A 115,343-nucleotide genomic window follows, 5' to 3' on the forward strand; every position below is an offset into this window, starting at 1 on the left:
CGGTCTCCACCAGGGCGCGGCGGAGCCCGGCGTCGAAGGGGTCTGCCATGGCGGTGTGTTTCGCGCCGTTTTCAAAGGACTCGAAAAAGGTGGAAACCCGGTGCTTGGTGAAATCTATGAACTGGTCCGGGGTCACGAAATCGCCCCTGCCGATTTCCTCCCGAAGGCTCCCGCAGGCGGTGGTGGCGATTATGTGGGTCGCCCCCACGGCTTTTAAGGCGTAGATATTGGCCCTGTAGTTGACCTTCGTGGGCGAGATGGTGTGGCCCCTGCCATGCCTTGACAGAATGGCCGCGTCCACGCCGCTTATCTTGCCCTGGGTTATTACGGATGAGGGCGGACCGTAGGGGGTTTCCACCGCCACGGTCTGGCCGCCTTCAAGGAGCTGCGGGTCGTCCAGGCCCGACCCTCCTATGATTCCGAGTTTCACCATATGGTTTCACCTTTCGCTTTAGGGTTCGTGAATCCGAAAAAAGAAACGCCGCGCCTTTGTAAGTTTTCGTCATCTTGTGAAAGGGGAGTTTTCACCCTGACAATATTAGATGATGATTTGCGTGTCGAGACTTTTTCCGGTTCACCAGCCCCTTATCCGTTCTCAAGCCAGGCGGTCAGACACCTGCGGCCTTGCGGATTTCCTCGGCCTTGTCCGTCCTCTCCCAGGTGAAATCCGGGTTGTTCCGTCCGAAATGCCCGTATGCGGCTGTTTTCTGGTAAATGGGCCGCAGAAGGTCCAACTGGCTGATGATGGCGGCGGGCCGAAGATCGAAGACCGTGGTCACGATCTCCCGAAGGCGCTCGGAATTGACCATGCCCGTGCCCTTGGTGTCCACGAGGATGGAGACCGGGTGCGGCACGCCGATGGCGTAGGCTATCTGGACCTCGCATTTTTTGGCGAGCCCGGAGGCCACGATGTTCTTTGCGATGTACCGGCCCATGTAGGAGGCTGAGCGGTCCACCTTGGAGGGGTCCTTGCCCGAAAAGGCCCCGCCGCCGTGGGAGCCCTGGCCGCCGTAGGTGTCCACGATGATCTTGCGGCCCGTTACCCCGCAGTCCCCCATGGGGCCGCCCACAACGAAACGCCCGGTGGGATTGATGAAATACTTGGTGTCGCCGTCTATCATGTGCTTTGGGATGGTCTTTTTGATGACCTCCTCGGTTATGGCCTCGCGGATTTCGCTTAGGGTCACGTCCGGCTTGTGCTGGGCCGAGACCACCACCGCGTCCACCCTTCGGGGAACGCCGTCCTGATATTCTATGGTCACCTGGCTCTTGCCGTGGGGGCGAAGAAAGTCTATGGCCCCGTTCTTGCGGATTTCAGCGAGCCTTCGGCAGATTTTATGGGCGTACATTATGGGCATGGGCATGAGCTCCGGGGTCTCGTCCGTGGCGTAGCCGAACATCAGGCCCTGGTCTCCCGCGCCCTGCTCCTTGTACTCGCTGGTGCCCTCGTCCACGCCCTGTGCTATATCCGGCGATTGGCGGTCAAGGCTCGTCACCACCGCGCAGGTGCGCCAGTCAAAGCCCATCTGGCTTGAGTCGTAGCCGATATCCCTTATGGTGCGCCTGACGATTTCCGGCATGTCCACGTAGCAGCTTGTGGTGATCTCGCCCGCTATGAAGGCAAGGCCCGTGGTGACAAGGGTTTCGCAGGCCACGCGGCCCTTCTTGTCCTGGGCCAGGATGGCGTCCAGAATTCCGTCCGAAATGGCGTCCGCCACTTTGTCCGGGTGTCCTTCTGTGACCGATTCGGAAGTGAAGAAATATTTTTCGCCCATGATACGCTTGCCTCCTTGAGATGGATTATGATTTTCGGGCTTGGATCGGATGGTTTGGTCGGCCCGGTTTTTTGGGTCGCCGGGTTCTCATGGCTGGCATTTGGCCCGAAAAAGGAGGGACCGTCGCCCGAACTTATAAGCCCGTCCACGTCCAAATGGCCGAACGGATAAGATCGGACTCGTCCAAACAGGTGCAAAAACGCCCGTTTTTTCCCAAATACGCACACATGAGCGCATTTTGTCCCTAAAATGTCCGAAAGTGGGTCAGAAATGGCCAGGTGCGCGGGCAGGTATTATCAGTGGTGAAAAGTAGTATGCAGTCTTGAAAAAGCATCTAACATGATTTTTTGACAAGTGTCAAAAAAGAAGCGATACTGGCCCAAAAATTTTCGAGGAGGAAGGCAATACCCATGTTCGACGATAAAGTTGTCGTGATTTCAGGAGGTTCGTCCGGCCTGGGGCTCGCCATGGCCCTTATTCTTCATAAAACGGGAGCGCGGCTGGCGCTTTTGGCCAGGAACGGCGCAAAACTCAGGAAGGCCAGGGACGAGATCGAACAGGCGAACCCTCAGGGCGCGCCGGTGGCGGTTTTCGAGTGCGACGTGGCGGACAGAGGCTCGGTGGACGGCGCGTTTGAAAGGATTACCAAGACCGTGGGACCGGTCGATTTTCTTGTAAATTCCGCCGGGGTGCTGAAGGAGGGCAGGTTCACGGATTTATCGCCTGAAACCTTCCGCCATGTAATGGACATCAACTACTTCGGCACCCTTCACGCCATGCAGGCAGTTTTACCTTCAATGCTGGAAAGAAAGAGCGGGGCGATTCTGAATATCTGCTCGGTGGCCGGGCGCATGGGGGTTTACGGCTACGCCGCCTACTGCTCGTCCAAGCACGCCATAACGGGACTTACGGATTCCGTGCGAAGCGAGCTTTGCGGAACCGGCGTGAGCCTTTCCATCGCCTATCCGCCGGAGTTCGTCTCCCCCATGACCGAGGAGCTTGAAACCTGCCGAACCCCGCAAAACCGGGCCATGGTCCAGACCATACCCGTGATGAGTGTGGAAAAAGTGGCTGAAATCATAGTAAAAGGCCTGGAAAGGGGCCAATACGAGATAATCCCCGGACTGCCCTCCAAGGCGGTTACCCGGTTCAACCAGTGGTTCCCGTCTCTCGCCTTCGCCGTGGCCCAAAGAAGGATGCGGAACCTGTAAAACTTTTGTAAGCAGGGCGATTGATAAGTCGCTTCTCTCCTGGGAGCGCGGGCGTCCCGCCCGCTGTAACAAGACAATGCGGGCGGGACGCCCGCGCTCCCAGAAAAATCGCTTTGCCGAAAATAGTTCATAGCCACGAAATTGAATGATTCAGGGCTTCCAGGGCCTAAGCCTCGGAATCCACATGGGCACGTTTTCCCGGTAGCGCCTCCACTGGTCCCCAAGCTCGGCTGCCGCTGTTTTTTCCTCCAGCCAGGCCCCTAGAAAAAGGTAGGCTGTGCCCAGAAGGGCGAACTGGAGGCGGGTTGAGGTCATAACCGGTCCGATCCACAGGAAAACCAGGGTTCCAAGGTACACAGGGTGGCGGCAATAAGCGTAAGGCCCGCGAATCATGAGTTTTTGTTCCGGCTTGGGCTCATTTTTCATGCGCCGGATTATGCTCCTCACCCCCAATACCTCCATGTAATCCAGCAAAAGCGACGAATAGAAGATGAAAAGCGACGAAAAAAGGAACACGAGGGTCAAAACCGCATACCAGACGCCGGAAAAACGCCAGATTTCGTTTTCAAGGGGACGCCAGAGAAAAATCATCGCCGTTTGGGTTAGGCCCGCCACGGTCACGTAAAAGAGCTTTGAAAAATCCGCCCCGAAGATTTTTGAAACGGCCCTTCGTGAAAAGCCCCGTGCCAGAAGGCTGTGAAGCCCGGCCCAGGCCAGAAAAAGCCCAGCGTTGAAGGCCGCGTCCCGCAATCCACCGGGGCCTGACTCCGTGAACTGGAGAAAATACATGAGGTAGAACTGGGGAAGGTGAAAAAGAAGCACCCCCCAGAGAACAAGGGCATAGCCTGTTGACGGGTTCATGATGATGTCGCCATGAAAGGTTAAGAGCGGCGGAGCCGGGGAGCCTGCCAAAGGTTCAGGCAATTCCCGGACTGTGAGATCAATCACTTTTTTCGATATGGCGGCGAGGATAAATGATTGTGTAATATCGGTCAAGCGCCCGTTTGAATTTCGGCCTGGTCGAAATTGGTTGCAGGCCGCCCGATTTCCTGGTTTATTCCGTAAGATAAATAACCCGCCAAGGAGGCTTTCAAATTGAATATGGACAGATTTCCACGCGCAGACCGCCTGACGGCCCTTCCGCCCTACCTTTTTGCCGAAATAGACCGCAAAAAAGCGGAGGTTAAGGCTCAAGGCGTTGACATCATTGACCTCGGAGTGGGAGACCCGGACCTTTCCACCCCGCCCCATATAGTCAAAGCCATGCAGGAGGCCGCAGCCGACGGCAAATATCACCATTACCCGTCATATTCGGGCATGAGGGCCTTCAACGACGCGGTGGCCCGCTACTACAAGCGCCGTCACGGGGTGGAACTCGACCCGGACCGCGAGGTGATCACCCTCATCGGCTCCAAGGAGGGCATAGCCCACCTGCCCCTGGCCTACATAAATCCCGGAGACCTCGCCATAACGCCGAGCCCGGCCTACCCGGTCTATCAGGTGGCCGTTGGTTTTTGCGGGGGCGAATGCCACACCATGAACCTTTTGGAGGAAAACGATTTTCTGCCCGACCTTGCGCACCTCCCGGCCCAGATTCTGGACCGCGCCAAGCTGATGTTTTTAAATTACCCCAATAACCCCACGGCGGCCACGGCGGACGGAGACTTCTTCAACAAGGTGGTGTCCATGGCCGACTATCACAACTTCATAGTGTGCCACGACGCGGCCTATTCCGAGCTTTATTTCGATAATGAAGCGCCCGTGAGCTTTTTGGAGACCAAGGGGGCCAAGGACGTGGGCATCGAGTTCGGAAGCCTTTCCAAGACCTACAACATGACCGGCTGGCGCATCGGCTACGCCGTGGGCAACGCAGACGCCATAGCGGCCCTTGGAAAGGTGAAGAGCAACATCGATTCGGGCGCTTTCGACGCCGTCCAGGCGGCGGGAATCGTTGCTCTCGATTCCGACCAGTCCTGCGTTGTGGAAAACCGGGCGATCTTCCAGAACCGCCGGGACGTCCTGCTTGCGGGCCTGACGAAGCTGGGCCTTTCGGCCAGAAAGCCCAAGGCCACCTTCTACGTGTGGATAAGGGTGCCGGAAGGAAAGACCTCGGCGGACTTTTCCACGCTCCTTCTCACCCAATGCGGCATAGTGACCACCCCCGGAAACGGCTTCGGCGCTCCGGGAGAAGGCTACATCAGGATGGCGCTCACGGTTCCCGCCGAGAGGATCGAGGAGGCGTTGGCCCGCATGGCCAAATTGTAGACGCCCGTCTAGAAACGCGAATCGCTGTGTCAGGCGGGTTCGGGCGGGTCGTCATGTACCTTGTGTACTATTCCTCCCCGCCCGAATCCGCCAACCTTAGCGCTTCATCGTTTTTATCCAGGCTTGATATTCTGACTTTTTCAACTGGCCGGGGAGGGGTGTCAAAAACATCCTTCCCCGGCCTTTTTGTTTCTTTTTCAGGGGGATTGGAGCCAAAATCGAAAAAAAGTCTTGATCGCTTGCTTACAATGCAAGATATAGTGGACCATGATGGGAAAACCGCCTCCGGTGGAAGACGATCCCCGGAGTGATGATTCCAAGGAGGGGCCGATTGCCATGAATGACGTTTGCGACGTCGAACGCTGCATGGGGGACATGCCCTCAGCCGAAACTCCCGGCGCGGAAACGCCGATACCGGACAACCGTCCGAGCTGGGAAGAATATTTCATGGAAATAGCCTCTCTTGTGGCCCGGCGCTCCACCTGCCGCAGGCGGGCCGTGGGGGCCATTCTGGTCAAGGACAAGCGCATCCTTACAACTGGCTACAACGGCGCGCCAATGGGGCTTGCCCACTGCCTGGAAATCGGCTGCCTGCGCGAAAAGCTGGGCGTGCCCTCCGGCGAGCGCCACGAGCTTTGCAGGGGCCTCCACGCCGAGCAGAACGCGGTGATCCAGGCGGCCCTGCACGGCGTCAGCATTCGGGGCGCGGACCTCTACTGCACCAACACCCCCTGCTCCATCTGCGCCAAAATGCTGATAAACGCCGGAATCAACAAGATATATTACGCGTCGGGCTACGCCGACGACCTCGGAAGGTCCATGCTGGATGAAGCCGGGATCGAACTCGTCCAAACCGCCCAACCGAAAGGGGCCAAGCCATGAAATGTCCGTATTGCGGAGAACAGGAAGACAAGGTCATCGATTCCCGTCCTGGCAAGGGCGGCGAGGCCATCAGGCGGCGGCGGGAGTGCATCGGCTGCGGCAAGCGCTTCACCAGCTACGAGACGGTGGAAAAGCCGGAGATCATGGTGATCAAAAAGGACGGCCGCCGGGAGGCCTTCAACGCCGAAAAGGTCCGCCAGGGCATGATAAGGGCCTGCGAAAAGCGCCCGGTGTCGGTGTCCGTGATCGATTCCTTCGTGGAAACCCTGATCCAGGAGCTTCTGGAGCGCGGGGAAAAGGAAATTCCCACCGCAGTTGTGGGCGAAAAGGTCATGGACAAACTCCGGGAGCTGGACGCCGTGGCCTACGTGCGCTTCGCCTCGGTTTACCGTGAATTCAAGGACGTGAACGACTTTTTCGCGGAGCTCAAAAAGATTCTGGACAAGCCCACGGCTTAGAAAAAATTTCCGTTTCCGATCGAAAGGGGGAGGGGCCTAACCGCCCCCCCCGATTTTTTTATGGCGACCGATAAGGATTACATGGCCCTGGCCTTAAGCCTTGCCGAAAAGGGCAGGGGAACCACATCGCCCAATCCCATGGTGGGGGCGGTGATCGTGAGGGACGGCCAAATCGTCGGGCAGGGCTGGCACGAGCGGGCGGGCGGCCCTCACGCGGAGGTTGCCGCAATAGCGGAGGCGGGCGAAAAATCACGCGGCGCGGATCTTTACGTGACCCTTGAGCCCTGCAACCACACCGGGCGCACCGGGCCGTGCTCCGAGGCCGTTCTCGCTACGGGTATAAAGCGGGTGGTGGCGGCCATGCATGACCCCAACCCGGTTGCGGTGGGGGGCCTGAAAAGGCTGGCAGCCGCCGGTGTAATCACCGAGTGCGGCATTATGGAGGCCGAGGCGAAAAGGCTCAACGAGGCCTTCATAACGTCCGTCACCAAAAACAGGCCCTTCGTGATTTTAAAGGCCGCCGCCACCCTGGACGGCCGAACCGCCACGAAAACCGGGGACTCCAAGTGGATAACGGGCGAGGAATCCCGCGCCCACGCCCACACAGTGCGCCGGGCCGTTGACGTGATACTGGCGGGAGTGGGGACGGTTCTTGCCGATGACCCCACCCTCACCGCAAGGGTCCCGAATCTTCCCGTCAAAAACCCGGTCCGTGCGATTCTGGACACGCATCTCAAAACCCCGGTGTCCTCGGCCCTGTTGCGCACAGCAATAGAATCGGCTATATGGATTTTTTGCGGGCCGGATCCGCCGGAAGATAAAAGGGCGGCCCTGGAAAAGGCGGGTGCAAAGGTCTTCCCCGTGGCCCTCAATTCCGCCGGACGGGTTGACGTAAGCGCTGTGATGACTATTTTTAACGGGCAACGTGTTCAAAGCGTCCTTATAGAGGGCGGGAGCCTCGTTCACGCGGCCTTTTTCCGAAACGGGCCGGTGGACAAGGTTCTGCTCTATTTCGCCCCAAAGATTCTGGGCGGCGCCGACGGAAGGCCGATATTCGCGGGCGAAGGCCCTGAAAAAATCGCGGATTGCAGGAATCTGCATGATGTCTCCGTCCACAGATTCGGACCGGACATCATGGTGGAAGGCTATTTTTAAAGCGGTGGTTACAGTAAATGTTTACTGGAATAATCGAGGCAGTCGGAACCATTCGGGAGTCGAGGGCCGGAAACGGCCTGAGGCTTACCGTGGAGTCCGGCTTTCCCCTTGACGGGGTCAAACTTGGGGACTCCATCGCGGTCTCCGGGGCCTGCCTCACCGTGGTCCGTTTGAGCGGAAACGTGTTCGACGCAGACGTTTCCCCCGAAACCTGCCGGGCAACGACTTTGGGCCAGGCAAGGCCGGGAAAAAGGGTGAACCTGGAGCGGGCGCTCACCTTTTCGGGCCGCTTAGACGGCCACCTTGTAACCGGCCACGTTGACGGAACCGGACGCCTGGAATCGGTGAAGCAGGACGGCAATTTCCTGTTCCTGGATTTTTCCGCGCCCAAAGAGCTTTGCCGCTACATGGTGGCAAAAGGGTCGATTGCCATTGACGGGGTCTCACTCACCATAAACACCGTAAGCGATTCGGGGTTTTCGGTGGCCATAATCCCCCATACGGCAAAACTGACCACTGTGGGAAGTCTCAGGGCCGGGGAGGCAGTGAACCTTGAGACCGACATAATAGCCAAGTACGTGGAAGCCTTCACCAAAAGGGCGATGGATCGCTCAGAAGGCGGGCTTTCGCGGGAGCTTCTGGCCCGAAAGGGGTTTTTGTAGGTTGGGTGGTTTCGGGCCGACAGGCGAGGGTTCACCCAACAATTGCCCAACGCCTCCGTCATGTTGGGTGAACCTGTGCATCGCGCAGAACCACCCAACCTACGGTTTTTTCATTCGGCTTTTGTCAGAGGGCCGATAAAGCAAGAAGTGGAAAGCTACTCAAAATGCCGAAAATTTCAATCGAACAGGCCATCAAGGACATCCGCGACGGTAAAATGGTGATCCTTGCCGACGACGAGGACCGGGAAAACGAAGGCGACCTCACAATGGCCGCCGAAAAGATCACCCCTGAGGCCATCAACTTCATGGCCAAATACGGGCGCGGCCTCATCTGCCTTTCCCTCACCCGCGAAAAGGCCGACTCCCTGGACCTGCGGCCCATGGTGCGCGACAACCAGTCCCCCTACCAGACGGGATTCACGGTTTCCATCGAGGCCCGGAACGGCGTCACCACGGGCATTTCAGCCGCCGACCGCGCAACCACCATTCTTACGGCTGTGGCCCCCAACGCCAAGCCCCGCGATCTGGTGCGGCCCGGCCACATCTTTCCCTTAAGGGCCAGAACGGGCGGCGTGATGGTTCGCGCCGGCCAGACCGAAGGCTCCATGGACCTTGCCCGCATGGCGGGCCTCATCCCCGCAGGCGTAATCTGCGAGATAATGGACGACGACGGCACCATGGCCCGTATGCCCTCCCTGGAGCGTTTTTCCCAGGAGCACGGAATAGGCATCTGCACCATAGCGGACATGATTGAGTACCGCATGAGGAAGGAATCCTTCGTGCGCAGGGCGGCGGAAGCCAAGATTCCCACCTGCCACGGCGGTGAGTTCCGCGCCATCGTCTACGAAAACGACGTTGACAACTTCCTGCACATAGCCCTCATAAAAGGCGATATAGACCCGGAAACGCCGACCCTTGTGCGGGTTCACTCCGAGTGCGTGACGGGCGACGTTTTCGGGTCGCTCCGCTGCGACTGCGGGGACCAGCTTCATAAGGCCATGCACCGCATAGGCGAGGAAGGCGGGGTGCTCCTCTACATCCACCAGGAGGGCCGGGGAATCGGGCTCGTCAACAAGATCAAGGCCTACGCGCTCCAGGAGCAGGGCCAGGACACCGTTGAAGCCAACGAGAGCCTGGGTTTCCCGCCGGACATGCGGAACTACGGCATAGGGGCGCAGATACTGGTTGACCTGGGCATCCGCAAGATGCGGATCATGACCAACAACCCGAAGAAAATGGTGGGCCTTGAAGGCTACGGCCTTTCCATCGTTGAACAGGTGCCCCTGGAAGTGGCCTCAAACGAGTACAACCAGGCCTACCTTGAGTGCAAGGCAACGAAAATGGGGCATACGATACACCCCGAAAACTATAAGTAGAGGGCAGGCTTCGCAAAATCGCGTGATGCTGCGTCAAGCATCGCCGGGCGCGGTGCGCACGTATCGCGATACGCTTACGCCCGCGCCCGGCTCGCTTTCCTTGCCTGACTCGATTTTTCAAAGCCTGCCGGGTGATAAATGTTTGCCCGGCGTAACCGGATTAAAAAATAAAGGAATATGGCCATGCCGCCGCGCGTAATTGAAGGAAACCTTTCGGCAGCCGGGAAACGGTTCGGCATAGTGGTGAGCCGTTTCAACGATTTCATCTCCGAACGCCTTCTGGGCGGGGCCATCGACGCCCTTGTGAGAAGCGGCGCGAAGGAGGAGGATATCACCATTGTAAGGGTTCCCGGAGCCTTCGAGATTCCCCTGGCAGCCGGAAAAATGGCCGCCATGAAGGGGCTTTCCGCCGTCATCTGCTTAGGCGCGGTGATTCGCGGCTCCACGCCGCATTTCGACTACGTGGCCGCCGAGGTCAGCAAGGGCGTGGCCCACGTGGGGCTTAACGCCGGAATCCCGGTGATCTTCGGGGTCCTCACCACCGACACCATAGAGCAGGCCGTGGAGCGCGCCGGAACCAAGGCGGGCAACAAGGGTTTCGATTCCGCCATGGCAGCTGTTGAAATGGCCAATCTCATGGCTGAAATGGGCCGGGTGAACGCTTGACCAGTCCAACCGGAAAAAGGCGCAAGGCGAGGGAGGAAGCCCTAAAGGCCCTGTTCTTCCTGGATTTCTCCCCCCTGCCCCCCTACGAGGCCATGACCCTTTACTGTTCCAATTTTGCTGCAGGGCAGGTGCCGGACGAGTTTTTCAAAGACATCGCCTACGGCGTGCTGGAAAACAAGGCGGGCATCGATGAGGCCATCGTTTCCCACAGCAAAAACTGGAAACTGGCCCGGATGAGCGCCGTTGACCGCAACGTGTTGCGCGTGGCGGTTTACGAGCTTCTGCACAGGCCGGATGTTCCGGGCCCCGTGGTGGTCAACGAGGCCGTGGAACTGGCTAAAATTTACGGATCGGAACTTTCGCCCGGTTTCGTGAACGGCATTCTGGATTCGATTTTGAACGGGCTGCATCCGAAGAAAAAATAGCTTGGAATTCCGGGAGCGCGGGCGCTTGCCCGCTTTCCCCTGCCTGTCCCTCCAAAAATTTGCTCATCCTTTCCTTCCTCGTGATATAATTTATAAAAAATTCCCGGACCATTCAAAGGGAGAGGCCATGAAGGAAATTCGGCTGGACGCGGCGGTGATAGGGGCGGGGACTGCGGGGCTTTTCGCCGCTTCCCGCATAGCCAGGAAAACCGAAAATTTCGCAATATTTGAAGGCGGAACAGAGGGCACCACCTGCGCCCGCGTGGGCTGTATGCCATCGAAAGCCGTGATCGCCCTTGCAAGGGCCTTTTGCGCGGGCTGCGCCAAAGACGCCCTGCCCGGATTTCCGGCAGCGAGCGGCCCGGCTGACACGGGGGCCGTGATGGAGCGGGTGCGAAAAATCCGCGACGGCCTGTATAAGTCCACCGCCGCCAACGCGCGGGCGCGTTTCGGGGCCAGGATTATCCCGGAGTCCGTGTTTTTCGCCGAACCCATGACGCTTGAGGCTGGAGGCATTCTTTACCGGTGCGACTCCATAGTGGTTGCCGCCGGTTCCACTCCCGCCGTTCCTCCCGGATGGAGCCTCGTGGACGGCAGGATCGTCACCACCGATACCTTTTTCGAGCTTCCGGCCCTTGGCCGAAGGGTGCTGGCAGTTGGCATGGGGCCGGTAGGCATAGAGCTTTCCCAGGCCATGGCGCGCCTTGGCCTCGATGTAACAATGGTGGAAATGACCGAGAGGGTGGCCGCCATCTCCGACCCGGACGTGGACAGGGCCTTCAAGGAAATCCTGTCCAGGACCCCCAATTTTTCCTTTCATCTGAAAACGGCGGTAAAGCTGGACGGAGTCGGCGAGGAAGGAGTCCGCGTGACCCTTACGGGCCGTTCAGCCGGGGCGGGCCGCAAGGATGTGTTTGACCTGGTTCTTCTGGCCTCCGGCAGACGCCCCAATGTGGACGGCCTGCGCCTGGAAAATTCGGGCCTTCTGTTGGATGACAGGGGCTTTGCCGTGGTTGACCCCAAAACCCTCAGGGCCGGGGGCCAAAGGGTCTTTTTTGCCGGGGACGTAAGCGGAATAAGGCCCTTTTACCACGATGCGGCGGACCAGGGAGTGCTGGCCGGGGAAAACGCCGTGGCCTTCCCTGGCGAGCTTGGCGTTCTGCCGGAAAAGGTGCCGCTGGCCATGGTGTTCACCTCGCCCAACGTGGCCATGGTGGGGAAGGCCTTCCACGAGCTGCCGAAGGATTCCTTTGTTGTTGGCGGGGCGGACGCCTCGAAATCCGGGCGGGCAATTGTGGAAGGCGGAGCGGCTGGGCGGATAAGCCTCTATTTCGGAAAATCCGGCGGAAAGCTTTTGGGCGCGCAGATGGCCATGCCGGACGGCGAGCATCTGGCCCATTACCTTTCGGTGATGATCGCCGCAAATTTTACGGTGGACGATGTGCTTAGGCTGCCCTTCTACCACCCCACCTACGAGGAGCTTGTGAAGGCCGCCGCCGAGGAGGCCAGAAGGGCGCTCAAATAAGATGGTTGGGGGAGGCCAGGCGCTCCGGGATGGCCAGGACGGCCCCGATTCCCATGAAAAGAAGCAGGATCAGAACCGTGGACGCAATTACCTGGGAGTAGAAGTTTTTGGGGCAGTCGCCTTTGTAAAGCTCTTTCATATGTCTGAAGACTATGGACTCCTCCCAGATTACAGTAAGCCCGCCGGTGAAAAGGAGCGCGATGATCACGTAGAGAAGCTTTACCGGCCAGTAGGCGGGCGGCTCCATGGCGTCACTTAACCCCAAAAACAAGAACGTTAAAATGTATAATACCAGAAAGACCAAAGCAAGTATTACAGGGTTTGCTTTTATTAGCGCTGAAAACCGCGAGTCACCGAGAAACATGGCGGCTCTCTTACTTGGGCGATAAGCCACGGGCGTGATTATCAGAAGCATAAAGATAAAAAACGGGCTCGGAACCGCCGCTCCTAGCGAAAACAGTAGGCCGAGAAGAGTGGTGAAAATATTGGCCAGGAGCATGGAGGAGAACGTCCTGCCGAAGGGCAGGGGCCTTACGAAAAGCGCGAACATGGCGCTTTTTGCCAGAATTCCGGCTATGAGGCCCCAAATCCCCGTGTAAGAGATTGCCGGCCCCGCGAAAAGATGAATGAGCGGGACAAGCGGCATGCAGGCCCATGCGTTTGCAGGAAGGAGAAGCAGGAAAGCCGCAGCCGCGAAAATCATACAGCCCGATTTTTTTCCAGGGCCGCCGAATCGACTCTCCATGTCCCCCCTCTTTCGTCAAAGCCTGATTTTATCAGCAAGGGCTATGCCGCTTGCCACCGCAAGCTCGGTTCCGATTCCTCGCGATCCCGCGTCCGCGCCCACCAGATAGAGCCCTAGAAGGGCGGTTTCGTGTTTCAGCCTTAGGCTTCCCACCTGGTCCGGGGTCTGGCCAAGGCCGATGGCCTCCCCTGCCGGGTGACGGGTGAGGGCCGTCACGTCCGAGCGGGTGGAGCGTGTCTCCCAGATGATCGAATCGGAAAAACCCGGGAACAGTCTCAACACGGTTTCGTGTACCTTGTCAAGTATGGCATTCCCCAGGGCCTTGGACGAGCGCGGGGGAGCGGCGGTTCCCGCTATCACGAGCTGTTTTCCCGGCGGGGCCAGGGACGGGTCGTGGTTGGAGGGAACCGGCATGAAGATGAAGGGGTCGTCCGGCACGCTCTTGTTTTGGATGTAGTCGAAGATGGTCACAGGGTCGCCCTTGGGCATGTAAAAAACCACGGGATAAGGGATGACGGGCCTGTCGAGGGCGTACTTTATGGTGACGTAGGCGTTGGAATAGCTCATTTTGGGTATGCGCCGGGCCGTCTCCTCCCCTATGGCCTCCCTGCCCGCCAGGTCCAGGGTCCGGGCCGCTCCGGCGTTTGAAATCACAACGTCCGCAGGAAAAAAGCCGCTTTCGGTTTTTACGCCCGCCACCATTCCGGCCCTTGAAACGATCTCCGTCGCGGTCTCCGAAAAAAGTATCCTGCCGCCGTAGAGTTCAAGGCTTTTCCTGAACGAATCGGGTATGGCCTGACAGCCGCCCATGGGGTAGCCGAAGTCCGCGTCTGCAAACATCCGGGAAAAGCAGTGGATGAACTCCCCGGCTGAGGCCTGCCGGTAGTCCAGGGCGAAATAGAGCTGGCACACGCAGTTGGCGAAGGCGTGGACCTCGCGGTCCTTCGTGTGGGCCTTCACGAAGTCGTAGAGGGTGACCCGGTCGTTTTCCCCGGCCAGATCGCCCGTAAGAAGGGCCCGTATGAAGCGCCAGGCTCCGGGGTAGTTAATAAGGCCGATCCGTAGTTTTTGGGCCACCTTCACCGTCTGCCAAAGGGGTTTCAAGTCCAGGGGAAAATCGAACTCGGCCCTGCCCATCACCCGTGCAGCCGGATTTTTGACGGACCACTTAAGCCCGCCCGATGTCCTTCCGGTCATCTCCCCGTGGGGGCCGCTTTTTCCCCTGGAGAACATGTGCACGCCGAAATCGCACTTGAAGCCGTCCCGCTCAAAGGCCATGGACCGGCCCCCTGCCACGGGCTGGGCTTCCAGGATCAGCACATCGGCCCCCTTCTGGGCAAGCAGGGCTCCGCAGGCCAGCCCGCCGAGGCCGGCACCTATTATCACTACTTTCCTGGCCATGATTTCCCCCCTTGAAATTAGAAATCAGACAGACGCAGTCCCGGCCCGCCGTCACTCCTCCCGGCCCGGTATGCGGGACATTGCAAGCTCCGACAGGGCGGCGATGGTGAGGCTTGGGTTGACCCCCACGTTGGCGGAGACCGCCGAGCCGTCCACAACGTACAGGCCGGGATGGCCGAACACCTCGTGATTTCTGGAGATCACGCCGTTTTCAGCCGAGGTCCCCATTGGGCAGCCGCCCAGGATGTGGGCCGTTGACGAGATGCCGCCCACGGACTCGGTAAGGACGTTCAAGGGCGTTCCGCCTGACGCCGCCGCAAAAGCGCGGGCCGCCTCGTTGGCCACCGGCAGGTAGCTTGGAGCCTCCCAGCCCTTTATGGCGCGGGATTGAAGACGCCTGGAAAAGGGCGGGAAGGGCGAGCGCCGAAAATCGAAGGCAAGGCGGTTGTCGGTGTCCTGCATCACTGTGAGAACGCTCATGCGCCCGCGCCAGTTTTTCGCCCTGAAGGATTCCGTGGCCGATACCGGATGAGAGAAAAGGGCGGCAAGGGCCTTTTTCGCACGGGTTTTCGGGTCGGCGTCGTCCACCAGGGGGCCGACGTAAAATTTCATGAAATTGTAGGCCGTGGGGAAGCGGTTCTGGGTGATGTGGGTGTGGGAATCCGGGTAAAAATCGCTGGTTATGGCGGTGCCTTTGGTGAGGTCGGCGTCCTTGTCGCGGGAAAGAATCCCCACTATGGCCTCGGAATTGGTGCGCACCAGCTTCCCCAGTCGGGGCGAGATGTTGGGAAGGCTTTTCAGGTCGTCCCGGCAGGAGAACAAAAGCCGCAGGCTTTCCACCACCCCGGCTGAGACTATCACGCGGTCGGCCTTGACCGGTGCCTTTTTAAGGCCGTTGACGCTTCGTGATTCCACCGCGTAGCCGCCCCCCGGAAGGGGCAGGACGTTCACGGCCCTGCGGTCGGGAAGAATTTTGGCCCCGAGGTTCTTGGCCAGATGAAGGTAGTTCTTGTCCAGGCTGTTCTTGGAGTTTTTGGCGCAGCCCGCCAGGCATTCGCCGCAGTATTCGCAGCCGGTGCGCGGGGGGCCCTTTCCATCGAAAAAAGGATCGGGTACGGTGGTTCCGGGGTTCCCGAAGTAGATGCCGTTTCTCACCGGACCGAAGGTCCCTTCGGCTCCCATGAGCCTTGCGGCTTTTTTCAGGTGCCCGTCCATGAGGTCCAGGCGCGGGTTCCTTGTCACCCCCAACATGCCTTCGGCTGTTTCGTAGTGGGGCGCGAGTTCCCCCTGCCAGTCCGGGGAAAGGTCCCGCCACGCCGGGTCGTTGAAAAAGGCCGCCTTGGGCCGCAGAAGCACCGCCGCGTAGACCAGGCTTCCGCCCCCCACCCCCACGCCCCCCACGATTATCACGTGCCGGAAAACGTGCTGCACGAAATAACCGCGCATCCCAAGGGGCGGCATCCACAGAAAGCGCTTCAGATTTCCTGCGGCGGCCTCCATGTCGGATGGCGTCACGTCCCGGCCCTGTTCCAGGACCGCCACCCTGTATCCCTTTTCGGACAGGCGCAGGGCTGAAACGCTTCCGCCGAAGCCGCTGCCGATTACCGCGTAATCGTAATGATCCATAAGGTTGTGATTTTCCTGTGAGTTGGCGAAAGGTTGGCTTTAGGCCATTGATTGACCGCCGGGTCGGCCTGAATTTGAAAAAGATGTTTCGGGATAACATCCCGTTCCGTCGGCTTTTTTGCAGGAAACCAAGGCCGGGATCGGGGGGAATGAAACCGTAATGCCGTGTGACTATATAGATGCCGAATTATTTTGCTTGTGTCAACACGCTTGTCGGGATAATGATTCCCCGGTCTTTTTTGATGAGGCGAAAAGGGGGCGGCCCTTAAAAAGGAAAGCGCCCCCGGCCATGCGCAAAAAAGGATTTGGTGTTGACTTGGCCACAAGGCTTTGGTATGGGCAACAGTCCCCTTCGGGATTGAAAGGCAGTGAAAGGCCAAATGGGCCGGGAAGACGAAAAAAGGCAGTTTTACCGGGACCTTGCTTTCATAAGCACGGCGGGGCTGTCATTCGGCTTTTCCATAGCCATCGGCCTTTTTATAGGGATATGGCTGGACAAGAGCGTTTTCGGCACTTCCCCGTGGTGCACCCTGATCTTTCTGGGCTTCGGGATCGCGGCGGGCTACCGGAACCTCTGGCTGATATACACGCGGGCCAGGAAGTTGGACACCCAGGAAAAAAAATGACCCTGCCCGGTTTGCGGCAGGGCCACAGGGCTTATTGATGCAAAAGGCGCAAGACGAAAAACCGGCAAGCCGGGACGGAGCGGAGGAGAGAATCTATTCCTTCGTGACAAGGTCCAATCCCTTCATTCTTGGAGGGGCGGCCCTGTGCGCCTTCGTGTTCGCCCCGCCCAGGTTTTTTCTGGGGGTCCTTCTGGGCGGCCTGATCGTGACCGTCAATTTCGCGCTTTTGTTCCGCACCCTTAAAAAGGCGCTGGCCCCGGGCAACACCCAAGGATACGCCCCGGTGCTGGCCAAGTATTATCTGCGCTTCATGGCAAGCGCCATCATCATTTTCGTTCTTATGGCCACCCGCATCGTCCACCCCATCGGCCTCATCCTTGGCCTTTCCGTGGTGGTGGTGAGCATAGTGGCCGCATTGGTTAATGAATTGAAATTTCATTCGGTGAAGGAGGCTGGCTGACGTGGAGCATCCGTATCTGTTCCTTACAAAGTTGGCGGAGATGTTCGGGGTAAGTTCCCAGACTGCTTTCGACTACAAGCACGTGTTCTATACGTGGTTCGCAATGGCGCTCATGCTGGGCTTCGGTTTCGTGGCCACCCGTGGCTTGAAGCTGGTGCCGGGCAAGGGCCAGAATTTTCTGGAACTCATCGTGGGCGGCATCGAGGATTTCATGGTGTCCGTGACCGGCGAGGAGGGCCGCTGGCTGCTCCCCATCACCGCAACGGTCTTCATCTACATTCTCGTCTGCAACCTCATGGGGCTTTTTCCGGGATTCTTTCCGCCCACCGCCGACATCAACACAACGGCAAGCTGCGCGGTGACGGTTTTTGCCGTCACCCACATCATCGGCATCAAGTATCACGGCATAAAGTACATCAAGCACTTCACCGGCCCCGTGGCGGCCCTCATCCCCCTGTTCCTGGTGCTGGAAATCATCGGGCACTGCGCGCGGGTGCTTTCCCTCTCCTTCCGTCTTTTCGGAAACATGATGGGCCACGAACTGGTGCTGGGCATTCTTTTCATGCTGGCGGGCGCGTTTTTCGCCCCGCTTCCCATCATGGCCCTGGGCGTCTTCGTGTCCCTGGTTCAGGCCTTCGTGTTCTTCCTGCTTTCCACCATTTATTTTGCAGGGTCCATGGAGCACGCGCATTAGGATTTTTTTGGCAGCCTAAGGCCAATCGGAAAAACTGGAAACAAAGCCTGGATAAAAACGATGAAGTGCAAGGAGTGCGAAAAGCTGATGAGAGAGCGTACGCTTTTGTACGTGACCGAAATCGGCTTTGAAGCACGACACAGCAATTCGCGTTATTAGACAGGCTGGCATTGCGGTACGGGTTTTTGGAAGAAGCCCGCAGAAAAAACATAATCGTTAAAGGAGAAGTTGATCAATGGAACAATCAGTCAATGCTTTGAGCGTGCTCATCGCCGCCATGACGGCGGCAGGTTTCGGAATCGCAATCGCGGCTTTCGGCTGCGGCATCGGCCAGGCTCTTGGTCTGAAGGCCGCCGTTGAGGGTATCGCCCGCAATCCCGAGGCTTCGGGCAAAATCATGACCACCATGCTTATCGGTCTGGCCATGATCGAGTCTCTTTGTATTTACGCTCTGGTCGTCGCGCTGCTTCTCATCTTCGTGGCGCCCCAGGGTGTTGATCTCAAGGCTCTGGTTGCAGGTTAAGACGCCCGTGCGGACGGGGTTCGTCCCCATCCGCACCCGCATCTGAAAAAAAAGGCCGCCGGGAGTAGTCCTCCCGGCGGCCTTTTTTTTGTGAATCCTGCGTAAAAACGCGAACTGCTGTGTCGTGCTTCAAAGCCGGCTCCGCCACGTACTTTCAGCACGCTTGCTCGTCGGCTTTTCGCTCTCCTTGCATTTCATCGTTTTTACGCAGGATTCACGCTTCTGCATAAAAAAATGCGAACAGATGCGTTACGCTTCAAAGCTCCGCATTGCGCCAAAAGCACACCTTCTTTTCTGTCTGTCTTTCTTGCATTTTATGGTTTTTGCGCATAAGTTACATTCCTGCCTTTCAGATTGCCACCAATCAACAATGAGGACTGCCCCACATGAACCTCGGCACTTTTTTAAGAAAAAAGGCGGTTTCAGGCGAACTTTCTCGCCTTGTGGACTCCATGCCCCTTTCCGTTGGCTCACTGGGCTACGACCCCTGGGGCTTCAACACCGAAGACGCCAAGGTGGGGCTCACGGTTCTCAAGTGGTTTTTCGACAACTATTTCCGGGTGACCGTGCACGGGCTGGAAAATGTACCCACAACCGGCCCCCTTCTGGTGATTCCCAACCATGCGGGCCAGCTTCCCACCGACGGCATGATGATAGGGGTGGCCCTGGCCACCAACCCCGACGGCCCCCGCGCGGCAAGGGCCATGGTGGAGCGCTTCGCCTTTCACCTTCCCTTTGTGGGCAACACGCTGAATCGCGTGGGGGCTGTGGTGGGCGATCCGGTGAACTGCATAAGGATGCTGAACCGGGGCGAGGCCGTGATCGTTTTCCCCGAAGGCGCTCGCGGCGGCGGCAAGGTCTGGGCCAAGCGATACCAGTTGCAGGGCTTCGGAAACGGCTTCATGCACATGGCCCTTGAAACCGGCGCTACCATTGTACCCGTGGGTGTGGTTGGCTCCGAGGAGACAATGCCCGCGCTGGTGAATTTAAAGCCCCTGGCGAAAATCCTGGGCTGGCCGTCCTTTCCCCTCACCATTCCCTTTCCGCTTCCAGCCCGGTTCATCATCAATTTCGGCGAGCCCATGCGTTTTTCCGGCGACGTGGAAAGCGAGGAGGACGTGGCGAAAATGGTGCAGCAGGTGAAGGACGAGGTGAGGCGGCTGGTGGACAAGGGGCTTGCAGAGCGGAAAAAGATATATTGATGGCTTGTTTGATATTTTCGATGGGAGGGTTTTGCCCTGGGAGCGCGGGCGTCCCGCCCGCTTTTATAACCAATGCGGGCGGGACGCCCGCGCTCCCAGGGAAACCGTTTTCGACCGCTTTTGAGAAACCCGTGCGGATAATTCGAGGAAAAAGCCATGAAATACGCAGAGGCTCTTAAGTGGAGCGACGAGATCGAGACGGTGGAGCCGGGCTCCGAAGCCGAAAAGGCCGCCATGGAGCGGTTTAAGGCGTATTTTTCATCGGTGAACGAAGCCACGGTCCACGCCATGACCCGCCAGCTTTACGCGGACCATGTCTATTTCAACGACACCCTTAAAACATTCATGCGGGCCGCAGACATAGAGCGCTATTTTGCCCGCACTTCAAGGATGCTTTCGGTTTTTTCCGTTACCCTGGACGGCGTTGCCCGCACCGGCAAGGATTACTACGTGTGCTGGACCATGGAGATAAGGTTTCGGCGCATCCGCAAGGACAGATCATACGTGTCCCACGGCATGAGCAGGATTAGGCTCGATAAAGACGGCAGGGTGGTCCTTCACCAGGATTTCTGGGACTCGGCCAAAAACTTCTTCGGCCACATCCCGGTTTTAGGAGCCGCCATAAAGCTCACCAGGAGAATGGTGTGAGAGCGTAGGATAATCAGGAAAAAAGCCGGTTAAGCCAGGAAACGAATACTGCGGCGCTTGGGGTGTTCGGATCGAGGTACTTTGCGGTTATGGAGGTTCCCAGGGGTTTGCCCGGTTCCTCCTGCCACGCAAGCCAGGTGTGGATAAGGGCCTTTGGGCGCTTGGGATCGGAAAATTTGCGCTCTCCCTGTGGTATGCCATCGATGCTCGCTTCGGCGTGAGCAAAAAGCGGGGAGCCTTCCGGGACCAGAACTCGAAGAAAATCCTCAAGGATGCCGTTGGTGCGGTTATCCGGCATTATCCAGACGCCGAAACGGGGAAGCAGGGAATCTTCGGTCGGCTCAACGACTGTGCCATCCGGCGATGGGTTGACCGGCACTGAAATGTAACCATTTGTTACAAGGATGTTACGGATTGACTGCCAGCGGGCGGCAAGGTTGGCGTCGGCGTCAACCACTACCCCCACCTGCCCTTCCTGCGCTGATTTGAGACGAACGGGAAGGGCCTCCAACAGATTATCTATTCCCTCGCAGTCCTTGATTTTTTCGATATGCGGCCCTTGGAGATTTCCGCACAGGTGCTTTACCACGTACTCGTCATCCTTGCCTTCAACCAGTAGAATCTGTTTGGCGGCCATTTTCAGCGCACCTCAATGCGTTCGCGGGTGACAACGGCAAGTTCGTCCTCACGGAACAGTGTGGGGATGATCCTGTCGTCCTTGCGGTAGAGGCGCACCAGCACCCCCTCTTCGGGGTCTTCGGCGGCGGCTTCCTGGAAAGCCTCTATTGCGTCCCAACTGTGGGTTGTGGCGAAAACCTGTATATCAAGCCGCCTTGCCAGCTCGAAGACCAGCTTCCAGGCTTTCGGCTGCACCGAGTAGTGAAGCCCGTTTTCGAACTCGTCTATCAATAATATCCCGCCCTTGGCGTTCACCAGCATCAGAATCATCTGGAAAAGCCGATTCATGCCGTCGCCAAAGGAGCGCAGGGGAACCGGGCGGGACATGCCTTCGGCGCGGGTAATGGCTTTGCGACCTATAGCGGAATTTTCTTCGCCAACCATGGAGATAGCTGAAATTTTTGGATCAATTATTTTCAAAGCATCAATGACGTCTTTTTCAAGTTCCGATAAAGCCACATTGTCCCAAAGTTGCCCAACAATTCCAGGAATATCTACCCCAACCGGACTTAAATAAAGGCAAGGCATTGGTTGCTCATCCAATTTTTCATAACCACTGGAAGACCAATAATCAAAGGATGAATTCCAAATTGAGTCTGTCAGTGGAACCATATGGGGAGTGTCGTTGATGGATATTTCGAGTCCTGGACGTTTGCCTATAAGGACACGTAACTGTACTAAATCTTGTATTGTATCATTATTTTTTTGAGGTTCTGTAACTGGGAGCCAAGTTGGCTTTATCAATATTTTCATATTGTAATCAATGCCACTTGAGTCAATAACTATTGAATTCAATTTTTCTGAAAATTTTGGGAATCCGATAAAGAGGCTCGTTAAATAAAAAGAACCATCAGCTTCTATTGGCTTTATGTTTCCAAAAATCGGCTCAATTATTTCTTCCCGATATTTAAGAATGGAACGGATGACAGCGAGTGACGCTTTTGAAGCCAACAGCCTTATCGCCTCCAGCACCGTTGATTTTCCGCTGTTGTTGCGGCCCGTTATCAGGTTCACCCGGCCAAGGCCGTTAAGCTCCATCTTTTTGATGGCGCGGAAATTTTCGATAACGAGGTTTTCGATCTTCGGCTTCATGGCCCTGCTCCCCTGGGTAAAGCGACGGTCAATGTGCTGTTTTCAGGAGAATATCCCATCCTGCGGCTCCTTTCAACGCTTTTTCTGCATGTAGTACAGTATGGGCACCGTCATGCGGGAAAAGATCAGGGAGGCCATTTCCCCGAACATGAGGGAAACCGCAAGGCCCTGGAAAATGGGGTCGAAAAGTATCACCCCCGCGCCCACAACAACTGCGGCGGCGGTTAGGAGCATGGGCCGGAAGCGCACCGCGCCAGCGTCTATCACGGCTTGGTCTAAGGGCATTCCCTCGGAAACCCGAAGCTCGATGAAGTCCACAAGTATTATGGAGTTGCGGACGACTATTCCAGCGCCCGCTATGAAGCCGATCATGGAGGTTGCGGTGAAAAAGGCCCCAAGCGCCCAGTGGGCGGGCAGAATGCCGATAAGCGAAAAGGGGATGGCCGCCATTATCACTATGGGCGTTAGGAAGCTCTGGAACCAGCCGGTCACCAGGAAGAAGATGAGGATCAGGACGGCGGCGAAGGCGATGCCAAGGTCGCGGAAGACCTCGTAGGTTATGTGCCACTCGCCATCCCACTTCATGGCGTATTTTTGGTCGCTTGTCGGCAGGCTGGCCGTGTGCTGGCGCATGGCGTAGCCTTCGGGGAGGACCATCGCCTTTATTTTTTCGGCGAGGCCAATAATGGCGTAAACCGGGCTTTCCTTGGCCCCGGCCACGTCGCCTGTGACGTAGACCACGGGCATCAGGTTCTTGTGGTAAATTGCCTCGTCGCGTTCAAGAACCACCGGCTTCACAAGGGCTGAAAGGGGCACCATGGATCCGTCTGCGGCGGTGAGTTTGAGGCTCGTTAAGCGGTTTACGTCGGTGCGCTCGGAAAAGGGCAGGACAACCGTTATGGGCAGGTCCTCGCGCTCCATCGGCTTGTGAACGAGCCCTGCCTGAGCGCCCTTTTCGGCCAGGGAAATCGCCGCCACCACCCTCTGGGCCGCTATGCCGTGGAGGGCCGCCTTTTCCTGGTCCACAACGAAAACCAGGCGCTTCTGGTCGTCCTCCATGTAGGTGTCCGCGTCAACCACGCCAACAGCCTCGTCGAAGATTTTCAGAAGGTCCTTTGCTATCTCCTTCTGGCGCTTGTAATCCGGGCCGTAAACCTCGGCCACCAGGGTCGATAGCACGGGCGGGCCGGGCGGCACCTCGGCAACCTTCACCCGCGCCCCGTATTTTTTGGCTATGGCGATCATGGGCGGCCTGGCCCTTTTGGCCACCTCGTGGCTGGGCTGGCTCCTTTTCTGCTTTTCTGCCAGATTCACCTGTATTTCCGCCACGTTGGTTCCGCTTCTCAAATCATAGTGGCGCACAAGGCCGTTGAAATTGAAGGGCGCGGCGCATCCGGCGTAAACCTGATAATTTTCCACCTCGTTCATGCGGCCAAGGTATTCGCCCATTTCAAGGGCGCAGGCCGTTGTGGTTTCAAGGGTGGCGCTTTCCGGCATGTCCAGGATCACCGAAAATTCGCTCTTGTTGTCAAAGGGGAGCATCTTAACCGTGACCAGCCCCAAGGCCACCATGCTCATGGCTCCAAAAAGCAGCAGGATCACCACCAGGAGGAATGTCCACCGGATTACGGGCCTGTGGATCAAAGGCCCCATCGCTTTTCTGTAGAGCCTCGTGGACCAGTCCTCGCTTTCGGTGTGATGCCCGGTGCCTATGCGCGGCAAAAGCCGCAGGGCCGCCCAGGGGGTGACGATGAAGGCCACCAGGAGCGAAAAGATCATGGCCGCAGTGGCACCCACCGGGATGGGGCGCATGTAGGGTCCCATGAGGCCACCCACCGCCGCCATGGGAAGGATTGCCGCAATAACCGTGAGAGTGGCCAGAATCGTGGGGTTGCCAACCTCGTCAACCGCCTTTAACGCCACCACGCTTCCCGGAAGGTTGCGGTTTTCGGGAAGCCTGAAGTGGCGCACCATGTTTTCCACCACCACGATGGCGTCGTCCACCAGGATGCCGATGGAAAATATGAGGGCGAAAAGGGTGATGCGATTCAAGGTGTAGCCGTAGAGATAGAACATGAAAAGGGTGAGCGCCAGCGTGACGGGTATCGCCAGGAGAACGACGCCCGATTCCCGGCGGCCCAGGGTGAGAGCCACCAGAATGGTGACCGAAAGCACCGCCAGAAACATGTGGAACAGAAGCTCGTCGGATTTTTCCCTGGCCGTGTTCCCGTAGTTGCGGGTTATGCTGACCTCGATGTTGCCGGGGATGACCTCGCCCTTCAGCTCCTCCACCCTCTTTAATATGTTGTTCGCCACAGATACCGCGTTTTCACCCTTGCGCTTGGCAACCGAGAGGGTGACTGCCGGTTCCACGCCGTTTCGGACCTCTTTTTCCGATTTTTCACCGGCGGGGCCATTGCCCATGAAAACGTACTGGGAAGGCTCCTCCGGGCCGTCAATAACCCTTGCCACGTCCTTCACGTAAACGGGCTTTCCCGCGTAAACCCCCGCCACCACGCTTTCCACGTCCCGGGCGTCCTTCAAAAACGAGCCCGCGTGAACCTGGATTTCGCCTTCCGGGCTTGGAAAGGAGCCCGCGCCGGTTTCCTGGTTGGCTGCGGCGAGTATGGCCGGAATGGTATCGGGGCTTACGCCGTAAGCCGCAAGCCTTGCCGGGTCCAGAAGAACGCGCAGCGTCCGGCGGGCTCCGCCCGTAATGGTTGTGATGGAGACGTTGGGCGCGCGCTTGATGCGGGTTTCCACCTCCGCCGCCACCCGGCGCAGGGTGAAGTGGTCGGCGTCCTTTGAATGAAAGGTGAGGGCCAGGATCGGCACGTCGTCGATGTAGCGGGGTTTGACCAGGGGCTGGGAAACGCCTGCGGGAATCCTGTCGTAGTTGGCGAGCAGCTTGGATTGAAGCCTTACTATGCTTCTTTCCTCGTCCTGGCCGACTTTAAAGCGCACCACGGCCATTGAGGAGCCGGGGCTCGACGTGGAATAGACGTACTCCACCCCCGGAATCTCCCACAGTAGCTTTTCCATGGGGTTGGTGACGCGCTCCTCCACCTCCTTTGCCGAGGCGCCGGGCATGGAGACGAAAACGTCCACCATTGGGACTATGATCTGGGGCTCCTCCTCACGGGGCAGTCTTACAACCGCGAAATAGCCCAGAAGGAGCGATGCCGCCACGATAAGGATCGTGAGCTTGGAGTTGATGAAGGCTTTGGCGATTACGCCCGCAGGGCCTAAGGTTTGCTTCATCTTGCGGCCTCCACCTTTTCGCCGTCGGAAAGCCCGGCGGGCGGAGCCGCCACGTAGCGGGTTCCTTCGGAAAGTCCGGAGACTATCTCCGCCCTGCCGTCGCCCGTGGCCCCCACCCGCACCATGCGAAGGCGGGCCGCGTTCTTTCCGTCCACCACGAAAAGGGCCTCAAGCTGGCCGTGGCGCACCACGGCGGACTCCGGCACCGTGAGAACCCGGGCGGACTTTACGGGGATATCGGTTCTTGCAAACATGCCGGAGCGCAGGGCCGGGTCTTTCGGAAGATCGGCCTGGACCGTCACCGTGCGGCTCTTCTCGTCGGCTGAGGGCAGTATGGCCCGGATAACGGCGGTGTAAGGATCGGCTGAAGCGCCCGAAACCGACACCGCAAGCCTCTGGCCGACCGCCAGCGAACCTGCCAGTGATTCGGGAACACCTATGTCCGCCCTCTGGCCCGAAAAGCTCTCAAGCGCCAGGAGGGGCGCTCCCGGCGAGGCGAGGTCGCCCGCCGACACGTATTTTTTGGTCACCACCCCGTCGTAGGGGGCGCGGACCTGGGCGTCCCGCACGCTCACCCCCACTTCGGCCTGTCCGGCCACCGCCTGGCCGATCCTTTGCGAAGCCGCGTCCACCGAGGCTTTTGCCTGGTTCACTGCCGCTTCGGCATTATCGCGCGAAGCTTTCGCCTGGTCGAATTCCTGGAAGCTCACCAGATGATCGGCGTGGAGCTTTTCAAAGCGCCTGAAGGTGGCCTCGGCCAGCCGAAACTGGGCCCTGGCGGATTCCAGGGCCGAAAGGGCCGCGTTTTTGGCCTGCCGGGCCTCGGCAACGGCGGCCCCGGCTTTCTGGGCGGAAGCGTCGATCGCGGTGGGATCGATGAAGACGAGAACCTCGCCCGCCCGCACCCGGCTTGCCTCCTCCACCGTAACAGAGGTGATCACGCCCATGATCTTGGCCGAAAGCGTGGAGGCTTCCCTGGCCCTCACCGTGCCCACAACCTGGATGGTTCCGGTCGAATCCGCAGTAGCGGCGGTTTCAATTTTAACGGACTTGGGAGGTGAAGTCGGGGCATCCGAGACGCCGGGTTCTATTTTGTCGTGGCAGGCGGTAAAAACCGAAAGGGCCATTATGGCCGCCATTGTCAGAACCGGGCTTTTGCGCATGGGCATGGAAAGGTCCTCCAAATTGCATGATCGGCATTCAAACAATGCACATATACGAATCGGCCACAAGTTTAATCACTTGAGTAGGTTTTGCAAGGAATAAAAATGAAAATCATTTCTATTTTGTTTTCAGACAGGGCAACAATGGTGAACGGGTTCCATATACCAGTTTTTTTTGCGGCAAACAAGGCGGTTGGGGGGATCGGCAGAGGGGCCGGGCAGGTTTCAGCGGTCGGACAAAAAGATTATCACCGCAGAGCTTACGATCAGAACCACCGTAATGATGGCGAGGGTTTCAACAAGGTTTTCAAGAAAAAAGTCCACAGCGGCTCCGGGTTTTTCGGTTAGAGGTCTTTGCGGCCTACAATTGTAGCCGTCAAGCAGAGTTGGTATGTAGAATGCTGTTTCCTATGCGGGCGGGACGCCCGCGCTCCCAGGGGCGACGGTCAGAATTTGGTTTCAAGGCCGTCCGCCAGAACCCTGAGGGCAATGGCCTTGGCCTTTATCACGGCTTCCTCCCTAGTGTTTCCATAAGCCAATGCCCCAGGGATGTCCATCACCTCGGTATCCATCGCCCGTCGTCTTCCCGGTCGGTCTTGATTCTCATTTCAAACGCCTTCCGTTCGAATTTATCAGCTTTTCAGCCCGACTTTCTTCATCATGCCGGAAACGCCCTTTTTCGTCAATGCAGGTTTTGTTCTTCTGCTTCCCCGGCGTGGTTTTGGGTTGACAAAGATTGACCGATTTAATAAAGCCTGTACGTTATTTTAAGGGAAGAATAGGAAAAAGGGAAGGCAATCTCCCCTTAGTTAGACATAAAACTTAAAAAAATCAAGATGTTGTGTTCCGAGAGGAGGTGGCTGGAACCTAGCTGCCACGGCAAGTCGAGGCGTAATCAAAGCTGTTTTAATTTCACATCAACTGGAGGGAAACGATGGCGAAACACGCAACTCCCTTGTTGGACCAACTGGAGAGCGGCCCGTGGCCGAGCTTCGTGTCCGACATCAAGCAGGAGGCTGAAAGCAGGAAGTCCAAGGTCGGTAAGGTGGAGTTCCAGGTTGCAGTGGACACCCCCGAAGACATTCTGGGCATTTTGGAGCTTTCCTACAAGCATGGCCGCACCCACTGGAAGCACGGCGGAATCGTGGGCGTGTTCGGTTACGGCGGCGGCGTCATCGGCCGCTACTGCGACCAGCCCGAAGCATTCCCCGGCGTGGCCCATTTCCACACCATCCGCGTTAACCAGCCGGGCGGCAAGTTCTACTCCACCGAGTTCCTGAAGGGCCTTTGCGACCTGTGGGAACTTCGCGGATCAGGCATCACCAACATGCACGGCTCCACGGGCGACATCGTTCTCATCGGCACCCAGACCGAGCAGCTCGAAGAGTTCTTCTATGATCTGACCCACAAGTTCAACCAGGACCTGGGCGGCTCAGGCTCCAACCTGCGCACCCCCTCCGACTGCATCGGTTCGGCCCGCTGCGAATACGCCTGCTACGACACCCAGGCCCTTTGCTACGCGCTGACCATGGAATTCCAGGACGAACTTCATCGCCCGGCCTTCCCCTACAAGTTCAAGTTCAAGTTCGACGGCTGCCCCAACTGCTGCGTGGCCTCCATCGCCCGAAGCGACATGAGCTTCATCGGCACCTGGCGCGACAAGATCAAGGTTGACCAGAAGACCGTTGCCGCTTACGTTGGCGGCGAAGTTCCGCCCAACGCAGGCGCGCACTCCGGACGCGACTGGGGCAAGTTCGACATCGTAAAGGAAGTCGTGAATCTTTGCCCCACCGGCTGCATGGCATACGAAGGCGGCAAGCTTCTCATCAACGACCGCGAGTGCACCCGGTGCATGCACTGCATCAACGTCATGCCCAAGGCCCTGCGCATCGGTGACGATCGCGGCCTTTCCATCCTGGTGGGCGCAAAAGCCCCCATCCTCGACGGCGCGCAGATGGGTTCGCTCCTGGTTCCCTTCATCAGCGTCGAAGACCCCTATGACGACATCAAAGACGTCATCGGAAAAGTCTGGGACTGGTGGATGGAAGAAGGCAAGAACCGCGAGCGGCTGGGCGAGCTCATCAAGCGTCAGGGTTTCCAGAAGCTTCTGGAAGCGACCGACATTACGCCCGTTCCCCAGCACGTCAAAGAGCCGCGTTCCAACCCCTACATCTTCTGGAAAGAGGAAGAGGTCGAGGGCGGCTGGCAGCGTGACATCAACGAATTCCGCAAGGATCACAACAGATAGGGGGTGTCCCAATGGCGTTTGTTTCCTCAGGCTATGATCCCAAAGAGCCCATGAAGGGCCGTATTACAGACATCGGTCCCCGTCACTACGATGACTTTTATCCGCCCGTCATCGCAAAGAACAAGGGCAAGTGGCTGTATCACGAAATCCTCGAGCCCGGCGTTCTGGTCCACGTGGCCGAGGGCGGCGACGAGGTTTACACGGTCCGCGTCGGCGGCGCACGCCTCATGAGCGTCACCCACATCCGCGAAGCATGCGAAATCGCCGACAAGCATTGCGGCGGCTATCTCCGCTTCACCACCAGGAACAACATAGAGTTTCTGGTGGACAAGAAAGAGAAAGTCGCGGCGCTTAAGGCCGATCTCATGAGCCGCAAGTTTGAGGGCGGTTCCTACAAGTTTCCCGTCGGCGGCACCGGCGCCGGCATCACCAACATCGTCCACACCCAGGGCTGGCTCCACTGCCACACCCCGGCAACCGACGCTTCCGGCCCCGTGAAGGCTGCAATGGACGTCCTGTTCGAGGATTTCCAGAGCATGAGGCTTCCGGCGCACCTTCGCGTGTCTTTGGCCTGCTGCCTCAACATGTGCGGCGCGGTTCACTGCTCCGATATCGCCATCCTGGGCTATCATCGCAAGCCGCCCATGCAGGATCACGAGTACCTTGACAAGATGTGCGAAATCCCTCTTGCCATCGCGGCCTGCCCCACCGCCGCCATCAAGCCCACCAAGCATGAAATGCCGGACGGCACCAAGCTGAACTCGGTGGCCATCAACCAGGAACGCTGCATGTTCTGCGGCAACTGCTACACCATGTGCCCCGCTCTTCCTCTTGCTGACAAAGAGGGCGACGGTATCGTCATCATGGCCGGCGGCAAGGTGAGCAACCGCATTTCCGCTCCCAAGTTCTCCAAGGTTGTCGTGGCCTTCATTCCCAACGAAGTGCCCCGGTGGCCCTCCACCACCAACGTCATCAAGAAGATGGTGGAAGCCTACGCGGCAGGCGCCAACAAGTACGAGCGCCTTGGCGAGTGGGCCGAGCGCATCGGCTGGGAGCGTTTCTTCGAGAAGTGCGAGCTGGAATTCACCCATCATCTCATCGATGATTTCCGTGATCCGGCTTATTATACGTGGCGTCAGACCACCCAGTTCAAGTTTTAACGCCTGTCTAAAAACGCGAACTGCTGTGTCGAGCGTCAAAACCAATTTCGGTCACGTACAAAAGCGTACGCTCCCTCATTGGTTTTTAGCTCTCCTTGCATTTCATCGTTTTTAACCAGGCTCTGGGTGTGCTTTAAAGATCATGATTACTTGCGGCGCGGGCATGGGGGAGAACCTTCCCCGGCCCGCGCCGGAAGCGCTTTTGCGGCGGGCGGGAAAAGATGCCCCTTGGGGCATGAAGCCGCAAGACCCTTTGCGGTGCGGAAGTTGAAAGATTTTTGCACCGTGCCAAACGAGAGGCGGGAAGCCCATGGAACTGGAAGCCGCGAAAAAGTTGATAGTCGAGACCCTGGAAGGCAAAAAGGGCAAGAGCAAGTTCTATCTCAAGGACTTCTATGCCATGTTCGACGACATGGGGCCCAGGGAAGTCAAAAAGATCGTAAACAACATGGTGACCGAGGGAATCCTTGAGTACTGGTCCTCCGGCTCCACCACCCTCATCGGTCTCAAGGGCGTCGGCAAGCAGGCGGCAGCCGAGAACGAAGACTGATAGCGGTTTTGCCGGTTATCCGGCCTTGCGGGGAGATTGGCCTTTTCACGCGAAAAGGGGCGGTCTCCCCGTTTGTTTTTTTGAGGCACCGGGCCGCCCCGGTTTTTCCCCGGAAACGGCTCAATTCCGCCGAATATGCCTGTTGGCCCTCGCACATCCCAAACTGTTCGATTTTACCACATGTTGAACAGGCTTTACTTTTTGAACATGAATGGATTACTATAAAAGGACTCCCTCCGCTGGCCCCAGGAGGCATGAGTCGCGGCGCAAGGCCTTTCCCACGGGGCGATCCGGCAACTGTCAAGATGGAAAAAGAACGGACATTCGATTCAAAAACGCCAGCGTCCGCATCCGGGAAAAAAGAGCGGACCGGCCCCGCCCGCAGAAGGCGCGATGAACCCCTGCAGCCCAAGGGCCGGGTCAGCCGGGACCGGATACTTTCTGCGGCCCGCACGGTTTTCGCCCGCCAGCCCTACAACGCGGCAAGCCTTCGGGCCATAGGCAAGGAGGGGGGCTTTGATCCGCCCCTCATCCATTATTACTTTCCCACCAAGGCCGACCTTTTCGACGCCGTGGTGGAAAACGTCTTCAACCGGATGTTCCAGGCCCAGCTGGCCTGGTATGACGGGCTGGATTATTCGGAACCCGGAAAAGCCCTTACCGACTTCATGGGCCGGGTCTTCGACCACTATCAGACAGACCCGGAATCATACCGCATAATTTTCATAAACATGGCCGTGATAGACGGCAGCGAGCAATTGCCAGGAATGGACAGGGTGGCCGGAATCCTGGCGGCCCTTGGCCAGACCCTTTTCGCGCGCGTGCCCTTTTCCGGAGGAGCCGAGGAAACGGTCTTTTTCATCCACACCTTCATGAATTTCATTCTGCTCTACCTGGGCTCAGCCCCGTGCAAGGGGATGGTTCTCGGCATGGACCACATGGGGCCCGAATACCGCGACTGGGTGATACGGGCCCTGACCTTCCTTTTTCAGCCTGTGCTGGAAAAATACCTGCCAGCCGCCCGAAAATAAAAAAGGGTGAAACCGCAATGATAAGCGGATTCACCCTTACAGGCTCTCGAAAAACGCGATCCGGCCCATAGGCCGGTTTTTTTTGCATCAGCCGTTTTGACGGTAAAACAGGCTGGGGCCTTCCAGAACCCCGCAGTCGGCCTCCCAAAAAATTTTACGGCATTTTTCCGCGTCGGCCCCGCGCCCCTTTTCGGTTTCCTTTTCCGTGTCTCGCGGGTTCGCCCCGATTTCCGCCCACAGAAGGTTCGCGCCCGCCAAAGCCCCTATCACGCAGGGTTCGTGGGTGCAGTTTCCCGTAACGCTCCGGGGCATACCAAGCCTTGTGACCGCAACTATCTGGGCCATCCTAAGCTCGGAGATCATCCCGAATTCAAGAGCCATCCGGGTTCCGGGGATGCTGATGCGCCTGGCCGCGCCGCTGTAGGCCGGGGAAATCGAGGCCGTGAAGGCGATCATGGCGGCCAGTTCCTCGTTTGTATGCTCCGGCCCCACCGGCTCCACGCAGGTTCCCACGATTAGACCCGCCTCCTGAAAGGCGTCGATGCTTTTTTTGCGAAGAAGCGGGTCAATGGCGGTGTCAACCCCTTCGCGCAGGCGCATGGCGTGGTAAACCCCGGAAAAGCCCACGTCCTTCAGCATTTTTGCTTCTGCTGGCGTCCGGTCCCCCACGTTGGCGATTAGCACGGTTTCGGGCCGGATGTTTTTTTTCACCTCCCGGCCCATTTCAAGGAATTTGCCGAAATCGTACTGGGCCGTGGTCATCATGTAAACCGCATTGACGCCTTCGGCTTCGAGCCTTTGGGCGCTTTTGACCGCGAGTTCCGGCGAAAGCTCGAAGGATTCGGTAAAAACCCGGTTGACCGCAGCAAAGGAGCAGAATTGGCACTGCTTGGGGCAGGGCGCAAGATTCAAGGCAAACTGCCCGTGGACCTCGGCCCGGCCCCTGTCAAGTTCGCCGGTGATTTTCCTGGCCTGGGCCATGACGGCGAGACTCTGGGGCGAAGATGGCGGAAGGGCCAGAAGCTCCGCCAGTTCATTTTCGCAAAGAACCTCGCCCGCCCTGGATTTTTCCAGCAGAAAGTCAATGCCGGCCACGTTTTCCCCTATGGATTTTTTAGGATTATCGGTCTTCCTAATGATCCGATCCCAACAGGCCGATGAAAAACGATGAGCCGCAAGGCGTGCGAAAAGCCATAAGAGCCGTGCGTACTAAGGGTACGTGCGGAATTGGCTTTGAAGCAGAACACAGCGGATCGCGTTTTTCGACGGCCTGTTATCTCGCAGCCATGCGGATGGCGGCATCCAGCCGTATGGTCTCGCCGTTCAAAAGCCGGTTTTCGGCGATGTGGAGTGCCAAGGCCGCGTACTCCGAGGGCTGGCCCATGCGCTTGGGGAAGGGCATCATCTGGGAAAGGGCCTCCACCGCCTTTTCGGGAAGCCCCGCCATCATGGGGGTCCAGAAAATTCCAGGGGCGATGGTCATGACCCTTATGCCCACGTCGGCGAACTCGCGGGCCAGGGGGAGGGTTAGGCCGGCCACTGCGGCCTTGGAAGCGGCGTAGGCGGCCTGCCCCACCTGGCCTTCAAAGGCGGCCACCGAAGCGGTATTGATTATGACGCCGCGCTCGCCGTCCGGGCCGGGCTCGTTGGCCGTCATTTTTTCAGCGGCAAGGCGGCAGACGATGACCGTTCCGAAAAGGTTGATGCGCACCACCCTTTCGTAGACGTCCATTGGGATGGGGCCTTTTTTGCCGATGAGCTTTCCGGGGGTGGCCACGCCCGCGCAGTTGACGCAGAAATTGATGGAGCCGAAGGCGGCCATTGTTTTTGTGATGGCTGCGGCCACGCTCTCCTCGCTGGTGACGTCGGTTTTGGCGAAGATGGCGTTTTCGCCCAGGGCGGCGGCGATTTCGTTACCGCGCGCCTCGTCGAAGTCCAGTATGGCGGCCTTTCCGCCAGCCGCCACAATGGCCTCCACCGTTCCCTGGCCAAGGCCCGACGCCCCGCCCGTCACAACAGCCCTGATGTCTTTGCGTTCCATTTTCGAGTCCTTTGCTTATGATTGATGAGTAAGAAACGAGACTGATGTTAATAAATTACAACCTGTTGAAAGCGAAAACTTTTCTGAAGAAATTGCATTGCATTCAATTCACGCCTTTTTACCCGCTTACCCGTAAGTCTCGGCCAGGGGGCTTGAGGGCGATGAAATGCAAGGAAGGCGAGCGAGCGGCGAGGGAGCGTACGCTTTTGTACGTGACCGAGCCGCGAGGCGATGCCTGACGCAGCAGTTCGCGCCCTCAAGCCCCCTGGGTAATTTTATCAACGACGCCGTTAAGCGCCTCCGCAAAGGGCGTGGGTGTGGCCTCGTTGGACGCGGGACGGCCCGTGTCGCAGGCCTTGACCACCGCGAGGTCAAAGGGAATGCTTCCCAGAAAGGGGATATCCGCCTCGTTTGCCGTGCGCTTTCCGCCTTCCGCGTCGCCGAACAGGGCGATCTTCTCCCCGCAGTGGGGGCAGGGAAAGGAGCCCATGTTTTCCACGAGCCCGGCGATCTTCATGTTCATTTTCTTGCAGAAATGGATGGATTTCCTTACGTCGGCGCAGGCCACCTCCTGGGGGGTGCACACGATGACGGCCTCCGCGTCGCCGATCAACTGGGCCACTGTGAGGGGCTCGTCGCCCGTGCCGGGGGGCGCGTCGATGACCAGATAGTCCAGGTCGTCCCACATAACGTCCGCGATGAACTGCCGGATGACGCCGTGCTTGGCGGGTCCGCGCCAGATGACGGCGTGATCGGCTTCGGGCATAAGGGCCTGCATGGAGACGACCTTCAAGTTCTGCGTGAAGGTGTAGGGGATGATGAGGTTTTGCGGGGTGACGTCCAGAAGGGAGTCTATGCCCATTATTTTTGCGATGGAGGGGCCGTGGAGATCGACGTCCAGAAGGCCGGTTTTGAATCCTTTGCGGGAAAGGGCCACCGCGATGTTGGCGGCTATGCTGCTTTTTCCAACGCCGCCCTTGCCGCTCATGACCAGGAGCTTGTGCTTTATGCGTCCAAGGGAGCTTTCGATGAGCTTGTCCTGAAGATCCATGGCGGCGCGGCTTCCACCGCATCCGCCCCCGTTTTGTCCTTGCTGGGCCATTTTACTCGTCCTTTTCATATTGTAAGGAAGCTCCCGCTTCCCGGCCTTTTGAGCAAGGGGGCGAAGGGGCTTCCGTATTAAAAAAGCTCGGTTTCAAACGAAACGAGCAGGCAACATCACAAATTCACGGGCTTTTGACCGGCTCGCCGGGCGCGGCGAGCAAAAAGGGGTTGTCCGTGACCCCCTGGTTGGTGATGAAGCGTTCCGGCCAAAGGGTGAGGGTTTCCCCGTTTTTTCCCGAAAACACCAGGCGGCTTTCCGCCCCGTCCGGGCTCCCGAAAAACTCCACCTTAATAACGCCTTTCCCGTCGGTGTCGTATTCGGCCTTTTGGGGAAAATCCTCCCCGGGCCTGAAAAAAAGCCTCTGGCCCCGGCTGAACAGGCCCCCTGGAATGGAAAGAATCCGGGTGTCCGGATCCTTTGGCGAGTGGGTCAAAATTCCCCTGCCGGGTTTGATCCACACCCGGAAGGCCAGGGACGAGGCCAGCGCCCGCCAGGGTATCCTCATGCCGAAAACTTTGGCTGTAATGCTTCCGTCGGCGTTTCCGCGCAGGATTTTGCCGTCTGCGGCCCACTTCACCGCCACTTGGTCGCCGTCCCCCGCAATGGTGGCCACGGGCTGGCCGAAGGGAGAGAGAAGCTCCATCCTAAGTCTGTCAGGCGGGGCCGAAAGCCAGGCCACCCGCCCCGAAAGCGCGCCGTTTGCGTTTTCCAGCCGAAACCGCCCCACGCCCCTTCTGTCGGAAATTGCGCGGTTTTGGTCGTCAAGCCTTTCGATTAAACTTCCGGCCTCTTTCGCCGCCTCCGTATTCTTCGCCCAGGGCGCAGTGACCGAGCAGGCCGAGGCGAAAACGAAGAGGATCAACAGGAAGATTGCCTGGATTGGTCGTGCGCCGGTCATGCGATCCGGTCCTTAGTAAAAGGGGCTTTCGGGCAAATCCCTTTTTTTTAAGGGGGAATGAGCCCTCATGCATTCTTAGCATTACTATGGTTTCTGTCAAGCATTGCTCATCTTGACGTTGCACAGTATTTGCGACCTGTGCTAATAGTGTTCAGATTGGAATTCATCCGGGTTCCCGTTATTCGTTTCACCCGTAATTTACGCGGAAAAGCGGCGATGCCTTACGATTTGAACGAAATTGTGATCAAGGGCCTCATCGGGCTTGCCAAGCGGGTCGGCAGGGGCGAGAGCGCCAGAAAGGATCCGCTTTTTCTTTTGGCGGACGACCCGGGCTGCCCCCTCATACTCGCCGAGCTTCTGAGGGCCTTCCGGTCCATGACGGCCATACTTGAGGGACGGGCCCTGGAGACCGCCACCGAGCTGAAAAATCTGCGCAGCGAAAACGAGAACATGGCCCTCACCCGCGAGAAGCTCTCGGAGGCCGTGAAGAAACTCCAGGGCGCGTCCCTTGAAACCATCTACCGGCTGGTTCTGGCCGCCGAGTACAAGGACGAGGACACCAGCAGCCACATCCAGCGCATGAGCCATTATTCTGCGGCGGTAGCCAGGTCCATAGGGCTTCCGGAAAACTCGGTGGAGGAAATCCTGCACGCTTCGCCCATGCACGACGTGGGAAAGATCGGCATCCCGGACTGGATATTGCTGAAACCCGGAAAGCTCGACCCCGGCGAGTGGGAGATCATGAAGACCCACACCACCATCGGGGCCGGAATCCTGGAGGATTCCCAGTCTGAGATAATAAGGATAGCGGAGGTGATAGCCATCTCCCACCACGAAAAATGGGACGGTTCCGGCTACCCCTTCGGCCTGAAGGAGGAGGACATCCCGCTTTCGGGCCGCATCGTGGCCATCGCCGACGTGTTCGACGCCTTGACCTCCAAAAGGCCTTACAAGGAGGCGTTTTCGGAGGAGAGGGCCTTCACGATAATCTCCAAGGAAACGGGGCGTCATTTCGACCCGAAAGTGGTGGAGGCCTTCTTCGGAATCCGGGAGGAGATACTTTCCATCAGGTTGAAGTTCAAAGATACAGATTTCATGCCGCCCGCCTTCTGGCGGGGCAACAACAAGCCGGAGCTTCGATGACTACATTTTCAACAAGGCTTCCCAATCTTTCGGGAAAGGTGGTGGTGCTCTACCTCGCCAACCGCAACTACGAACACGTGGTGGTGATGGAAGACCCCATCTACGAGCTTCAGGGGGAACGCCTCTTTCTGTGCGGGTCCATTCCCGAAGGAGTGTCCCCCAACGACTGGGCCACCGGAATAAGAAGCAGCGTGGCCTGGGATCACGTGGAGGAATACCTCGTCTTCGAATCGTTGGAAGATTATCTCTCCCGCGCGGCCCTGGCCGCAGAGGAAGGCTACCTGCAGTAGGCCGCCAAGCCCAATGCCCCAAAAAAACACCTCCCTGCCCGATGAACTTTCAGCCCGCTCCGGCGATCTTTTGAGGGCCTTTGAAACCGCATGCGCCGATTCCGGCGCAGCCCCCCCGGATCACCCGCTTTGGCTTCAATCCGCAGGCGCGGTTTTCGCTGTTTCGGATTTCGCGGCCCGCTCCTTCATAAGGAACCCGTCCCTTGCCCAGGGCCTTTCGGAAAGCGGCGACCTTTATTCCCCGTCCGGGCGGTCATCCTTCACCCTAAGGGCGCAGAAAGCCGTTTCGGACGCGAAGGATTTGGGCGAAGTTGAGCTTCTGGCCTCTTTGCGCCTTTTTCGGACGCGGGAGATGCTGCGCATAGCCTGGCGCGACCTGGCGGGCCTGGCCGATGTGGACGAGACACTTGCGGAGCTCTCCTCCCTTGCGGATGAAATACTGAAGGCGGTCCAGGGGCTTTTGTACGGAAGGCTTGCGGCGAGCCTGGGACGCCCGCAGGATTCGAGCGGCAGGCCCATCGATCTGGTCTGCGTTGCGATGGGCAAACTTGGCGGCGGGGAGCTGAATTTTTCATCTGACATCGACCTCATCTTCGCTTACCCGGAAAACGGGTCCACCGAAAACGGCGGGTCCAACGAGGACTTTTTCACAAGGCTCTGCCACAATCTCACCAGGGCGCTTTCCCTCATCACCGAGGACGGCCTCGTGTACCGGGTTGACTTAAGGCTTCGGCCCTACGGGGAATCGGGCCCGGTGGCCCTATCCTTTGCGGCCATGGAGGGCTACTACCAGGAGCAGGGCCGGGAGTGGGAGCGCTACGCCTGGCTTAGGGGCCGGCCCGTCACCGGGGACCCCGCCGCAGGCGAGCGCCTGACAAGGCTTCTGACCCCCTTTGTTTTTCGCAAGTATCTCGATTACGGCGCTTTCGAGTCCCTTCGCAACATGAAGCGCATGATGGAGAGCGAGGTCCGCAAAAAGGGGCTGGCCAACGACGTCAAGATGTGCGCGGGCGGAATCAGGGAGGCGGAATTCGTCTGCCAGGCCCTTCAGCTTTTAAGGGGCGGGGTGGAGCCGACCCTTCGGGAACGGGCCATTTTGAAGCTCCTGCCCCTTCTGGCCGAAAGGGGGCTTTTGCCGGAGGAAACAAGCCTTGGGCTTTCTCAAGCCTACAGATTTTTGCGAAAGGCCGAAAACAGGCTCCAGGAGTTTTCCGATCTCCAGACCCACAGGCTGCCCGACGGCGACACCGGGAGGCTGGCCCTGGCCTTTTCCATGGGATACGAAAGCTGGCGGGACTTCCTTTCGGCCCTGGAAAGCGTGAGGGCCACGGTTCGGGAGGCCTTTGCCGACATCCTGTCCCCCCGCGCCGCATCTTCGGACAAAAGCGACCGGGAAATGTCCCTGGCCGGGGTGTGGGAAAGGCCGGATCGGGCTGACGCGCCTCTTTCGCTCTCCCGCGCCGGTTACGGCGACCCGGAAAGGGTGCTTGCGCTTTTGCGGGATTTTTCGTCAGACCCCGAAACACTGCGGGCCGGGGAAAGGGGCAGGGTCCTGGTCAACTCGCTGGTTCCGGCCCTTCTTTCCGAGGCGTCCGAGGCCGAACACCCGGAGGAGGCGCTTTCGAGAATATTGGGGCTCTTTTCCTCGATCTGCCGCCGCACCACCTATCTTTCCCTTCTGGCGGAAAATCCTCTGGTTCTGCACCACCTGGTGCGTCTGGGCGACGCAAGCCCAATGGTTAGCGACCTTGTGAAGCGTCATCCCATGCTCCTGGCCGAGCTCACCGACCCCAAGGGTGTTTACCGCCCCCCGGAGCCGGAGGACCTCAACCGGGAAATCGCCCGAAGGCTTTCGGAAATACCCGCCGACGACCTCGAAGAGCAGATGGACGCCCTTCGCGCATTCAAGCAGGTGAACGTGTTCCGGGTGGCTGCGGCTGACGTCACCGGGGCCATCTACATTATGCATGTTTCCGACCATCTCACCGAGATCGCCGAAACCGTGCTGAAAACAGCCCTCGACCTCGCCCTCAAAAGCCTTGTGGCCCGCCACGGCCATCCCAGCCTCCGCCTTAACGGAAAGCCTCACGAGGGCAGGGGCTTTTGCGTGGTGGCCCTGGGAAAGCTTGGCGGAATAGAGCTTTCCTACGGATCGGACCTGGACCTCGTGTTTCTCCACGCGGGCGAACCCGGCGGGGAGACGGACGGCGAGCGCCCTGTGGACAACTCGGTCTTCTTCGCAAGGCTCGGCCAGAAGGTGGTGCACATCCTCACGGCCCACACGGAGATGGGCTCGCTCTACGAGGCGGACATGAGGCTTAGGCCCGGAGGGGGCCAGGGAATGCTCGTAAGCCACGTGGACGCCTACGCCGAATACCAGGCGCACGACGCCTGGACCTGGGAGCATCAGGCCCTTGTCCGGGCGCGTCCCGTTGCGGGCGATCCGGTTTTGGCCGCCCGGTTTTCGGAGACGAGGCTAAGGGTTTTAAGGCAGGTGCGCGAGCCCGAAGCTCTGCGGCAGGACGTGGTCTCCATGAGAGCCGCCATGCGCCGGGAACTTCTGAAAAACGGCGGGAACGGCTTTGATCTGAAACAGGGCGAGGGCGGCATAGTGGACATCGAATTCCTGGTCCAGTACCTCGTCCTGCTGAAAGCCCCGGAATACAGGCGGCTTTGCGTGTGGACAGACAACGTGAGGATTCTGGAGGCCATCGCCGCCGTGAAGATTCTTCCCGCAGACACGGCCAGCGCCCTGAACGACGCCTACCTCGCCTTTCGCACCGAGGCGCACAGGCTGGCCCTTCTTGGGAAAAGCGCCGTAACCTCCGAGGCCAGGTTCGAGCCCTTGCGGAACAGGGTTCGGAAGGCCTGGCAGGACATTCTGGAGGACTGAGGTGAAGGGCGAGGAAAGGACCTACAGGCGGCTTTCGGCCAGGCCCGGATTGACCGGCTTCCGGGTTGTGGTGAAGGAGACCGACCTTCACGTCCAGGCGGCGCTCGACCTCGCCGACGATACGCGGGAGCTTGTCCTTCTCCATAGGGGGCACCTGGAAGCCTACATCGCCCAAAACCCGGATTTTCTCACCACCCTCGATCCCTGGCCGCTTACGGGTCCGGCTGCGTGCGTGGTGAGGCTCATGGCAGAGGCGGGCCGGGCCGCAGGTGTGGGGCCCATGGCGGCTGTGGCCGGGGCAATGGCCCAGCTTGTGGGCGAGGGCCTTTTGGGGCGCTCCCGCGAGGTGATTGTGGAAAACGGCGGGGACATCTGGGCGAAGGTCGAGGGGCCTTTCACGGTGGCCGTTCACGCCGGAAAATCGCCCCTTTCGGGAAAGGTGGGGCTCAAGGTGGACGGCCAGAGAGAGGCGGTTTCGATCTGCACATCCTCGGCCACGGTGGGCCATTCGCTGTCCTTGGGAAAGGCCGACGCCGCAGTGGTGGTGGCCCGCTCGGCGGCTCTGGCCGACGCCTGCGCCACCGCCCTGGGAAACAGGGTGAAAGACGCAGGAACCCTTGCCCCGGCACTTGAATTTGTGAGCGGCATACCGTATGTTCTGGGAGCCGTGGCCATCATCGGAGACAAAATGGCCGCGTGGGGCGGGATCGAACTTACGCCCTTAGGGCGTTAAGCTGTTATAACAGACTCCGGCGGGGATGAAGACAGAGACCCCCTATATATTCACCTTCTCAAAAAGGACCGCCATTCATGACCATCGAAAACATCATGCTGAAAAGCGTGGGAACCGTTCTGCCCGACACGCCCTTTTCGGATCTTCTGTCTACGCATCTCAAAAGCGAAAGCCGCCAGCTTTACGTGGTGGACGAAAAGGGCCGCCTTCTGGGGGTCTTGAGCAATTATGACCTGCTGAAACTCATAGCCCCGGATTACCTCGATTCCAACCTTGCCCGCTCCCTTCACGAGGATGGCCGGTTCTTCGGCGATTTTATCGAAAAGATGAAAAATAAGACCGCCAAAGACCTGATGGTGAAGGAATTCGTGGCGGTGAAGCCGGGCGAAACCGTTCTGGAGGCGAGCATTCTGATAAGGGAAAAGCGCTTCTTCGCCCTACCTGTTGTGGATGAAAACAACATCCTTCTGGGCGAGGTTGCCCGGAGCCAGATACTGGCGCACGTGGCCAGGGCCTGCGGAATCTCCTGAACGGAGGACCGGTTCAGCCCGAACATCATCAAAATGGAGATCGGGGGGCGGGCCCATTCGGTGGCGGGCCGCCCCCTTCCTCCCATCCTGCCAGAAAAATTCCGTTTCGCCTCAAGCAGTGTTTGAATAGCCAAATTTTTTGAGGTAAATCTATTCCCTTACAAGCTATAGGCTTTTCCTGGCCGTTTTCCGGCATTTCCCTGAAGACCAGACGTGCTCGCCTTCTTCGGAGGCTTTCGCAGAATGAACCGGAACCTTGTTTTCGATCCCGATTACTCGGTTATCGATATTTTATGGTCCCAGCCGAAAGCCGTGCTGGTGCGCGCCCGTTCGGCCAAAAGGCTGTGCGCGGTAATCCTCAAGATCGCCCGCGACGGGGGCGACCCCGCCGCAAAGGGCGCATGGGAGCGGGAATACGAGCTTCTGAAGTTTCTTGCGCAGGATGGGGCCGACGCCCCCCTTGGCCTTGAGTCATGGAACGGCCTGCCTGTCCTGGTGCTGCCAGACACGGGGGCCCTGCCCCTTTCCCGCCATGACCCGAAAGCCTTTGCCGAGCCTGTGCGGTTCCTTCCGGCGGCTTTGGAAATCTGCGCCGCGCTGGAAAAACTGCACGTCAGCGGGCTCATCCATCAGTTCCTCACCCCGGACAACATTCTCGTAAACGGCGCCAACTTAAAGGCCGGGCTCATGGGCCTTGGCCACGCCTCCCCGTTTTTCCGCAAGGCTCGCGGGGCCTTTGACCGGCGCATACGGGAGGGCGGCCTTCAATACGTGGCCCCGGAACAGACCGGCATGATAAACCGGCTGATGGACAGCCGCACGGACGTCTACGCCCTGGGGTGCATTTTTTTCGCCATGCTTGCGGGGCGGGCTGCATGCGAAAGCGAAAACGCCTCCGACATAATGGCCTTTCATCTGGCGGGCCGGGCGTCCCTGGAAAGCGCCAATCCTGAAGTATCGCCGGCCATAGCCGCAGTGGTGGAAAAATGCCTGCAAAAGGAGCCCGATGAAAGGTACCAGACAGTAAGCGGGCTTTCGGCGGACCTGCAAACCTGCCTTCTGAGAGCCCGAAAAGGCGGGAAAATCGCCTCGTTCACTCCGGGCCGCCATGACGTAAGCCCGAATCTGCGGCCTCCGGGAAAACTGGTTGGAAGAAATGACCAGATAAGGGGCCTTTTCAAGGCGGTTCTGCGGGTTGCCGAAGGAGGATACGGGTCGGTTTTCGTATCGGGCCTTCCGGGGGTCGGGAAGACCGCCCTTGTCTCGGAAATTTTTCCCCTTGTTGTAGAAAAGAAGATGACGCTTCTGTCCGGCAGGTTCGAGCCGGTGGTGGAAAACCGTCCCTATGCGGCCATCTGCCAGGCTGTTTCCGCCTGGGCCATGTCCCTCAAATGGGAGGACGAAGAAAGGAAAAGGGACTGGACGGAGAGACTCGGCAGGGCCTTGGGAGAGCTTGGAAGGGTCATCATCGATCTTGCCCCCGAATCGGCCTTTCTCTTCGACACGGCTGAACCCCTGCCGGATTTTCCCCCAAGGGAAGCCCAGGGCAGGTTCTTTCTTGCGCTTTCCAGGTTTTTTTCAGCCTTTGCCGAGGAAGAGGGCCTGGTGCTTTTTCTGGATGACCTGCAATGGGCCGACCAGTCCACGCTTTCATTCATCGCCCAGGCTGCGGCTGGCTCGATTTCCGGGCGCTTTCTTCTGATCGGCGCCTTCCGGGAGAACGAGCTTGCGCAGAAGAGCCCCTTGCGCGACACCCTGGCCGCCATTTCCGGGCAGGGGGAGGCAGGCATGGTTCTCAACATCGCCCCCCTTCGGATCGAAGAGACCAGGGCCCTTGTGGAGGAGCTTTGCGGAGGGGTCCCCCCTTCTGGGGATGAGCTTGTAAACCGGGTATTTTCCGGCACTTCTGGAAATCCTTTTTACGTAAGGGAGATTCTTCACGCCTTTGTGGAGGACGGCTGCCTCTTTTTCGACCGCAGGCGGAAAAGGTTTTCCTTCAACGCCGAAAAGGCGGGGGAGCGGGTGGCGGCCCGCGATCAGCGGGCGATTTTGCGCGACCAGATTTTTTCCCTGTCGGAGCGCTGCCGCGAGATGCTCTGCGTTGCGGCTGCGGTGGGGAACGTTTTCAGCCCAGGAACCGTGGCCAGGATTTTGGGCGAACCCCCCGGCCAGGTGTCGTTTTATCTTGCCGAAGCGGCGGCAAGGGAGCTTATCCGGCCCGTTTCCGGCAGGACAGGGGGCCACTGGCTCAACTTCTCCCACGACCACGTGAGGGAGGAGGCCTACTCCCTGTTGCCGGAGGACCGTGCAGCCGTACTGCACCTCGCTCTTTCCCGCCAGGAGCATCCGGGTGCGGACCCGGCGGAGGCGGCCTTTTTCGCCGCCGACCACGTAAACCTCGCCAGGAACCTGATCAGTGGCGAAAAGGACCGCATGGACGCCGCCCTGAAAGATTTGGCCGCAGGCCGCCTTGCCCGCGAAGCAGCCGCCTTTGGCCCGGCCTGGCGCTACCTTTCGGCAGCGGTTTCCTTTCTGCCCGAAAACGCCTGGAAAAGGCGTTACAGGGTCACCCTTGAAATTTACACCGCAGCCGCAGAGGCCGCCTATCTCGCAGCGGACAAGGACGTGGCGTCCAGGCTTTCCGGTGTCATAATGAAACAGGCCCGCAGCAAAATGGACAGGGCCGAGGCCCTGCGGGTGGCCTTTATTGCCCTGCTGGCGAAAAATCGACTGTCCGAGGCGCTTTCCAACGGGCTTTCCGCGCTTCGCCTGCTGGGGGTGCATGCGCCAACAAATCCGGGCAGAATTCATATCCTGTACTACTTTCTAATGGCCCGGCTGAATCTTCCAAGGCGAAAATGGAACAGCCTCCTTGAAAGACCGGACAACTTCACTGCCAGGCGGAACCTCGTCATGTCCGTTTACATGGACATCGCCCTGGCCGCCTTCGGCGCGAGGCCTAATCTCACCGTGGTGGCGATTTTGCACATGGTGTCCATGATTTCGAGGGGCGCGGCCAGCCCCCAGACGGCATCCGTCATGGCCTCCTACGGATTTCTGCTTTTTCAGGACGGCAGGGTGGACGAGGCCTACGAGGCGGGGCTTCTTGCCGAAAAGCTCCAGCAAAGATGGCCCGGTCATCATTCCGAGGCCACCACCCTGTGCCTGGTGGATTCCATGGTGAGGCCGTGGACGGAGCACATGAGGAAAAGCGTTTCGGGTCTTGACAAGGCATATGAATCCGGAATCCGGGCTGGCAACTTCGAGTGGGGCACAATGGCCGCCTGGGTTAAGTGCTACATCCTTTTTTACGCGGGCGAGGAACTTTCTTCGGTCGACTGCGAGATGCGCAGGCTTTTGGATGAATTCAAGGCAATGGGCCAGGAAAAGGGAGTTCTTTACCTTGAGATGGACCATTATCCGATACTGGCCCTTTCCGGTGTCTCGGAAAAGGAGCTTTACGAGAGGCGGGAGATGTTCAGGGACTCCGGGGAGGAGAGGCGGCTGCTTGGGGAAAACGACGAGATAGCCCTTTCCATCCTTTACACCAACAGGATGCTGGTGGATTATTTTTTTGGGCGTTACGAAAGCGCCGCTGCCAGCGGAAGGAATTTCGACCGTTGGATAAACGGGGCCGCCGGATGCCAGGCCCTGCCCATAAGCGCAACCTTCGACTGCCTTTCCATGCTGGCCCTGCCGGACCCGTTCGTTGACAAAAAGCGCCTGGAAAAAAAGATAGCCCGCCTGGCGGGCTGGGCGAAACACTGCCCCGCAAACAACCTCCACAAGCTAAACCTTGTGAACGCCGAAATGGCGAGGGTTTCCGGCAGGCCGGATGAGGCCGCCCGGCTTTACGCGGCGGCCATCGAGGGAGCGAAGGAGTTCGGCTTCCTGAACTTCGAGGCCCTGGGCCTTGAACTTTTCGCCAAGTTCCGCCTCTCGAACGATGAAATCCCGGAAGGCATGGAACTCATGGGAAAGGCCAGAAGCGCCTATGCCGCCTGGGGGGCAACGGCCAAGGTGAAAAGCCTGGATGAGAAATTCGGCATGGTCTTTCTGCGTCCCTGCGGAAAACTGGCCGAAGCCCCGGTCCGTCAGGAGCGCCCGGCCCTGGCATCCCTTGCGGATACGGCGGGCGTGCTGGCCGACATGGAGGCTAAGCTTTTGGCATCGGCCCCGGAGGACCGGGCGGGGCTTTTCCTGAAACTTTTATGCAAGCTTGCCGGGGCCTCCGCCGGGTTCATTTTCGTAAAGGGGCAGAGAGTGCTGGCCGTGAGGGCCGTATGGGGAGAAGGCGCAGGCGACTGCGAGGACGCCGCAGCCTCCATCACCGGAGACGAACTGGCCCGCTTCTTCGCCCGCAAGGCCGTAAGCCTTTCCGACTGGGTGCTTGCGCCCGATCTTTCAAAAGCGGATCTGCCCCAAAAATACCGCAGGGCGGGCTCTTCCGCAGCCCGTTCGATCCTGTGCGGCCCGGTTGAAATGGAGTGGAAAAAGGGGGCTATCTACCTTGAAAACCGGTTCCTGAAAGACGCCTTTGATCCGGCGCGGGTGAACCTCGTGAAAAAGGCGGCCCGGATGTTTTCGGGCCTGGAAGAGCCCTTGGGCAGATTCAACCGCAGGTAGTGCCGCTATTCCGAAGGCCAGGGGAGCCACCTGTCGGCAAGAGCGGGGGCGGATTCCCGGAACTTGCGCTCCTCGTTGCGGCCAGTGCCGCCGAGCCATAAGGGGGGCAGGTCAAAGCGGGTAAGGGCGTGGGGGTTGAGCACCAGAAGCGCCACGTCGTCGTGGCAGAGAGTTTCCGCGTTCCGGGCAAGATAGCGCGAAAGCCGGTCAGCCGCTTCATCGGGCGGATAAAGGGCCGCGTACTGGCCGCACATGGACATCGGCGAAAGTTTGAGGGCGCGGGCAAGGTCAATGAGCCCGTCCGTGGCGAGAATTATCCGCTCCCGGCCCGTTGAAAGGGGAACCCTCGCCACCGTCCCCACGCAGAGGCTTCTTCCCGCAAAGCACATGTCGGGCGGAGTTTTATACAGGATTTCGCCTGAGATTCCGTCCGCGATGGCGCAGAAGCTGTCCCCTCCGTTGGCTATCAGGGCCGAGAGTATCCCCCCCCGGTTTTCCAGGCACACCCCGCAGAAGGTGGCGGTGCGGCTGTAGGGCTGCTCCGCGTAACAGGAATTGAGTAGCGCCAGCAATTCTTCCGATTCTGCTGGCACAGGGCCGTCCCCAAGGGCCGCCATTATCCGGCCAAGGAATTCGCGGGAGGCGCGGGGGTGGCGCTCGCTTGCGTCCGCCACGGCGAAGAAGGCCCGCCCGAAATCGAGAAGAAGGCAGTCGCCGTTTCCGTGCCCGCTCTCGGCCTTGCCGCTGGCGGCAGTAACGGAGGCTGAAAGCGCGCCCTCGATTTTTACGGCCCGCCGCGCCGGATTATGAAGAACTGTTTCCAAAATATCGCGGGGGAAAAAGGGGCGAAAAGCCCTTTTTCCCCCCGCATGGTTCCTTCCCATTGATGAAGCCGCGTTAAACCGGGTGAGCTATTCCGTTGGAATCTGCTCATTCGTCCGTGGCCTGATTTCCTCCTGGATGGCCTTCAAGGATTTGTCCTTGGCCACGTCCAGATCGTAATCCATCTGGAGCCCAAGCCAGAACTCAGGGGAAACTCCGAAGAAGCGAGCCAGCCTGAGGGCCGTGTCGGCGGATATACCACGCTTGCCGTGGACAATCTCATTCACCCTCGCAGGTGGTATCTTAAGTTCGATTCCAAGCCGGGTCTGGCTCAGGCCCAGGGGCTCCATGAAATCCTCAAGGAGAATTTCGCCGGGATGGACCGGATCTAAAATGATGGTTTCAGACATGGCTTCCTGCCTTTTCATAAATAGTATGTGCTATAGTTACAGGTGGCGTTGTGTTTTCTGTTAGTTCGATTTGTCGGTGCAGGCTTTTTAGTGGTAATCTTCAATTTTTACTTCAAAAGCCTCCCCGTTTTCCCATCGGAAGGTCGCCCTAAACCGGTTGTTGACTCTGATGGAATGCCTTCCGCTCATGTCTCCATGGAGTTTTTCCAGGCGGTTTCCCGGAATTACAGCCAAATCATTGAGGCTTTGAGCCCTGTTGAGCATCCGCAATGTCTTGAAGGCCGATTTCGCCACTGATTGCCATTTGGCGGGACACTCCCTGTCTTTGAAAAGGGCTTCGGTTTCCTTTGTTGCAAAGGTTTTAATCATGGCGGTTCCTTTGTAAAGTTGGCAGATAGGAACCTCCGCCGACGCAAACAAAATAATACGCTTTCCATGTTACGTCAAGCAGAATTTTTATGTCTCAGGAATAAAGGAAACCCGTAAGGCTTATCACCTTGCGGGCTTACCTCCACAATTCCGCTTCTGAAAAGCTCAGTCAATGATCCTGAAATAAAGGATGTCCCTGATTGTGCCCTTCATGACGTCCGCGAAGACCGGCTCCACCCGTGCGCCGATTTTTAAGGGGCGGTCGTCGGATAGTTCAACGAAGTGCTGGAAGAGGGTGTCCGCACCGTCGAAGCGGATGAACCCGTAGCCGTAGGGCACCGGTTTCTGCTTGCCCGTTTCGGGGTCGATGAAGGTGTAGCGTACAATGGTGTAGGTGCCGATGGTGCCTTGCGGGCCGACTTCCACGAACTCCGTGTTCTCGCAGAAGCAGCCGCCGCAGACCTTCCTTGGAGGCACGTAAACCTTGCCGCATTTGTGGCATTTCGAGCCCACGATCCGGCGGTTGTCTTTCAACTCCTGGAAGAACTTGCTTCCGTAAAGCCCCACCGCGTAGTTGAAGGGCTGGGCCTGGTCCGAAGTAATTATGAGATGGTCGCCGCGCGCCATTATGTTTTCTCCTTAGCTGGGCTTCTTTTTTCCATAGAGCAGCATATCCGTCCAAAAGCATCCGCCGAAGCCGGTGGAGACGGCCATCTTGACGTCCGGCACCTGTCTTTTGTCGGCTTTCCCCATTATCTGCATGGATGCTTCGGCGCAGCGGATGAGCCCGGTGGCTCCGATGGGGTTGCAGGCTATGACGCCGCCCGACGGGTTTATGGGAATCTCGCCGCCCATGTCGGTTGCCCCGCTCCAGATGTATTCGGTGCCCTTGCCACGCGGCACGATACCCATTGCCTCTATCCAGATTATGCCCGCGAAGGAATAGGGCTGGTAAAGTTCTATGACGTCTATTTCCTTGCGCGGTTCTTTGATTCCGGCCTTGCCGAAAAGGTCCAGGGCCGCGTATTTCATGGAATCTATCTGGCCCAAGTTCACGTCGCCCACGTAGGTGTAAGTGTGGCGGTTGGCGGTTCCCCAAATCCAGGCCGGAGTCGGGCAGATTTTCTCCGCGCAGTCTTCGCTTGCCATGATGACCGCGCAGGCCCCGTCGGTGCGGGGGCAGACATCCAGAAGATGAATGGGGTCCGAGAGCATGGGGGACTCCAAAACGTCTTCTATTGTGATTTCCTTGTGAAGCTGGGCGTGGGGGTTGTTGCAGGCGTGGCGGCGGTCCCGGACCGAGACCCTGGCGGCGTCGCGGTCGGTAAGGCCGAACTCGGTCTTGTAGGCCATGCCCTCGGCGGCAAGGCCCGCTATGGCCCCGGCGAACACAAGCCTGTCCCAGATGGGGTCAAAGGCGGTGGTTATCGCGCCCGTTGTGTCGCTTTCGGAGTTCTTTTCCCAGCCGATGACCAGCACCTTGTCGAAAAGCCCGGAGGCCACCATGTGGTAGCCGCCTATGGCCAGCGTCGAGCCGGTTGTGCCGCCGGTGGTGAGCTTGATTATGGGCCTCATCACGCCGCCGGAGCCTGCCACGCTCCAGCAGTCCACGTAGTTGATGCCCTCGAAATGGTCCATGTTGCCGATGACTATGGCGTCGATGTCGCTTATTTTAAGCTCTGCGTCGCCAAGGGCCTTCTGTACCGCCTCGGCGATCAGCTCCTGGCCGGTGACGTCTGGCCGGTGGCTCTTGTGAATGGTCTGGCCGGTGCCGACTACGGCTACTCGTTTTCCCATCTGGCCCTCCTACTTTTCGCTTTTGAGAACCCACACGCAGTGGGACTGGCCGCAAAGACCGTTGACACCCTGAGCCACCGCCGTTTTGGCCTTTTTCGCCTGGACCGCGCCCGCCTCCCCCCTAAGCTGCCGCACGCATTCGGCCATGCGGATGAGGCCCGCCGCGATGACCGGATGACCCGAAAGAAGCCCGCCGGATGCGTTGACCGGAAGAGCGCCTGTTACATTGAAGCGCCCGCTTTTGAGATCGTCCCTGGCCTTTCCGGCTTCGGCAAGGCCAAGGCCCTCAAGCCACATAAGCTCCTGGTGGGTGAAGGCGTCGTAAACCTCGCAAAGATCAATCTGTTTGGCGGGGTCCGTGATTCCGGCCATGGCGTAGGCCTTTTTTGCGGCGACCTTAAGGCTCTTGGGGTCGCTTAGGTCGCGGTCGCCAAGGTGGTAGGCGTCCGAGCAGAAACTCACCCCCTTCACCCATACCGGCTTGGTTTTTGCTTTTTTGGCCCGGTCCTCGCGGGCCAGAATTATGGCGCAGGCCCCGTCCGACACCGGCGAGCAGTCCAGCTTGTGAAGGGGGTCGGCGATCATCTCGCTTTTCAGAACCTCATCCACCGTAATCTTTGCCGGAAGCTGGGCATAGGGGTTGTGGAGGGCGTTGCCGTGGTTTTTCACCGACACCCGCGCGAGGTCCTCGGAGGTCGTCCCGGTCCTGGCCATGTAGATGTTGGCCTGAAGCGCGGCGGCGGTTATCATGTCCATGCCTAAAGCCCGCTCGTAAACCGGGTCGAAGGCCGCGTTTGTGATGAGGCTTGAAACCGACTCGCTGCCCTTGGTGTGGGCCGTCACCAGGGTCGTGCCGTAAGAGCCCGAAAGTATGCGGGTGAGCCCGTAGAAGGCCCCGAAGGTGCCGTCGCCCTCCACGCAGGAGCAGTTCTTGTTGCGCACACCCGAAGCGTCGCCCACGGCCATGCAGGAGATGGTGCGTCCGTCCCAGAAGTCGTTGGAGGTGGTGATGACGTTATCCACGTCGTCTATGGTGAGGCCAGCATCGTCAAGGGCTTTGTTCACGGCCTCCCACACCATGTCGGCGAAGTTCTCCGAGACCTTGTTGGCCTCTATCCTCGTCATGCCCATGCCGACGATCGCTATGTTTTCCATATGAAATCTCCCCATGGAGTCAAGGAACTATGCCGGTTCAAAGTGGGCGATATCGAGTATCCCGCCCTTGGGGTCATCCGCGAACACGGGCTTTACCCTCATCCCGATTTTGACATCTTCGGGGGCGCAGCCGTCCAGGATGTGCAAAAAGGCGTTGTCGGCTCCGTCAAGGGCGATGAGGGCGAAAATCACCGGCACTTTTTTGGTTCCCAGCGCCGCCAGCTTCCGGCGGGCCACGGTGAAGCCCGTGACCGTCCCGCCTCCGGGCAGGGCCTTTTCGGCTATGGCGTCCCCGCCGCAGCCGGGGCATGCCTTGCGGGGCGGCACGCTCACCGCGCCGCAGGCCTCGCAGCGGCCCGCAACGATGGATTTTTCCGCAAGGCGCGCGAAAAAGGCGGCGGCGGTGTCGCCCGCCCACCAGCTGTAGGGCACGTTGATCTTGCTCTGGTAAACCTGCGGGGCGACTTTCCCCAAGTCCTGGTCAATGTTCATAGGGGCGGCTCCTTTTCCTGCAATGGTGGTGACGCGATTGTGAAAAAGATTTGCGAATGGTGCTTCAGGCCTACTATACTTGACCGATGGGTCTTATTAACCACGGGCGGGACTTGGGGTCAAGAATATTTTGAACTTGATTCAATAAGTAAAATCAGGTTCATTTTCCAAAAGAAATTCAGGCGCAGACCAAAACCATAAAGAAGGAAGACGGAAATGAGCTACAGGGAAATAATTCTTGAAATCAAAAATGAGATCGCGGTTCTCACCCTAAACCGGCCGGACACCCGTAACGTCATTTCCAGCGCCGCCATGATAGATGAAATCGTGGAGGCGCTTTCCGCCCTGGACCGCGACGAATCGGTGAAGGTATTGGTGCTCACAGGCGCGGGAAGCGCCTTTTCGGCGGGTGGAAACGTGAAGGACATGGCCAATCGCCTTGGAATGTTCGCGGGCACGGCGGACGAAATAGCCGAGAAATACCGCCAGGGCATACAGCGCATCCCACGGGCCTTCTACGGCTTCCACCTTCCCGTGATCGCCGCCGTCAACGGCCCGGCCATAGGCGCGGGCTGCGATCTTGCGTGCATGTGCGACATCCGCATAGCAGGCGAACGGGCCAGCTTCGGCGAAACCTTCGGCCTTCTGGGCCTTGTTCCGGGCGACGGCGGGGCCTTTTTCCTCCAGCGCATAATCGGCTTTTCAAGAGCATCCCTTCTCACTTACACCTGCCGGGTCATAGACGCCAAAACCGCCGAACGCATGGGCCTTGTGAGCGAGGTTGTGCCCTCCGCCGAGCTCATGAAGAGGGCGCTTTCCATCGCAAGCGAGATAACCCGCCAGCCCAGGCGCACACTTCGCATGACAAAAAGGCTGATGCAGCTTTCCCGCGAACGCGGCCTCCTGGACGTCCTGGACCTCTCCGCCACCTTCCAGGGGGTCTGCCACCACCAGCCCGAACACGAAAAGGCGGTGAACCGCTTCCTTATAAAGGATCAGGAGAAGTGAACATTTAAACTTCACTGAACGATTTTCGGTTGTGCGAAAGCGCATCGGAAGCGCCGTTTCTGTGAGCGCGGGCGTCGACGCCCGCGCTCACAGGAAAAAGCCTCCCAAAAGCCCGCCCGAAAAAATTTTCCCCGCATATTTTTTCTAATCCGAAAGTTTGATTTGAAATTAGGCCGAAAGTCTGATAGATTTTTTCCAAATGTAAGATTTTTTCCACTCATTGAGTTTCCTCCCAACGAACTTTTGCCCAAGGCGTGAAAGGTCTGGCGTTTTCTATCGCCGCCGCCCCTTGCGGTCCCGTCACGGAAGGCAGCCATGCAGCAGCGAGACACCCGAAAAAAACCCGCCATGAAGCCCATCCCCGATGTCCTTGTGCACGTGGTGGGCGAAAACGAGCTTCAAAACGAGCTTCTGGGCTGGTACCTGGAAAACGAGGAAGGGCTCGCATGCACCCCCCAGGCCCAGTTTTCCGTCAGCGGAGACGGTGAGGCGGCCATCCACCTCATACTTTTCGACTGCCAGGGGGCGGACCCCGCCGAGCTCTGGAACTCCGTGGAAAAAATGGAGCGCGACAGCCCCTCGCTCTTTTTCGTGGCCATCTTCAACGCCAAAAACGACGACAACCTCACCCGCGAGGCGCTCGCCCGCAAGGCGCGCGGAATCTTCTACCGGGGAACCACCCTCTCGGCCCTGGTGAAGGGAATCGCGGCGATTCTCGAAGGCGAGCTGTGGTACTCCCGCGAGGTGCTCTCGCAATTCCTCATGGAGCCCAAGAGCCCCGGCGGCGCTCCCGGCGAGGGCGCGGACGAGCTGACCCTCCGGGAAAAGGAAATCCTCTTCAAAATCGCCGCCGGAGAGAGCAACAAGGAAATCGCCGACGCCCTTTTCATCAGCCTTCACACCGTTAAAAGCCACATCTACAACATCTACCGCAAGATAGGCGTGGAAAACCGAATGAGGGCGGCGCATTGGGTGGCCCGCCACTTGAAGGGGCAGGGGGGCTGAGGGCGCGATCTGCTGTGTCAGGCGTCACGGCGCTGTCCGCTACGTACGAGAAGTACGCTTGCTCCCGCGCCGTTCGCCTTCCTTGCATTTCATCGCTTTCAATCACTCTGCCCATGGTTGCGGTGAAAGAGAGGAAAGCCCCTGGGAGCGCGGGCGTCCCGCCGGCATCGGCGGCAAAAGCGGGCGGGACGCCCGCGCTCCCGGAGGTAAGCCGCCTGCCGCCGACTGCCGCCCGCCGACCAAGCGTAATCATTGACGAAAATTCCCGCAGATGATAATGTTTGAGGTTGGTGGCCTCGTGGCCGCCCTTTTCCCGTCACGCGAAACAATAATTCGACTTAAATTCAGGACACGTCATGCTAGATCTGAAGCTGGTCCGGCAAAACCCGGACCTTGTTCAAAAAGCCCTGGAAAACCGGGGAAACAAGGGAAACCTGGAATCCTTCCTGGCCGCTGAGGAAAAACGGCGCGGGCTCCTGGCCCAGGTGGAGGATCTGCGCAACCAGCGCAACACCGCCTCCCAGACAATCGGAAAGATAATGAAATCCGGCGGCGACGCCAGGGACCTCCGGGAGCGCATGGCCGGGGTCTCCGATAAAATTAAGGAACTCGAAGCCGAGCTTGCGCCAGCCGAAGAGGCCGTGAGTTCAGCCCTTCTGGGGATTCCCAACATCCCCCACGAGTCGGTGCCGGTTGGGCTTGACGAGCGCGACAACCCGGAGCGCCACAAGTGGGGAACTCCGCGCAGTTTCGACTTTACCCCCAAGGCCCATCATGAAATCGGCGAAGACCTTAAAATCCTCGATTTCGAGCGGGCCGCGAAAATCGCCGGGGCGAGATTCCCTCTCTATTTTGGCGACGGCGCGCGCCTGGAGCGGGCCATAGTCTCCTTCATGCTGGACGTTCACACGGGTAAGCACGGCTACCTTGAGGCCCTTCCGCCGCTTCTGGTAAACTCCGCCTCCATGACCGGCACCGGGCAGCTTCCCAAGTTCGAGGAGGACCTCTTTAAGATCGCCAATTGGGACCTTTATCTCATCCCCACCGCCGAGGTGCCCGTAACCAACATCCACAGGGGGGAGGTCCTTAACGAGGCCGACCTTCCCATAAAATACGCGGCATACACGCCCTGTTTCCGCAGCGAGGCCGGCTCCTACGGCAAGGATACCAAGGGGCTCATAAGACAGCACCAGTTCGACAAGGTGGAGATGGTGAAGTTCACCACCCCGGAGACAAGCTGGGACGAGCTTGAAAGCCTCCTTGAAAACGCCGAAACCATTTTACGGCTCCTGGAACTCCCGTACCGGGTCATCACCCTGTGCACCGGCGACATGGGCTGTTCCTCCGCCAAGACCTACGACATCGAGGTGTGGTTCCCGGCCCAGAACTGCTATCGGGAGATTTCCTCCTGCTCCAATTTCACTGATTACCAGGCCCGCCGGGCCGACATCAGGTTTCGGCGGCCCGGAAAAAAAGGCACGGAGCTTGTCCACACCCTGAATGGCTCCGGGCTTGCGGTTGGGCGGACCTTCGCGGCCATTCTGGAAAACTGCCAGAACGAGGATGGCTCGGTCACCATACCCGTTGCCCTCAGGCAATACATGGGAGGAAAGGAGGTCATAGCGAGATGAGGATTGACGATTTTCCAAAAGACATCGCAGACCGCCTGATTCCGGCCCCGTCGGGCGGCATGGTTTACCGCTGCCTTTCATGCGAAAAGCTCCACGGAATAAACGAACTTCTCTATACCTGCCCCTCCTGCGGCGGGGTGCTTTTACTTGAAGACGCCGATTTTTCGCGCCTGAAAGCCACCCCCTCCAAAACCTGGAGGCGGATTTTCGATTTTCGCCGGATGCTGAACATTCCGGCATTAAAGGGCATCTATCGCTATCACGAGCTTATCGGCCCGGTGATCCCGCTCGATTCCGTGGTGTACCTGGGCGAGGGCCACACTCCCCTCGTCGAGGCCGCCCCTGTGTTGCAACAGGAATCGGGGATGCGCTTCTTCTACAAGAACGACGGCCAGAACCCGTCGGCCTCCTTCAAGGACCGGGGCATGGCCTCGGCTGTCAGCTACATCAATTATCTTCTCCGGTCGGGCCAGGCGGAGGAAATCCTGGCAGTCTGCGCTTCAACCGGAGACACGTCGGCGTCTGCGGCTCTCTACGCCAGCTTCCTGAACCCGAAAGTAAAGTCCGCCGTGCTTCTGCCCCACGGCAAGGTGACCCCGGAGCAGCTTTCCCAGCCCCTTGGCAGCGGGGCCAGGGTTTTCGAGATTCCGGGCGTATTCGACGATTGCATGAAGGTGGTGGAGCGGCTCGCCGAAACCTATCAGGTGGCGCTTCTGAATTCCAAGAACGCCTGGCGGATATTGGGCCAGGAGTCCTATTCATACGAAGTGGCCCAGGATTTTGACTGGGACGTAAAAGACCTCGCGGTGTTCGTGCCCATCGGAAACGCGGGCAACATAACCGCCGTAATGGCGGGCTTCCTTAAATTCCACGAGCTTGGCATCATCGAAACCCTGCCGAAGATTGTGGGGGTCCAGAGCCACCACGCCGACCCGGTTTTCCGCTATTACTCCGAGCCCGACCCGGCCCGCCGGAAATTCGCGCCGGTAACGGTACAGCCTTCGGCGGCCCAGGCCGCAATGATAGGGAATCCCGTTTCCATGCCACGGGTGATCAGGCTCGCAAACGCTTATAACGAGCGTTCGGGCCTTGAAAACGTGAAGGTGGTCCAGGTGACCGAACAGCAGATAATGGACGGGATGCTCACGGTGAACCGTCGCGGCCACGTGGCCTGCACCCAGGGCGGCGAGTGCTACGCCGGAATGCTTGCGGCCCTCGAAAAGGGCGTGGTGACGGACGCCGAAACCGCCATTCTTGACGCCACGGCCCACGCCATAAAGTTTTCGGCGTTCCAGAGCATGTATTTTTCGGACTCCTTTCCGCCCGAATTCGGAGTGGTTCCGAAGCCGGAGCTTCAAAATCACCCGGAACTGGTTCACCCCGCCGATCTTGCGGAAGTGCCCGCTCCGGGCAAGCCCCTTTCGGGGGATGCCCTTGACCAATTCATTTCAAAAACCACCAGGGACGTCGCCAAGGCCCTCAAGCTGGGAAAAAGGGCGGGATAAGCGCCGGGCGCTTCCTCCATCCTTTCCCGGCGACCCCGCCGTAAAGGCCGAACTGCGCCATAAGGGCGGCGTGAGGGCGCTCCTGCCCCCAAAGGGCTTTTTCCGCTTTTTGGGGCCGACGGCCCTGGCCCTGGTTTTTTTCCTCGCGCTCCAGTCCCTGCCGTTTAATGCGGCCAGGGCCATGACCTATCGCCGGTTTTCCCTTTACAAAGAAGGCGGGGTGGAGGTCCTGTGCGACACCTACACCGTGGCCCCCGGCGATTTCGTGCTGGAAATCATGCGCCTTAAAGGCCAGATAGCCTACCGTGAATTTCGGGAGTTCATGGCCATTTTCCGCCGCTTGAATCCCCACGTCACGGAATTGAGCCGCATTTATCCCGGCCAGACCATCGTGGTCCCCCTCAAAAAGGCCCCTGTCGGCACTTTTTCCGCCGACGCCAAGGGCTTCGTGACCCTGCCCTTCGCCTCTGTTTCAGGGGCCGGGGAGCCAAGCCAGCCGCCGCCCAGGGAGGCGGCGCGTGCGGTGAAGGTGCGGCGCGGGGACTCGGTTTCATCCATGATAGCCGGAAGGTTCGGGCCCGTGGGCTCGGAGGGCTACCGAAAGGGCGTGGACAGGTTCAGGGAATTGAACCCGTCGGTGACGGACCTGAACTTCATCTACGCCGGAGAGGTGGTCTTTTTTCCGGGAGGGGAAGAACAAGCCGCAGGTTCGGATGCAGGCCTTGACGCCTCGGAACCTGCGGTCGAAGGGCCGGATGAAGGGGAGGGGGCCACGGCCACCGTAAAACCCGGCGACACGGTGGCCAAAATGGTGGCCCCCGTTTACGGCAAGCCCGGCTCGGCGGGATACCGGAAGGGCCTTGCGGAATTCCGCCGGGCTAATCCGCATATTTCGGACGTGAACAGGATATTTCCCGGAGACGTGGTGAGGATTCCGCAGTCGAAGCCGGAAAAGGGAGAGCCGGAGAAGCCGGTTCCTTCCGCCACATCCAGGCCCCTGGCCCCCAAAAGCGAGCCTCCCGCCGAAAACCCCAAAAGCCTTGCGGCAAAGGCCGCTCCGGCCCAGGTGACTGCGACCCAGGCCAGGGCCGAGGCCGCGCCCCTTACCTCGCCGGTGGCGGCGGGGAAGGCCGAACCTCAGCCCGCCCCCAGTCCCGCGCCGCCTCCTGTTCCGTCGCTGGCTCCCGCCCTTGGGGCGGCAGAGCCCGCGCCGCCCGGTCTCGGTAAGCTGTCCCCGGCCCTGGGCTCCGCCGATTCTGCTCCGCCGACGCTTTCCCGGCTGTCCCCGGCCCTTGAAGCCGCCGATCCTGCGCCTCCGTCGTTATCCCGGCTCTCCGGCCTGCCTGAGAAGGCCGAAAAGCCTGCTCCGGCCAAGGCTGCCGCCGAGGCCCCCAGGTCCGCGCCGGTGGTTCCAGCGCCTGCGCCAGCGGCCAAGCCTGACGCGCCTCCAAGGGCCGCAGCCAAGGCCCCGGCTGAGACGCTTCCACCGTCCCGTCCTTCTCCGCCTCAGGTGCCGTCGCTGGCTCCCGCCCTTGGGGCGGCGGAGCCCGCGCCCCCGGTTCTCGGCAAGCTGTCCCCGGCCCTGGGCTCCGCCGATTCGGCCCCGCCGGAGCTTTCCCGGCTGTCCCCGGCGCTCGGAACCGCCGAGCCTGCGCCTCCGTCGTTATCCCGGCTCTCCGGCCTGCCTGAGAAAGCCGCAACTCCGATTTCCGCCAAGGCAGCTGTCGAGGCCCCCAAGCCCGCGCCGGTGGCCTCAGCGCCTGCCGTAAAGGCGAGCCCGCCCCCGAAAGCCGCGCCCAGGGAAAAGGCGTCGCAGCTTCCACCGTCCCGCAGAGCGCCACCGGTTCTCGGTCGTCTGTCCCCGGCCCTCGGCTCCGCCGATTCGGCTCCGCCGACGCTGGCCCGTCTGTCCCCGGCGCTCGGAACCGCCGATCCCGCGCCGCCGTCGCTTTCCCGGCTCTCCGGTCTGCCGGAGGAGGCCGAAAGGCCCTCGCCCGTTCCTGGCGCGACCCAGGCCCAGAAGCCAGCGTCAGCAGTTTCCGGGCAGTCTGCGGCGGTGAAGCCCGCATCGGTTCCAAAAGCCGCGCCCAGGGCCGTGATTCCGCCCCAGGCGACCCGCGAGCCCGTCGCAGTTCAGGCTCGCCCGGCGCAGGCTCCGGTTCAGCCGACCCCGGGGGGCGGGGCAGGGTCGGCCAAAAAGCCGGTCCAGCCGCCTCCTGCGGTGAAGCCCCCGGAACCCGTGAAGCCTCCTCCGGCCCCGCCAAAACCCGCGCCCGCCAAAAAGCCGGAGCTGGTGGCCGGGCAGGGCAAGGCCCGCCACCCGGAACTTGCGGGACTTCTGAAGCCCCTTGGCGTCACTTTCCTGGATTCCGGGGAATACCGGTTTCCGGGGCCGGGGGACGCCGAGTTCAGGCTGGACCTTGGCCGTAACCCTGTAGCCGAGCTTCCGGGAGGCAAAAGGCTGGTGCTCTGCCGGGGCGAGGCCCTTTCCGCCTCCGAGCGCACGGCGGTTCTTTCCCACTGGCGCAACGCCGGAATCGTCACCCTGGGCGGAAACGCCACGGCCAAGGCTATTTTTGGGGCGGTGCTGGAAGGGGCGGAGATCGACTCGTTAAAGGAAACGGTTTTTTCCGACGGCGGGGCCACGGTCACGGTGAGGGGGGATTTCGTGATTCCCCTGGGCCGGGGAGCCGGTTTCGAGGTCATCACCTGGCTTTCCCCGCCCTCGGCCCGCACCCGCCCGGCATTCGTGAAATACCTGGAAAGCCGGAAATACCACGTCCGGGAAACCGGGGTTCCTGCGGTAAGGTCAGGGGACTCCAAGGGCGGGCGTTCCGGGACCTCGGTGGTTTTTTCCGAGGGCGAAAGGCGTGAGCTGGCGGCCAGCCTGCTTCCAGCAGCGGGGGTGCGCTACGCCAAAGACGTTCCGGTCTCCTTTTCCTATGCCGGTTTCGACGTCACCATAAACGCGGACATGGCCAAGTGCGCCGACGGCAAGGAATACATTCTGGACTACGGCTCAATTTACGGGGACACTGAAAAGGAACTGGCCCGGATGGGCCTTTCGGTGATTTCCCTGGGAAAGCAGGGCAGCCTGGATTCCATGATGGAGGCCCTGTGGAGGAACCTTGCCCTGGAATACCGCAGAAACCCGGTTTTTTCAGCGGCGGACAGGAGCCGGGAGCCTGTTTCGACCCTTGCCGTGTCCGGGCATTTCGCGGTTCTTCCGGGCGGCGCGTCCGTACTGGTCACCCGGTTCGATCCGTCCAAAGCCCTGGACGAATTCCTGAAAGACAAGGGGGTTACGGTTTTCGTGGTGACATCGTCAGGGCTTTAGAGCTTATCCATTTCGGGCCTTGCCGGTCCGGCGAGCCGCAAAATGCCACATGTATTTCCCATGCAGAAACGGAGTCGAGCAAAAATGGAAAAATCCTTACCTGTAAAAACGTCCTTCATCCCCATCGGGGTTCTTGTTCTTGCGGCCTTGCTCATGGCGAGCCTCGCCCCGGCCTTCGCGGGCCAGCCCACCGGAGTGGAAAAAGAGCAGGCCCTGGTTCTGCGAAGGCTGGCCGAGGCCTTCATGTCCGAGGGCCGGTACCGTCAGGCCCTGAGCGAGCTTCAGAAAAGCCAGAAAATAGACGACACCAACGCGGAACTCCATTTCGATCTGGGCACGGTTTACCTTTGCCTTTCCCAGCCGGACAAGGCTGTCGCCTCTTTCAAACGCGCCCTTGCCATAAATCCCGACTATTCGGTGGCGAAAAACAGCCTTGGAGCGTCCCTCATGGCCGTGGGCCGCTACGACGAGGCCATACCGGTCCTGGAGGATTTGAGCGAAAACCTGATCTACGCAACCCCTCAGTTTCCTCTCCTGAACCTGGGCTTCATATATTTCAACAAGAAACAGTACGACAAGGCCCTTGCTTACTACAAAAGGGCCACCGAGGCGTCCCCCGGTTTCGCCCAGGCCTGGCGCGGCCTTGGCCGGGTTTACGCGGTCACCGGGCGTTTGGCCGAATCCCTGGAAGCCTATGAAAAGGCCGTGCAGGCGGCCCCGTATTTCGCCCTTGCCTTTCTTGAAATGGGCGATGTGCATGAAACAGCCGGTCACGGCGAGGAGGCTGTTTCGGCGTGGAAGCGGGCCCTGGAACTTTCCCAGGGGACGGACCTTGCCGGGGATGTGAAAAAACGCCTTTCCAGGTACGCGGTTCCCTGACGATAACATACGGAAAAAGCGCTGAAAACCTGTAGGCGGCTTGCGATGAACCCAGGCTCGCGGCGGGGAGAGGAACGGCTGCGTCCAAAAAATGTGAAATATTTCACTAATCCGGTATGAAACACCTAATTGCCCTCTTTTACTCATCCCTGTAGATTGGGCTTGAATGGCTCTTAGTGTACTTAAAAAGGTTCTTGCGCCAAGAGCACAAAGGCCTTATTATGGAGTAAAGGGGAAAAATCCCCCAAGGCCGATATTCAGGAGCGGACAATGGCAAAACCGGAAACCACAGGCTCCGTCTCTTTCGCAGGAAGGCGCGACGGAGGCTTCACCATTATCGAGTTGATAATGGTGATGGCCATGATGATCATTCTGGCCACGATCAGCTTTGCGGGAATACGCCAGGTCATCCCGCGCTGGCGGCTGAACAACGCCGCGCGAACGGTCAGGGCCGACCTTCTGGACGCCAAGAGCCGCGCCGCCCGCGACATGCGCGAGGTGCGGGTCCGCTTCGCCACAGCAGACAATTACCTCATAGAGCGGGGCAATGCCAGGGCGGCCTCCACTGCATGGGTTCCGGCCGTCACCAGGGGCGAGATAGCGTCCAGGAACTTTTCCGTGGATTACGCCGGCGTGTCAACGGTGATGGCGTCCACCGAAAGCCCGGTGATTTTCAGGCCCAACGGAACCATCGACCCGGCAAACGGCAACATTTCCATAACCATCACCAACGGCGAGCAGCAGCGGGCCCTGGAAGTGTCAATGTCCGGGCGAATAAGGATACTCTGAAATGAAGCGCTTCTCCATATATAAGGGCCGTGACAAAGGCGTCACCATGGTGGAGCTTCTGATCTACATCGCCCTCATGGGCATCACCTCCACAGCCCTTTACTCGGTGCTCATAGGCAACATAAAGGCCCATGACTCCATAGAGACCACCTTGGTCATGAACCAGGACGTTCGCGGGGCCATGAACCTCATGGTGCGCGAGATTCGGCAGGCGGGCCTAAGCCCCAAGGAGATCGCCGGAATCGGTTTTCAGCAGGACGCGGACGACCGCTTCGACACCGACGCCAACTCCTTTCACTTCACGGCGGACATCAACAACAACGCCGCCATCGGCGGGTCGGGCGAGGACGTCTGCTATTACATCGAAAACGATCCGGGAACGAACTCCGACGCCCTGTGGCGGCGCACCGACTACGGCAACGCCGGGGCCCTGACCCCCCAGATGGTTATTCCCTACGTCACCAACTGGCAGGTGCAGTACCTGGCCCAGGACGGCGCTACCGCAGTTGCCGCGCCGAACGGAACCAACGTATTTTTCGTGGATATAACGCTTCAGGCCCAGACCAGCAAAAACGATGCCCTTACCGGCAACGTGAAGACCCAGACCATGCAAACCCGCGTGAGGGTGAGAAATGCAGGCCTTTGATTCCATAAAGCGATTCGCCCGCAGAAGCCGTGGCGCTGACGGAGGATTCTCCCTGGTGGAGGTCCTCATAGCCATGTCCATACTCTCGGTGGGCCTTCTGGCCCTTGCCCAGATGCAGATTACGGCAATGCAGATGAACCGGGCCAATTTGAACCGTGCCGAGGCGGAAATAATCGCCCAGGAACGGATGGAAAACGTCATAAACGCCACCTGGCCAAATGTCGGGGGGCTGGCGGGAACCTTCCCTCTGCTGCGCAACAGCATAACCTACAACGTGACAACCACCGTGGGAGCCATCGTCAACCTCACCCGCCCCGTGCAAGTGAGGGTCACCTACAACGACGGCAAAGACAGGGCCGTCACATTCAACACGACAAAGAGCCAGGCGGAGGATCCCGTGTAAATGGAAACTTATCGCCATATTAATATGCGCGGGCGGGACAAAGGTTCCGTCACGGTGCTTTCGCTTCTGGTCCTGGTGATCCTCACCCTTCTGGGCATAGGCGTTCTCACATCCTCGTCCTCCGACACCCGTTCGGCCCAGAACGAGAACGTCTACCGGCGGAACTTTTCCAGGGCCGAGGCTGCTGTGCGCGGCGGGATGCAGGCCCTTCAGGACGAAATCACGGCGGACCCAAGCGGCCCCAACCTGCGCGACTACACCTTTCCGGGGCTCGTAAAGGCCACCACCCAGGGGGTCCTGCCCGACCCCACGGACCCGGCCCAGTGGACAACGGCGGCTTCCGTGCAGGTGATAGACTCCGAGTGCCGCTACCGGATAGTGGAAACCAGGATCGACGGCTCCCTTGACGCCACCGCAACCCAGGTTCGCTCCTACGTGGTGTTCGGGCGCTCCAACCAGTTGAACGGCGAGGCCGTAATCAGGGTCGGATATCGAGTCAGGCTCCAACCAGCCGTCTAGTCGCCTGTATAAAAACGCGATCTGCTGTGTCAGGCTTCTCAGGCCGGCGCGTCGCGTACCTTGGGGTACGCGTCCTTCCCGCCCTGCTCGCCTTCCTTGCAGCTCATCGTTTTTATCCAGGCTCTGATCTCGCCGCCTGAAAAAGGAAAAAGAGCAACGGCTGTGGTCCTTGTTTTATCAAGGCTCTGATCCAGCCGCCTGAGAGAAAAAAGAAGAAGAGGGTTGGGCGGCACTTTGTTCTTATCAAGGCTCTGATTCAGCCGCCTGAAAAAAGAAAAAAAAGCACGGCGGGTGGTTCCATTGCGGTGCGGGTTCACCCGGCAGGCGGAAGGTTTTGCAGAAGGGCAGTAAAGCGGCGGAAGGCCGCAAGCGCTTTCATGAATTAAGACGTATTGCCAATCAACAAAAGGTGGCTGCCATGGACCAGACGAATTCCACTCACCGGTTAAATCAAAGGCGTTCCGGCGGAGGGTTTAGCCGGAAATTAGCGGTTTTCTTCTGCGTCCTGGCCCTTTTCGGGCTGGCATTCTCAAGCGCGGCCATTGCGGCCAACCGGGTCAGTTACAGGGTTGACTTCCCGTCCGGCACATCATCAAGCGCCCGGTGGAAACTGGTCAGCACGGGCGGCGGCGGCTGCGCCTACGACTCCGGCTGGAAAGCCGACCTTGTAACCGTCAACCGCTATACAAGCCTCACGTGCACCTACGAAATCCAGTACAACACCCTTTCGGGCTACTGCTCGCCACCCACCAGCGCGCCGTTCATAGGTATTCCCGCAAATGAAAAAGCCACGGTAACCATAACCTCGCCCGCCTATACAAGCTCGGCGGTCAAGTTCACGATGACCCTTCTGCCCGCAGGGGCTGTCTCGGCAGGCGTCCGGTACAGGGTTGTGCGCGGCGGAACCTGCGACGCGGAAACCTCGGCCTGGACCGCCTCCGGCAGCACGGTCACCATGAGCAACATCTGCGAGACCTGTAATTATTCGGTGGAGTTCCTGTCCGCAGGCTCTTATTGTGCGCCTGCCACCATCAACCTTGGCGCCCTGGCGCCCCAATCGGCCACCCGGACAATTCCGACAGTCACATTTACCGGCAGCACAAAGAATTTCTCCCTCACCATTCCGTCAGCCCCCACCGGAGCCCAGTGGCGGATAGTGAGGCAGGCCGGAACCTGCACAGCCTGGACATCCGGCTGGGCCAATTCCGGGGCAACCATCAGCGACACGACCTCAGGCTGCAACGTCTGCTCTTACGCGGTGGAATTTACCACCATACCCGGCTACGACACGCCCGCAGGCTTTACTGGGGCCTACGGGCCGGGAACCCACAGTCTCGGATCATTCCCCTACGTGGTGAACATGGTTAAGTTCACCGCCACGCTCTTACCTGCGGAAGTGAACAGCGCAGGGGCCATGTTCAGGATCAAGAGGCTGGTGACGGGACCCTGCTCCGGGATAACCTCCGACTGGACCGCTTCGGGCGGAACCGTTCTGTTCGCCGACGCCACGGGTGCAAGCGGCCCCTGCGAGTACGTGATAGAGTTCCTCGACATTCCGGTTTACACCGAGCCTTTGTCCACATCGGGGATATTCGCGCCCTCGGCCACCACCTACAACCTGGGAAATTTCACCTATCTGCCGCCCTCCGGACCGTTCTGCGATGATTTCAACGGAAGCATGAACCCGACCTGGATGTGGACGGACAAGACCGCCGACCTTGCAAACCCCGCAAGCTACACCATGACCAACGGCAACACGGCGGTCAAAATCAGGGCCAGGGGAACCAGCTTTTTCACCACCAGCAACAAGTTTGCGGCCCTTTTCAACAACGACGTTTCGGGCAATTTCGAGGCGGTTGTCAAGATCACCGAAAACAACCGCACCTACGAGTTCGGCAAGGCGGGCATATCGGCCCGCAACAACATGGCCAGCGTTTCCGGCGGATACGCCTGGACGGGCGTGGTGGATGACCACGGTTTCGGAATATATTGGGACTCCAACGGCGACGGAACCCTGGATTCCAACCAGGTGACAGAAGGCGCGGTTACCTACCCGGTGTGGATAAAGCTGCGCAAGGTGGGCTCGCAGTTCACGGGCTTTTACTCCAACGACGGCACCACCTATAGACAGACAGGCCCCACCGTAACCGCAGGCGGCGTGGCAACAACCCAGGACATAGGCCTTCTGGTCTGCAGTTACGACTCCGGCGAATACAAGGAGGTGGAGTGGGACGATTACTGCGTCACCACCCCCACAACCACCGTGAATTTCACCTGCCACATACTGCCCACGGCGATCCAGCCCGATGCGAGATGGCGGCTCTACAATATCGACACGGCATCCTACCAGACCGCCTGGACCGCCACTGACGTGGTGATGGCAATTCCGCCGGGAGCCCACTACAATATAGAGTGGAGCCTGGTGGACGGCTGGACCTCGCCCGCCAACCAGAACAACGTGGAGATACCCGCAGACCTCGGCTGCACCACCTCATGCACCGTAACCGGCACCTACGAGCAGATACTGGTCTCCACCACCACCACCACAAGCACCACCACCACCACCAGCACAACGACCCTTCCCACCACCACGTCATCAACAACGGCTGAGGCCGTGCTCTGCATCGATCTTGCGGACAGGCCCCTGGAAGCCCAGATGAACGCGGCGGCGGCCAACATCATGTTCGTTCTGGACGACTCCGGCTCCATGGACTGGCAGTTCATGACCACGGAAAGCCAGGGCATGTTCGAGAGCAAGTATTATATCTGGGCCATGGCCGACGATGCCTATTCGGGCAATCTTCTCACCGACAAGGGCAAGTGGAAGAGCCAGTGGAGCGGCTACAACAGGCTTTATTACGAGCCCGCCACCGATTACGAGCCCTGGCCCAACTACACTAACGCCAGCACCACCACCACACTTTCCTACCCCAACGACGCTTCTTCGGGAAGCTTGAACCCGATGGCGATTTACCAGACGGTCAGCCTTGGATGGGTTGTGGATGACGGAGACGCCGGGTTCACAAAGGGCGGAATTGGCAACTTCAGGAGCTCTACTTCCGGCAGTCCGTGGCAGGGGGATTATTTTTACTCGAACACCACATCTCCCACTTACGGAACGCAATGGGCCCGGTGGACCCCCACGGGGCTTCCGGCAGGCGCTTACAACATATACGCATATTGGGTTGCGGGTACCACCAATCGAACTGCCAACGCGGTTTACACCATAAACTGCATTGGCGGCGATTACACCACCAAGCCCTATAACCAGAATTCAAACGGCGGAACCTGGGTTAAGTTCGAGACCCTGGAAGGCGGAGGCGTATACAATTTCGACGGCACCAGCGGCTATGTTCAGCTCGACAACAATTTCACGAACACCACAAACACTGTGGCATCCTTCGACGCCGTGAAGTTTGTGCCTGTCGGGTCGAATCCCACAGTGGATGTAAGGAACGCCCACTATTACATGTGGAGCTATGAGAACAACACACCCTACCTTGTGAACTTTGAAGACGGCGTAATCAAATATTACAGGTTCGGAATAAACAGCGCCATAAGGGTGGAGGAGGGGGGCGTAATCGAAGACACATCCCCGCCCGATGACGTGATAGCCAAGGACGCTGCGGGCAACCCGATGAGCTACGCGGACGCCCTGCAGAACTGGTGCAACTGGTTCACCTTCTACCGCAGGCGCGTGCTCACGGCCAAAGCGGCTGTGGCCCGCACCCTGGTGGAACTCCAGGGCGTGAACGTGGGTTTCTACAGCATCTGGGGCAGGCTCATAAAGCCCGTTCAGCCGGTGAAGGTGAAGGTGAGCGGAATAATGACCGACAACACCGGCGCGCTTCTCACGGCCCTTTACAGCACCAACAGCACAACCGGCTACTACGCTTCGGGCAGTACGCCGCTAAGAACGGCGCTCAACACGGTTGGAAAGTATTACACCCAGGGCCAGGCAACTTCCATAGGCTCCTGGCCCTATGCCAACGCGGACGCGGGCGGGGCCTGCCAGCAGTCCTTCACCGTGCTCATGTCGGACGGTTTTTGGAACGACTCCTTCGCATCCGTTGGCAATGTGGATGACGACGGCACGGATTTTTCCGGAATGGCTCCTTATAAGGACACCTGGAGCGACACCCTGGCGGACGTGGCAATGAAGTACTACGCCTACGACCTTTCCAACACCCTGGAAAACCTGGTGCCCACCAATTTCCAGGACAAGGCCACCCACCAGCACATGGTGACCTACACCGTGGCCTTCGGCCTCTACGGAACCCTGAACCCGGACAATTACGACCTCACCAATACGGATGAAGGCCTGCGTGTTTATCCCTCCTGGCCCCAGCCCACCGCAGATTCACAGGCGGCGGTTGACGACATGTGGCACGCGGCGGTGAACGGCAGGGGCAGGTTCCTTTCGGCGAGAAGCACGGCGGAGCTTGTGGACTCCCTTTTGGGCATCGCCCAGAACATCGTAAGCCGCATAGGTTCCGGCGCATCGGTCTCCATCAACGGCGAGGAACTCTATGCGGGCACCATCCTGTTCCAGTCCTCCTACTCGGCGGATACCTGGACCGGTGATGTCAAGAGTTACCACGTGGATGAATCCTCAGGCGCGGTCCTTGTCGAATCGCCGGTCTGGAGCGCCGCCACCGAGCTTGAGGACGACAACTGGGACACCGACCGCAAGATAATAACCTACAACGGCTTCAACGGAATTCCGTTCCGGCATTCCAGCCTTACCTCGCTTCAGAAGACTCAGCTTCACCCCACGGACACGGCCCGCCAGGAAGCCATAGTCAAGTATATACGCGGCTACCAGGGCGATGAAGTCACCAATCCGGGCGGAACATTAAGGGGGCGCACGAAGAAGCTGGGCGACATAGTGCATTCCGCGCCGCTTTTCGTGAACAACATGCTTCTGGCGGGCGGCAACGACGGCATGGTCCACTGCTTCGACGCAGACACCGGGCGGGAAATCTTCGGCTACGTGCCCAACGCGGTGTTCAACAACCTGTCGCTTCTGCCCCTGACCAACTACGTCCATATGTATTACATCGACATGCCCTTTGCCCAGAACACGGTGAATGGCCGTAATATGGTGGCCGGAGCCCTGGGCAAGGGCGGCAAGTCCATATTCCTTCTGGATGTCACCGACGCCAGGGGAGTTGCAACGGAAAGCGCGGCAACCAGCATCGTCAAGTGGGAATACCCCAGCGCCACAACACCCACCGCCGAAATCAGCGGCCTGGGCTACACCTTCAGCAAGGCCTTCGTGGTGAAGACCCACGCGGGATGGGGCGTCATTTTCGGCAACGGCTACTCTTCCTCCGAGCAGAAGGCCAAGCTCTACGTGGTGAAGGTGTCGGACGGCACCATCATGAAGGTGATAGACACGGGGGTGGCTACCTGTAACGGCCTCTCCACGCCGGTTCCGGTGGATTTCGACGGCGACGGCACGGTGGATTACGCCTTTGCAGGCGATCTCAAGGGAAACCTGTGGAAGTTCGATCTCACCTCGTCCTCGCCGGCATCCTGGACCGTGGCCTACAAGGCCGGTACAACGCCCAAACCCCTTTTCACCAACGCCGGCACGGACGGCCTGCCCCAGCCCATCACCACCCGGCCCGACGCCATGCTTCACTGCAAGGACGGCGTACCCGGAATGATAGTGTGCTTCGGAACGGGCAAATACATAGGCGACGTGGATTACGCCGACAGCCGCACCCAGACCATATACGGAGTGTGGGACTACGGCGACGACGCGGATGATGCGGAATACCTGGGAACCTTCAACAGGGGCACCCTAGGGCTTTCCAACCAGCCGACCACCGTAACCCTGGTAAGGCAGGAGGTCGCCGCCACGGTAACTTCCGGCGGGCGCACGGCCCTTGTGCTCACGGCAAGGAATCCGGTATGGACCGTCCAGGACGACGCAACTCCGGGCCAGAACGGCAATCCTTCCTCCCTCACGGCCAACAACGCCGGCTGGTTCTTCGATCTGCCCGGCTCCCGCGAACGTGTGGTGCGCGATCCGGCCATACGCAACAACAAGTTCACGGTGATTTCAGCCATTCCCAGCAACTCGGCCTGCTCCGGCGGTGGTTCCTCGACCCTGTACGAGATGGATCCCTGCACCGGGGGACGGACCCAGAAGCCCAAGCGGCCCACCTTTGACGTCAACAACGACGGACTGGTGAACGAAGGCGATTATGTCGTGATCACCGACCCGGATACCGGCCAGTCAACGACAGCTGATGTCACCGGACTGGTTTACAACGGCCTCCTTTTCCCGCCGTCGGTGCTCCGTGACGGCGACCTCGAACGCCTCTACATGGGAACCGCAGGCGGCACCATCGAGGCCCAGGCCGAATCCACGGCAAGGTTCGGCTTCTTCTACTGGCTGGAAGTCCAATAGGTTCAATTCCCGCCCGGACCAGTGGGTTCGGGCGGGAGATCACAACGCGGGAGAACGCCATGAAAACCTCAGTAATCCGAAAGAACCTGTTGGCCCTGCTGGTAATCGCCACGGCCTGCGTTTTTGCAGCGAGCGCCCTTGCTGCAGAGGATATTCCCCTTCTGCCGGTTGCGCCGGTTTCCCCCGTGACCACCGCGCCCAAGGCCCCCGCGCCTGCCAAGAAAACCACCACGTTAAAGAAGTCTTCGTCCACCCGGACAATCTCCACTGCGGAGGCGGAAGCGGCTGGCATCCCGGCCTTTGACGGCAAGGGGACCATAGACGAGGTGGTTGCGGGCGGCTTTATTATCGATGATCGCACATTTTATCTGGCTCCGGGATGCCGTTTCAGGAAGTCCTCAACCTTGGCCGCTGCCGGTTCCTCCTTTAAAAAGGGCTCCAAGGTTGGCTATGTTCTAAACCAGAAGAAACTGATCTCCGAACTGTGGCTTTTAAAGTGACCAGCTCGGTTTTCATCGGTCGGCCTGCTGCGCGTTTTGCGCCTGTAACTTTTTCCTTCGTTCACCGCGCTGTTGATCCGGCATTTACGGCGCGGTGAATTTCGTTTTTTCGTCCAAAAGGAGTGCCTAATGGGAAAGAGCGCCATCTTCGTGCTTTTTTCGGCGGTAATGGTTCTGGCTTCATCCGTCGTGTCGGCGCAGGCCGATTATTACGGGTACAAGGACGCCAAGGGCGTGTGGCGTTACACGGACGACATGGGTTCCATCCCGGCGGCGTACCGCAAGAGCATGAAGGTCCTGAAATCCGAAAAGCCGGAGGAAAAACCAGCCGAAGCGGCGGATTCCGGGAAGGCCGCCGATGATAAAGGTACTGACGCTGCGGCCAAATCGGGTTCCTCCGACGGAGGCAAGGGAATGGGCGCCCGGCTGGAGATGCTGAACAGGGAACGTGACGCCCTGGAAAAGGAGAGGGAGTCGCTTGCCGCCGAAAGGAGCGCCCTGGAACAGGAACGCACCAAGACAGCCTCCCGGAAGAGCCAGGCTGAAATTAACGAAAAGGCCAAGGCGTACAATGAGCGGGTAAAGGCATACGACGCCCGCCGCCAGGCCTACGAAAAAAAGGTGAAGGAGACGGTGACGGCCCGTTAGGGAGTCTGCGCAAAACATGTTTCGAAAAGGGGGAGGCTAGGGGAGCGAAAACCGGGCATTTTTTCTTCGGGGTATCTGTACGGACCGGTTTTGGCCCCTCGAAAAGGAAATGCCCCCGGAAGGCTTGCGGGGAGCTTGCCTAACGGGGGCGTACCCTTGGAAAAGGGGGGGACTTTTCTTCAGGGCGTCCTTACTATAGACATGCGTTGCGTCCGTGTCAAGAAGTATGATTCCTTTTTGAGGATGAAATGGGTCACACATAGTAAGGCTTTGATTTTAAGGTAAAAATATTGTACATAATGTCACTTCCGCTTTAAGGCCCGCAGAATTCACGCCCAGGGTATTACTTGCCAGCCCGTTAAAAAAGCGAAAAAAGCAGTAAATTATTTTACTTACAGGACCCGTTCGCTCCCAAGGGCCATATCGGCTTTGAGTCAATTCTTTTTTTTGCGGACGTTTTCATGGCCCCTCCCTTGCGTAAATACTCCCGGTCATTGGATACATGCCGGACCCAGGAAGCAGGTCTCACGGGCTTCCTGCCTCTTGTCCCGGAATTGATTCTCCCTTGCAACCAGTGGAGAACGGCTTCCATTTCGGAAACCGCATGATTTAAGGGTTGGCGGCTTTCCTTGAAGCGCGGGCGTCCCGTACGTCCAGGAAAAAAATGGCTTGGCCGAATGTCGGTGACGCCTGCCCTTTTCCATATATGGTTGCTCTGGAATCCGGGGAAGTCACTGACCGAATGGTCAGGTAATAATGACATATATTTGATGGATTCTTCAGATGTTTTCTATTCAGCAAGTGAACAGTTCCCCGTTTCATTGGATTTTGCGCTGTACAGCGTGTCTTGGTTAACAAATTGAATTTAAAGATGTAAATTATAAAATATCCGTTCGGTTAAATGCCTTTTATTTGTCTTGACACTGCGTGGGTTTCTGCCATAAATGAAGAGTCATTCATTTTTTAGGATGTCCGGCAGGTCCCGGCGCTGACGCCGCTTCCAGCCGCAGGAAATCTCATTCAAGGAGGAACGTTCTTATGGTGAGAAGGATAAGAAAAGCAGCCGTATTGGGTTCCGGGGTCATGGGCGGCGGAATCGCAGCCCTTTTGGCCAGCGCCGGAATCAAAACCCTTCTTCTGGACATTGTCCCCTTCGATCTTACGGAGGAGCAGAAAAAGGACAAGAAGCAGAGAAACCGTATTGTTCAGGCCGGTTACGACGGAGCGGTGAAGGCGCGTCCCGCCCTTTTCATGCTTCCCAAGAAGGACTCGGCCCTGGTCTCCGTGGGTAATTTCGAGGACGACTGGGATCAGCTTGCAGAATGCGACTGGATCGTCGAGGTTGTCGTCGAAAACCTCAAGATCAAGCAAGACGTGATGGCGAAGATCGAAAAGATCAGGAAGCCCGGCTCCATCATCTCCACAAACACCTCCGGTATTCCGTTGAAGGACATTTCGGCCAATTCCTCCGCCGATTTCAAGAAGAACTTTATGGGCACGCACTTTTTCAACCCGGTGCGCTACATGAAGCTTCTCGAACTCATCCCCGGAGCGGAAACCGACCAGGAAGTCTTGGATTTCATGGCTGATTTCGGCGAGCGCATCCTCGGCAAGGGCATTGTCTGGGCCAAGGACACCCCCAATTTCATCGGAAACCGCATCGGCGTACAGGGCATGGTCCAGGCCATGCAGTTCATGGTTGAAGACGGCCTTACCATCCCCGAAGTGGACGCCATTTTCGGCTCCTCCATGGGCCGTCCCAACACCGCCATGTATAAGACCGCAGACCTCGTTGGCCTCGACACCTTAGGCCACGTGGCCAAGAACACCTACGATCTGGTTGTTGACGACGAGGCCCGCGAATCCTTCAAGGTTCCCGCCTTCGTGGCAACCATGATTGAGAAGAAGCTCCTCGGCAACAAGACCAAGGGCGGCTTCTACCGCAAGGACATCACCCCGGAATGGAAAAAGATCGCCAAGGTGATCAATCCTTCCACGGGCGAGTATGAAGAGTACGGCAAGCCCGACTTTGCCTGCCTCGCGGCGGCCAAGGGAGCCAAGGACCTTGCCGACAAGATGAAGGCCATCGTGTACGGCGACGACAAGGCCGCCAAGTTCGCGTGGCGGGTGGTTTCCAACGGGCTTGTTTACGCGGCCAACCGGATTCCCGAAATCTCCGACACCGTTGTTGAAATCGACAACGCCATGAAGTGGGGCTACAACTTCGCAATGGGTCCGTTCGAGTCATGGGACGCCATCGGAGTGGCCGAATCCGTAGCCAAGATGGAAAAAGACGGCCTTAAGGTTCCCGAAAAGGTCAAGAAGATGCTCGCCTCCGGCGCAACTTCCTTCTACAAGACCGAAAACGGCCAGGTCTCCTTCTACGATTTCGCGTCAGGCAGCTACAAGCCCATCGTTCTTTCCTCCACCATCATAAGCCTTGCCGCCGCCAAGGGCGCGGGCAAGCTGGTGAAGAAGAACAACTCCGCAAGCCTCATCGACATCGGCGACGGCGTGTTCTGCGTGGAATTCCACACCAAGATGAACGCCATCAACCGCGAGTTGGTGGAAGGCATGGGCGAGGCCCTGGACTATGTCGACAACAACGGCGTGGGCCTTGTCATCGGCAACCAGGCCCCCGGCTTCCCCGGCGCTTTCTCAGCCGGCGGCGATCTGGCCTACATGCTTGGCCTTGCGAAAGAGGGCAAGTTCTCCGAGATCGACGCCTTCCTTGACATGGCGCAGTCAGGCCTCCAGAAAGGCCTTTACTCCCCCTTCCCGGTGGTTGCCGCTCCCTTTGGCATGACCCTTGGCGGCGGCTGCGAAGTCTGCCTTGGCGCCGACCGCATCGTTGCCCATTCCGAGCTTTACATGGGCCTCGTTGAAATCGGCGTGGGCCTTCTTCCCGCAGGCGGCGGCTGCATGAACCTGTGGAAGCGCTTTGTCACCACCACCCCGGACGCAGTGGACGTGAAAGACCTGGCAGCCTACTTCCTGCCCGTGTTCATGGCCATCGCAACTGCGCAATACTCCAACTCCGCAGCAGAAGCCCGCGCCAAAGGCTTCCTTAGGCCCATCGACCGCATCGTGTTTAACCGCGATTACCTCATCGGCGAAGCGAAAAAGGAAGTCCTGCGCATGGTGGACGCCGGTTACGCGCCGCCCGCAAGGCAGAAGCTCCGCGTTCTGGGAGAAGCGGCCCAGGGCATGGCCGAAGCCGAGCTTTTCAACATGCAAAGCGCCGGTTATGTCTCGGAGTACGACGTCTTCCTTGCCAAGCGCATCGCCTTTGTCATCGGCGGCGGCGACGCAAAGAGCGGAGGCTACATCTCCGAGGAAGCCATGCTGAAGCTGGAGCGCGAAGCCTTTGTCGATTTCTTCAAGGAAGAGAAGACGATGGCGAGGGTGGAGGCTATGCTGACGACAGGAAAGCCTTTACGTAACTGATTATAGCCCGATCATGGGAGGTATTTTGATATGAGAGAAGCTTACATCGTATCGGCAGTGAGAACTCCGGGCTGCCGGAGGGCCAAGGGCGCTTTCGCCGACACCCGTCCCGAAGGACTTCTGTCCTTCATCCTGGGCGCGGCAGTTGACAAGGTTCCCGGTCTTTCAAAGGGCGACGTTGAAGACATCATGTGCGGCTGCTCCTTTCCCGAAGCCGAGCAGGGCCTGAACGTGGGCCGCATCTGCGGCCAGATCGGCGGATTTCCCCAGGCGGTTTCGGGAGCCACCGTCAACCGTTTCTGCGCCTCCGGCCTCGAAGCCGTTGTCCAGGCCAGCATGAGGGTCATGTGCGGTTTTTCCGATGTCACCATCGGCGCTGGCCTTGAGTCCATGAGCTACGTGCCCATGGGCGGAAATATGCCCAGGCCCTGCCCCGAATACACCGAAGCCCACCCGGAGATGTACTGCTCCATGGGCATCACCGCCGAAAACGTGGCCAAGCGCTACAACGTAAGCCGCGAAGCCCAGGACGAGTTCGCCTACAATTCCCACATGAAGGCTGCGGCGGCCCGTGACAACGGCAAGTTCATCGAAGTCGTGCCCACCCCGGCCATCAAGTACGTTGAGCAGCCGGACGGCACCTTCAAGAAGGAAACCTTCATCCAGGCGGTGGACGACGGCATCCGCGCCGAAACCACCATGGAAGGCCTTGCCAAGCTGCGCCCGGTTTTCGCGGCAGTGGGCTCGGTGACCGCAGGCAACTCCTCCCAGACCACCGACGGCTCCGCCGCCTGCGTCATCATGAGCGGCGACAAGATGAAGGCTCTGGGAATCAAGCCCCTTGGAAAACTCGTGTGCTACGCCACCGTGGGCTGCAACCCGGACGAAATGGGCGTGGGTCCGGCTCTTGCCATTCCCAAGGTGCTGGCCAAGGCCGGAGTGAAAATCGAGGACGTGGGCCTTTTCGAGATCAACGAGGCTTTCGCCTCCCAGGCCCTGTACTGCATGAGGGAACTTGGCATAGACAAGCCCGGCATGATCGAGCGCGTGAACATCCACGGCGGAGCCATCGCCCTGGGTCACCCGCTTGGCTGCACGGGAGCCAAGCTCGCCGCCACGCTTCTGAACAACATGAAGACCAAGGGCGTGAAGTACGGCGTGGAGTCCATGTGCATCGGCGGCGGCATGGGCGCGGCTGCCCTGTTCGAGCTGTGCGACTAAGGCTTGCCGTTTAGCCTGATTTGTCTGATGGAAAAGGGGAGACCCCGGATGCTTTCGGGGCCTCCCCTTTCATTTTTCCCCCGCCGTCCGCTGTAACAGAATTCACATGTTTTACCCGCAAAGTCCCCACTAGGCCGTTGAGATTGCAGAAACAGTGTGATATGGTACGCGATTCCGTTTAATGAAGCCGGAAAGGCGCGGCAAAAGGCATTTCAGGCGGAATCAAACACCTTCGGACGCACTCATGGGCAACCTTTTCCGCAGACGATTCATTCCCGTCCTGGCAGTGGCCTTAAGCCTTGTCCCGGCCCTTTTGCTCATGGCCTTCATAATCCCTCCCATGACAGCGGCCCTCTCCGGTTGGCTGAGTGAAAATTCGGGGCCCGCGTGGCGGCTGGAATATCTGGAAATCGCTCCGTCCGGAAATTCGACCTTCTCCTTTTACAACAACAAGCTCGCGCTTTCGTTCAAAAAGAGCGACAGGGTGATTCTGTGCACCGCCACCGCCGCTTTTGACCGGGGCAAGTTGCTGGTTTACAGCCGCCCGGAAAACGGTCCGGAAACAAGGTTGCCGGTTTCGTTCGAGCCCCGCGCCGGACTGGCAGGTGCGCGGCCTTCGCAGGTCTTCCGCTTCGCCGTTTCGCAAGGCGTCTCTTATTCGTTTCAGCAGGACATCCGCGAAGACGCGAAACCAGCCGAAGAAGAGGCGGGCGGCGGCGCAACCCTGGACTCGGTCATCAAAAAACTCATAGCCCTTTCCAAAAACGACGAGGCCGGATACGACCTTTTCGCGTTCAGGCTTTCCGGGGCAGGGGGGCCGAAGAGGGGAGCCCTGGTCCGTTTCACGGCTTCGGGAAAGCCGGGCTCCCTTTCCGGGTCAAATCCCTTTCTGGAGTTTCCGGCAAAATACCCGTTTTTGCTGCCCGAATCGGCCAGGGCCGGGGAAAGGGCCGAGACCCTTCAACTGACCGGGCCAGGTTACAAGCCCCAGGCGATCAAGATTCCCGGCAGGTTCCACATTCCCCTGGATTTCATTTCAGAGCCTTTCGCCGGTTTTGTCCTGGCCCGCAAGAGCGAGAGCGGGGCGTACAGCGCCGTGAACGAATCTGCGGCCAGGGTGCGGGTGGCCCGGAACCTGGCCGCTTCATCAGCCCGCCCGACATCCTTCTTTTACCCGGTTTTCTCCGATCCCCAGGGGGTTTACGGTTTTCACGCGCCCTTTACGTGGGTGGATTATTTTTCCGGGGCAGGCGACCGCAGCCCTTGGGGGCAAGCGACCGCGCCGGTGGAATTTCTTTCTGCGGGCGAAAGCGGCTTAACCTTCCATCCCGAAAAGGACGCGCTGTTCGTGGCCGGATTGGGCTTCACCCTGAGAGAAGCCGTTTTCGCGCCCTTGGCCGGGTTCATCACGTCGGCCTTCGCCATGCTGTTTACGGGTTTTTGCGCGGCCTTCTGCCTGGTCTACCTCTTTTTTCCCTTTTTCACGGTGAGGTTTTCAAAGGGCAACACCGCCTCGTCCATTTATTCCCTGACAGCTTCCGGGCTTACCGTGTTCATGGTCACGGGGCTGACGTTTCTGGGGCTTTTCCAGCTTCTGTACCTCAATCTCGATTCCGCAGCCTACCCGGAGCTGAACAAGGTCCATTTTTTTCTGGACTGCTCCCAGGGGGTGTTTCGGATAACGGCCCTTTCGATGGCGCTTTTCCTTTTCATGGCCGTGCTGAAGTATTTCAGGCCGAGCCGCAACTTCCTTTTCGGGTGGTTTTTCGACGAGGCCCGGCACGCCCGGAAGCTCTTTTTCGCCACCCTGATTTCCTTCGCTCTTTCGGTGGGGGTTTTCGCGGTCAAGCCTGGCCGCAGCATCATCCTCCTATGTTCCAGCACCCTTCTTCTGCTCTTTCCCCTGGCCTTCACCTCCTACCTCACCTATTTCAGGCTGAGGGTCAAAAGACGCCTGTCCCTGGGAGGGGTGGCGGTGTTTTCGGGCCTGATTCCCCTGGTGGGCTTCGCGGTTCCCCTGGCCCTTTACGACGAGTTCGGCCCCATACTCATCTACTCGCTCTTTCTTTTCCTGGCCTGGCCCGCCGTGGGTTTTTTCACCGACAAGAACCGGCTGCTGCCCCTTCAGGACGAGCAAAGGGGCAGGTTCACCAGGGCTGTCCAGGTTTTTTTCGTGGCCGCGTGTACCCTTGTGGCACCTATTGCCTGGTTCGTGGTGGAATACCCGCCCCTGGCGGCCCTTCTCTTCATGCCCATAGCCTTTGCCCTGGTCAACCGGACACTTTCGAAATTCGGATGGACCTTTTCCCCCAACATGGCCCAGACCCTGTTCATAATCTGGCTGGGAATAGGGGCCACAACGAGCCTTCTTTGCTTTTACCAGAAGGATTTCGAGCTTCCGGGCATGGACATGTTTTACAGCCGCATGGACAAGATGAACGTACCGGCCTTGAGGGACGACGCGGACATCCCCCACAGCCTGATATACGAGCCGGGGACCCGCCTTGGAAGCCTCGCCCGGCGAATCCACACGGATTTTGCCATGAGCCTTACCCGGAGCCTCTACAAGGATGTTTTCACCGCTGTTTCGGGCACCCTTCTGGCCGGGAGCCTCCTTTTCGCCTATCTGGCCGTCTTGTTTCTCTCACTGTGGCAGATGCAGGCCTACACCCTCCACCAGTCCATAAAGCGGCTGAACGAGCCCCTGTTCCGTTTCGTCTGCTTCGCCTTTCTGGGGGTGTTCGGGCTTTATTCGTTCCTGTCCACGGGCTGTTACCTGCCCCTTACCGGCGTGCCCTTTCCCCTGGTCTCCGACGGCGATTCATACCGCTTCTTCACCCTCACCCTGTTGTGGATTTCCCTTCTAAGCCCCTGGCAGGAAAGAACCTACTGACATGCCCTCGAAAAAGCGTGCCATACCATTTCGTCGGCGAGTCCTGGCCCTTTTGCTGGTGGCCGGTTTTTCCGCCAGCTTTTTCGCCGTAACGAGGCTGGCCCGCCACGACGCGGAGCTTTCGGACGAGCGCAGGGATTTTTCCCATTCCATGTTTTTGCTCTACGAGCAGGAGAAGGGGCTTTCGATATCCAACCGGCTTGGGCTTGGGGATTTTTCCTTTTCCCGCGCCCAAAGGCCTGCCCACGTCCCCTTCGAGCGCTACGCAATGATAGAGAAGAAGGATTCGGGTTGGAAACTCCTGGTGAGCGACCTTGCCAACGCCTACGCGGTTCAGAATCCCGAAAAGCCCGAAACCGCATCCTTCAGGGTGATAGCCGACGGCGAACACGAGGCCGCGCCCGGAATTTACGTTTTCAACAACAACCTGGTGGGGCTTGGCCGGGAGGAAGGCGGCGGGTCCATGTCGGCGAGCCGGCTGGGCTACCTGTTTTTCCTTGCGCCCGGTCAGAGCGTAACCCTTGGAAAGAGCCTCAAAAACCAGGCGGTCTTTCCCGTGGCGGAACAGGCGAGAATTTTCGAGGGCGCTCCCACCGCCTTTCTTCCGGGCCGGTGGCTGGAACTAACCGCCGACAGGGACGGGACGATCCGGGTGAGCTTTCTTGACCGGCCAACCGTCACCAAGGGCGGGAAGGCGTTCCCGGCGAGGCTTCAGCCCCGCCTCTGGCCCCTCAGCCTGGTGGCGGGGGAGGAGGACCCTCTTCTGCCAGCGGATAAAACCGCTGTGGCCTGGGTTCAGGCAGTGACGGCCACCGAGGGCGGCGGGTCGGGGGAGATGAAGGGAAGTGCCTTCAGGCTTAAGGCAAGCGGCGGCGAAATCCGGGAAATCCCCCTCTTCGCCCTTAAAACCGGAAAGGGGCCGGACAACACCACTGCCCTGTGGGTGATTTTCAATTTCCGGCAAAACCCGCTTTTCGGGGCCTTAACGGCGGGAAACGATCCTCCTGTGGAGCCCCTTTCATCCACCTGGAACAACCCCATGCGCCAGGTGACGGCCCTTCCTGGAAAGCCCTGCGTTCTCGCCCCCATGTCCAGCCAGTTTCGGCGTTTCGGCGCAAGGCAGAGGGTGAGCTGGGAAAAATACGACAGCATGATCGACACCGCAGATCACGGAACGGTGTCCCTCGATCAGGCTGACGGCGAGGCGGGCAGCCGGAACAGGGCCTATGCCGAATCCGTGATTTTTCATCCCGAAGCCGGGGTCACCATAAGAAACAACCTTCTTTTCGATTCCAGGGAGACCGTGGCCGCGCAAACCCGCGCGCCGAAGGTGGGGGACCTGGCGGCGGCCAACCGGAAAAGCTACCCCTACCTCACCGACCCCGGACGGGACCGGAAAATATTTCTGGACTGGCCAGCCCGCAACAAGAGGAAGCAGCCGGTCTATCTCATTTTCCATCCGGGCCCCGGGGTCTTTGCCGGGGACTCGGCGCGCCTGCCGGCGCCATCCAGGTCCAACCAGGGCGGGTCGTACCTGAAGGACTGGGACGCCCTGGGGGTGTGGTCCCGTTACGCGGTTTGCGTAAACGGAGAGGGCCGGGTGACCCCCCCGCCCTCGGACAAGCGCCTTGCCGGGCTTGCGGTCGGGCCTGATTCATGGGCCTTCCTGGGCCCGCAGTCGGCTGTTGTGGCGGTTTCCCTCGCCAGCGCCAAAGGAGGCCTTACCGGCGAAAGATCGGGGCTCGCCATAAAAAGGGCGTGGGGAGACGCGCCGGTTCTCATCAACGGCGAGGACCTTACGGGCGAATCCAGGGAACTCCGGTACGGCGACGTGGTTTCCTACGGCGAGGGCTCCTGGACCCTGGCATCCAACTTCGGCCTGTGCCTGTTCTCGGAAAAAAAGGCCCTTCCCAAAAACGACACCACAAGCCAGATGGTCCGCTGGACCTTTTCCTCGCCGGTGGACAACGGGGAAATATTAAATTCCATAACCGGCATTCTTGGAGACGAAATCTTCGATCACTCGTCGGGCCGCCACTCCAGGAGGCGCACCCTGTATCCGGGTCTGGCCGAGGCCCCGGACGTGCGGTCCAGGCTCTCGCAGGGCGAAAACGTGCGGCTCACGCTCCAGTCCGACCTCATGGAAATAGTCACCTCGGTCACCCGAAGGCACCTTGCCATGATGGACGCGGATTATCCCTATCCGCCGTGCACCTCCGTTAAAGGCAGAAGGCCCTGCGCCACGCCCTCCACTCACGGCGGGGCGGTGGTGATCTTAAACCGCGAGGGAAAGATAAGGGCCTGCCTCAGCCTTCCCACCTTCACCAGGGAGAGTCTGAAAGGGGCCATTTTCGACAAGACCGCCGACGACACCCGCGACTTCACCTTCAGAAACCGGGCGCTTCAGCTGACGAAAAACGATTACCCAGGCTCCATCTTCAAGACCGTAACAGCCATGTGCTGGCTTTTAAGCCCCCCCTGGCGCTTCGACACCGTTCCGCCGGGGCCGCTGTCCTTTGACATCACGGGTCCTGAGCGCTTCTTCGCGGTGAAATCCGGGGACATCCCCATCCCGCCCTACACCTGCACCAACCACCTGGTGAGCTACTCCTGGGGCGCTTTCTGGGGCTACGAGTTCGGCCCCAAGGGAATAGCCTGCGTGGGCAACCACGGAAAAAGAAGGGACCGGGTGGAATTTCTGTCGGAAATCCTCTACAAGTCCTGCAATCAGGGGGCCATGAGGCTATACACCCAGTACGCAGCCCCTGGAACCCTTCCGGGCTCCTGGATCGAGGTCTACAAGGCCCTGGGTTTCCGGGTCCTGGGCGGGTCGGGAACCCAGTACGGCCCGGCCCTTCGCTTCGCCCGCGACCTTGACGGCGAAATAACGCGAATTCTGCGCCTGGACGCGGGCCTCGTGGACGTGGCGCACCTGGAGCAGTATCCCGCCTCCCTGTGCAAGATGACCTTCGGCCAGATCGTGGAGGCATCCCTCATGCACCTTGCCCTCATGGGGGTTCTCTACTCCAACGGCGGCCAGATGTACCTGCCCACCTTCAGGGAGGACGCGGTGGAGCGCATGGAATCAGACCCCCAAAGCCCCCTTGACCCGGAGATTTTCGCCGCTGCGGCAAGGCAGGTGGGGGACTCGCTGATCCTGGGCTCCCAGAGGGTGGCCGAGCCTGGGCGCGGCATTTTCATGGGCACCTCCCAGCCCTCATTCGTGGAAATCCAGGGCAGCGAGGATTTGGGATACCCGGTTTTCGCCGGAAAGACCTCCACAGCCGAGGTGGTCCAGGGAGCGCCCGGAAGCGAGGTCCAGAAGGCCCACACCCGCTGGATGGGCTGGCAGGCGGGCAGCCTTGCAAAGAACGGCGCGGACTGGAAGTTCAACCGCAGCCGTGAAAAGCTGGTCATGGCCATAAGCGTCGAGAATTCCAACAATCCCAAGGCCCCCACCCACGCCAAGTTTCTCGCGGCCAAGCTGGCCTACACCATCGCCTCCTTTTTCGGAGACTGCGGAAACCAGGTGGAGAAAACATGCGCCTCAAAATAGCCATCGCCCTTCTGCTGGCCTTTGCGGCCTCCTTCCCGGCGTCCTTCGCGGCCTCCAAAAAGGTGAGCCTGCCGGGGCCTTCGGCCAAGGATTGGCCATGCAGAGAGAATTTCAGCATCGTCCAGGGCGAAGACAGCGACATCACGGCCTTTGCGAAAAAATACAAGGTGCCGCCCCTCATCCTTCTGGCCTGGAACCCGGTTCTGGCCGAAGAGGGAAGGGTGAGGCGCTACCGGGAAAAACGGGTAAGGGGAAGGCTTGCAAGGCAGCCCGTGAACATTCTCATCTGCCGCGAGCCTTTTCTGAGAACCCCGCTGGGAACGTATGAAAGCCCCTACAAGCTGGTGCTTTCGCGCTTCTCCGGAATCTACACCTACCCCTGGGCCGAGCTTGGCTCCCGCTGGCGGGCCGACGTGCCTCCGGGAAAGCGCGTGCGCATGGCCCCGGAAACCTGCCTCACCTTTGCACGCAAACCCCACAAGATGCGCCTGAGGTTGAGCCTTCCGGCCCCGGCCCGCACGGAAAAAGCCTTAAATGACGTGGCCAGGACCTTCGGGGTATCCCAGGCCGTCATCAACGCCCTTAACGCCAAGGCCCTACAGAGGGGCTATCTCACCCGCGAGGACGTGGTCTTTCTCCCGTATCCCAGGATAATCGGGGTGGAGGAGGAGGAAGAGGATGAACCGGCGGCGCAAGGGGAGAAAAAGGAGGAAGAAGCCGGGCCGGCTGAATCCATAGCGCCTCCGGGCACAATAGAACCCAGCGGTGAAGAGACGGATTAGCCTGGGGGGCGGAAGGGCGCGACCTGCTGTGTCAGGCCGGGTCGGGCGGCGCGTCATGTACTTTTTGTACTATTCCTTCCCGCCCTCCCCGGCCTTCCTTGCATTTCGCCCCCCAGGCCGGGGTTTCGATGGGTGTGGTGAAAAGACGGTTTGAAACCGGCGGAAGGGCGCGACCTGCGGTGTCGGCTGAGGGCGGAAAAAAATTGATTTGGCATCATAAACGGAATTTGATGTAATGGGCGTTAAGGGAAAACAGGTCAGGGGCATCAACCGGGAAACCATGAAAAAATGAAGTTTCTGCTGTCAGAACTGGACGTGGTGTTCGCCAACGAGCTTCCGGCCCTTGAGCGCTTCAACATAACGAGGCCGGAGGAGCTTGGCCGGTACGCCCGGCACGTGGTGGAGCTTGTGGAAAATTTCGTGAGCCCCTACCGCATCACGGCCATCAACCTTCGGATCCACCACGGGGACGCCCTGTCCAGGATGCCCCTTTCGGAGGTGTGGGAGAGCCTTAGCCGCAGAAAGCCCGAAAGCGTGTCCGCGCATGGGGCCTTCGGGTTCTTCGATGCGCCCGGGGCCTGGAGGAACGACGCCGAGATCGAGGTGGATTTTTCCTGGTTCCTGGTGGCCCGCCTGGAAGACGGCTCCTTCGTCGACCGGAAAATCCACGCCCACAGGGTCCACCTTTCGGTTTCCAGGCCGGACCGCAAGCATTTCCGGGCGGTGCTTGACGACGGCTGGGAAATCGCGGTTCCCGGCGAGGCCCCAACCGGGGTTCACCGCTTTCTGCTCCAGGACATAAACGAAGGCCTTTACGCCTACGGCGTAGGCTCCCGACGGCGCGACATAATCTGCGAGTCCACCGGGCTTCTGAACAGGCTCGTTCCGGGTTTCGACAACCTGTGGCTTGCCACCGTGGATGCGAAAAAGCTCTTTCCCAGGGTGGAAAGATGGACCCTGAAGCCCTTTGCCGGTTTCGGCTATCTTCTTCCGGGACTCCGCAACCTTGAGACGGCCTTTCGTTCCGGGGCCTTTTTTCAGCCGGAAAAGGGAAGCGATTTCTACCTCACCAACCGGTCCAGGCTTGCCGTGAACATTTCCTACGGGGCCAACCGGGCGAGGGAGGCGGTCCACATTTTAAAAAGCCATCCCGGCCTGCACCAGGACGAAAGGCTCGTGCGGGAGATCGAATGCGAGATTCCGGCCCCCAAAAAGGACTGCTTCGGGCGCGCCCGGCTTTCCATCTCCTTTGAAAATCCCAACGGCGACAAGGCGGGGCTTACTGAAAAGATTTACGTGGTGAACCCGGATTCCGCGCCTGCGGTTTCCTTTGACGGGACCCCCGGCCAGGAAGGGCTGGAAAACCGGCTCCTTCTTTCGTCGGCAAGCCTGCCCATACTAAAAAGCGGGGGCCCCGGCCTTCAGATAATGTATTTTCAGGACATGGACCGGGCTGACAGGGCCACAGCGGAAAACCTTTTCCTGTGTTCGGACAAGGGACCAAGGCCCATAATGACCCCCGGTTTTGAAAGCCTCGAGGTCGGCCACGAAGGGGGATGGGCGCCGGGAATAGTGATGCCAAGGGCCGTTCCGGGGCCGCTGGCTCCGGCCAGGGAGGATGCGTCCCAGGTTCTCACCCCGCCTCTTATGTATCATTATATGCATAACGGGGTGAGATACTCCGTGGCCCAGAGATTCAGGTACCGGCAATCACAGCCATGACAGCAAGCAGGGGATGGGGCGCTTTTTCCATGAAACTGGTTTTCGCCATAATCATGTTTTTGGTTTCGCCCCTCCTTGTCCCTTTTTCCCAGGCCCTTGCCCAGGCTGATGCCCCGGCTGACCCGGCGCGGTCGATATCGGTCCTGACAGCTGTGGACGCCTGTTCAGACGAGATGTCCCTTTACCGCTCAAAGGCCGGAAACCTGGCTGGCGCGGCCCATCGGCTGTTTCAGGCGAGCCCGCCCCAGTGGCGGTGGGCCAGCGCCCTGGTCACCCCGGACGGCATGGCCTTTTTCGGCTCCCCGGCGGAGGCCGCCATGCCCACCACCACGGTGCGCGGGGCCTGCGGCTACAAGACCCTCATGAGAAGGCCGGAGGTGAAGAAGAAGACCGCCACGGTGATTTTTTTCTCGGCAGGCCCGCGTGACGGCAAAAGGGTATCGGCCCTGTCCTTTTCCGGTTTTCTGGAGGCCCAGCCGGAACTTTTCGCGTACCCGGTGTGGTCGGCCTACGGGTCGGGCAGGGTGAGGCTTCTGTGGATTTTTTTTCTGGGCAGGGCGGAGCCTGTTGTGGTGGATCACGCGGTTTCGGTTTTCAGGGACTTGGGCTTCACCCCGGTTTTTCCCCTTCCCCTTTGCGCCAACGATCCCAAGAGCCTTTGGCGGGAGATGGCCGCAAGGGTTCCCAAGGCCTTTCCGGTAAGGCCCCTGGCCCCGGTTTTCCGGCGCAGAGGCTCCTTTTCGGTCCAGGTGTCCTTCATGGCGCCCGAAACCCTGGTTTTCGACGAGGACAGCCTTTCCCTTAAGCTTGGCAGGACAGCCGTATCCCCGCCCATGCCGGGGTGGCGCTTCGGCCAGCCCGAACTGAAGGGCCTTTCCCTTAAACAGGGCAGGGTGACGGCGGACGTCAGGCTCCCGTACACGGCCCCCTCCTATCTTGCCCTTTTGAGGGACCGGAGCTTGAAGCACAGCGAGGCGGTTTTTTCAGGCGGGTTCAGGCTGAAATCCTCGGCAGTGCCCGGCACGGTGGGTCCTGCGGACGATGAGGGGCTTTTGAACGTCTTTCTGGCCAAGACTTTTTCCCAGTCGGCCCTTCTTTCCTTCTCGCTTCCCTTGACGCTTGGAATCGACTACAGAATCTGGCCCCTGGAGGCCACGGCCCTGATTTTCTGGGCTTTCCTGGTGCTTGCCGCCTGGAGGGAGTTTTACAAGTCGCCCCCGGACGGGATGACCCTTTACGAGCTGAAAAGGCTCGGACGCTGGTTCATCGCCCTGGGAATCCTTGGCGGCCTCGCCGTGGTCCTCATCATCGGCGGGCACTCGCCGTAACCTTGGGCTCACCGAAAACCGCCCAGGGCCTGCAGATGTCAAATACGTCCAACCTTTTCATATAAAATTACGAGTTGCGATAAACAATCCAATGCAGAGTCAATAATTTCTTTCACTTCGTCGAAGTTTTTCTTCAGGGGATTTATTTCATTTACTTTCATCATAACTTTAACCGATTTTCCAGCCTTTTCTATAGACATCCGATTAGATAAACTACTTCCGTATTTTGTTCTTATTATTTCTATGTCTTCAGCTTTATTAACAAACATCATTTTTATTTGCCCGTTACTCAGCTGGTGCGCAAGCTTTACTTCTTTTCGAGGCAATACATTAGGATAAAATTCAATCCAACTACTGCGATCCTGTCTCGGTTTTGGTTTTTGTATTTTCAGTGCAGAGTAATTCTCATTCGCATACTTACAATAGTCTTTCACAAAAGCTGTAACCAGTTCATTATCTGTAGGCTGATAGCCACGTCTATTTTTCTGGATTGCTTGTGAAATAATACGCGCTTTATATGCCAATCTATCATCGTTAATTCCTTCCGACGTAAAATAGGAATGAATTTCTTCATAGCTGATATGACTATCATAACATTCTGTATCTTTAACAGAGACCAAGTATTTTTTTGGTGCTATGATACATGTTTTAAAAGCATTCCATTCTCCTTTTTTAATACCTTCTTCACCACGTAGATGGTAACGTAATCCTTGATCCGGCATTGGTGTTGAATCTATTTTATTCTCAATAAGAATTGCCACATTTAAGCCATTGATGTCTTCAAAACGAAAAATTAAATCAGATTCTCCAAGATTCGAGATGATTATAGAATGCCATGCTCTAATATATACATTGTATGCTCTTTCACCAAAAATTAAAGTCGTAAACATTTTACGAAAGTTTTCGCTAACTGAAAGCTCCTCAAGTAAAAGTAAATCAATATCTCTTTCGATCACTGATTCCAGAAAACTCATTTCAAGCATGTTGTGCCTCACACATTTATAACTCATACTATTTTATGCACAAAACTTCTTTTGTCCTGACCCACGCTACGAACAGCCACTTATGATATTGTACTTCTCTTTATCCCCCCTTCAATTCCGGCTGGGAACAGGGGAGCTGAGGGCGATGATATGCAAGGAAGGCGAGCGGCGCGGGGAGGAATAGTACACAAGGTACATGACGCCCCGCCCGCCCCCTGCCTGACACAGCAGATCGCGCCCTCAGTTCCCCTGTTTGCGGAGGGCTATGACGGCCGCGCCTAGTGCCCCCATGAACTGGGGGTCCATGCCAAGGTTCACGATGTCAACCCTAAGGACCTTTTCCAGGGCCTTCACCAGCCCCTTGTTCTTGGAGCAGCCGCCGGTTACCGTCACCTTGGGGCGGATTCCCACGCGCCGGGCTAACGTAAAGACGCGCTTGGCCACCGAAAGCTGGACGCCCGCGGCTATGTCTGCTGGCGGATGGCGCTTGTAGAGGAGGCTGACCAGTTCCGATTCGGCGAAGACGGTGCACTGGCTGGTGACGGGAACCACCTTCTTGGCCTTCAAGCTGAGCTCCGAGAACTGGTCCAGGGTAACGTCGAAGGTGCGCACCACGGCCTCGTAGAACCGGCCCGTTCCGGCGGCGCACTTGTCGTTCATGGCGAATTCCAGCACGCTTCCGTCGTCGTTCAAGGCTATGGCCTTAACGTCCTGGCCGCCGATGTCCACTATGGTGCGCACTCCTGGGTCCATGTAATGCGCGCCTACGGCGTGGCAGGTGATTTCCGAGACGTTCTCGTTGGCGAAGGGCACCTCGTTTCTGCCGTAGCCCGTGCCCACGAGGTAGGATATATCCCGGACGTCCAGGCCCTCCACCTGGCCCGCCGCCATTTCAAGCACTTCCCGGCCCGTTTCGATGGGGTCGATCTTGCTTCTTATGAGGGCGCTAGCAACCACCTTGCCCGATGCGTTCAGAATCACGGCCTTGCCGGTGGTGGAGCCTAAATCGCAACCTGCAAAATATTTCGGCATAGTACACCTTTCCATAATTATTGGCCTGTCTAAAAAACGCGAATTGCTGTGTCATGCTTCAAAGCCAATTCCGCCACGTACTTTTAGTACGCTTGCTCATTGGCTTTTCGCACTCCTTGCACTTCATCGTTTTTATCCAGGCTTCGTATCCAGGCGTTCGACAGGCTGATTATGGCGGGGCCTGGTTCCGGTAAAGCCCCGTGTTTTTATGTCGGTCCGGTTTATCCCAACTGGGAAAAATTTGCAAAAACAGCCTTCGGGTCGGCCTATTTGCTTGGCTCGGCCTTGATGACGGTTTCCATGAAGCCTTCGGCCTGCTTGCGGATTTCGGCGGGGGAGACCACCCGCGTGTCCGAAAGGTCGTACTGAATGATGAGAAGCGGGATTCCGCGCTCCCTGCACTTTTCCCGGAACATGCCATTCAGGGCCATGGTGTTCTTGCAGCCCATGTGCCCGGCCATCCAGATCATGTCCAGGTTGAAGCGTTCGTAGAGATCGAAGAGGTCCGTAAAGAAGTTGGTCTGGGGGCCCCTGGTGTGCCGGGCCATGGGGCCCTGCATGATGATTCGGGAAAGGCCCTCCATTATGGTCTGGGGGCTTTTCGTATCGATGTAGGGGTGGCGGTTGTACGAGATCATGTCCATGAGGGTGACGACCCCGTAGCGCTGCTCGGCCCAGGCGATGAGCTCCGGGTAGACCAGGGTGGGCGGGTTCCACAGGGCGGCCCGGAAGCGCTCGTTGTGAAGCGCGCCGCCCTCTGCCCGTATGCGTTTGGCCATGTCCACCATGGTTTTCATGTATTCGGTGCAGGCGGGCCTCCCCGGCATGGCCACCATGAAGATCATGTGCCCCAGGTACAGGGCCTCGCCCGCCAGGGGCGCGGGTTTTTCCCGGATGAGGTCCCATAGCTCCATCTGGTATTCCACCGAGCGGTTGCGTTCGTCGCAGATTTCCTTCAGGCGGTCCCAGTCCATGCGGCCCGGAGTGTTGGCCTCCAGCCACTTTACGGCCCGGAAAAGCTCGTCGGCGAAGTACTTCGTGCTTCGCTCGTCGTAGAAGTTGTAGGGAACGTCCAGGCGGAAGGTGGGGACGTTGAGTTCCCGCTCAAGGACGGTGTAGCAGCTCATGCCGCCGTCGCAGGGCATGTTGGACGTGAGAATGGCGGCGGGCCTCGGCATTTCTCCCTTCAAGGCAAGGCCCATGGTGGCCTTGGGAAGGCTGCATATGTCGGGAGGGGTCCCGGCGTTTTCCGAGACGTCTATGTAGCGCTCGGCGAAATCCGAGCGGATGAGCGGCCCCATGATGCCCAAAAGCTCGGCCATCCAGGGATTCAAGCCCATTGCGTAGATTATTTCGGGCGGAACCAGGTCCTCGTGCATGACGGTGTATTCGGGCCGGGTGAAGACCCCCTCAAGGGTCTCGGTTATGGCCTTCACCACCCTTGAAAGGGCCATTGCGCTCGCCTGGCGGTAGAGGCCCTCGCGTCCCTTGGTGGACATGTCGAAGAGGGTGCCGCAGTCCAGAAGAACCTTGAGCCAGGGCTTGGACCTCAAATGCCCCAGCATGGTGAGCGGCCCAACCCTCAATCCCATGTTCGCTATGTGGCCGTATGCCTCAGCCTTATAATATAGCGTGCGGGCCTGCTCCATGGGGCTGACCCTTGCGCCCTTGAGATCGTATATGCTCATGACCTTTTCCTGTATCCCGCTTCGGGTTTCATCCCCAATTAAAATTCTTTTAAGGCCAGCGCAGACAGGCTGATCAAAAACGATGAAATGCAAGGAAGAGGAAAGCGGGCGGGGAGGAATAGTACTTGCCGTACATGACGACCCGCCCGCTTTGCTCTGACACAGCAGTTCGCGTTTTTGGACAGCCTGTCACTTGCCCATGCTTTCCATAAAGGCCTGGACTCTGGTCTGCAGTTGCCCCTCGCTTCCCAGTGAATATTCCCGCTCCAGGCGCAGAACCGGTATTTTGGCCTTTCTGAGGGCGTTGATCATGGGGCTCGCCTCAACGCCCCAGGTGTCGCAGAACTTCATGGTTTCCAGCACCACGCCGTCAACCCGGAACTCTTTTGCCGCCGCGATGATCTCCTCGACCCTGGTGTCGAACTCCTCCATCATGCGGGGGCAGCTTATGTTGGAGAGGCTGCGCCGGGCAAGGACCGTGAGGGGGTCGCCTTCGTCGTCTATGGGGGCAAGGGCCGGGATGGAGCCTGTACAGGTGCGGTCCCCAACCACGAGCGCCCCGGTGGACTCGATCACCCTTATGTAGTGCGGATCGTCGCAATGGCTTCCGGCCATGAGGAGGCGCGCCCGGTAGTCGTCTATGCCGGGGGCGTTCCGGGCTGTTTCGTAGAAAACCCGCAGATGGGGGATGATGAGGTCCGTGGGCGACGAGGAGGCTGCGGCGATCAGGGCCTGGAACATGGCCCCGGTGAGCGGCGGGTGGTCGCGCTTCCTCAAATCCGAAATGTCGCGCATGAGGGCGAGATATTCGTTGTGGGCGTCTATGGCGCGGGACAGGGCCGCGTCGTCGGTGACCACGTTGAACTTGTCGGCGAGCTTTTCCGCCAGCATGGAAAGCTCTTCGCGCATCCACTGGACAGCCGCCTCGCTCCTCTTGTGGGGGACGTCCAGGATATGAATGAAATCCGGGTGTTCCAGGTAGTCCAGGTTGTCGTACAGGCGGCGCATGTGATCGCAGCTTGCGGTGAAGACCCAGCCGTTGATGCTGGAAAAGGTGCCTTCCAGCACGAACTCCAGGATGCTTCTTACCGTGGAGCATATGACGTTTGAAAGGTAGGTGTCGGCCATGGGCGTGCCGGAAACACCGGGGGCGCGCACCCTTACGCCGAAAAGGCCCTCCACGTTCAGCAAGGGTTCGGGAACGAATGAGCAGGTATAGGCTATGGCCTTGCGGTCGGCCTCCTGGGCCTTGTCCACCAGGGGGCTTATGGGCGAGTCGACGATGTCGTTGATCAGGCGTGGAAGGCTCACGGGCTGCTTCATGGTTTCCTCGTTTTCATGCCTTGATGATTTTTGATATCCACCGATTTCATCGCATTTTTTAGCTCAGGGGGCCAGTTTCAGGGCAATTTTCCGCGCGGCCTCAAGGGCCGGGTTGTCCGGGGGCAGTTCCCACAGGGGGCGTCCCCGGCGGTCGAAGTCCCTCACCTCTCCGTCTTCGGGGATAAGCCCAAGGATTTCCACGTTTTCGGGGAGGTCGAGGCCCTGGGCATCCGGGGCGCGGTTGACCGCCACCGCCAGCTTTTCGGGCCCCACCATCTGAAGGATGATATTTATGGTGTCCCGGCTCCGGCTCGATCCGTCGGAAACCGCGATCACCTTCGTCACCCTTCTTGTGACCTGCCTGCTTATCTGCTCAAGGCCCGCCTCCGCGTCTATGAGAACGAAGGAAAAGGGCGTGACCAGAAGGTCTATTGCTTCGCGCAAAAGGGTGTTGGCCGGGCAGAAGCAGCCCTTTTCGTCCATGCGGCCCATTGCCAGAAGGGCGTAGCCGTCCCGCTCCAGAAGGGCTTCCATGACGAGATAATCCAGGTCGCGGGCCAGGCTTTCCTTCTGTTTGGGGTCGCCGCTCCGGGCCGCCCTTATCATGGCCTCGCGGGCCCCGGCCAGGGTGGTTTTCACCGTCTGGCCAGTGGCCGAAACCAGGCCGCCAGCAGGGTCGGCGTCTATGAGAAGAAGGGGCTTAACTTCCAAGTCCAGGAGAGCGCGGCCCAGCATGGCGCAGAAGGCGGTCTTGCCCACGCCGCCCTTGCCGCAGACCGAGATGATGGGCTTTTCCTCAGCCATTATGGTTCCTTTACGACCGTCAAAAAACGCGAACACAGGTGTCGTTTACGGGCATTATCCGGGCGTATATCCCGGCGGCAAAGTCCGGCCCATGAAACGGGCGCGCTATCTTTTCGATTCCCGGCGGGCGATCACCACGTCGCGCAGGGTGTCGCAGACCGGCTTTTCCTCGCAGGTTTCGCAGTTGAGCTCGGTGCATTCCACCGTGCCGTCCAGTCCCAGGACCAGTTTCTTGTGCTGGCCGGAAAAGATTTTCGACTCCACGGATATGGGGCCAAGCTCCTCCACCGCCTCGCGGCTTCGGGTGACGAAGATGGTCTCCACGGCCAGCACGCCCGGAAAATCGCGGGCAAGGGAGGCGTTCATGGCCGAGCCCACCGAGAAAAGGTCGAGCCCTGCGGCCCGGCCCTTCTTGCTCATCCGCACCCAGAGGCGTCCGGGAACCGAGCGCACCATGTAGCCCGGAAGCCTGTGCATGAGGTACTGGGCGTTTTCCAGGGAAAAGGGGTCGGGGATGTTTAGGGGGTCCACCGCGACCACTATAACCTGGGCGAAGGACGGGCGTTCGTCCTGCCTCATGGCGGAAACGTCCGGGCCGACCACCGTCACCCGTCCGTTTTCCACGAGGGACGGGTCGAAGGTGGTGAGGATCACCGCAAGGCTTGCCTGGCTGGGGTGGCCCAGCTCCACGAAAACGTCCTCGGACAGGATGACCTCCGGCCTGCCCTTGCCCTCTTCCGCGAAACCGAACCTTTTTACAAGCTCGCCCGGCGGAACGGACCTACGGCTGACGGAGTCGCCCTTGTGTTGCCCAAGCCACTCCTTAAGCCCCGCAATGAGGGGGGCCATGTCAGTGGGCGAGGCGTCAACAGGCTTTGGGGGGTTGTTTTCGGTCACGTTTTTTATAATGAGCGTTCGGATTATTGGGGGACCAGGGAAACGGAGACCTCAATTATCTCCCAAAAACTCCCGGTATTTGACTATTGTTTTCATCATAACCCAGAACGCTTGTTCGGTCAACGGATTCTTGCGTCATAATTTGGACTTGAACGGCAGCCTCGAAAATTTTTTTACGATAGTAAAAGTATGGAATCAAGTATTATTTTTTGACCGGCCCGTTTCTTTCCCGATTCGGCAAAAATCGCTCAAGACCCATTATATTGTGTGAATGATATAGATGACTTCCATGCAATGTATGCAGTCTGCGTGCGGGGGCGGTTCTCCCGGCCACGGTTTTTTCCGTTTCCCGCCCCGGAAGGCCGGGTTTGAAGCAGAAAAAAATTTTTCGGGCAAAGGGGATTTTTTGACGCGACGCGTCTTTCCGGGGGAGCGGCGCAGAGGCGTCCCCTCCGGCGGACTCCGGGATGGGGAGTCCACGCGGAAACACCGGGCATCCCGATACGATTCATTTGCGTCCGCCCCGGCTGACGCGGTTTGGCGCTTGACAAAAGCGCCCTCGTGATGAAATGATAGCGGATGTGTCGGTTTCAAATCCGGTCATTTCCCTTGCAAACAAACACAAACAAAAAGCCAAAAATTCCGGTACGGCGGCGTCTTGTCGGCCCCGGCCTTAGAGTTTGTCCGTAAATAAGGTTGTAATACCGGGATTGCGGATTCGCCCAACCAGCAAGGAGCGCAACAGCGCTGGGTGGGATGAAGCCGCAATCGAATGTAAAGATTATTTACGGACACGCTCTTAGTCAAAATGGCGGAAACATGCGGTTACCCCGTCTTTTTTTCACGCGTCAAAAAAATTTCAACGCGCCTCTTCCCGCTCTCGATAGGCCAGCGCCACAGGAAACGGACCGGAAAATCCTTCCGGCGAGCCTTGCCGCGCATGGCCTGAAAAAAACACCATTACGGAGCAAACCATGAAAAAACTGATTGCGCTTATCGTTGTACTGGCTTTTTTTGCCGCGCCCCTTGCGGCCTTTGCCGAAGACGAGATGGTCATCATGGAGGAGGGCAAGCTGCCCTACGAGCTGAACACCTGGATGGTCCGCACCATATGCGCCAACGGCTACGTCTTTTTCGTGAGCTACGTTCTGGCGCGCCAGTCGGGGGCCGGAATCCACGCCATGCAGGTGATGGAGGAAAAGAACGGCGTCTCTGTGCCCATGAAATGCGACGCCAAAAAATACAAGAAGATACCCGCAGTGCAGCCGCCCGCCGCTCCTGCAGCGACCCCCGGCGCGTCCAACTGACGCCGGTCGAGGCTTGAAATGCGCCCCTGCTGGAAATCCTGCAGGGGCGCAATCGGCCATATGCCGCAAGGGGTCTGATTCCCCTGCTCGTCCATGCAAGCCGGAAGCCTCGCCGGACGATCCCGGAAAAGGTTACATTCATGGCGGCGTCCCTCGATCTGTCGGTGGTGGTCCCGGTTTTCAACGAAGCCGACAACATTGACGGCCTTTACGGCCAGATCAAGCCGGTTCTGGAAAGCCTTGGGAAAACCAGCGAGATCATATTCATAAACGACGGCTCCACTGACGGATCGGGCCCGCGCCTGGACGCCCTGTGCGCGGACCCCTGCGTAAAGGTGATCCACTTCCGCCGCAACTTCGGCCAGTCCGCCGCCATGATGGCCGGTTTCGACCACGCCAAGGGCGAGGTGGTCATTTCCCTGGACGCCGACCTCCAGAACGACCCGGCGGACATCCCCCTGATCCTGGAAAAGCTCGACCAGGGCTACACCGTGGTTTCGGGCTGGCGCAAGGACCGCAAGGACAGGACCCTCACCCGCAAGGTTCCCAGTTTCGTGGCCAACAGGCTGATTTCGGCGCTTTCGGGGGTGCCCCTGCACGACTACGGCTGCACCCTGAAGGGCTACCGCCGCCAGTTCATCGAAAACCTGGGCATTTACGGCGAGATGCACCGTTTCCTGCCGGTTTACGCCAAGTGGCAGGGGGCGAAAATCGCGGAAATTCCGGTTTCCCACAGGCCCCGCGTGGCGGGAAAGTCCAAGTACGGCCTGGAGCGCACCTTCAAGGTTCTTTTGGACCTCCTTCTCATCAAGTTCTACGACGGCTACGCCCAAAAGCCCATGTACGCCTTTGGTTTCGTGGGCTTTTCCAGCTTTCTGGTCTCCCTGGCCTGTTTTTGCGCCATGATCTATTTCAAGTTCTGGGGCGGCAAGAGCTTCATCCAGACGCCCCTGCCGCTTCTGGCTGTCCAGTTTTTCCTCATCGGCATAATCTGCTTTCTTCTTGGAATCACCACCGACCTTGTAATGCGCACCTATTTCGAGTCCCAGAACCGGCGTCCCTACATGGTGAGCCATACCAGAAACATGGAAGGCCCATAGGGGATGTGCGGAATCTGCGGCTTTTCCGGCGAGAGGGACGACCGGGCCCTGTCGGCCATGATGGCCCGCATGTCCCACCGGGGGCCGGACGGGGAGGGCTCCCTTTTCGACCCTCTCCAAGGGGTGAGCCTGGGGCACAGGCGGCTTGCGGTCGTGGACATAGAAGGCGGAAGCCAGCCCATGACCACCGCCGACGGAAGCCTTTCGGTGGTCTTTAACGGCGAAATTTACAACCACGCAGTTCTCCGCAAAAGCCTCATCGACCTCGGACACCGATTTATTACCCACCACTCGGATACCGAGGTTCTGCTCCACGGTTACCGCCAGTGGGGGCTTCGCCTGCCCGAACGCCTGAACGGCCAGTGGGCCTTCGCCATCCTTGACCGTGACAACAGGCGGCTCTTCCTCAGCCGGGACCGTTTCGGGGAAAAGCCCCTTTTCTACCACGAGGCCCCCGGATTCTTCGCCTTCGCCTCAGAGCTGTCGGCGCTTGCGGCGCATCCCAGCGTTCCCTCGTCCCTCGACCGGAAAAGCCTCGTAAAATACTTCGCCTACGGCTATATCCCGGCCCCGCGAAGCCTGTACGAGGGCGTGAAAAAACTTCCTGCCGGAAAGAGCCTGGTTTACGATCTCGATTCCGGGAAGACATCCTTAAAGACCCATTTCACCTTTCTGATCGAGCCTTTCGAAAAAATTCCCAAAAGGCCGGAGGACGAGTGGGGCGAGGAGATCAGACGCCTTCTGGCTGAATCCGTCAGGCTGAGGCTTATCGCGGACGTGCCTGTGGGGGTCTTTCTTTCGGGCGGCATAGATTCCTCGGCGGTGGCGGCCTTCGCCTCCATGGCAAGGCCCCAAGGGGGGGTGGAGACCTTTTCCATAGCATTCGAGGAAAAATCCTTCGACGAATCGCCCTATGCGAGGCTTGCGGCCAAAAGTTTCGGAACACGCCATCACGAGGCCCTCTGCTCCATGGAAAAGGGCCGGGAACTCGCGCCCCTTATACTCTCCCTCCTGGACGAGCCAATGGGGGACAGCTCCATAATCCCCACGTATCTCCTGTGCGGCGAAACCCGGAAACACGTCACCGTGGCCCTTTCGGGAGACGGAGGGGACGAGCTTTTCGCGGGCTATGACCCCTTTCTGGCCCTGAGGCTCGCCGGTCTCTACGAAAAGCTGGTTCCAAGGCCGGTTCACCGGGCCGTGCTGGCTGCGGCGTCTTTTCTTCCCGTGTCCCACGGCTACCTAAGCCTCGATTTCAAGCTGAAGCGCACATTGGGCGGGCTTTCGCATCCCCAAAATCTCTGGAATCCCGTGTGGATGGGCCCGCTTTCGCCAGCCGGGCTTTCGGAGCTTTTCGGCAGGCCCATGGACACCGAGGAGATTTACGAGGAGGCCATAACCGCGTGGGAGCAGACCGAAGAAAAGCACATTGTTGACAGGACCCTGGAATTTTTCACCAGGCTTTACCTTGCCGACGACATCCTGGTAAAATCCGACCGGGCCGGAATGATGCACTCCCTGGAGGTGCGCGCCCCCTTCCTGGACGCGGATTTAGTCGATTTCGTTAGAAGGATTCCCTGGCAGTACAAGTTGAGGGGCCGCCGTACCAAGTACATCCTTAAAAAGGCGCTCGCCCCGGTTCTGCCTGCGGCCATAATCAAAAGGCGGAAAAAGGGCTTCGGCGTACCGGTGGGCGAATGGTTCACGCGGGGATTTTTCAAGGACGCAGAGCCTTCGGCCTTTTTCGGTCTTGACGCTGATTTCGCGGCCAGGGCAAGGAGCCAGCATCTGGCGGGAAAAAGGGACCACCGGATGTTCTTGTGGAACCGCGCGGTTCTGTCTTTTTTCAACCCCAAGGGCACAGGAAAACCATGACCCTTACCCCAAAGCCCGACGCCAGCCGCATCAACCGCGATTATTACGACCGTTTCGCGGCCACGGAGCAGCCCTACTGGAAGTACATGGCGGCTCCCATCATGAGGGCGAAACGCCTGCGCGAGAAAGCCAGAGCTATAAGGCCCGACGTCATCTGCGACTTCGGCTGCGGAAACGGGGCCCTCTTGAAGGCTGTGGGACAGGATCACCCGAACGCGAGGCTCGTGGGCGTCGACCTCAGCGAGGCCCAGATCGCCAGGAACAGGGAGCTTCACCCGGAAATTTTGTGGAGCCAGGCCGATCTCGCCCGGCCCCTTGAATCCGGATTATTGCCCGATTCCCCCATTCTGGGGCTTTCCAGCGAGGTCATAGAGCACCTGGAGCGGCCCGACATCTATCTGGCCAATATTTACAGGTCCCTTGCTCCGGGTGGGACCCTGCTTTTAAGCACCCAGTCCGGCCCCATAAGGCCCACCGAGCGGCACGTGGGCCACGTGAGGCATTTTTCGGCCAAAGCCCTTTCGGACATGCTGGAAAAGGCGGGCTTCACCGGGGTCAGGGCCTGGAACGAGGGCTTTCCCTTTCACGACCTTTCAAAATACCTCGCCAATTTAAGCCCGGAAAAAACCATAAAACAGTTCGATGTCGATCACTACGGCCCTTACCAGCTTTTTGTAAGCGCCGCGCTGCGTTTTCTTTTCCTCTTCAACACAAAAAATCGCGGTGCGCAGCTTTTTGCCGTGGCCGGAAAAGCCGGGCCGGTAAAAGGCCGAACCACCGAAAACCCAAGGGACTCCTTCGCCCGTTTCGGCTATGAGTGGAACCGTTACGCGGAAATTCTGGACGCTTACGAGACCCAGTTCAACCGCTGGCTTCCCTTTCTCACCCAGGATGACTGGCAGGGCAAGACCTTTCTGGACGTGGGATGCGGCATGGGCCGCAACAGCTACTGGCCCATGGTCTACGGGGCTTCGGGCGGAAAGGCCGTGGACCTGGACGAGCGATCCCTGGCCGCAGCCAGGCGGAACCTGTCCAAATTTCCCGAAGTGGAGGTCGTGAAGGAGAGCGCCTACGACCTTTCGGACAAGGGCCGCTTCGACGTGGTGTTTTCAATCGGCGTGGTCCACCACCTGCACGACCCCCGTCGGGCGCTGGCCGCCATGCGGGACGCAGCCCGGCCCAAAGGCCTGGTCTGCGTGTGGCTTTACGGGTATGAAAACAACGAGTGGGTGGTGCGCTGGTTCGATCCTTTAAGGCGCAAGCTCTTTTCAAAACTTCCCATAGGCTGGGTACACGCTCTCTCGGTTATCCCTTCGGCCCTCCTGTGGTCCTACCTCAGGGTGGCGCGAAGGCTTCCGGCCTACCTGGCCTTTTTGCGGGGCGTCACCTTTCCGCATCTGCGATCCATTGTCTTTGACCAGATGCTTCCCGAAATCGCCCATTATTATAAAAGGGAAGAGGTGGAAAGCCTCATGAGGGGCGCCGGGCTTAGCGACATCCGCATCGAATGGGTGAACGGGCTTTCATGGGCCGCCTGCGGAACGGCCCCGGAAAAACCGTCCGGCGCGGCGGGCAATTCTGACAAAGGCGAAGCCGACAAATGAAAATCCTTCTTGTGAACCCGCCGGACGACCTGGAACGGGTCATAGGCTCCGGCGCGAACCTCATCACCCCCTTTGAGCCCCTTGGAATCCTGTACATAGCGGCGGTGCTGATGGAGGACGGCCACGACGTCAAGGCCATCGACGCCTTTGTGGAAAAGCTCTCGGTGGAGGATTTGAAGCTAAGGCTTCTTGCGGAAAGGCCCGAAATCGCCGGATTCACGGTTTTTACCAGCAACGGCGGAATAGTTTACGAGCTTGGCCGCTGGATGAAGAAAAACCTGCCCGAAACCCTGGTGGTTCTGGGAAATGTCCACGCGGCGGTCTTCGCCAGGGCCTACCTGGAAAACGGCGCGGCTGACGTGGTGGTTCACGGCGAGGGCGAGTGGGCCATGCGCGATCTCGCCCGGACCCTGGCGGACAAGGGCCGGGACTTTTCGGGCATCCCCGCCGTGTCCTTCATGAAGGACGGGGTTTTTGTCCCGTCTTCGGCCCCCGGAAGGGTGGAGGACCTCTCGGAGCTGCCCTTTCCGGCCCGCGACCTGGTTCCCCAGAAGCTCTACAACATCCCCTCGGTGTCCAACCTGCCATACAAGGGCAGCGACAAGGCCGTCGGCAAGCACATGTTCACATCAAGGGGCTGCCCCAACAGGTGCACCTTCTGCACCGTCCACCACAGCCGCCGCCAGCGGGCGGGCGACGTCATCCGCACCGTGGACGAGATGGAGATGCTGGTGGAACGCTACAATGCGTCATACATCTTCATCATGGATGCCCTTTTCATCGCCAAGAAGAAGAGGGTGATGGACATCTGCGACGAAATCCGACGCCGCAACCTGAGGTTCCTGTGGGGCTGCGAGGGCCACGTGCGCTACGTGGACCCCGAACTGGTGAGGGCCATGGAGGCCGCAGGCTGCCACGACATGGCCTTCGGCATAGAAAGCGGCGTGCAACGCCTTCTGGACACCGTGAAAAAAGGCATAAACCCGGAAATGGTGAGGCAGGCGGCCAGAACGGTGAAGAAAAACAGCGGGATCAAGCTCTCCGGCCTTTTCATCCTTGGCCTTCCCGGCGAAACCCGTAAGGATAGCCTTGAAACCATAAAATTCGCCACCACCCTCCCCCTGGACATGGCCCAGTTTTCGGTGCTGGTTCCCTATCCGGGCTCGGAAATCTTCTACGACCTTGCGGAAAAGGGCCAGATCGACACCGGGGTCAGGCCGGACGGAACCCTGGACACCGAGGTCTGGCTCAGATACTCGTCCTACGTCTCCTATACCAAAAACGAGCCCATCTGGGTCACCGAAGGCCTTGGGGCGGACGAACTGAAGGCCCTTCAGAAAAAGGCCGTGCGCTCGTTCTATTTCAGGCCAAGGCATTTCATCGCCCAGGTGAGGCGCCTGAAGCTATCGTCCCTTCCAACCATGGTGAAGACCGCCTTTGACACCTTTTTTTAGGGACGCCATGAGCCGCGACGGGAAATCCGCCTTTCTGGTCCTTTTTGCCAGCCCCCTGGCCGGGGCCGTCCTGATCGCGCTCCTGGCCCTCCTTGCCTGGCACAACAGCTTCGGCGTTCCCTTTGTTTTCGACGACAAGATCAACATCCTGGAAAACCCCTCCATAAAAAGCCTTCAGCCGCTGTCTTCCGTGCTTTCCGCCCCGCCCGGCACGGGAACCGCCGGAAGGCCCCTGTTGAACCTTTCCCTTGCCGTGAATTACGCGATTTCGAGCCTTTCCCCGGCAAGCTACCATGCCTTGAACCTTCTGATCCACGTGCTGAGCGGGATAGTGCTCCTGGGGCTTATGCGCCGGACCTTCGGCTCCCCAAGGCTTTCTGCGCTCTTCGGGAGCCGCGCCCCTTTTCTGGCCCTGGTTGCGGCCCTTGCCTGGACCCTTCACCCGCTCACCACCGAGAGCGTCACCTACGTGAGCCAGCGGGCCGAGTCCATGATGGGGATGTTCTTCCTTATCTGCCTTTACTGCGCCGCGAGGGGCTTTGAAAAAAGGCCCGTGAACCTCTGGCACGCGGGCGCGGCAGCCGCCTTGGTTCTGGGTGCGGCCTCCAAGGAGGTGATCGTTGTGGCCCCCCTCCTGATCCTGGCCTGGGACGCGGTTTTCGGCCAGAAAAAGGTGATGGGCGCTTTAAGGCGAAGCTGGTTCCTCTACCTGGGGCTTTTGGCGGGAATGGCCTGGCTTTTCTTCCTGGTATGGCTTGGAGGCACGGCCGGGGCCAACCCCCTGGATCATGGCGTCGGGCGCTTCAACTACCTTATCACCCAGGGCGGGGTGATACTCCACTACTTGCGTCTTTCGTTTTTCCCCGTGGGCCAGGCCTTTGATTACTGGGACTGGGACCGCTCGCTCACCCTTGCGGCCTATATAAAGGCGACCCTGGTGGGGATGCTGGCCGTCCTTTCGATATGGGGCCTTGCAAGGCGTCATCCGGCGGGTTTCGCCGGAGCCTGGTTTTTCCTGGTCCTCGCACCCACGTCATCCCTCATGCCTTTAAAATGCCCGGCCTACGAGCACAGGATGTACCTGCCCCTGGCGGCGGTTGCGGCCCTGTCGGTGGGGGGCCTCTATTGGGCGGCCCGCTCGACGGGAGGGCGTTTTCCCGAAAATATCCGAAAAAGGGGCGGCCTTTTCGGGGCGGTTCTTGCCGTGTTCGTGATTTTGGTACTCTGCGGGCTCACCATTCATCGTAATCACGATTACCGCACGGACTTCGCCCTGTGGGCGGACACCCTCGAAAAAAGGCCGGGCAACCTAAAGGCCCATCTCAACATGGCCCAGGCCCTGGAGAGCCTTGGGGACCTTAAAGGGGCCGTGGCCCACTACACGACAGGCCTTGCCATCGGCGATTACCGGGAGGTTGCCGGGGCCCATTACAACATCGGTAACATCATGGCCAAAACCGGGCGGAAGGATGAGGCGGAAGGCCACTATCGAAAGGCCCTCCTGGCCCGTCCGGCCTTCCCGGAGGCCCTTGTGAACCTTGCTGTTCTGCTCTCGGAAAAGGGACGGACCGACGAGGCCGAAAGGCTCTACGAAAGGGCCATCATTATTGATTACAACCGGGTGGAGGCCCATTTCAACTACGCGAACCTGCTCGTCGGGCGGGGCCTGTGGAGCGAGGCGGCCCAACATTATCGGGCGGTGACGACCCTTGCGCCCCACATAACCGCAGCTTCCGCCAATCTGGCCGTTTGCGAGGAGCATGAAAAAAACCGCTGAACCGTTCCCCGCTTAACGTCCGACGCCACCCCCCCCGCTTCTTTGGAGCAGGCCCTTTCCTGCACGGTTGACGCCCTTTTTGCATCCGGCGAAATAAACTGGTATCCTGTCTCATTCAATCCAACTCGCTTTTCCCCGTAAACCTCTCCGGGAGCCAGAAAAAGTGCAGGATCAAAACATCAAGCCGACACCAGCCGAACGCAGGAAACGCAGGCGGGAGATTTTTCTCATTTTCGTGATCCTGGGCCTCATCATCGCTCTCACTAGCGCAGAGACCCAAATAATGGATTTCGGCGAGTCCATCTCCATCCACTCCACCGTCATGATGTTCATTCTCATCAACGTGAACCTCATCGGGATGCTGGCCCTTTTCGTGCTGGTGGTGAGGAACCTGGTAAAGACCGTTTACGAGAGAAGGCGTAAAATCCTTGGCTCCCGGCTTAGGAGCAAGCTCATATTTTCCTTCACTATTCTTTCGCTGCTTCCCACAGCGGTGCTTTTCGTCTTCGCGCTCCAGTTCATAACCACCAGCATGGACTTCTGGTTTTCCGTGCCCGTGGAAAAGGCCCTGGTGGACGCCATCGGCGTAAGAAGGCTCTTTTACGAACAGGTGGAAACAGGGCAGAAGGCGGTTCTTGCCGAACTGACAAGGGAATTTGCAGGCAGGCGGCCTGCGGTCGGGGCCGGCCTTTCCCCGGTAAGGTCAATAGCCGGGCGCGTGAGGTCGGGCTTCGGGGCGGACGGGGTCGAGCTTTACGACGCTTCCGGGCGCAGGCTTTTTTTTATCGGGAAAAATGACGAGACCGGACTCACCTTTCCGGCCCTCACCGTAAGGGAGGCCACCGGCGATTCCCAGGCAAGGCTTCTGACAACCACCAGGGCCGGGGAACTGGTGCGCACAACGGCCAGGACCGACGCCGGTTTCGTGGCCGTGGGCACACTTTTGAGCCCGGATTTGGCCAAAAATCTGGCGAGCATAGTGGAGGGCTATTCCAAGTACCAGGAGCATGGAATGCTGAAGGCTCCCATGGAGCTTTCCCTTTACACCAGCCTCACCATAGCGGCCCTGGTCATCCTTTTCTGCGCCGTGTGGTTCGGCATCCACCTTGCGAAAACCCTCACCGTGCCCATCAGCATGTTGGCGGACGGAACCCGGCAGATCGCCTCCGGCGACCTGAGCCTGGTGCTTCCCAAGATGTCGGACGACGAGATGGGAAGCCTTGTGGAGTCCTTCAACTCCATGACCCGCGACCTCCGCATGAGCCGCGAGCAGCTTGAATATTCCGCCCACGTTCTGGCCGACCGCAACGTGGAGATCGAAAAACGCCGCAAGTACATGGAGGTGGTGCTGGACAACGTCTCCGCCGGGGTGGTGTCCCTGGATTATGCGGGCCTTGTCTCCACCATCAACAAGAGCGCCGAAAGAATGCTTGGGATAAAGGCCCAAAACGCGGTTGGAAAGAGCGTCCGCAAGGTCTCCGAGGGGCAGGCCCTGTGGCTGGCGGCCAGGGCCGTGGAGGAGCTTGAAAAAAAGGGCGACGACGCGGTGAAGGTGCCGGTCAGGCAGAACGTAGCGGGCAGGCCCCGGAGCTTTCTGGTGAACGCCACGGCCCTGAAGGACGAGGCCGGGCGCTACATGGGAACAGTGATCGTGGCGGACGACCTCACCGACCTGGAGCGCGCCCAGCGCATGGCCGCGTGGCGGGAGGTGGCGCGCCGGGTGGCCCACGAGGTGAAAAACCCGCTCACTCCCATCAAGCTCTCTGCCCAGCGCATGGCCCGGCGCTTTTCCGACGAGATAGAGGACCCGGTGTTTCTGGAATGCACCAGGACCATAATCGAGCAGGTGGACCTCATAAGGAACCTTGTGGACGAATTTTCCGCCTACGCGCGTTTTCCGGCCCCCAGGCCCGTGCCCAGCCACCTGCCCCTTCTGGTGTCCGACGCCCTGGCCCCCTACCCGGATGGCTACCCGAACATCGACTTTGAGTTCAAGGTGGAAAACCAGGAGGTGGTCCCAAGGCTCCTTCTGGACCCGGCCCAGATCAAGCGGGTTCTCATAAACCTAGTGGACAACGCCATAGCCGCCATAGGCGGCCCCGGCAAAATCACCGTCTCGGTATGCGTGAGGCCGGATGAATCCATGGTTGTGCTGGAAGTGGCGGATACTGGAAAGGGGCTTACGGACGAGGAAAAGGGCAGGATTTTCGAGCCCTATTTTTCCACCAAGTCGGCGGGCATGGGCCTTGGGCTCTCAATCGTGGCTGCGATAATAGCGGATCACAACGGCTCGATCCGGGTCACGGACAATGAGCCGAACGGGGCGAGGTTTATTTTGGAATTCCCCACCTGATTTTGCAGGAACGTTATTTGGATGCTTCAAAATTCAATTAATTGCAATTAGGATTCGATTCACATTAAAGATATAGTTGAGATAGGGCCTATGTCTTTGTTTAATAAATATGGTGAAAAAGACACAGATTACATTAAAGTATTTTGGAGTCTGAAATTTAAGCATTATCTGTAGCAGAGTTTATTGTTGTATCAAAAAAACTAATAGTTGAATGATAGTGCCAATTATGATGCATAGCCAGGATATAATCCAAAAATAATATCCATTTAATCCAATATATCTTTTTGTTTCATATCTAAGATCTGATATGTTTGTTGAAAAAGGAAAATGAGTTGGAAAAATCATCATGCCAATTGAACCTAAAATGATTAAGGCATATGAAATAAAAGAAATCCATTTCATTGTGTGGCCATCCTTTAGGAATAGTATGGTTAAAGTTAAAACAATCGCAGTCACTCGCCTTTTACAAACGACATGTTTTATCTTACATGGAGCAAGGTTTACTTCCATGTTATGGATAGATAGAGTCCGTCACCCCGGCGAAGGCCGGGGTCCAGAAAAACATTGCACAAGGCAAAAGACTGGATTCCGGCCTACGCCGGAATGACGGATTGCGGGGTTTTTCCCGGTTTCGTATCGCCTGCATTAAAAGGCTGCGAATAGTATAAAGACACCCTCATCCTTTCCAACCGACTGCCATTCGGCTGGTCAGGTTTTTTTCAACTCCTGCCAGCGGGCCTGAAGCTCGGCCTTGGTGGTTACTGCGCAGGCTTCGGGGACCAGCTTCCTTATGGCGTCCAGGCCCCCCTCCTGCCTGTCCACCAGGATCAGGGCTTTCACCACTATAAGGCCCTCCTCCTGGGCCCGTTCGATGGCCTTGATGGTGGAGCCGCCGGTGGTGGCCACGTCGTCGATTACGGCCACCCGGTCGCCGGGGGCGAGGTCGCCCTCTATCCACTTCACTATACCGTGGTCCTTCTGGGTCTTTCTTATGGAGAAAGCCTTTATGGGGCGCTTTAAAAGCTCGGATGCAAAGGCCGTGGCCATGGCCACCGGGTCGGCCCCGAAGGTCAGGCCGCCTATGGCCGTCACTTCGGTATCCCCAAGGGCCTTCATCATGAGATGCCCTATAAGGTACATGCCGCGCGGATGAAGCGTGACGGGCTTGCAGTTGACGTAAAAACGGCTGATCCTGCCCGAAACCAGCTTGAACCGGGGCTCTTCGGACCAGTTGACGGATTTTTCGCACAGAAGGTCGATCAGTTCCTGTTTCATTATATAAACCCTTGAATTGTAAAATGGCCCGGAGCCCCCGCCGGATTGGAAGAAGCCCTATTGTTACGGGACCCGGCGGAGACTCCTGCCCGAAGAAAACCGTTGGCGGCCCTCCCCGGCAGTAAAGGCTATATCAGAACCTAACCATGGGGTCAAATCGGGCGTCTTGGCCGTGAGGGCCGCGCAGACCCTGGCCGGATTGAGGAGTTTCACATTGAGGCTTTCATTAACTTCTGGCAATTGTCTTTCATCTGCGTTATTGTTTATGTTGCGGATTCGCTTTAGGAAAGGCCTTTTCGGGGCCATCGACAATAGGAGCGTCAGATGAAATTATTCAGGAAAAAAGGCGGCATGTTTGTTGTTTTCATGGGGATATTGGTGGCCCTGGCCGTGAGTTCCGGCTTCGACGCGGTTCGGGCAGCAGGCGAGGAGACCTACAAGGGCTTGAAGCGCTTCGCCACGGTCCTGGATATCGTGGAACGCAGCTACGTCGATCCTGTGGAAGGCGAAAAGCTCATCGACGGCGCCCTCTCCGGTATGCTCCAGAGCCTCGACCCCCCCAGCGCGTTTCTCTCCCCCGAAGCCTACAAGGACCTCCAGGTCGACACCCAGGGCGAATTCAGCGGCCTAGGGTTGGTTGTTGCCATGAAGGATGACCTGATAACCGTGGTCGCCCCGGTTGAAGGCACCCCCGGAGACAAGGCGGGCATCAGGAGCGGCGATCGGATACTCAAGGTGGACGGGGTTTCCACCCAGGACATGAAGCTGTGGGAAGCCGTGGAAAAGATGCGCGGCCCCAAGGGCACCAAGGTGGTTTTGAGCATCTACAGGGAAGGCGATGACGACGCCAGAGAGTTCACCCTGGTGAGGGACATCATCCCCATCTACTCGGTGCGCTCCCTTCTGATCAAGCCGGGTTACGGCTACATACGCATAACCAATTTCCAGGACAACACCTTGACCGACGTGAAAAAGGCCCTGGATGAGCTGGAGCGCGGCAAGGACCCGTTAAGGGGCCTTGTGATCGACCTTCGCAACAACCCGGGCGGCCTTCTTTCCCAGTGCGTGAACGTGGCCGACCTGTTCATCGATCAGGGTGAAATAGTCTCCATCAAGGGGCGCAAGAAGGAAAACAACCGCGTTTACAGGGCCAGGAAGGATTCGCCCGCCAGGAATTATCCCATAGTGATCCTCATAAACAGCGGAACCGCCAGCGCCTCCGAAATTCTGGCCGGCGCTCTCCAGGACCACAAAAAGGCCGTGGTCATGGGAACCACCTCCTTTGGCAAGGGCTCGGTCCAGAGCGTGGAGCCCCTTCCCGACGGCTACGCAATGAAAATCACCATCGCCCGGTACTACACACCGTCTGGCCGTTCCATCCAGGCCGAGGGCATAGTGCCGGATATCGAGGTCCAGGACGATGTGGATACCGACCAGGAGGAAAAGACCGAGGCGGCCCCGTCCAAGAAGCGGGACCGCACGCGGGAGCGCGACCTTCTTCACCACCTTGCCCCGCGCAACAAGGATAAGAAGGAGGCGGACAAGCCGGGCGAAAAGGGCAAGCCCGCAGACGTCAAGCCCGACGCGAAACCCGAAGCCGCCCCGGACGCCAGCGATGCGGACGCCAAGGCGGAAAAATACGGCCATATAACCGCGAAAAAGCTCATGGATGACTCCCTTGTGGTGAGGGCGCTTGATCTTCTCCAGGCCCATTCGGTCTTTTCGGGGTCCAAGTAAGGTTGTCATGGCCGCGAAAAGGAAGAAAGGCAAAAAAAAGGCTGCCTCCGGCAAGGGAGGCAGCCCGTTTTTAAGGGGAGTGGTCAGCATCCTAATCCTGGCCGCCCTGGTGGGGGCGGCCCTGTTCCTGGCCCAGAAATACATACCGGCGGGAAAGGAAGCCGGACGGCCTTCGGTTTCCCGCCCTGCCGACGATAAAACTACCGCCCCGGAAAAAACTCAGGCGCGGGAGGATTCCGGCAGAGGCCCTTCCGAGGTCCGCACCGAAGGGGCAAAGCCCGAAAAGCCAGCAGAAAAAGCCTCATCCGAAAAACCGGGGCCGGAAGCCTTGAAGCCCTCCCAAAAGCCCAACCTTCCCGAACCAGCCGAAACCGCCGAAAAAGACAAGCCCCTTCTGGCAGTAATAATCGATGATCTTGGCTACAAGGCGGACATCGATAAAAAATTCGTGCGATTTCCGGCTCCCCTCACCCTGGCGGTCATGCCCCACAGTCCGGGGGCGAAAAATATAGCAAATTCCGGGCACGAGGCGGGCAAGGTCATCCTGGCCCACGTTCCAATGGAGCCATTGGGATACCCCGAAGAAGACCCGGGCACAGGGGCGCTTCTCACATCAATGGATGCAGACACCCTTGTTGCGGCCTTGCGGGAAGGCGTCGCCAGGGTGCCCCACGCGGCGGGAGTCAACAACCACATGGGAAGCCGCCTCACCCAGGAAGCCCAGTCCCTGCTTCCCCTTTTCACCGCCCTTAAAAAGGACGGGCTGTTTTTCGTGGATTCGGTGACTTCGCCCCAGAGCAGGGCAGGGGCGGTGGCTGGCCTCCTGTCGCTCCCCTTCGCCCGGCGCGACGTTTTTCTGGACCACACCAAAAGCAAGGCCGACGTCACCGTCCAGTTGCTCCGGGCCGTAAGCCTTGCGGCCAAAAACGGGAAGGCCGTGGCCATAGGCCACCCCCACCCCGTGACCTACGAGGTTTTGACTGAGATGCTCGGCGAAATCAAAAGGCAGGTAAGAATCGTACCGGTTACGGAGATAGTGAAATAGCGGGGAAAAAGGGGAATTGAAGCAAGTCGGCCAGTCGGTGACAAATTGTCACCGACTCGAATCACTCGACGCCGACGGCTGAATCAATAGGTTATCTCGAATGATGAAAACTCCGGGCCACCGGTTATCTCGTGAACTTCCACCCGGCTGACCCCTGAAAGGGCCGGGCCTTTCCGGCACCATTCCACGGCCCTGTCCACTACCTCCGAAGGTCCCTCGAAAAGGGCCTCCACCCTGCCATCCACGAGGTTCCTCACCCAGCCTTTGACGCCTATTCCTTCGGCCATGCGCCTGGTTTCCATGCGGAAGCACACGCCCTGGACCCTGCCCTCTATCAGAACCCGCACTCTCTTGAATTCTTCCATCATCATCCCTCGATCATCCGCAGAAGCTCTTCCTCGCCGATGACGACCACGTTCAGTTCGCGGGCCTTGTCGAGCTTGCTTCCCGCTTCCTCGCCAGCCACCACGTAATCGGTCTTTTTGCTGACCGACCCGGAAATCTTGCCTCCGGCGGCCTCGATTTTCGCCTTGGCCTCGTCCCTCTTGAGGGTCGGAAGCGTTCCGGTGAGGACGAAGGTTTTTCCCGAAACCGCCGCTGAAACCGCGCCCGGCCCGGCCTCCTCTTCCACGATTACGCCAAGGTGGAGAAGCCTTTGAATGAGGGCGGCGTTTTCCGGGCGGCTGAAAAAGGCGGTGATGCTCTCCGCCACGACCGGGCCGATTTCCGGGATTTCCGTCAACTCGCCTTCCCTGGCGGCCATGACGTTTTCCAGGTTCTTGAAGCGCCGGGCGAGTATTTTCCCCACGTGCTCGCCAACGTTCCTTATGCCCAAGGCGAAAAGAAAGCGGGCCAGCGGAATTTTTTTAGCGGCATTGAGGGCCGCGATTATGTTTCCGGCGGATTTTTCCGCCATGCGCGGAAGGGCGGCCAGATCGCGGAGGCTTAGCGCGAAAAGGCCGGAAGCGTCCGCTATAAGGCCGGTTTCCACGAGCTGCGAGACGAGTTTTTCCCCCAGGCCGTCAACGTCAAAGGCGCCCTTGCCCGCAAAGTGGCGGATGGTCTCCTTCACCTGGGCCGGGCAGGAGGCGTTTATGCAGCGTATGGCCGACTCGCCGGGCACGCGGTCGACAGCGGAGCCGCACACCGGGCATCTGTCGGGCATGACAAAGGGGGCGGGCCTGCCGGGGCGATCGGGATCGAGCACCTTCACCACTTCGGGGATCACGTCGCCCGCCCGCTGGATTAAGACCCTGTCGCCCTTGCGCACGTTTTTTCTGGCCACCTCGTCGGCGTTGTGGAGGCTGGCCCGGCTCACGGTGACCCCGCCCACGTTGACGGGTTCGAGCGCCGCCACGGGCGTCAAGGCCCCCGTGCGCCCCACGGAGACCAGGATGTCGTTTACCGTTGTGGGCTCCTGCACGGCAGGGAACTTCCACGCTATGGCCCATCTTGGGCTTTTGGAGGTGGCTCCAAGGGCGGCCTGGGCTTCCGTGTCGTCCACCTTCACCACCATGCCGTCCATCTCGTAGTCGCTTTGGTGGCGGCGGGCCAGAAGCTCGGCATAATGGTTTATCACGCGGTCTATTTCGATTTTGCCCAGAATATCGGGGTTCACCGGAAGGCCCCACCCTGAGAAGACTTCAAGCATTTCCGACTGGGATGAAAACTCCGCGCCGGTCACGAGCCCCAGCCCGTAGGCCATGAGGGCCAGCGGCCTGCCTGCGGTGATTCGGCTGTCAAGCTGCCTTAAGGAGCCCGCCGCCGCGTTCCGGGGGTTGGCGAAAAGGGGGAGGTCGTTCTCCTCGCGTTCGGAGTTCAACCGGGCGAAATCGCTCTTTTTGATGTAAATTTCGCCTCTTACCTCGATCAGGGCCGGGATCGGGCTGCCAGCCGACGCTTTCAGAGTTTTTGGGATGTTGCGAATGGTTGTTACGTTCCGGGTGACGTCCTCGCCCGTGACCCCGTCGCCGCGCGTGGCGGCCCTCGTCATCACCCCGTTTTCGTAGGTGATTTCAACGGCAAGCCCGTCTGTCTTGGGCTCGGCGATGTAGAGCACACCGCCGCCGGTTTCAAGGCTCTTTCGCACCCTCCGGTCGAAATCGAGGATTTCAGCTTCCGAAAAGGCGTTGTCAAGGGAGAGCATGGGGATGGCGTGGGGGGCCGGGGCGAATTTTTCAAGGGGCGCGAAACCCACCTTATGGGTGGGGGAATCCGGGGAATCGAACTGCGGAAACCTTGCTTCAAGGTCAACCAGCTCGCGCTTTAAGCGGTCGTATTCCTCATCCGCAATTTCCGGGGCGTCCTGGCCGTGATACAGGCGGTCGGCCCGGCTGACGATCTCCCGAAGCTCGGCGATCCGTTTTTCCGCTTCCGCTATTTCGAAAATATCGGACACAGCGCCTCCGAAATTTTTCGCCTGGACTCCCCGAAGGGCCTGTCCAGAAAGCCAGCCCGCCAGTGATGCCCGAAAAGCTCGTCGGACACCGTAAGGACGGCGGAAAGCCTTATTTTGTGGAAGGCCGCCACGGAAAAGAGCGCGGCTGTTTCCATGTCAACCACAACCGCGCCTTTTTGCGCGAATCTTTCAATTTTTTCCGGGGTCTCCCGGAAAAGGGCGTCGCAGGTCCATACCCCGCCTGACGCATAAGACACTCCGGCGTCCGAGAGAAGGCCGCAGAGCCTTTCCCGGCCTGTTGCGGAGGGCCTGGAAATCCCGGAAGAATCAAGCCCGTAGTGAAGGCTTGTTCCCTCGTCGCTTGCGCCGAAGTACCAGCCCGCGAAAACCACGTCGGTGACTCCCCAGGCGATGAGCATTTCCAGCGCCGCCGCAGCCTGGGGAGCGCCCATTACCGGGCCTGCCGCGCAGGGGCCGCCCTTTTTGTGGCTTTTGACATAGACCCGGCAGAACGGTCCGTTCCGCCAGGGTTTTCCCCCCAGCCCGGCCTTTTTGGCGAGGCCGGTCAAATCCGGCTCCACCGAGACGAGAACCGCCTCCGGCCCGAGCCTTGGGTCATTCGGGCCGATAAAGGGCGTCACCACGGGTTTTTGCGGGTCGATTTGGCTCAATGGATATTCCTCTGAAAAAGGTTGCATATGAGCCTGGATAAAAACGATGAAGCGCAAGGAGAGTGAAAAGCCAGTGAGCAAGCGTACTAAAAGTACGTGGCGGAACTGACTTTGAAACTCGTCACAGCGATTCGCGTTTTTAGACGGGCGATTATCTGGGAGGGACCAGGGCCGCCAGCTCCTCTTTTATTTCATCGATGACCGTGTAGAACCATTCCAAATCTTCAAGGGTGAGGCGTCCGGCCTTTCTCTGGCTGGTGGAGCCGTCCTTTTTCACGTAGACCCTGGGGCCTATCTGGATTTTAGCCTCTCCGCCGTCGTAGCGGGCGATGGAGACCTGAAGCCCTGTTTCCTCGCTGGTCCAGCTCTTTATGGTTTCATCCTTGTCCGGATCAAAGGCTGATGCCTTGAAAGCCATGATGATGTTTCTCCTTGGGGTTTGATCAGTAAATCCTGTGCGCCTTGTGCGCAGCACGGGGTGCATAAAATAAAAGGGGGTCCGGGGGAGCCGCGCTCCCCCGGCCGCCGGAGGCTCTTTTACTGTTAGCCTTTGCCTTTTATTACGTGGAGATTTTGGAAAAGTCCGCGAACCGGGCGAAAAGTGCCGCTATGTCGCGCAGTATTGCAAGTCGGTTTTTCCGGATTTTCTCGTCCGGGGCCATCACCATGACTCCGTCGAAGAAGGCGTCCACCGAAGGCCGCAGGCCCGCCACGGCAAGGAGCGCCGCTTCCACGTCGCCATCGTCCAGAAGCTGGTTCACCTTTCGTTTGACGGCGGTGAAGGCCGCCACGAGTTCGGCTTCGCAGTCCTTCTCGAAAAGGCCGGAGGCCGGGCCGGTTTCGCCCGGAAGCTCCCCTTTTTCCTTTGCCTGGGCGATGATGTTCACCACGCGCTTGAAGGCCACTGCGAGCGGAACAAAGTCCGGCAGGGTTTTCAGGCGCGAAAGGGCCTTGACCCTTCGCCACAGGAGGGGCACGTCGTCTATGGAAACCGCTGCTGCCGCAATCACCACATCGCGGGAATGGCCCTGGTCCACCATCAGATTTATCAGGCGGTCCTTCAGGAAGCCCTTGATTTTTGACTCCACCTCCGGGCGGTTGATGCCGGGGGTCTTTATGAGGCCCAGGCTTTTTTCCACCATGAGGGAGAGGTTCAGGGGAAGTTTTGCCGAGGCCAGGATGGAGACTATGCCGATGGCCCCGCGCCTAAGGGCGTAGGGGTCGGAAGCCCCTGTGGGAATGAGGCCCACGGCGAAACAGCCGCAGAGGGTATCCAGCTTGTCGGCAAGGGCCGTGAGCGCGCCCACGCGGGTGGATGGAAGCTCGCCGCCGCTTCGGGTGGGGCGGTAGTGCTCCTCGATGGCGGTCGCCACGGCGGCGGGTTCCTTGAAAATGCCCGCGTAGATGCGGCCCATGACGCCTTGCAGGGTGGGGAACTCGCCCACTATCTGGCTTGCGAGGTCGGCCTTGCAGAGCTTTGCCGCCCGCTCCGCCCAGGCCGCCTCGTCCTCGGCGACCCCGGCTTCACGGGCGAGAAAGCGCACCAGTTCCACCAGCCGCACGATCTTGTCCCGCACGGTGCCGAGCCTGGCCTGGAACAGGATGCCCGAAAGCTCCTCAACCCAGGGGTCGAAGGATTTTTTTTCGCGGTCGGCCCGGAAGAAGAATCTGGCGTCCTCAAGGCGCGCCCGAAGAACCCTTTGGTGGCCGCCCACGGTGATGGCGGTATCCAGAACTTCGGTGTTGTTGATGGCGATGAACGAGGGCAGGAGGTTTCCGGCCTCGTCCTCCACCGCGAAGTATTTCTGGTGCTTGGCCATTGCCTCGATGATGACTTCCTTGGGCACTTCCAGGTAGTCGGGGGAAAAGCGCCCGGTGACGGCCACAGGGAACTCCACGAGGTTCGTTACGATGGAAAGGAGGTCCTCGCCGCCGCCCACGGCGTGGCCGCCAGCCTCGGCTGCCAGACGCTCAACCTGCTCCTTTATTGATTTCTCGCGGTCGGAAGGGGTCACCATCACCTTCGCGCCTTTGAGCGCTTCCACGTAATCGGCTGGTGTCGCAAGGCTGACCGCGCTGGGGGCCATGAAAAAATGCCCGTGGGTAAGGCGACCCGATGAAATGGTGTTGAAGGAAAATGGGACAATGTCGCTTCCGTAAAGGGCCGCCAGGGAATTGACGGGCCGGGCGAAGTATTCGGGAAGGGCCGCCCAGCGCATGGACTTGGGAAAGGGTATTTCGCCAATCAGGGATGAAAGGATTTCCGGCAGGAGCCCCATGACGGCCTCGCCTTTTTCCTCCTTCACCGCGCACAGGTAGGAGCCCTTTTCGGTCTCTTTGAGGCTGAGGCTTTCAACCGGGATTCCTGCCTTTTCGGCGAATTTCACGGCGGCTATCGTCGGTTTTCCCTCGGAGTCATAAGCCGCCTTCTTGGGGGGGCCGGTAAGCTCGGTGGTGACGGCCTCCTGTTTTTCGGCCACGTCCTTCACCATCACCGCAAGACGCCTTGGCGTGCCGTATGTTTTTACCTCGCCGAAGCCCACGCGGGCGGCGGCCAGCTTCCGGGAAAGTTTATCGGCCATTGCGTTAAGTGCCGGGGCTATGTATCCGGCGGGTATTTCCTCCGAGCCGATTTCGAGCAAAAGGTCTTTCATTTCAGTTGCTCCCTTCCATTTTCGGGCCGGAAAGGAGGGGAAAGCCCAGTTCCTCCCGCTGAGCCAAAAACCGTTCCGCGCTGCGGCGGGCAAGCTGGCGGATTCGCCCTATGTAGCCGGTGCGCTCGGTGACCGAGATGGCCCCGCGAGCGTCCAGGAGGTTGAAGGTGTGGCTGCATTTAAGGCAGTATTCGTAGGCCGGAAGAACGAGCCCAAAGTCCAGCACCTTCAAGGCCTCCTTCTCGTAGTCGGCGAAATGGGCGAAAAGCATGGCCGTGTCGGCAAGTTCGAAGTTGTAGGCGCTCTGCTCCTTTTCCTGCATCAGGTGCAGGTCGCCGTATTTCACGCCCATGTCATTCCATTTGAGGTCATAGACGTTGTCCACGCCCTGAAGGTACATGGCGATGCGCTCCAGGCCGTAGGTTATCTCGGCGGTGACGGGCGAAAGCTCTATGGAGCCCGCGATCTGAAAATAGGTGAACTGGGTGATTTCCATGCCGTCCAGCCAGACCTCCCAGCCTAGGCCGGAGGCTCCCAGGGTGGGGGATTCCCAGTCGTCCTCCACGAAGCGGATGTCGTGCTCCAGGGGATTGAGGCCCAGGGCTTTCAGGCTTTCAACGTAAAGGGCCTGGACGTTAACCGGCGAGGGTTTGAGGATCACCTGGAACTGGTAGTAGCGCTGGAGCCGGTTGGGATTTTCCCCGTAGCGCCCGTCGGTGGGGCGGCGGGAGGGCTGCACGTAGGCGGTTTTCCAGGGTTCGGGGCCAAGCGAGCGAAGGAGGGTTTCCGGGTGGAAGGTGCCCGCGCCCACTTCCATGTCGTGGGATTGGGTGAGCACGCATCCCTTTTGCGCCCAAAAGCCTTGAAGGTTTAGGATCAGGTCTTGAAACGTCATGGGTTCTTCTTTCAGCTTCGTTGTTTGACGATGAAAACCGGGGCGGCCCTTTGGCCGGTCCAGGCATGTAATCGATTTGCGGCCTAGTCCACCAGAACCCCCTGGCCGTCCACTGTTATGGGAAGCAGGCGGGCGGTTTCGGCGCTGGAAAGGATTTCGTCCCACTCGACTTTCACCTTGGCCAGAGCCCCCTTTTCGCCCAGGGCCCACACGCAGCCTCCGGCCCCGGCCCCTGTGAAGCGGCCCCCGCAGCCGTTTTCAACTGCCGTGTCCACGAGCTTTTCCATGATGGGGGTGAGCACGTTGGGGGTCATTTCCCGGCGGATGGCAACCTCCTTGTTCATGAAGGCGGCGGCCTCGGCGTAGTCCTTGCGGGACAGGGCCTCCACGAAATCCACCGCGTGGCGGCACATGGTTATCCACTTGTCGCGGGTGGTGCCGCGCAGGAACTCGCGCACCCACACGGAGTTGACGTCTATGGAATCGTGGGGCGAGCCGCAGTAGGCCAGGAGCAGGCGCTCGTTGAAGGCCGCGTAGTCCTTGGGGGATATGACGCTTCGCTTGTCGTAGCCGGGGCCTGATGCGGTGGGGTGCCAGTACCAGGCGTTCACACCGCCGTAGGCAGCGGCGAGCTGGTCCTGGAGCCCGCAGGGAACTCCCGCCGTGTTGCTCTCTATGCCGTGGGAAAGAAGCACCACCTGGCGGATGGAAAGGGCGCGCTCCCCAAGCCTTTCGTAGGCCTTGGAAAAGGCAGCCACCAGGGCCACCACTGCGGCTGACGAGCCCCCTAAGGCCGAGCGCACCGGCGAGCCGGATTCAACGGTTATGTGGACGCCGCTGGCCCTGAAAAAGGCCGCCACCGCGAACATGAGGCCCAAGGGATGCCCTATGAAGGGGGCCTTGTCCTCCGGGTATTCCGCAGAGTCGAAGCCGGTGGAGCTCACCTTCACGAAGCCCGCCTTGTGGGGAAGCAGGGTGATCTTGGTGCGCATTCCCACGGCGATGTTGAAGGTTAGGGTATCCATGTTGCGGATGGCGTAATGGAGAGCAGGCATGTCCACGGTGCCGCCCATGTCCACCCGGCAGGGGGCCTCGGCGCGGACAGGTTCTTTTTCAAGGATTTTTTTGAGGGCATCGGGCATGTCGGGTTCTCCTTGTGGAAGATGAGTCCGGGAAAATGTCAGGCTGCTTTATGTGCAGCCGGTAACTGGTATCGGGTATACGTTGGCCTTCTGTTCAAAGTCAGGCGGCCTTCAGCGGAGCTTGCGCAAAAAGGCCAGGCTGTTCAGCTTTTCGCAAAGGTGATGGCTTACGAAGGTTTCCATTATTTCCACCGCCTGGGAAAGGGCGGGTTCCGGGCAGCCCGCATTTTCGCTGCAGGGCTCCGTTTTGGACGCGAAATCCAGAAACCGCAGGGCC

The 115,343-nt window shown here is 59.0% G+C and carries 92 protein-coding genes and 1 pseudogene (2 of these 93 cut by a window edge); 56 read left to right on the top strand and 37 right to left on the bottom strand.

The window, feature by feature from the left end; translation table 11 throughout:
- A protein-coding gene (gene mtnP / locus HZB23_10895) for an S-methyl-5'-thioadenosine phosphorylase (GenBank protein MBI5845162.1) crosses the window boundary here: on the bottom strand, positions 1-433 show its 5' portion. It extends 314 nt beyond the left edge of the window; only the first 433 of its 747 coding nucleotides appear in the window; its start codon is at positions 431-433; its stop codon lies off the left edge, out of view.
- 175 nt (positions 434-608) lie between these two features.
- The gene (locus tag HZB23_10900) at positions 609-1,775 is read right to left on the bottom strand and encodes a methionine adenosyltransferase (GenBank protein MBI5845163.1); all 1,167 of its coding nucleotides are present in this window, start codon (positions 1,773-1,775) and stop codon (positions 609-611) included.
- A gap of 410 nt (positions 1,776-2,185) precedes the next feature.
- Here HZB23_10900 and HZB23_10905 point away from each other — a divergent pair, with 410 nt between their 5' ends.
- The gene (locus tag HZB23_10905) at positions 2,186-2,986 is read left to right on the top strand and encodes an SDR family oxidoreductase (protein ID MBI5845164.1); all 801 of its coding nucleotides are present in this window, start codon (positions 2,186-2,188) and stop codon (positions 2,984-2,986) included.
- A 150-nt stretch (positions 2,987-3,136) separates the two neighbouring features.
- Here the strand turns inward: HZB23_10905 and HZB23_10910 are convergent, their stop codons facing one another.
- Positions 3,137-3,847 carry an isoprenylcysteine carboxylmethyltransferase family protein gene (locus tag HZB23_10910; protein ID MBI5845165.1) on the bottom strand — a complete coding sequence of 237 codons (711 nt, stop codon included), beginning with the start codon at positions 3,845-3,847 and terminating at the stop codon, positions 3,137-3,139.
- Between the two features lie 240 nt (positions 3,848-4,087).
- On the opposite strand from HZB23_10910, the gene HZB23_10915 reads away from it, so the two are divergent.
- The 9 genes from HZB23_10915 (at position 4,088) to HZB23_10955 (ending at position 12,400) form a co-directional block, all read left to right on the top strand.
- Positions 4,088-5,251 (top strand): LL-diaminopimelate aminotransferase, encoded by a 1,164-nt coding sequence (locus tag HZB23_10915; protein MBI5845166.1) that lies wholly within the window; start codon positions 4,088-4,090, stop codon positions 5,249-5,251.
- Positions 5,252-5,626: 375 nt separating this feature from the next.
- The gene (locus tag HZB23_10920) at positions 5,627-6,133 is read left to right on the top strand and encodes a cytidine/deoxycytidylate deaminase family protein (protein MBI5845167.1); all 507 of its coding nucleotides are present in this window, start codon (positions 5,627-5,629) and stop codon (positions 6,131-6,133) included.
- Positions 6,130-6,591 (top strand): transcriptional repressor NrdR, encoded by a 462-nt coding sequence (nrdR, locus tag HZB23_10925; GenBank protein MBI5845168.1) that lies wholly within the window; start codon positions 6,130-6,132, stop codon positions 6,589-6,591. The genes HZB23_10920 and nrdR overlap by 4 nt, the downstream gene beginning before the upstream one ends.
- A 60-nt stretch (positions 6,592-6,651) precedes the next feature.
- Positions 6,652-7,746: a bifunctional diaminohydroxyphosphoribosylaminopyrimidine deaminase/5-amino-6-(5-phosphoribosylamino)uracil reductase RibD gene (gene ribD, locus HZB23_10930; GenBank protein MBI5845169.1), complete on the top strand. Its 1,095-nt coding sequence runs from the start codon at positions 6,652-6,654 to the stop codon at positions 7,744-7,746.
- 17 nt (positions 7,747-7,763) lie between these two features.
- Positions 7,764-8,408: a riboflavin synthase gene (locus HZB23_10935; protein ID MBI5845170.1), complete on the top strand. Its 645-nt coding sequence runs from the start codon at positions 7,764-7,766 to the stop codon at positions 8,406-8,408.
- 164 nt (positions 8,409-8,572) lie between these two features.
- Entirely contained in the window at positions 8,573-9,784 is a 1,212-nt protein-coding gene (locus HZB23_10940; protein ID MBI5845171.1) for a bifunctional 3,4-dihydroxy-2-butanone-4-phosphate synthase/GTP cyclohydrolase II, read from the top strand.
- 183 nt (positions 9,785-9,967) lie between these two features.
- A complete protein-coding gene (locus HZB23_10945) occupies positions 9,968-10,450 on the top strand; it encodes a 6,7-dimethyl-8-ribityllumazine synthase (protein MBI5845172.1) in 483 nt (160 codons plus the stop codon).
- Positions 10,447-10,875 carry a transcription antitermination factor NusB gene (gene nusB, locus HZB23_10950; GenBank protein MBI5845173.1) on the top strand — a complete coding sequence of 143 codons (429 nt, stop codon included), beginning with the start codon at positions 10,447-10,449 and terminating at the stop codon, positions 10,873-10,875. Before HZB23_10945 ends, nusB begins: the two co-directional genes overlap by 4 nt.
- A gap of 127 nt (positions 10,876-11,002) precedes the next feature.
- Positions 11,003-12,400, top strand: a complete 1,398-nt coding sequence (locus tag HZB23_10955) for an FAD-dependent oxidoreductase (protein MBI5845174.1) — start codon at positions 11,003-11,005, stop codon at positions 12,398-12,400.
- Here the strand turns inward: HZB23_10955 and HZB23_10960 are convergent.
- Genes HZB23_10960 through HZB23_10970 form a run of 3 tightly spaced genes read right to left on the bottom strand, consistent with a single transcriptional unit; the run spans position 12,393 to position 16,172 of the window.
- Positions 12,393-13,145, bottom strand: coding sequence for a hypothetical protein (locus tag HZB23_10960; protein ID MBI5845175.1), 753 nt, complete (start codon positions 13,143-13,145; stop codon positions 12,393-12,395). The two genes, HZB23_10955 and HZB23_10960, sit on opposite strands and share 8 nt — an antisense overlap.
- 15 nt (positions 13,146-13,160) lie before the next feature.
- Entirely contained in the window at positions 13,161-14,546 is a 1,386-nt protein-coding gene (locus tag HZB23_10965; protein ID MBI5845176.1) for an NAD(P)/FAD-dependent oxidoreductase, read from the bottom strand.
- A 51-nt stretch (positions 14,547-14,597) separates the two neighbouring features.
- Positions 14,598-16,172 (bottom strand): GMC family oxidoreductase, encoded by a 1,575-nt coding sequence (locus tag HZB23_10970; protein ID MBI5845177.1) that lies wholly within the window; start codon positions 16,170-16,172, stop codon positions 14,598-14,600.
- 380 nt (positions 16,173-16,552) lie between these two features.
- Here HZB23_10970 and HZB23_10975 point away from each other — a divergent pair, with 380 nt between their 5' ends.
- The 6 genes from HZB23_10975 to HZB23_11000 all read left to right on the top strand — a co-directional run bounded on the left by HZB23_10975 (position 16,553) and on the right by HZB23_11000 (position 20,325).
- Positions 16,553-16,798, top strand: a complete 246-nt coding sequence (locus tag HZB23_10975; protein MBI5845178.1) for an AtpZ/AtpI family protein — start codon at positions 16,553-16,555, stop codon at positions 16,796-16,798.
- A gap of 37 nt (positions 16,799-16,835) precedes the next feature.
- On the top strand, positions 16,836-17,258 hold the full coding sequence (locus tag HZB23_10980) for an ATP synthase subunit I (GenBank protein MBI5845179.1): 423 nt from the start codon (positions 16,836-16,838) through the stop codon (positions 17,256-17,258).
- 40 nt (positions 17,259-17,298) lie between these two features.
- Entirely contained in the window at positions 17,299-17,952 is a 654-nt protein-coding gene (gene atpB / locus HZB23_10985) for a F0F1 ATP synthase subunit A (GenBank protein MBI5845180.1), read from the top strand.
- 235 nt (positions 17,953-18,187) lie between these two features.
- Entirely contained in the window at positions 18,188-18,475 is a 288-nt protein-coding gene (gene atpE / locus HZB23_10990) for an ATP synthase F0 subunit C (protein ID MBI5845181.1), read from the top strand.
- A 386-nt stretch (positions 18,476-18,861) separates the two neighbouring features.
- Positions 18,862-19,677, top strand: coding sequence for an acyltransferase family protein (locus HZB23_10995; protein ID MBI5845182.1), 816 nt, complete (start codon positions 18,862-18,864; stop codon positions 19,675-19,677).
- 156 nt (positions 19,678-19,833) lie between these two features.
- A complete protein-coding gene (locus HZB23_11000) occupies positions 19,834-20,325 on the top strand; it encodes a nuclear transport factor 2 family protein (protein ID MBI5845183.1) in 492 nt (163 codons plus the stop codon).
- Between the two features lie 13 nt (positions 20,326-20,338).
- On the opposite strand, the gene HZB23_11005 is transcribed toward HZB23_11000, so the two are convergent.
- The 4 genes from HZB23_11005 to HZB23_11020 form a co-directional block, all read right to left on the bottom strand.
- Positions 20,339-20,962: a hypothetical protein gene (locus tag HZB23_11005; protein MBI5845184.1), complete on the bottom strand. Its 624-nt coding sequence runs from the start codon at positions 20,960-20,962 to the stop codon at positions 20,339-20,341.
- A gap of 2 nt (positions 20,963-20,964) precedes the next feature.
- On the bottom strand, positions 20,965-22,095 hold the full coding sequence (locus HZB23_11010) for an AAA family ATPase (GenBank protein ID MBI5845185.1): 1,131 nt from the start codon (positions 22,093-22,095) through the stop codon (positions 20,965-20,967).
- A gap of 72 nt (positions 22,096-22,167) precedes the next feature.
- The gene (locus HZB23_11015) at positions 22,168-25,356 is read right to left on the bottom strand and encodes an efflux RND transporter permease subunit (GenBank protein ID MBI5845186.1); all 3,189 of its coding nucleotides are present in this window, start codon (positions 25,354-25,356) and stop codon (positions 22,168-22,170) included.
- Positions 25,353-26,525 (bottom strand): efflux RND transporter periplasmic adaptor subunit, encoded by a 1,173-nt coding sequence (locus HZB23_11020; GenBank protein ID MBI5845187.1) that lies wholly within the window; start codon positions 26,523-26,525, stop codon positions 25,353-25,355. Before HZB23_11020 ends, HZB23_11015 begins: the two co-directional genes overlap by 4 nt.
- Positions 26,526-26,624: 99 nt before the next feature.
- Between HZB23_11020 and HZB23_11025 the strand changes: the two genes are divergently transcribed.
- Positions 26,625-26,867, top strand: a complete 243-nt coding sequence (locus HZB23_11025; protein ID MBI5845188.1) for a hypothetical protein — start codon at positions 26,625-26,627, stop codon at positions 26,865-26,867.
- A gap of 98 nt (positions 26,868-26,965) precedes the next feature.
- Here the strand turns inward: HZB23_11025 and HZB23_11030 are convergent.
- Positions 26,966-27,126, bottom strand: a pseudogene (locus HZB23_11030) (type II toxin-antitoxin system HicB family antitoxin).
- Between the two features lie 327 nt (positions 27,127-27,453).
- On the opposite strand from HZB23_11030, the gene dsrA reads away from it, so the two are divergent.
- The 4 genes from dsrA to HZB23_11050 all read left to right on the top strand — a co-directional run bounded on the left by dsrA (position 27,454) and on the right by HZB23_11050 (position 31,508).
- Complete coding sequence (dsrA, locus tag HZB23_11035) at positions 27,454-28,767, top strand: dissimilatory-type sulfite reductase subunit alpha (protein ID MBI5845189.1); 1,314 nt, start codon at positions 27,454-27,456, stop codon at positions 28,765-28,767.
- A gap of 11 nt (positions 28,768-28,778) precedes the next feature.
- Positions 28,779-29,927, top strand: a complete 1,149-nt coding sequence (dsrB, locus tag HZB23_11040) for a dissimilatory-type sulfite reductase subunit beta (GenBank protein MBI5845190.1) — start codon at positions 28,779-28,781, stop codon at positions 29,925-29,927.
- 316 nt (positions 29,928-30,243) lie between these two features.
- Entirely contained in the window at positions 30,244-30,477 is a 234-nt protein-coding gene (locus tag HZB23_11045) for a dissimilatory sulfite reductase D family protein (GenBank protein ID MBI5845191.1), read from the top strand.
- 305 nt (positions 30,478-30,782) lie between these two features.
- Positions 30,783-31,508: a TetR/AcrR family transcriptional regulator gene (locus HZB23_11050; GenBank protein ID MBI5845192.1), complete on the top strand. Its 726-nt coding sequence runs from the start codon at positions 30,783-30,785 to the stop codon at positions 31,506-31,508.
- A gap of 87 nt (positions 31,509-31,595) precedes the next feature.
- Here HZB23_11050 and HZB23_11055 read toward each other — a convergent pair whose 3' ends face one another.
- The 4 genes from HZB23_11055 to HZB23_11070 all read right to left on the bottom strand — a co-directional run bounded on the left by HZB23_11055 (position 31,596) and on the right by HZB23_11070 (position 35,552).
- Positions 31,596-32,594 carry a radical SAM protein gene (locus HZB23_11055; GenBank protein ID MBI5845193.1) on the bottom strand — a complete coding sequence of 333 codons (999 nt, stop codon included), beginning with the start codon at positions 32,592-32,594 and terminating at the stop codon, positions 31,596-31,598.
- Positions 32,595-32,781: 187 nt separating this feature from the next.
- Positions 32,782-33,549, bottom strand: a complete 768-nt coding sequence (locus HZB23_11060) for an SDR family NAD(P)-dependent oxidoreductase (GenBank protein ID MBI5845194.1) — start codon at positions 33,547-33,549, stop codon at positions 32,782-32,784.
- A gap of 256 nt (positions 33,550-33,805) precedes the next feature.
- Positions 33,806-34,651, bottom strand: coding sequence for an Mrp/NBP35 family ATP-binding protein (locus tag HZB23_11065; GenBank protein MBI5845195.1), 846 nt, complete (start codon positions 34,649-34,651; stop codon positions 33,806-33,808).
- A 124-nt stretch (positions 34,652-34,775) separates the two neighbouring features.
- Positions 34,776-35,552, bottom strand: a complete 777-nt coding sequence (locus tag HZB23_11070; protein MBI5845196.1) for a hypothetical protein — start codon at positions 35,550-35,552, stop codon at positions 34,776-34,778.
- A 57-nt stretch (positions 35,553-35,609) separates the two neighbouring features.
- On the opposite strand from HZB23_11070, the gene HZB23_11075 reads away from it, so the two are divergent.
- The 6 genes from HZB23_11075 (at position 35,610) to HZB23_11100 (ending at position 45,767) form a co-directional block, all read left to right on the top strand.
- Complete coding sequence (locus HZB23_11075) at positions 35,610-36,695, top strand: HD domain-containing protein (GenBank protein MBI5845197.1); 1,086 nt, start codon at positions 35,610-35,612, stop codon at positions 36,693-36,695.
- Complete coding sequence (locus HZB23_11080) at positions 36,692-36,985, top strand: hypothetical protein (protein MBI5845198.1); 294 nt, start codon at positions 36,692-36,694, stop codon at positions 36,983-36,985. Before HZB23_11075 ends, HZB23_11080 begins: the two co-directional genes overlap by 4 nt.
- A 13-nt stretch (positions 36,986-36,998) precedes the next feature.
- Positions 36,999-39,878 (top strand): bifunctional [glutamate--ammonia ligase]-adenylyl-L-tyrosine phosphorylase/[glutamate--ammonia-ligase] adenylyltransferase, encoded by a 2,880-nt coding sequence (gene glnE / locus HZB23_11085; protein ID MBI5845199.1) that lies wholly within the window; start codon positions 36,999-37,001, stop codon positions 39,876-39,878.
- Position 39,879: 1 nt separating this feature from the next.
- Positions 39,880-40,611, top strand: coding sequence for a UPF0280 family protein (locus HZB23_11090; GenBank protein ID MBI5845200.1), 732 nt, complete (start codon positions 39,880-39,882; stop codon positions 40,609-40,611).
- A gap of 77 nt (positions 40,612-40,688) precedes the next feature.
- Positions 40,689-41,141: a CBS domain-containing protein gene (locus HZB23_11095; protein MBI5845201.1), complete on the top strand. Its 453-nt coding sequence runs from the start codon at positions 40,689-40,691 to the stop codon at positions 41,139-41,141.
- A gap of 243 nt (positions 41,142-41,384) precedes the next feature.
- Entirely contained in the window at positions 41,385-45,767 is a 4,383-nt protein-coding gene (locus HZB23_11100) for an AAA family ATPase (GenBank protein ID MBI5845202.1), read from the top strand.
- 5 nt (positions 45,768-45,772) lie between these two features.
- On the opposite strand, the gene HZB23_11105 is transcribed toward HZB23_11100, so the two are convergent.
- The 7 genes from HZB23_11105 to HZB23_11135 all read right to left on the bottom strand — a co-directional run bounded on the left by HZB23_11105 (position 45,773) and on the right by HZB23_11135 (position 50,812).
- A complete protein-coding gene (locus tag HZB23_11105; GenBank protein MBI5845203.1) occupies positions 45,773-46,591 on the bottom strand; it encodes a SpoIIE family protein phosphatase in 819 nt (272 codons plus the stop codon).
- An 87-nt stretch (positions 46,592-46,678) separates the two neighbouring features.
- A complete protein-coding gene (locus HZB23_11110) occupies positions 46,679-46,999 on the bottom strand; it encodes a HigA family addiction module antidote protein (GenBank protein ID MBI5845204.1) in 321 nt (106 codons plus the stop codon).
- A gap of 87 nt (positions 47,000-47,086) precedes the next feature.
- A complete protein-coding gene (locus HZB23_11115; protein MBI5845205.1) occupies positions 47,087-47,368 on the bottom strand; it encodes a type II toxin-antitoxin system RelE/ParE family toxin in 282 nt (93 codons plus the stop codon).
- A gap of 165 nt (positions 47,369-47,533) precedes the next feature.
- Positions 47,534-47,974 (bottom strand): Zn-ribbon domain-containing OB-fold protein, encoded by a 441-nt coding sequence (locus HZB23_11120; protein MBI5845206.1) that lies wholly within the window; start codon positions 47,972-47,974, stop codon positions 47,534-47,536.
- 33 nt (positions 47,975-48,007) lie between these two features.
- On the bottom strand, positions 48,008-49,165 hold the full coding sequence (locus tag HZB23_11125) for a thiolase family protein (GenBank protein MBI5845207.1): 1,158 nt from the start codon (positions 49,163-49,165) through the stop codon (positions 48,008-48,010).
- A gap of 9 nt (positions 49,166-49,174) precedes the next feature.
- A complete protein-coding gene (locus HZB23_11130; protein MBI5845208.1) occupies positions 49,175-50,320 on the bottom strand; it encodes a thiolase family protein in 1,146 nt (381 codons plus the stop codon).
- Between the two features lie 27 nt (positions 50,321-50,347).
- Positions 50,348-50,812, bottom strand: a complete 465-nt coding sequence (locus HZB23_11135; GenBank protein ID MBI5845209.1) for a Zn-ribbon domain-containing OB-fold protein — start codon at positions 50,810-50,812, stop codon at positions 50,348-50,350.
- Positions 50,813-51,028: 216 nt separating this feature from the next.
- Between HZB23_11135 and HZB23_11140 the strand changes: the two genes are divergently transcribed.
- The 20 genes from HZB23_11140 (at position 51,029) to HZB23_11235 (ending at position 85,052) form a co-directional block, all read left to right on the top strand.
- Positions 51,029-51,820, top strand: a complete 792-nt coding sequence (locus HZB23_11140) for an enoyl-CoA hydratase/isomerase family protein (protein MBI5845210.1) — start codon at positions 51,029-51,031, stop codon at positions 51,818-51,820.
- 315 nt (positions 51,821-52,135) lie between these two features.
- Complete coding sequence (locus HZB23_11145; protein MBI5845211.1) at positions 52,136-52,825, top strand: response regulator transcription factor; 690 nt, start codon at positions 52,136-52,138, stop codon at positions 52,823-52,825.
- Positions 52,826-53,181: 356 nt separating this feature from the next.
- Positions 53,182-54,456: a serine--tRNA ligase gene (serS, locus tag HZB23_11150; protein ID MBI5845212.1), complete on the top strand. Its 1,275-nt coding sequence runs from the start codon at positions 53,182-53,184 to the stop codon at positions 54,454-54,456.
- Positions 54,453-55,961 (top strand): threonine synthase, encoded by a 1,509-nt coding sequence (gene thrC / locus HZB23_11155; protein MBI5845213.1) that lies wholly within the window; start codon positions 54,453-54,455, stop codon positions 55,959-55,961. Before serS ends, thrC begins: the two co-directional genes overlap by 4 nt.
- Entirely contained in the window at positions 55,891-59,298 is a 3,408-nt protein-coding gene (locus tag HZB23_11160; GenBank protein ID MBI5845214.1) for a LysM peptidoglycan-binding domain-containing protein, read from the top strand. The genes thrC and HZB23_11160 overlap by 71 nt, the downstream gene beginning before the upstream one ends.
- 84 nt (positions 59,299-59,382) lie before the next feature.
- Entirely contained in the window at positions 59,383-60,177 is a 795-nt protein-coding gene (locus tag HZB23_11165) for a tetratricopeptide repeat protein (protein ID MBI5845215.1), read from the top strand.
- Between the two features lie 270 nt (positions 60,178-60,447).
- The gene (locus HZB23_11170; protein MBI5845216.1) at positions 60,448-60,966 is read left to right on the top strand and encodes a GspH/FimT family pseudopilin; all 519 of its coding nucleotides are present in this window, start codon (positions 60,448-60,450) and stop codon (positions 60,964-60,966) included.
- A gap of 1 nt (position 60,967) precedes the next feature.
- Entirely contained in the window at positions 60,968-61,612 is a 645-nt protein-coding gene (locus HZB23_11175; GenBank protein MBI5845217.1) for a prepilin-type N-terminal cleavage/methylation domain-containing protein, read from the top strand.
- A complete protein-coding gene (locus tag HZB23_11180) occupies positions 61,599-62,015 on the top strand; it encodes a prepilin-type N-terminal cleavage/methylation domain-containing protein (protein MBI5845218.1) in 417 nt (138 codons plus the stop codon). The genes HZB23_11175 and HZB23_11180 overlap by 14 nt, the downstream gene beginning before the upstream one ends.
- A complete protein-coding gene (locus HZB23_11185) occupies positions 62,016-62,534 on the top strand; it encodes a hypothetical protein (protein ID MBI5845219.1) in 519 nt (172 codons plus the stop codon).
- Positions 62,535-62,952: 418 nt separating this feature from the next.
- Positions 62,953-68,955: a hypothetical protein gene (locus HZB23_11190; protein MBI5845220.1), complete on the top strand. Its 6,003-nt coding sequence runs from the start codon at positions 62,953-62,955 to the stop codon at positions 68,953-68,955.
- A gap of 59 nt (positions 68,956-69,014) precedes the next feature.
- Entirely contained in the window at positions 69,015-69,455 is a 441-nt protein-coding gene (locus HZB23_11195; GenBank protein ID MBI5845221.1) for a hypothetical protein, read from the top strand.
- A 129-nt stretch (positions 69,456-69,584) separates the two neighbouring features.
- Entirely contained in the window at positions 69,585-70,103 is a 519-nt protein-coding gene (locus tag HZB23_11200) for a DUF4124 domain-containing protein (GenBank protein ID MBI5845222.1), read from the top strand.
- 1,038 nt (positions 70,104-71,141) lie between these two features.
- Entirely contained in the window at positions 71,142-73,550 is a 2,409-nt protein-coding gene (locus HZB23_11205; GenBank protein MBI5845223.1) for an enoyl-CoA hydratase/isomerase family protein, read from the top strand.
- 30 nt (positions 73,551-73,580) lie between these two features.
- Positions 73,581-74,771: a thiolase family protein gene (locus HZB23_11210; GenBank protein ID MBI5845224.1), complete on the top strand. Its 1,191-nt coding sequence runs from the start codon at positions 73,581-73,583 to the stop codon at positions 74,769-74,771.
- A gap of 244 nt (positions 74,772-75,015) precedes the next feature.
- Positions 75,016-77,664, top strand: a complete 2,649-nt coding sequence (locus HZB23_11215; protein MBI5845225.1) for a hypothetical protein — start codon at positions 75,016-75,018, stop codon at positions 77,662-77,664.
- A 1-nt stretch (position 77,665) separates the two neighbouring features.
- On the top strand, positions 77,666-81,220 hold the full coding sequence (locus HZB23_11220; GenBank protein MBI5845226.1) for a hypothetical protein: 3,555 nt from the start codon (positions 77,666-77,668) through the stop codon (positions 81,218-81,220).
- Positions 81,205-82,002 (top strand): hypothetical protein, encoded by a 798-nt coding sequence (locus tag HZB23_11225; GenBank protein MBI5845227.1) that lies wholly within the window; start codon positions 81,205-81,207, stop codon positions 82,000-82,002. Before HZB23_11220 ends, HZB23_11225 begins: the two co-directional genes overlap by 16 nt.
- Positions 82,003-82,290: 288 nt before the next feature.
- Positions 82,291-83,724, top strand: a complete 1,434-nt coding sequence (locus tag HZB23_11230) for a hypothetical protein (GenBank protein MBI5845228.1) — start codon at positions 82,291-82,293, stop codon at positions 83,722-83,724.
- A complete protein-coding gene (locus HZB23_11235) occupies positions 83,721-85,052 on the top strand; it encodes a hypothetical protein (protein ID MBI5845229.1) in 1,332 nt (443 codons plus the stop codon). The genes HZB23_11230 and HZB23_11235 overlap by 4 nt, the downstream gene beginning before the upstream one ends.
- A gap of 38 nt (positions 85,053-85,090) precedes the next feature.
- Here the strand turns inward: HZB23_11235 and HZB23_11240 are convergent, their stop codons facing one another.
- The 6 genes from HZB23_11240 to HZB23_11265 all read right to left on the bottom strand — a co-directional run bounded on the left by HZB23_11240 (position 85,091) and on the right by HZB23_11265 (position 91,779).
- On the bottom strand, positions 85,091-86,035 hold the full coding sequence (locus HZB23_11240; GenBank protein MBI5845230.1) for a PD-(D/E)XK nuclease superfamily protein: 945 nt from the start codon (positions 86,033-86,035) through the stop codon (positions 85,091-85,093).
- 240 nt (positions 86,036-86,275) lie between these two features.
- Positions 86,276-87,067, bottom strand: a complete 792-nt coding sequence (locus tag HZB23_11245; protein ID MBI5845231.1) for an activase — start codon at positions 87,065-87,067, stop codon at positions 86,276-86,278.
- A 266-nt stretch (positions 87,068-87,333) separates the two neighbouring features.
- Entirely contained in the window at positions 87,334-88,755 is a 1,422-nt protein-coding gene (locus tag HZB23_11250; GenBank protein MBI5845232.1) for a 2-hydroxyacyl-CoA dehydratase, read from the bottom strand.
- A gap of 189 nt (positions 88,756-88,944) precedes the next feature.
- Positions 88,945-90,078, bottom strand: a complete 1,134-nt coding sequence (locus tag HZB23_11255) for a 2-hydroxyacyl-CoA dehydratase (protein MBI5845233.1) — start codon at positions 90,076-90,078, stop codon at positions 88,945-88,947.
- A 63-nt stretch (positions 90,079-90,141) separates the two neighbouring features.
- Complete coding sequence (locus tag HZB23_11260) at positions 90,142-90,882, bottom strand: AAA family ATPase (GenBank protein ID MBI5845234.1); 741 nt, start codon at positions 90,880-90,882, stop codon at positions 90,142-90,144.
- A 105-nt stretch (positions 90,883-90,987) separates the two neighbouring features.
- Positions 90,988-91,779 (bottom strand): hypothetical protein, encoded by a 792-nt coding sequence (locus HZB23_11265; protein ID MBI5845235.1) that lies wholly within the window; start codon positions 91,777-91,779, stop codon positions 90,988-90,990.
- A gap of 974 nt (positions 91,780-92,753) precedes the next feature.
- Between HZB23_11265 and HZB23_11270 the strand changes: the two genes are divergently transcribed.
- The 7 genes from HZB23_11270 to HZB23_11300 all read left to right on the top strand — a co-directional run bounded on the left by HZB23_11270 (position 92,754) and on the right by HZB23_11300 (position 103,249).
- Positions 92,754-93,086, top strand: coding sequence for a hypothetical protein (locus HZB23_11270; GenBank protein MBI5845236.1), 333 nt, complete (start codon positions 92,754-92,756; stop codon positions 93,084-93,086).
- Between the two features lie 140 nt (positions 93,087-93,226).
- The gene (locus HZB23_11275; GenBank protein MBI5845237.1) at positions 93,227-94,186 is read left to right on the top strand and encodes a glycosyltransferase family 2 protein; all 960 of its coding nucleotides are present in this window, start codon (positions 93,227-93,229) and stop codon (positions 94,184-94,186) included.
- 3 nt (positions 94,187-94,189) lie between these two features.
- Entirely contained in the window at positions 94,190-96,061 is a 1,872-nt protein-coding gene (gene asnB, locus HZB23_11280; GenBank protein MBI5845238.1) for an asparagine synthase (glutamine-hydrolyzing), read from the top strand.
- A complete protein-coding gene (locus HZB23_11285; protein MBI5845239.1) occupies positions 96,058-97,665 on the top strand; it encodes a methyltransferase domain-containing protein in 1,608 nt (535 codons plus the stop codon). The genes asnB and HZB23_11285 overlap by 4 nt, the downstream gene beginning before the upstream one ends.
- Positions 97,662-99,119 (top strand): radical SAM protein, encoded by a 1,458-nt coding sequence (locus HZB23_11290; protein ID MBI5845240.1) that lies wholly within the window; start codon positions 97,662-97,664, stop codon positions 99,117-99,119. Before HZB23_11285 ends, HZB23_11290 begins: the two co-directional genes overlap by 4 nt.
- Positions 99,120-99,126: 7 nt before the next feature.
- Positions 99,127-100,896: a tetratricopeptide repeat protein gene (locus HZB23_11295; protein MBI5845241.1), complete on the top strand. Its 1,770-nt coding sequence runs from the start codon at positions 99,127-99,129 to the stop codon at positions 100,894-100,896.
- Between the two features lie 163 nt (positions 100,897-101,059).
- The gene (locus tag HZB23_11300) at positions 101,060-103,249 is read left to right on the top strand and encodes a HAMP domain-containing protein (protein ID MBI5845242.1); all 2,190 of its coding nucleotides are present in this window, start codon (positions 101,060-101,062) and stop codon (positions 103,247-103,249) included.
- A 708-nt stretch (positions 103,250-103,957) separates the two neighbouring features.
- Here HZB23_11300 and pyrE read toward each other — a convergent pair.
- Positions 103,958-104,524 (bottom strand): orotate phosphoribosyltransferase, encoded by a 567-nt coding sequence (gene pyrE, locus HZB23_11305; GenBank protein ID MBI5845243.1) that lies wholly within the window; start codon positions 104,522-104,524, stop codon positions 103,958-103,960.
- Positions 104,525-104,848: 324 nt separating this feature from the next.
- On the opposite strand from pyrE, the gene HZB23_11310 reads away from it, so the two are divergent.
- Positions 104,849-106,261 carry a S41 family peptidase gene (locus HZB23_11310; protein MBI5845244.1) on the top strand — a complete coding sequence of 471 codons (1,413 nt, stop codon included), beginning with the start codon at positions 104,849-104,851 and terminating at the stop codon, positions 106,259-106,261.
- Positions 106,262-106,268: 7 nt separating this feature from the next.
- On the top strand, positions 106,269-107,306 hold the full coding sequence (locus tag HZB23_11315; protein MBI5845245.1) for a divergent polysaccharide deacetylase family protein: 1,038 nt from the start codon (positions 106,269-106,271) through the stop codon (positions 107,304-107,306).
- Positions 107,307-107,389: 83 nt separating this feature from the next.
- Here HZB23_11315 and HZB23_11320 read toward each other — a convergent pair whose 3' ends face one another.
- The 8 genes from HZB23_11320 to recO form a co-directional block, all read right to left on the bottom strand.
- Complete coding sequence (locus HZB23_11320) at positions 107,390-107,671, bottom strand: acylphosphatase (protein ID MBI5845246.1); 282 nt, start codon at positions 107,669-107,671, stop codon at positions 107,390-107,392.
- Positions 107,672-107,673: 2 nt separating this feature from the next.
- Entirely contained in the window at positions 107,674-109,704 is a 2,031-nt protein-coding gene (ligA, locus tag HZB23_11325) for an NAD-dependent DNA ligase LigA (GenBank protein MBI5845247.1), read from the bottom strand.
- Positions 109,683-110,375 (bottom strand): hypothetical protein, encoded by a 693-nt coding sequence (locus tag HZB23_11330; protein ID MBI5845248.1) that lies wholly within the window; start codon positions 110,373-110,375, stop codon positions 109,683-109,685. Before HZB23_11330 ends, ligA begins: the two co-directional genes overlap by 22 nt.
- A 151-nt stretch (positions 110,376-110,526) precedes the next feature.
- Positions 110,527-110,793 (bottom strand): hypothetical protein, encoded by a 267-nt coding sequence (locus HZB23_11335; GenBank protein MBI5845249.1) that lies wholly within the window; start codon positions 110,791-110,793, stop codon positions 110,527-110,529.
- Positions 110,794-110,935: 142 nt separating this feature from the next.
- Positions 110,936-113,029, bottom strand: a complete 2,094-nt coding sequence (locus HZB23_11340) for a glycine--tRNA ligase subunit beta (protein ID MBI5845250.1) — start codon at positions 113,027-113,029, stop codon at positions 110,936-110,938.
- Between the two features lies 1 nt (position 113,030).
- Positions 113,031-113,924, bottom strand: coding sequence for a glycine--tRNA ligase subunit alpha (gene glyQ / locus HZB23_11345; GenBank protein ID MBI5845251.1), 894 nt, complete (start codon positions 113,922-113,924; stop codon positions 113,031-113,033).
- 83 nt (positions 113,925-114,007) lie between these two features.
- A complete protein-coding gene (locus HZB23_11350) occupies positions 114,008-115,066 on the bottom strand; it encodes a galactokinase (GenBank protein MBI5845252.1) in 1,059 nt (352 codons plus the stop codon).
- Between the two features lie 111 nt (positions 115,067-115,177).
- A protein-coding gene (gene recO, locus HZB23_11355) for a DNA repair protein RecO (protein ID MBI5845253.1) crosses the window boundary here: on the bottom strand, positions 115,178-115,343 show its final stretch. Its footprint extends 587 nt past the window's final position; the window shows 166 of its 753 coding nt (coding positions 588-753); the start codon falls outside the window, past its right edge; the stop codon is at positions 115,178-115,180.

This window comes from Deltaproteobacteria bacterium, from assembly GCA_016235345.1.
Classification (GTDB): Bacteria; Desulfobacterota; Desulfobacteria; order Desulfobacterales; family Desulfatibacillaceae; genus JACRLG01.

Excerpts from the sequence above, each read along its gene's own strand:
- HZB23_10900 (MBI5845163.1), bottom strand. The coding sequence starts at position 1,775 with ATGGGCGAAAAATATTTCTTCACTTCCGAATCGGTCACAGAAGGACAC.
- HZB23_10905 (MBI5845164.1), top strand. The coding sequence starts at position 2,186 with ATGTTCGACGATAAAGTTGTCGTGATTTCAGGAGGTTCGTCCGGCCTG.
- HZB23_10910 (MBI5845165.1), bottom strand. The coding sequence starts at position 3,847 with ATGAACCCGTCAACAGGCTATGCCCTTGTTCTCTGGGGGGTGCTTCTT.
- HZB23_10915 (MBI5845166.1), top strand. The coding sequence starts at position 4,088 with ATGGACAGATTTCCACGCGCAGACCGCCTGACGGCCCTTCCGCCCTAC.
- HZB23_10920 (MBI5845167.1), top strand. The coding sequence starts at position 5,627 with ATGCCCTCAGCCGAAACTCCCGGCGCGGAAACGCCGATACCGGACAAC.
- nrdR (MBI5845168.1), top strand. The coding sequence starts at position 6,130 with ATGAAATGTCCGTATTGCGGAGAACAGGAAGACAAGGTCATCGATTCC.
- ribD (MBI5845169.1), top strand. The coding sequence starts at position 6,652 with ATGGCGACCGATAAGGATTACATGGCCCTGGCCTTAAGCCTTGCCGAA.
- HZB23_10935 (MBI5845170.1), top strand. The coding sequence starts at position 7,764 with ATGTTTACTGGAATAATCGAGGCAGTCGGAACCATTCGGGAGTCGAGG.
- HZB23_10940 (MBI5845171.1), top strand. The coding sequence starts at position 8,573 with ATGCCGAAAATTTCAATCGAACAGGCCATCAAGGACATCCGCGACGGT.
- HZB23_10945 (MBI5845172.1), top strand. The coding sequence starts at position 9,968 with ATGCCGCCGCGCGTAATTGAAGGAAACCTTTCGGCAGCCGGGAAACGG.
- HZB23_10955 (MBI5845174.1), top strand. The coding sequence starts at position 11,003 with ATGAAGGAAATTCGGCTGGACGCGGCGGTGATAGGGGCGGGGACTGCG.
- HZB23_10960 (MBI5845175.1), bottom strand. The coding sequence starts at position 13,145 with ATGGAGAGTCGATTCGGCGGCCCTGGAAAAAAATCGGGCTGTATGATT.
- HZB23_10965 (MBI5845176.1), bottom strand. The coding sequence starts at position 14,546 with ATGGCCAGGAAAGTAGTGATAATAGGTGCCGGCCTCGGCGGGCTGGCC.
- HZB23_10970 (MBI5845177.1), bottom strand. The coding sequence starts at position 16,172 with ATGGATCATTACGATTACGCGGTAATCGGCAGCGGCTTCGGCGGAAGC.
- HZB23_10975 (MBI5845178.1), top strand. The coding sequence starts at position 16,553 with ATGGGCCGGGAAGACGAAAAAAGGCAGTTTTACCGGGACCTTGCTTTC.
- HZB23_10980 (MBI5845179.1), top strand. The coding sequence starts at position 16,836 with ATGCAAAAGGCGCAAGACGAAAAACCGGCAAGCCGGGACGGAGCGGAG.
- atpB (MBI5845180.1), top strand. The coding sequence starts at position 17,299 with ATGTTCGGGGTAAGTTCCCAGACTGCTTTCGACTACAAGCACGTGTTC.
- atpE (MBI5845181.1), top strand. The coding sequence starts at position 18,188 with ATGGAACAATCAGTCAATGCTTTGAGCGTGCTCATCGCCGCCATGACG.
- HZB23_10995 (MBI5845182.1), top strand. The coding sequence starts at position 18,862 with ATGAACCTCGGCACTTTTTTAAGAAAAAAGGCGGTTTCAGGCGAACTT.
- HZB23_11000 (MBI5845183.1), top strand. The coding sequence starts at position 19,834 with ATGAAATACGCAGAGGCTCTTAAGTGGAGCGACGAGATCGAGACGGTG.
- HZB23_11005 (MBI5845184.1), bottom strand. The coding sequence starts at position 20,962 with ATGGCCGCCAAACAGATTCTACTGGTTGAAGGCAAGGATGACGAGTAC.
- HZB23_11010 (MBI5845185.1), bottom strand. The coding sequence starts at position 22,095 with ATGAAGCCGAAGATCGAAAACCTCGTTATCGAAAATTTCCGCGCCATC.
- HZB23_11015 (MBI5845186.1), bottom strand. The coding sequence starts at position 25,356 with ATGAAGCAAACCTTAGGCCCTGCGGGCGTAATCGCCAAAGCCTTCATC.
- HZB23_11020 (MBI5845187.1), bottom strand. The coding sequence starts at position 26,525 with ATGCCCATGCGCAAAAGCCCGGTTCTGACAATGGCGGCCATAATGGCC.
- HZB23_11025 (MBI5845188.1), top strand. The coding sequence starts at position 26,625 with ATGAAAATCATTTCTATTTTGTTTTCAGACAGGGCAACAATGGTGAAC.
- dsrA (MBI5845189.1), top strand. The coding sequence starts at position 27,454 with ATGGCGAAACACGCAACTCCCTTGTTGGACCAACTGGAGAGCGGCCCG.
- dsrB (MBI5845190.1), top strand. The coding sequence starts at position 28,779 with ATGGCGTTTGTTTCCTCAGGCTATGATCCCAAAGAGCCCATGAAGGGC.
- HZB23_11050 (MBI5845192.1), top strand. The coding sequence starts at position 30,783 with ATGGAAAAAGAACGGACATTCGATTCAAAAACGCCAGCGTCCGCATCC.
- HZB23_11060 (MBI5845194.1), bottom strand. The coding sequence starts at position 33,549 with ATGGAACGCAAAGACATCAGGGCTGTTGTGACGGGCGGGGCGTCGGGC.
- HZB23_11065 (MBI5845195.1), bottom strand. The coding sequence starts at position 34,651 with ATGGCCCAGCAAGGACAAAACGGGGGCGGATGCGGTGGAAGCCGCGCC.
- HZB23_11070 (MBI5845196.1), bottom strand. The coding sequence starts at position 35,552 with ATGACCGGCGCACGACCAATCCAGGCAATCTTCCTGTTGATCCTCTTC.
- HZB23_11075 (MBI5845197.1), top strand. The coding sequence starts at position 35,610 with ATGAGCCCTCATGCATTCTTAGCATTACTATGGTTTCTGTCAAGCATT.
- HZB23_11080 (MBI5845198.1), top strand. The coding sequence starts at position 36,692 with ATGACTACATTTTCAACAAGGCTTCCCAATCTTTCGGGAAAGGTGGTG.
- glnE (MBI5845199.1), top strand. The coding sequence starts at position 36,999 with ATGCCCCAAAAAAACACCTCCCTGCCCGATGAACTTTCAGCCCGCTCC.
- HZB23_11095 (MBI5845201.1), top strand. The coding sequence starts at position 40,689 with ATGACCATCGAAAACATCATGCTGAAAAGCGTGGGAACCGTTCTGCCC.
- HZB23_11100 (MBI5845202.1), top strand. The coding sequence starts at position 41,385 with ATGAACCGGAACCTTGTTTTCGATCCCGATTACTCGGTTATCGATATT.
- HZB23_11110 (MBI5845204.1), bottom strand. The coding sequence starts at position 46,999 with ATGTCTGAAACCATCATTTTAGATCCGGTCCATCCCGGCGAAATTCTC.
- HZB23_11115 (MBI5845205.1), bottom strand. The coding sequence starts at position 47,368 with ATGATTAAAACCTTTGCAACAAAGGAAACCGAAGCCCTTTTCAAAGAC.
- HZB23_11125 (MBI5845207.1), bottom strand. The coding sequence starts at position 49,165 with ATGGGAAAACGAGTAGCCGTAGTCGGCACCGGCCAGACCATTCACAAG.
- HZB23_11130 (MBI5845208.1), bottom strand. The coding sequence starts at position 50,320 with ATGGAAAACATAGCGATCGTCGGCATGGGCATGACGAGGATAGAGGCC.
- HZB23_11135 (MBI5845209.1), bottom strand. The coding sequence starts at position 50,812 with ATGAACATTGACCAGGACTTGGGGAAAGTCGCCCCGCAGGTTTACCAG.
- HZB23_11140 (MBI5845210.1), top strand. The coding sequence starts at position 51,029 with ATGAGCTACAGGGAAATAATTCTTGAAATCAAAAATGAGATCGCGGTT.
- HZB23_11145 (MBI5845211.1), top strand. The coding sequence starts at position 52,136 with ATGCAGCAGCGAGACACCCGAAAAAAACCCGCCATGAAGCCCATCCCC.
- serS (MBI5845212.1), top strand. The coding sequence starts at position 53,182 with ATGCTAGATCTGAAGCTGGTCCGGCAAAACCCGGACCTTGTTCAAAAA.
- thrC (MBI5845213.1), top strand. The coding sequence starts at position 54,453 with ATGAGGATTGACGATTTTCCAAAAGACATCGCAGACCGCCTGATTCCG.
- HZB23_11165 (MBI5845215.1), top strand. The coding sequence starts at position 59,383 with ATGGAAAAATCCTTACCTGTAAAAACGTCCTTCATCCCCATCGGGGTT.
- HZB23_11170 (MBI5845216.1), top strand. The coding sequence starts at position 60,448 with ATGGCAAAACCGGAAACCACAGGCTCCGTCTCTTTCGCAGGAAGGCGC.
- HZB23_11175 (MBI5845217.1), top strand. The coding sequence starts at position 60,968 with ATGAAGCGCTTCTCCATATATAAGGGCCGTGACAAAGGCGTCACCATG.
- HZB23_11180 (MBI5845218.1), top strand. The coding sequence starts at position 61,599 with ATGCAGGCCTTTGATTCCATAAAGCGATTCGCCCGCAGAAGCCGTGGC.
- HZB23_11185 (MBI5845219.1), top strand. The coding sequence starts at position 62,016 with ATGGAAACTTATCGCCATATTAATATGCGCGGGCGGGACAAAGGTTCC.
- HZB23_11190 (MBI5845220.1), top strand. The coding sequence starts at position 62,953 with ATGGACCAGACGAATTCCACTCACCGGTTAAATCAAAGGCGTTCCGGC.
- HZB23_11195 (MBI5845221.1), top strand. The coding sequence starts at position 69,015 with ATGAAAACCTCAGTAATCCGAAAGAACCTGTTGGCCCTGCTGGTAATC.
- HZB23_11200 (MBI5845222.1), top strand. The coding sequence starts at position 69,585 with ATGGGAAAGAGCGCCATCTTCGTGCTTTTTTCGGCGGTAATGGTTCTG.
- HZB23_11205 (MBI5845223.1), top strand. The coding sequence starts at position 71,142 with ATGGTGAGAAGGATAAGAAAAGCAGCCGTATTGGGTTCCGGGGTCATG.
- HZB23_11210 (MBI5845224.1), top strand. The coding sequence starts at position 73,581 with ATGAGAGAAGCTTACATCGTATCGGCAGTGAGAACTCCGGGCTGCCGG.
- HZB23_11215 (MBI5845225.1), top strand. The coding sequence starts at position 75,016 with ATGGGCAACCTTTTCCGCAGACGATTCATTCCCGTCCTGGCAGTGGCC.
- HZB23_11220 (MBI5845226.1), top strand. The coding sequence starts at position 77,666 with ATGCCCTCGAAAAAGCGTGCCATACCATTTCGTCGGCGAGTCCTGGCC.
- HZB23_11225 (MBI5845227.1), top strand. The coding sequence starts at position 81,205 with ATGCGCCTCAAAATAGCCATCGCCCTTCTGCTGGCCTTTGCGGCCTCC.
- HZB23_11230 (MBI5845228.1), top strand. The coding sequence starts at position 82,291 with ATGAAGTTTCTGCTGTCAGAACTGGACGTGGTGTTCGCCAACGAGCTT.
- HZB23_11235 (MBI5845229.1), top strand. The coding sequence starts at position 83,721 with ATGACAGCAAGCAGGGGATGGGGCGCTTTTTCCATGAAACTGGTTTTC.
- HZB23_11240 (MBI5845230.1), bottom strand. The coding sequence starts at position 86,035 with ATGCTTGAAATGAGTTTTCTGGAATCAGTGATCGAAAGAGATATTGAT.
- HZB23_11245 (MBI5845231.1), bottom strand. The coding sequence starts at position 87,067 with ATGCCGAAATATTTTGCAGGTTGCGATTTAGGCTCCACCACCGGCAAG.
- HZB23_11250 (MBI5845232.1), bottom strand. The coding sequence starts at position 88,755 with ATGAGCATATACGATCTCAAGGGCGCAAGGGTCAGCCCCATGGAGCAG.
- HZB23_11255 (MBI5845233.1), bottom strand. The coding sequence starts at position 90,078 with ATGAAGCAGCCCGTGAGCCTTCCACGCCTGATCAACGACATCGTCGAC.
- HZB23_11260 (MBI5845234.1), bottom strand. The coding sequence starts at position 90,882 with ATGGCTGAGGAAAAGCCCATCATCTCGGTCTGCGGCAAGGGCGGCGTG.
- HZB23_11270 (MBI5845236.1), top strand. The coding sequence starts at position 92,754 with ATGAAAAAACTGATTGCGCTTATCGTTGTACTGGCTTTTTTTGCCGCG.
- HZB23_11275 (MBI5845237.1), top strand. The coding sequence starts at position 93,227 with ATGGCGGCGTCCCTCGATCTGTCGGTGGTGGTCCCGGTTTTCAACGAA.
- asnB (MBI5845238.1), top strand. The coding sequence starts at position 94,190 with ATGTGCGGAATCTGCGGCTTTTCCGGCGAGAGGGACGACCGGGCCCTG.
- HZB23_11285 (MBI5845239.1), top strand. The coding sequence starts at position 96,058 with ATGACCCTTACCCCAAAGCCCGACGCCAGCCGCATCAACCGCGATTAT.
- HZB23_11290 (MBI5845240.1), top strand. The coding sequence starts at position 97,662 with ATGAAAATCCTTCTTGTGAACCCGCCGGACGACCTGGAACGGGTCATA.
- HZB23_11295 (MBI5845241.1), top strand. The coding sequence starts at position 99,127 with ATGAGCCGCGACGGGAAATCCGCCTTTCTGGTCCTTTTTGCCAGCCCC.
- pyrE (MBI5845243.1), bottom strand. The coding sequence starts at position 104,524 with ATGAAACAGGAACTGATCGACCTTCTGTGCGAAAAATCCGTCAACTGG.
- HZB23_11310 (MBI5845244.1), top strand. The coding sequence starts at position 104,849 with ATGAAATTATTCAGGAAAAAAGGCGGCATGTTTGTTGTTTTCATGGGG.
- HZB23_11315 (MBI5845245.1), top strand. The coding sequence starts at position 106,269 with ATGGCCGCGAAAAGGAAGAAAGGCAAAAAAAAGGCTGCCTCCGGCAAG.
- HZB23_11320 (MBI5845246.1), bottom strand. The coding sequence starts at position 107,671 with ATGGAAGAATTCAAGAGAGTGCGGGTTCTGATAGAGGGCAGGGTCCAG.
- HZB23_11335 (MBI5845249.1), bottom strand. The coding sequence starts at position 110,793 with ATGGCTTTCAAGGCATCAGCCTTTGATCCGGACAAGGATGAAACCATA.
- HZB23_11340 (MBI5845250.1), bottom strand. The coding sequence starts at position 113,029 with ATGAAAGACCTTTTGCTCGAAATCGGCTCGGAGGAAATACCCGCCGGA.
- glyQ (MBI5845251.1), bottom strand. The coding sequence starts at position 113,924 with ATGACGTTTCAAGACCTGATCCTAAACCTTCAAGGCTTTTGGGCGCAA.
- HZB23_11350 (MBI5845252.1), bottom strand. The coding sequence starts at position 115,066 with ATGCCCGATGCCCTCAAAAAAATCCTTGAAAAAGAACCTGTCCGCGCC.